General features: G+C 64.0%; 99 protein-coding genes, 2 pseudogenes and 1 riboswitch (2 of these 102 only partly in view). Of the genes and pseudogenes, 59 read left to right on the top strand and 42 right to left on the bottom strand.

Features of this window, described 5'->3' with window-relative positions; genetic code table 11:
* The 5 genes from smc to ACS7SF_RS01220 all read left to right on the top strand — a co-directional run.
* A protein-coding gene (gene smc / locus ACS7SF_RS01240; RefSeq protein ID WP_439891328.1) for a chromosome segregation protein SMC crosses the window boundary here: on the top strand, positions 1-3,306 show its 3' portion. 210 nt of this gene lie to the left of the window's left edge; only the last 3,306 of its 3,516 coding nucleotides appear in the window; the start codon falls outside the window, past its left edge; its stop codon occupies positions 3,304-3,306.
* Positions 3,307-4,551 carry a cell division protein ZipA C-terminal FtsZ-binding domain-containing protein gene (locus ACS7SF_RS01235; RefSeq protein ID WP_439891327.1) on the top strand — a complete coding sequence of 415 codons (1,245 nt, stop codon included), beginning with the start codon at positions 3,307-3,309 and terminating at the stop codon, positions 4,549-4,551.
* Between the two features lie 19 nt (positions 4,552-4,570).
* The gene (gene ligA, locus ACS7SF_RS01230; RefSeq protein ID WP_439891326.1) at positions 4,571-6,994 is read left to right on the top strand and encodes an NAD-dependent DNA ligase LigA; all 2,424 of its coding nucleotides are present in this window, start codon (positions 4,571-4,573) and stop codon (positions 6,992-6,994) included.
* Between the two features lie 13 nt (positions 6,995-7,007).
* Positions 7,008-7,541: a peptide deformylase gene (def, locus tag ACS7SF_RS01225; protein ID WP_439891325.1), complete on the top strand. Its 534-nt coding sequence runs from the start codon at positions 7,008-7,010 to the stop codon at positions 7,539-7,541.
* 90 nt (positions 7,542-7,631) lie between these two features.
* Positions 7,632-8,759, top strand: a complete 1,128-nt coding sequence (locus ACS7SF_RS01220) for an alpha/beta fold hydrolase (RefSeq protein WP_439891324.1) — start codon at positions 7,632-7,634, stop codon at positions 8,757-8,759.
* A gap of 74 nt (positions 8,760-8,833) precedes the next feature.
* On the opposite strand, the gene ACS7SF_RS01215 is transcribed toward ACS7SF_RS01220, so the two are convergent.
* The 3 genes from ACS7SF_RS01215 to map form a co-directional block, all read right to left on the bottom strand.
* Entirely contained in the window at positions 8,834-10,666 is a 1,833-nt protein-coding gene (locus ACS7SF_RS01215) for a pseudouridine synthase (RefSeq protein ID WP_439891323.1), read from the bottom strand.
* A 25-nt stretch (positions 10,667-10,691) separates the two neighbouring features.
* Positions 10,692-13,286 (bottom strand): [protein-PII] uridylyltransferase, encoded by a 2,595-nt coding sequence (locus tag ACS7SF_RS01210; protein WP_439891322.1) that lies wholly within the window; start codon positions 13,284-13,286, stop codon positions 10,692-10,694.
* A gap of 95 nt (positions 13,287-13,381) precedes the next feature.
* Positions 13,382-14,206 carry a type I methionyl aminopeptidase gene (gene map / locus ACS7SF_RS01205; protein ID WP_426398713.1) on the bottom strand — a complete coding sequence of 275 codons (825 nt, stop codon included), beginning with the start codon at positions 14,204-14,206 and terminating at the stop codon, positions 13,382-13,384.
* 317 nt (positions 14,207-14,523) lie between these two features.
* On the opposite strand from map, the gene rpsB reads away from it, so the two are divergent.
* From rpsB to ACS7SF_RS01110, 19 genes and pseudogenes are all read left to right on the top strand, one after another.
* Complete coding sequence (gene rpsB / locus ACS7SF_RS01200) at positions 14,524-15,267, top strand: 30S ribosomal protein S2 (protein WP_439891321.1); 744 nt, start codon at positions 14,524-14,526, stop codon at positions 15,265-15,267.
* 273 nt (positions 15,268-15,540) lie between these two features.
* On the top strand, positions 15,541-16,431 hold the full coding sequence (gene tsf, locus ACS7SF_RS01195) for a translation elongation factor Ts (RefSeq protein ID WP_439891320.1): 891 nt from the start codon (positions 15,541-15,543) through the stop codon (positions 16,429-16,431).
* A 281-nt stretch (positions 16,432-16,712) separates the two neighbouring features.
* On the top strand, positions 16,713-17,423 hold the full coding sequence (pyrH, locus tag ACS7SF_RS01190; RefSeq protein WP_009238238.1) for a UMP kinase: 711 nt from the start codon (positions 16,713-16,715) through the stop codon (positions 17,421-17,423).
* Between the two features lie 165 nt (positions 17,424-17,588).
* Positions 17,589-18,149: a ribosome recycling factor gene (gene frr, locus ACS7SF_RS01185; protein WP_004626673.1), complete on the top strand. Its 561-nt coding sequence runs from the start codon at positions 17,589-17,591 to the stop codon at positions 18,147-18,149.
* A gap of 50 nt (positions 18,150-18,199) precedes the next feature.
* On the top strand, positions 18,200-18,976 hold the full coding sequence (gene uppS, locus ACS7SF_RS01180) for a polyprenyl diphosphate synthase (protein WP_439891319.1): 777 nt from the start codon (positions 18,200-18,202) through the stop codon (positions 18,974-18,976).
* A gap of 3 nt (positions 18,977-18,979) precedes the next feature.
* A complete protein-coding gene (locus tag ACS7SF_RS01175) occupies positions 18,980-19,798 on the top strand; it encodes a phosphatidate cytidylyltransferase (protein WP_439891318.1) in 819 nt (272 codons plus the stop codon).
* 11 nt (positions 19,799-19,809) lie between these two features.
* On the top strand, positions 19,810-21,000 hold the full coding sequence (ispC, locus tag ACS7SF_RS01170; protein ID WP_439891317.1) for a 1-deoxy-D-xylulose-5-phosphate reductoisomerase: 1,191 nt from the start codon (positions 19,810-19,812) through the stop codon (positions 20,998-21,000).
* 87 nt (positions 21,001-21,087) lie between these two features.
* The gene (rseP, locus tag ACS7SF_RS01165) at positions 21,088-22,476 is read left to right on the top strand and encodes an RIP metalloprotease RseP (protein WP_439891316.1); all 1,389 of its coding nucleotides are present in this window, start codon (positions 21,088-21,090) and stop codon (positions 22,474-22,476) included.
* Positions 22,477-22,593: 117 nt separating this feature from the next.
* Positions 22,594-24,890: pseudogene (bamA, locus tag ACS7SF_RS01160) on the top strand (outer membrane protein assembly factor BamA).
* Positions 24,890-25,438 (top strand): OmpH family outer membrane protein, encoded by a 549-nt coding sequence (locus ACS7SF_RS01155; protein ID WP_439891315.1) that lies wholly within the window; start codon positions 24,890-24,892, stop codon positions 25,436-25,438. Before bamA ends, ACS7SF_RS01155 begins: the two are co-directional and overlap by 1 nt.
* A 10-nt stretch (positions 25,439-25,448) precedes the next feature.
* Positions 25,449-26,522 carry a UDP-3-O-(3-hydroxymyristoyl)glucosamine N-acyltransferase gene (gene lpxD, locus ACS7SF_RS01150; protein ID WP_439891314.1) on the top strand — a complete coding sequence of 358 codons (1,074 nt, stop codon included), beginning with the start codon at positions 25,449-25,451 and terminating at the stop codon, positions 26,520-26,522.
* Positions 26,519-27,022 carry a 3-hydroxyacyl-ACP dehydratase FabZ gene (gene fabZ / locus ACS7SF_RS01145; RefSeq protein WP_426398703.1) on the top strand — a complete coding sequence of 168 codons (504 nt, stop codon included), beginning with the start codon at positions 26,519-26,521 and terminating at the stop codon, positions 27,020-27,022. Before lpxD ends, fabZ begins: the two co-directional genes overlap by 4 nt.
* Positions 27,019-27,834: an acyl-ACP--UDP-N-acetylglucosamine O-acyltransferase gene (lpxA, locus tag ACS7SF_RS01140; RefSeq protein WP_426398702.1), complete on the top strand. Its 816-nt coding sequence runs from the start codon at positions 27,019-27,021 to the stop codon at positions 27,832-27,834. The genes fabZ and lpxA overlap by 4 nt, the downstream gene beginning before the upstream one ends.
* A gap of 41 nt (positions 27,835-27,875) precedes the next feature.
* Positions 27,876-29,009, top strand: coding sequence for a lipid-A-disaccharide synthase (gene lpxB, locus ACS7SF_RS01135; RefSeq protein ID WP_439892665.1), 1,134 nt, complete (start codon positions 27,876-27,878; stop codon positions 29,007-29,009).
* Between the two features lie 15 nt (positions 29,010-29,024).
* The gene (gene rnhB, locus ACS7SF_RS01130) at positions 29,025-29,723 is read left to right on the top strand and encodes a ribonuclease HII (RefSeq protein WP_439891313.1); all 699 of its coding nucleotides are present in this window, start codon (positions 29,025-29,027) and stop codon (positions 29,721-29,723) included.
* A gap of 22 nt (positions 29,724-29,745) precedes the next feature.
* Entirely contained in the window at positions 29,746-30,528 is a 783-nt protein-coding gene (locus ACS7SF_RS01125) for a TrmH family RNA methyltransferase (protein WP_439891312.1), read from the top strand.
* Positions 30,529-30,671: 143 nt separating this feature from the next.
* Positions 30,672-31,547 (top strand): M24 family metallopeptidase, encoded by an 876-nt coding sequence (locus ACS7SF_RS01120; RefSeq protein ID WP_439891311.1) that lies wholly within the window; start codon positions 30,672-30,674, stop codon positions 31,545-31,547.
* 17 nt (positions 31,548-31,564) lie between these two features.
* Positions 31,565-33,364 (top strand): SDR family oxidoreductase, encoded by a 1,800-nt coding sequence (locus ACS7SF_RS01115; RefSeq protein WP_439891310.1) that lies wholly within the window; start codon positions 31,565-31,567, stop codon positions 33,362-33,364.
* Between the two features lie 43 nt (positions 33,365-33,407).
* Entirely contained in the window at positions 33,408-34,304 is an 897-nt protein-coding gene (locus tag ACS7SF_RS01110) for a metal-dependent hydrolase (RefSeq protein ID WP_439891309.1), read from the top strand.
* 62 nt (positions 34,305-34,366) lie between these two features.
* Here the strand turns inward: ACS7SF_RS01110 and ppsR are convergent, their stop codons facing one another.
* Positions 34,367-35,218 carry a posphoenolpyruvate synthetase regulatory kinase/phosphorylase PpsR gene (ppsR, locus tag ACS7SF_RS01105; protein WP_439891308.1) on the bottom strand — a complete coding sequence of 284 codons (852 nt, stop codon included), beginning with the start codon at positions 35,216-35,218 and terminating at the stop codon, positions 34,367-34,369.
* 229 nt (positions 35,219-35,447) lie between these two features.
* Between ppsR and ppsA the strand changes: the two genes are divergently transcribed.
* From ppsA to ACS7SF_RS01090, 3 genes are all read left to right on the top strand, one after another.
* Positions 35,448-37,835 carry a phosphoenolpyruvate synthase gene (gene ppsA / locus ACS7SF_RS01100; protein WP_439891307.1) on the top strand — a complete coding sequence of 796 codons (2,388 nt, stop codon included), beginning with the start codon at positions 35,448-35,450 and terminating at the stop codon, positions 37,833-37,835.
* Between the two features lie 161 nt (positions 37,836-37,996).
* The gene (locus tag ACS7SF_RS01095; protein ID WP_439891306.1) at positions 37,997-38,422 is read left to right on the top strand and encodes an NfeD family protein; all 426 of its coding nucleotides are present in this window, start codon (positions 37,997-37,999) and stop codon (positions 38,420-38,422) included.
* Between the two features lie 39 nt (positions 38,423-38,461).
* Positions 38,462-39,388 (top strand): SPFH domain-containing protein, encoded by a 927-nt coding sequence (locus ACS7SF_RS01090; RefSeq protein ID WP_439891305.1) that lies wholly within the window; start codon positions 38,462-38,464, stop codon positions 39,386-39,388.
* A gap of 19 nt (positions 39,389-39,407) precedes the next feature.
* Here ACS7SF_RS01090 and smpB read toward each other — a convergent pair whose 3' ends face one another.
* Complete coding sequence (gene smpB, locus ACS7SF_RS01085) at positions 39,408-39,854, bottom strand: SsrA-binding protein SmpB (RefSeq protein ID WP_439891304.1); 447 nt, start codon at positions 39,852-39,854, stop codon at positions 39,408-39,410.
* 125 nt (positions 39,855-39,979) lie between these two features.
* Here smpB and ACS7SF_RS01080 point away from each other — a divergent pair, with 125 nt between their 5' ends.
* Together ACS7SF_RS01080 and ACS7SF_RS01075 are read left to right on the top strand one after the other, a co-directional pair.
* Positions 39,980-40,417 carry a type II toxin-antitoxin system RatA family toxin gene (locus tag ACS7SF_RS01080; RefSeq protein ID WP_439891303.1) on the top strand — a complete coding sequence of 146 codons (438 nt, stop codon included), beginning with the start codon at positions 39,980-39,982 and terminating at the stop codon, positions 40,415-40,417.
* Positions 40,404-40,760, top strand: coding sequence for an RnfH family protein (locus ACS7SF_RS01075; protein ID WP_439891302.1), 357 nt, complete (start codon positions 40,404-40,406; stop codon positions 40,758-40,760). Before ACS7SF_RS01080 ends, ACS7SF_RS01075 begins: the two co-directional genes overlap by 14 nt.
* 7 nt (positions 40,761-40,767) lie before the next feature.
* Here the strand turns inward: ACS7SF_RS01075 and ACS7SF_RS01070 are convergent, their stop codons facing one another.
* Positions 40,768-41,301, bottom strand: a complete 534-nt coding sequence (locus ACS7SF_RS01070; RefSeq protein WP_439891301.1) for a DUF4124 domain-containing protein — start codon at positions 41,299-41,301, stop codon at positions 40,768-40,770.
* Between the two features lie 153 nt (positions 41,302-41,454).
* Complete coding sequence (locus ACS7SF_RS01065) at positions 41,455-42,399, bottom strand: DMT family transporter (protein WP_439891300.1); 945 nt, start codon at positions 42,397-42,399, stop codon at positions 41,455-41,457.
* A 154-nt stretch (positions 42,400-42,553) separates the two neighbouring features.
* Here ACS7SF_RS01065 and guaB point away from each other — a divergent pair, with 154 nt between their 5' ends.
* The 3 genes from guaB to guaA all read left to right on the top strand — a co-directional run bounded on the left by guaB (position 42,554) and on the right by guaA (position 46,312).
* Positions 42,554-44,017: an IMP dehydrogenase gene (gene guaB, locus ACS7SF_RS01060; protein ID WP_439891299.1), complete on the top strand. Its 1,464-nt coding sequence runs from the start codon at positions 42,554-42,556 to the stop codon at positions 44,015-44,017.
* 122 nt (positions 44,018-44,139) lie between these two features.
* Positions 44,140-44,718, top strand: coding sequence for a hypothetical protein (locus tag ACS7SF_RS01055; protein WP_439891298.1), 579 nt, complete (start codon positions 44,140-44,142; stop codon positions 44,716-44,718).
* A complete protein-coding gene (gene guaA, locus ACS7SF_RS01050) occupies positions 44,693-46,312 on the top strand; it encodes a glutamine-hydrolyzing GMP synthase (RefSeq protein ID WP_439891297.1) in 1,620 nt (539 codons plus the stop codon). Before ACS7SF_RS01055 ends, guaA begins: the two co-directional genes overlap by 26 nt.
* Before the next feature lie 112 nt (positions 46,313-46,424).
* Here the strand turns inward: guaA and bluB are convergent, their stop codons facing one another.
* From bluB to ACS7SF_RS00965, 17 genes are all read right to left on the bottom strand, one after another.
* On the bottom strand, positions 46,425-47,072 hold the full coding sequence (gene bluB / locus ACS7SF_RS01045; protein WP_439891296.1) for a 5,6-dimethylbenzimidazole synthase: 648 nt from the start codon (positions 47,070-47,072) through the stop codon (positions 46,425-46,427).
* Positions 47,069-48,373, bottom strand: a complete 1,305-nt coding sequence (locus tag ACS7SF_RS01040) for a cobyrinate a,c-diamide synthase (RefSeq protein ID WP_439891295.1) — start codon at positions 48,371-48,373, stop codon at positions 47,069-47,071. The genes bluB and ACS7SF_RS01040 overlap by 4 nt, the downstream gene beginning before the upstream one ends.
* A gap of 3 nt (positions 48,374-48,376) precedes the next feature.
* Positions 48,377-48,994 (bottom strand): cob(I)yrinic acid a,c-diamide adenosyltransferase, encoded by a 618-nt coding sequence (cobO, locus tag ACS7SF_RS01035; protein ID WP_439891294.1) that lies wholly within the window; start codon positions 48,992-48,994, stop codon positions 48,377-48,379.
* A gap of 37 nt (positions 48,995-49,031) precedes the next feature.
* Positions 49,032-50,150, bottom strand: coding sequence for a CobW family GTP-binding protein (locus tag ACS7SF_RS01030; protein WP_439891293.1), 1,119 nt, complete (start codon positions 50,148-50,150; stop codon positions 49,032-49,034).
* On the bottom strand, positions 50,147-51,688 hold the full coding sequence (gene cobJ / locus ACS7SF_RS01025) for a precorrin-3B C(17)-methyltransferase (RefSeq protein ID WP_439891292.1): 1,542 nt from the start codon (positions 51,686-51,688) through the stop codon (positions 50,147-50,149). Before cobJ ends, ACS7SF_RS01030 begins: the two co-directional genes overlap by 4 nt.
* Positions 51,689-51,695: 7 nt before the next feature.
* Entirely contained in the window at positions 51,696-52,457 is a 762-nt protein-coding gene (locus tag ACS7SF_RS01020; protein ID WP_439891291.1) for a cobalamin biosynthesis protein, read from the bottom strand.
* Entirely contained in the window at positions 52,454-53,275 is an 822-nt protein-coding gene (gene cobM / locus ACS7SF_RS01015) for a precorrin-4 C(11)-methyltransferase (protein ID WP_439891290.1), read from the bottom strand. The genes ACS7SF_RS01020 and cobM overlap by 4 nt, the downstream gene beginning before the upstream one ends.
* Positions 53,272-54,003: a precorrin-2 C(20)-methyltransferase gene (cobI, locus tag ACS7SF_RS01010; protein WP_439891289.1), complete on the bottom strand. Its 732-nt coding sequence runs from the start codon at positions 54,001-54,003 to the stop codon at positions 53,272-53,274. Before cobI ends, cobM begins: the two co-directional genes overlap by 4 nt.
* The gene (cbiD, locus tag ACS7SF_RS01005) at positions 54,000-55,139 is read right to left on the bottom strand and encodes a cobalt-precorrin-5B (C(1))-methyltransferase CbiD (protein ID WP_439891288.1); all 1,140 of its coding nucleotides are present in this window, start codon (positions 55,137-55,139) and stop codon (positions 54,000-54,002) included. Before cbiD ends, cobI begins: the two co-directional genes overlap by 4 nt.
* Positions 55,136-56,812: a precorrin-8X methylmutase gene (locus ACS7SF_RS01000; protein WP_439891287.1), complete on the bottom strand. Its 1,677-nt coding sequence runs from the start codon at positions 56,810-56,812 to the stop codon at positions 55,136-55,138. Before ACS7SF_RS01000 ends, cbiD begins: the two co-directional genes overlap by 4 nt.
* The gene (locus ACS7SF_RS00995; RefSeq protein ID WP_439891286.1) at positions 56,713-57,423 is read right to left on the bottom strand and encodes a cobalt-precorrin-7 (C(5))-methyltransferase; all 711 of its coding nucleotides are present in this window, start codon (positions 57,421-57,423) and stop codon (positions 56,713-56,715) included. The genes ACS7SF_RS01000 and ACS7SF_RS00995 overlap by 100 nt, the downstream gene beginning before the upstream one ends.
* Before the next feature lie 44 nt (positions 57,424-57,467).
* Positions 57,468-59,381 carry a putative cobaltochelatase gene (locus tag ACS7SF_RS00990; protein ID WP_439891285.1) on the bottom strand — a complete coding sequence of 638 codons (1,914 nt, stop codon included), beginning with the start codon at positions 59,379-59,381 and terminating at the stop codon, positions 57,468-57,470.
* On the bottom strand, positions 59,378-63,502 hold the full coding sequence (locus ACS7SF_RS00985; RefSeq protein WP_439891284.1) for a cobaltochelatase subunit CobN: 4,125 nt from the start codon (positions 63,500-63,502) through the stop codon (positions 59,378-59,380). Before ACS7SF_RS00985 ends, ACS7SF_RS00990 begins: the two co-directional genes overlap by 4 nt.
* Complete coding sequence (locus ACS7SF_RS00980; protein WP_439891283.1) at positions 63,499-63,840, bottom strand: (2Fe-2S) ferredoxin domain-containing protein; 342 nt, start codon at positions 63,838-63,840, stop codon at positions 63,499-63,501. Before ACS7SF_RS00980 ends, ACS7SF_RS00985 begins: the two co-directional genes overlap by 4 nt.
* Complete coding sequence (locus tag ACS7SF_RS00975; RefSeq protein WP_439891282.1) at positions 63,837-64,901, bottom strand: HoxN/HupN/NixA family nickel/cobalt transporter; 1,065 nt, start codon at positions 64,899-64,901, stop codon at positions 63,837-63,839. The genes ACS7SF_RS00980 and ACS7SF_RS00975 overlap by 4 nt, the downstream gene beginning before the upstream one ends.
* Positions 64,902-65,005: 104 nt before the next feature.
* Positions 65,006-65,185, bottom strand: a riboswitch (cobalamin riboswitch).
* Positions 65,186-65,250: 65 nt separating this feature from the next.
* The gene (locus ACS7SF_RS00970; protein WP_439891281.1) at positions 65,251-66,435 is read right to left on the bottom strand and encodes a pyridoxal phosphate-dependent aminotransferase; all 1,185 of its coding nucleotides are present in this window, start codon (positions 66,433-66,435) and stop codon (positions 65,251-65,253) included.
* Between the two features lie 148 nt (positions 66,436-66,583).
* Positions 66,584-66,763, bottom strand: coding sequence for a hypothetical protein (locus ACS7SF_RS00965; RefSeq protein ID WP_439891280.1), 180 nt, complete (start codon positions 66,761-66,763; stop codon positions 66,584-66,586).
* A gap of 52 nt (positions 66,764-66,815) precedes the next feature.
* On the opposite strand from ACS7SF_RS00965, the gene ACS7SF_RS00960 reads away from it, so the two are divergent.
* Positions 66,816-72,812, top strand: coding sequence for an alpha-2-macroglobulin family protein (locus ACS7SF_RS00960; RefSeq protein WP_439891279.1), 5,997 nt, complete (start codon positions 66,816-66,818; stop codon positions 72,810-72,812).
* A 1-nt stretch (position 72,813) separates the two neighbouring features.
* Positions 72,814-75,195 (top strand): penicillin-binding protein 1C, encoded by a 2,382-nt coding sequence (gene pbpC, locus ACS7SF_RS00955; protein ID WP_439891278.1) that lies wholly within the window; start codon positions 72,814-72,816, stop codon positions 75,193-75,195.
* A gap of 93 nt (positions 75,196-75,288) precedes the next feature.
* Here the strand turns inward: pbpC and ACS7SF_RS00950 are convergent, their stop codons facing one another.
* From ACS7SF_RS00950 to ACS7SF_RS00930, 5 genes are all read right to left on the bottom strand, one after another.
* Entirely contained in the window at positions 75,289-75,612 is a 324-nt protein-coding gene (locus ACS7SF_RS00950) for a hypothetical protein (RefSeq protein WP_439891277.1), read from the bottom strand.
* A gap of 164 nt (positions 75,613-75,776) precedes the next feature.
* Entirely contained in the window at positions 75,777-76,235 is a 459-nt protein-coding gene (locus ACS7SF_RS00945) for a DUF3828 domain-containing protein (protein ID WP_439891276.1), read from the bottom strand.
* 8 nt (positions 76,236-76,243) lie between these two features.
* A complete protein-coding gene (locus ACS7SF_RS00940; protein WP_439891275.1) occupies positions 76,244-76,618 on the bottom strand; it encodes an NlpC/P60 family protein in 375 nt (124 codons plus the stop codon).
* A gap of 158 nt (positions 76,619-76,776) precedes the next feature.
* Positions 76,777-77,454 (bottom strand): Vgb family protein, encoded by a 678-nt coding sequence (locus tag ACS7SF_RS00935; protein WP_439891274.1) that lies wholly within the window; start codon positions 77,452-77,454, stop codon positions 76,777-76,779.
* 36 nt (positions 77,455-77,490) lie between these two features.
* Positions 77,491-78,711 carry a helix-turn-helix domain-containing protein gene (locus ACS7SF_RS00930; protein WP_439891273.1) on the bottom strand — a complete coding sequence of 407 codons (1,221 nt, stop codon included), beginning with the start codon at positions 78,709-78,711 and terminating at the stop codon, positions 77,491-77,493.
* Between the two features lie 94 nt (positions 78,712-78,805).
* On the opposite strand from ACS7SF_RS00930, the gene ACS7SF_RS00925 reads away from it, so the two are divergent.
* Together ACS7SF_RS00925 and ACS7SF_RS00920 are read left to right on the top strand one after the other, a co-directional pair.
* On the top strand, positions 78,806-79,576 hold the full coding sequence (locus ACS7SF_RS00925; protein ID WP_439891272.1) for a DUF899 domain-containing protein: 771 nt from the start codon (positions 78,806-78,808) through the stop codon (positions 79,574-79,576).
* Complete coding sequence (locus tag ACS7SF_RS00920; RefSeq protein ID WP_439891271.1) at positions 79,551-80,348, top strand: DUF2182 domain-containing protein; 798 nt, start codon at positions 79,551-79,553, stop codon at positions 80,346-80,348. The genes ACS7SF_RS00925 and ACS7SF_RS00920 overlap by 26 nt, the downstream gene beginning before the upstream one ends.
* On the opposite strand, the gene ACS7SF_RS00915 is transcribed toward ACS7SF_RS00920, so the two are convergent.
* The 4 genes from ACS7SF_RS00915 to ACS7SF_RS00900 form a co-directional block, all read right to left on the bottom strand.
* On the bottom strand, positions 80,341-81,870 hold the full coding sequence (locus ACS7SF_RS00915; RefSeq protein WP_439891270.1) for a UxaA family hydrolase: 1,530 nt from the start codon (positions 81,868-81,870) through the stop codon (positions 80,341-80,343). The two genes, ACS7SF_RS00920 and ACS7SF_RS00915, sit on opposite strands and share 8 nt — an antisense overlap.
* Before the next feature lie 14 nt (positions 81,871-81,884).
* Positions 81,885-83,012: a mannitol dehydrogenase family protein gene (locus tag ACS7SF_RS00910; protein WP_439891269.1), complete on the bottom strand. Its 1,128-nt coding sequence runs from the start codon at positions 83,010-83,012 to the stop codon at positions 81,885-81,887.
* 4 nt (positions 83,013-83,016) lie between these two features.
* Positions 83,017-84,024, bottom strand: a complete 1,008-nt coding sequence (locus ACS7SF_RS00905) for a zinc-binding alcohol dehydrogenase family protein (RefSeq protein WP_439891268.1) — start codon at positions 84,022-84,024, stop codon at positions 83,017-83,019.
* Positions 84,025-84,345: 321 nt separating this feature from the next.
* Positions 84,346-85,053 (bottom strand): FadR/GntR family transcriptional regulator, encoded by a 708-nt coding sequence (locus ACS7SF_RS00900; protein ID WP_439891267.1) that lies wholly within the window; start codon positions 85,051-85,053, stop codon positions 84,346-84,348.
* Between the two features lie 246 nt (positions 85,054-85,299).
* Here ACS7SF_RS00900 and ACS7SF_RS00895 point away from each other — a divergent pair, with 246 nt between their 5' ends.
* From ACS7SF_RS00895 to ACS7SF_RS00845, 11 genes are all read left to right on the top strand, one after another.
* The gene (locus ACS7SF_RS00895; protein ID WP_439891266.1) at positions 85,300-86,847 is read left to right on the top strand and encodes a sugar ABC transporter ATP-binding protein; all 1,548 of its coding nucleotides are present in this window, start codon (positions 85,300-85,302) and stop codon (positions 86,845-86,847) included.
* A complete protein-coding gene (locus ACS7SF_RS00890) occupies positions 86,840-87,871 on the top strand; it encodes an ABC transporter permease (RefSeq protein WP_439891265.1) in 1,032 nt (343 codons plus the stop codon). Before ACS7SF_RS00895 ends, ACS7SF_RS00890 begins: the two co-directional genes overlap by 8 nt.
* Positions 87,872-87,906: 35 nt before the next feature.
* Entirely contained in the window at positions 87,907-88,854 is a 948-nt protein-coding gene (locus ACS7SF_RS00885; RefSeq protein WP_439891264.1) for an ABC transporter substrate-binding protein, read from the top strand.
* 117 nt (positions 88,855-88,971) lie between these two features.
* On the top strand, positions 88,972-89,721 hold the full coding sequence (locus ACS7SF_RS00880; RefSeq protein WP_439891263.1) for an SDR family oxidoreductase: 750 nt from the start codon (positions 88,972-88,974) through the stop codon (positions 89,719-89,721).
* Between the two features lie 35 nt (positions 89,722-89,756).
* Positions 89,757-90,617 carry a fumarylacetoacetate hydrolase family protein gene (locus ACS7SF_RS00875; RefSeq protein WP_439891262.1) on the top strand — a complete coding sequence of 287 codons (861 nt, stop codon included), beginning with the start codon at positions 89,757-89,759 and terminating at the stop codon, positions 90,615-90,617.
* Positions 90,618-90,652: 35 nt separating this feature from the next.
* Positions 90,653-91,930, top strand: a complete 1,278-nt coding sequence (locus ACS7SF_RS00870; protein WP_439891261.1) for an L-fuconate dehydratase — start codon at positions 90,653-90,655, stop codon at positions 91,928-91,930.
* Between the two features lie 4 nt (positions 91,931-91,934).
* The gene (locus ACS7SF_RS00865) at positions 91,935-92,825 is read left to right on the top strand and encodes an amidohydrolase family protein (protein ID WP_439892806.1); all 891 of its coding nucleotides are present in this window, start codon (positions 91,935-91,937) and stop codon (positions 92,823-92,825) included.
* Between the two features lie 3 nt (positions 92,826-92,828).
* A complete protein-coding gene (locus tag ACS7SF_RS00860; RefSeq protein ID WP_439891260.1) occupies positions 92,829-93,605 on the top strand; it encodes an SDR family oxidoreductase in 777 nt (258 codons plus the stop codon).
* A gap of 20 nt (positions 93,606-93,625) precedes the next feature.
* The gene (locus ACS7SF_RS00855; RefSeq protein WP_439892805.1) at positions 93,626-93,964 is read left to right on the top strand and encodes an L-rhamnose mutarotase; all 339 of its coding nucleotides are present in this window, start codon (positions 93,626-93,628) and stop codon (positions 93,962-93,964) included.
* A 45-nt stretch (positions 93,965-94,009) separates the two neighbouring features.
* Complete coding sequence (locus ACS7SF_RS00850) at positions 94,010-95,065, top strand: porin (RefSeq protein ID WP_439891259.1); 1,056 nt, start codon at positions 94,010-94,012, stop codon at positions 95,063-95,065.
* 173 nt (positions 95,066-95,238) lie between these two features.
* Positions 95,239-96,636, top strand: coding sequence for an L-cystine transporter (locus tag ACS7SF_RS00845; RefSeq protein WP_439891258.1), 1,398 nt, complete (start codon positions 95,239-95,241; stop codon positions 96,634-96,636).
* 61 nt (positions 96,637-96,697) lie between these two features.
* Here the strand turns inward: ACS7SF_RS00845 and ACS7SF_RS00840 are convergent, their stop codons facing one another.
* Genes ACS7SF_RS00840 through pcaQ form a run of 3 tightly spaced genes read right to left on the bottom strand, consistent with a single transcriptional unit; the run spans position 96,698 to position 98,321 of the window.
* Complete coding sequence (locus ACS7SF_RS00840) at positions 96,698-97,108, bottom strand: type II toxin-antitoxin system death-on-curing family toxin (protein ID WP_439891257.1); 411 nt, start codon at positions 97,106-97,108, stop codon at positions 96,698-96,700.
* Positions 97,108-97,341, bottom strand: coding sequence for a hypothetical protein (locus ACS7SF_RS00835; RefSeq protein ID WP_439891256.1), 234 nt, complete (start codon positions 97,339-97,341; stop codon positions 97,108-97,110). The genes ACS7SF_RS00840 and ACS7SF_RS00835 overlap by 1 nt, the downstream gene beginning before the upstream one ends.
* Before the next feature lie 38 nt (positions 97,342-97,379).
* On the bottom strand, positions 97,380-98,321 hold the full coding sequence (gene pcaQ / locus ACS7SF_RS00830; RefSeq protein ID WP_439891255.1) for a pca operon transcription factor PcaQ: 942 nt from the start codon (positions 98,319-98,321) through the stop codon (positions 97,380-97,382).
* A gap of 94 nt (positions 98,322-98,415) precedes the next feature.
* Here pcaQ and pcaH point away from each other — a divergent pair, with 94 nt between their 5' ends.
* The 3 genes from pcaH to thpR all read left to right on the top strand — a co-directional run bounded on the left by pcaH (position 98,416) and on the right by thpR (position 100,602).
* On the top strand, positions 98,416-99,165 hold the full coding sequence (gene pcaH, locus ACS7SF_RS00825) for a protocatechuate 3,4-dioxygenase subunit beta (protein WP_439891254.1): 750 nt from the start codon (positions 98,416-98,418) through the stop codon (positions 99,163-99,165).
* Positions 99,165-99,860, top strand: a complete 696-nt coding sequence (gene pcaG, locus ACS7SF_RS00820; RefSeq protein ID WP_439891253.1) for a protocatechuate 3,4-dioxygenase subunit alpha — start codon at positions 99,165-99,167, stop codon at positions 99,858-99,860. Before pcaH ends, pcaG begins: the two co-directional genes overlap by 1 nt.
* Before the next feature lie 157 nt (positions 99,861-100,017).
* A complete protein-coding gene (gene thpR, locus ACS7SF_RS00815) occupies positions 100,018-100,602 on the top strand; it encodes an RNA 2',3'-cyclic phosphodiesterase (RefSeq protein WP_439891252.1) in 585 nt (194 codons plus the stop codon).
* A gap of 12 nt (positions 100,603-100,614) precedes the next feature.
* Here thpR and ACS7SF_RS00810 read toward each other — a convergent pair whose 3' ends face one another.
* Positions 100,615-101,319: a DsbA family protein gene (locus tag ACS7SF_RS00810; protein ID WP_439891251.1), complete on the bottom strand. Its 705-nt coding sequence runs from the start codon at positions 101,317-101,319 to the stop codon at positions 100,615-100,617.
* Between the two features lie 25 nt (positions 101,320-101,344).
* Positions 101,345-102,226 (bottom strand): MBL fold metallo-hydrolase, encoded by an 882-nt coding sequence (locus ACS7SF_RS00805; RefSeq protein ID WP_439891250.1) that lies wholly within the window; start codon positions 102,224-102,226, stop codon positions 101,345-101,347.
* Between the two features lie 110 nt (positions 102,227-102,336).
* On the opposite strand from ACS7SF_RS00805, the gene ACS7SF_RS00800 reads away from it, so the two are divergent.
* Both ACS7SF_RS00800 and ACS7SF_RS00795 read left to right on the top strand, forming a co-directional pair.
* On the top strand, positions 102,337-103,239 hold the full coding sequence (locus ACS7SF_RS00800; RefSeq protein WP_439891249.1) for a LysR family transcriptional regulator: 903 nt from the start codon (positions 102,337-102,339) through the stop codon (positions 103,237-103,239).
* A 178-nt stretch (positions 103,240-103,417) separates the two neighbouring features.
* Positions 103,418-104,239, top strand: coding sequence for an endonuclease/exonuclease/phosphatase family protein (locus tag ACS7SF_RS00795; RefSeq protein ID WP_439891248.1), 822 nt, complete (start codon positions 103,418-103,420; stop codon positions 104,237-104,239).
* A 9-nt stretch (positions 104,240-104,248) separates the two neighbouring features.
* On the opposite strand, the gene ACS7SF_RS00790 is transcribed toward ACS7SF_RS00795, so the two are convergent.
* The 3 genes from ACS7SF_RS00790 to ACS7SF_RS00780 all read right to left on the bottom strand — a co-directional run bounded on the left by ACS7SF_RS00790 (position 104,249) and on the right by ACS7SF_RS00780 (position 107,345).
* Positions 104,249-105,448 carry an MFS transporter gene (locus ACS7SF_RS00790; RefSeq protein WP_439891247.1) on the bottom strand — a complete coding sequence of 400 codons (1,200 nt, stop codon included), beginning with the start codon at positions 105,446-105,448 and terminating at the stop codon, positions 104,249-104,251.
* A 12-nt stretch (positions 105,449-105,460) separates the two neighbouring features.
* Positions 105,461-106,288, bottom strand: a complete 828-nt coding sequence (locus ACS7SF_RS00785; RefSeq protein ID WP_439891246.1) for an isocitrate lyase/PEP mutase family protein — start codon at positions 106,286-106,288, stop codon at positions 105,461-105,463.
* Between the two features lie 112 nt (positions 106,289-106,400).
* Positions 106,401-107,345, bottom strand: a complete 945-nt coding sequence (locus ACS7SF_RS00780; protein WP_439891245.1) for a LysR substrate-binding domain-containing protein — start codon at positions 107,343-107,345, stop codon at positions 106,401-106,403.
* Positions 107,346-107,483: 138 nt separating this feature from the next.
* On the opposite strand from ACS7SF_RS00780, the gene ACS7SF_RS00775 reads away from it, so the two are divergent.
* The 6 genes from ACS7SF_RS00775 to ACS7SF_RS00750 all read left to right on the top strand — a co-directional run bounded on the left by ACS7SF_RS00775 (position 107,484) and on the right by ACS7SF_RS00750 (position 113,357).
* The gene (locus tag ACS7SF_RS00775) at positions 107,484-108,701 is read left to right on the top strand and encodes an MFS transporter (RefSeq protein WP_439891244.1); all 1,218 of its coding nucleotides are present in this window, start codon (positions 107,484-107,486) and stop codon (positions 108,699-108,701) included.
* A 246-nt stretch (positions 108,702-108,947) separates the two neighbouring features.
* A complete protein-coding gene (gene queE / locus ACS7SF_RS00770) occupies positions 108,948-109,586 on the top strand; it encodes a 7-carboxy-7-deazaguanine synthase (protein ID WP_439891243.1) in 639 nt (212 codons plus the stop codon).
* A 74-nt stretch (positions 109,587-109,660) separates the two neighbouring features.
* Entirely contained in the window at positions 109,661-110,137 is a 477-nt protein-coding gene (gene queD, locus ACS7SF_RS00765) for a 6-carboxytetrahydropterin synthase QueD (RefSeq protein ID WP_366173800.1), read from the top strand.
* A 10-nt stretch (positions 110,138-110,147) separates the two neighbouring features.
* On the top strand, positions 110,148-110,696 hold the full coding sequence (tadA, locus tag ACS7SF_RS00760; RefSeq protein ID WP_439891242.1) for a tRNA adenosine(34) deaminase TadA: 549 nt from the start codon (positions 110,148-110,150) through the stop codon (positions 110,694-110,696).
* Positions 110,693-111,610: a muramoyltetrapeptide carboxypeptidase gene (gene ldcA / locus ACS7SF_RS00755; RefSeq protein WP_439891241.1), complete on the top strand. Its 918-nt coding sequence runs from the start codon at positions 110,693-110,695 to the stop codon at positions 111,608-111,610. The genes tadA and ldcA overlap by 4 nt, the downstream gene beginning before the upstream one ends.
* 124 nt (positions 111,611-111,734) lie before the next feature.
* Positions 111,735-113,357, top strand: a complete 1,623-nt coding sequence (locus tag ACS7SF_RS00750; protein ID WP_426398631.1) for an ABC-F family ATPase — start codon at positions 111,735-111,737, stop codon at positions 113,355-113,357.
* Between the two features lie 78 nt (positions 113,358-113,435).
* Here ACS7SF_RS00750 and ACS7SF_RS00745 read toward each other — a convergent pair whose 3' ends face one another.
* The gene (locus ACS7SF_RS00745; protein ID WP_439891240.1) at positions 113,436-113,975 is read right to left on the bottom strand and encodes a hypothetical protein; all 540 of its coding nucleotides are present in this window, start codon (positions 113,973-113,975) and stop codon (positions 113,436-113,438) included.
* A 153-nt stretch (positions 113,976-114,128) separates the two neighbouring features.
* Between ACS7SF_RS00745 and ACS7SF_RS00740 the strand changes: the two are divergent.
* A pseudogene (locus tag ACS7SF_RS00740) lies at positions 114,129-114,510 on the top strand (aldehyde dehydrogenase family protein) (it continues 1,056 nt past the right edge of the window).

The raw sequence follows: 114,510 nt of genomic DNA, 5'->3' as shown, positions 1-114,510 counted from the left end.
CAGCGCAAGCCGGCCGGCCGGGCCAGCGTCGAACTCGTGTTCGACAACGCCGAAGGCCGCGCCGCCGGCCAGTGGAGCCAGTACGCCGAAGTGGCGGTCAAGCGCGTCCTGAGCCGCGACGGTACGTCGTCGTACTTCATCAATAACCAGGCGGTGCGTCGCCGCGACATCCAGGACATCTTCCTCGGCACGGGCCTTGGGCCGCGCGCCTACGCCATCATCGGGCAGGGGATGATCTCGCGCATCATCGAGGCCAAGCCCGATGACATGCGCATCTTCCTGGAAGAAGCCGCAGGCGTATCCAAATACAAGGAACGCCGCCGCGAAACCGAAAACCGCCTGTCTGACACGCGCGAGAACCTCACGCGCGTTGAAGACATCCTGCGCGAGCTCGGTACCAACCTCGAAAAGCTCGAGGGCCAGGCCGAAGTCGCGCAGCGCTTCCAGGCCCTGCAGGCCGACGGCGAAGAGAAACAGCACCTGCTGTGGCTGCTGCGCAAGCGCGAGGCGCAAGGCGAGCAGGAACGCCACCAGCGGGCGATTTCGCAAGCGCAGATCGACCTCGAAGCGCAAACCGCGCAGCTTCGCCACATCGAGGCCGAGCTGGAAACGATGCGCGCGGCGCACTATGCGTCGTCTGACGCGATGCATGCCGCGCAAGGCGCGCTGTATGAGGCCAACGCCGAAGTCAGCCGCCTGGAAGCCGAGATCCGCTACGTGGTGGAGTCTCGCAACCGCATCCAGCAGCAGATCGCCACGCTGACCGCGCAGCAAGACCAATGGCACACGCAGGGCGAACAGGCGCAAGAGGATCTCGCTGCAGCCGAGGAAGAGCTCGCCATGGCCGAGGAGCGTGCTGCCCAGGCCGCAGAAGAGGTCGCCCGCAAGTCGGACGAACTGCCGGCCATGGAAGCGCAATGGCGCGATGCGCAGACGGCGTTGAATGACCAGCGTGCCGCGATCCTGCAATCGGAACAGGCGCTCAAGCTGGAAGCCGCACACCAGCGCAATGCCGATCAGGCGCTGCAGCAACTGGATCAGCGCCGCGAGCGTCTGTCGCAGGAATCCAGCGGTCTCGACAAGCCAGACGAGGTGCAGCTCGAGACGCTGCGCGCTGAACTGGCCGAGCAGGAAGAGATCCTGGCCGAAGCGCAGGCCGCGCTGGAAGACGCCGAGACCCTAGTGCCGCAACTCGACGAAGCCCGCCGCGCCGCGCAGGGCCGCGTGCAATCGGAAGCGGCCGCCATCGCCAGCCTGGAAGCCCGACTTGCCGCGCTCAAGCAGTTGCAGGAGAACGTGCAGACCGACGGCAAGGTCCAGCCGTGGCTTGCCAAGCATGAATTGAGCGAACTGCCGCGCTTCTGGAAGAAGCTGCAGATCGAGCAGGGCTGGGAGCCGGCGCTGGAGTCGGTGCTGCGCGAGAAGCTCGGCGCGCTGGAAGTCTCCAACCTCGATTGGATCAAGGCGTTTGCTGCCGATGCGCCGCCCGCCAAGCTGGCGTTTTATGCACCGCCGCCGGCCGCGCGTCCGGTCGATGCACCCGCTGGGTTGCGTCCGCTGATGTCGCTGCTACAAGTGACGGAGCCGGGCATTCGCGCGGTGCTGCAAGACTGGCTGGCCGACGTTTACATCGCCGACGACATGCAGGCTGCGCTCAACGCGCGCCAGACGCTGCCGGAAGGCGGCACGTTTGTCGTCAAGGCGGGGCACTTGATCGGGCGATCGTCGGTGCAGTTGTACGCGCCCGATTCCGAGCAGGCCGGCATGCTGGCCCGCGCGCAGGAAATCGAGAACCTGCAGAAGCAGGTTCGCGCGCAGATGCTGCTGTCTGACGAAGCCAAGAGCGACGCCGTACGTGCTGAAGCGGCCTACACCCAGGCCAGCCAGACGCTCACCATGGTGCGCGCCCGCGCCGAACAAGCCACGCGCCGCGTACACGTGCTGCAGATGGACGTGCTCAAGCTGTCGCAGGCGATGGAGCGCTACAAGGCGCGCAGCGGCCAGATCGACAGCGAGCTGGAAGAGATCCGCGCGCAGATCGAAGAGCAACGCGCTATCCGTGCCGAATCCGAAGCGTCCTTCGAACAGCACGATGCGGCACTCGCCGATATGCAGGCGCGCTTTGAAGACAACCAGCAGGCATTCGAAGCGCTGGAAGCCCGCCTGGGCGACGCCCGCAACGCACTGCGCGATCTGGAGCGCGGCGCGCAGGAGGCGCACTTTGCCGAGCGCAACCTGGGTAACCGCATTGCCGAGTTGAAGCGCAACATCCAGGTGGCGAGCGACCAGGCACAGCAGATCGTTCTGACGCTGGAAAATGCCCGCGCCGAACTTGAAACCATCAACGAGCAGACCGCGCACACGGGCCTGCAGGAAGCGCTGGAGCGCCGTGCCGAGAAGGAAGAAAAGCTCGGCGCAGCGCGCATTGAACTGGATGCGCTGACGGCCCAGTTGCGTGCCTTCGATGAGCAGCGCCTGACTGCCGAACGTGCCCAGCAACCGCTGCGTGATCGCATCACCGAACTGCAGTTGAAGGAACAGGCCGCGCGCCTGAACCAGGAGCAGTTCTCCGAGCAGCTTGCCACTGCCAACGTGGACGAAGCCGCGCTGGCCGAACGCCTGACCGGCGATCTGAAGCCTTCGTATCTGCAAGGCGAAGTCACGCGCATCAACAACGCTATCAACGCGCTCGGCCCCGTCAACATGGCCGCGTTGGACGAGTTGGCCGCGGCGCGCGAACGCAAGGGCTTCCTCGATGCGCAGTCGGCCGACTTGAACGACGCCATCACCACGCTGGAAGACGCGATCCACAAGATCGACCAGGAAACGCGCTCGCTGCTGCAAGGCACGTTCGACCAGGTCAACTACCACTTTGGTGAACTGTTCCCGACGTTGTTCGGCGGCGGCCAGGCCAAGCTGATCATGACTGGCGAAGAGATTCTTGACGCGGGCGTGCAGGTGATGGCGCAGCCGCCGGGCAAGAAGAACTCGACCATTCACCTGCTGTCAGGCGGCGAGAAAGCGCTGACCGCGATTGCGCTGGTGTTCGCGATGTTCCAGTTGAACCCGGCCCCGTTCTGCTTGCTCGACGAGGTGGACGCGCCGCTGGACGACGCCAATACCGAGCGCTACGCCAATATGGTCAAGCGCATGTCCGACAAGACCCAATTCGTTTTTATTTCTCACAACAAGATTGCGATGGAAATGGCGCAACAGCTCATCGGTGTGACCATGCAGGAGCAGGGCGTGTCCCGGATCGTGGCGGTGGATATGGATGCCGCACTGACCATGGCGGAGGCAGCCTAAATGCAGCTCGGACAGGACAACAACCTGGTGATGGCGCTGTTGGGCGCCGGCGTGGTCTTCGTGCTGGTGATCGTGGTTTACAACCAATGGCAGATCCGCAAGGCGCGTCGCCCCGAGGCGTACAACCCGCACATCGACGAGGCGCCGCGCCGCGATCATGCGGAAGGCGGCTGGACCGAACGCGCTGAACCCGCACTCGGTGGCGAGCCCGAGGATGTGCGTCGCGTTGAGCCGCGCTTTGAACCCGGCTTCTCGCCGAAGCCGAATGCCCCCGCTACGGGCAGCGCCGAAACCGAAGCCGGCGTGATCGGTGCCGAACTGGCGCCGTCCGGCGAAGAGACCGTGCTCGAAGCCGCCGACACCGACGTGGCAGAAGCCGCTGCAGAGCCCGCACCGGGCTCGCTGGAGCCGGCCATCGGCGTGATCGATCCGCTGATCGACTGCATCGTCCCGCTGCACCCGGAGCGCGAAGTGTCGGGTGACCGGTTGCTGCCGGCGATGACCAAGCTGCGTCGCGCGGGCACCAAGCAGATCCACGTGGAAGGCCTGAACCCTGCCGCCAATGCGTGGGAAGCGATCCGCGCCGGCCAGCGTTACCTGGATGTGCAGGTAGCCGTGCAGCTGGCCAACCGCTCGGGCCCGTTGAATGCGCTGGAGTTCTCGGAGTTCATCAGCGCCATCGATCCGCTGTCGGAAGCCGCCGATGCCGTGCCCGAACTGCCGGACATGAACGAGACGATTGCCAATGCGCGCGAACTGGATGCCTTTGCCGCCGAATGCGACGTCCAACTGGGTGTGAGCGTGATCTCCGATGGCGCGCCGTGGTCGGCTGCGTATGTGCAGACAGTGGCCACACAAGATGGCCTCGTGCTGTCGCGCGATGGCACGCGTTTCACGCGCTTCCACGCCGGCGCGGATGGCGTGCAGCGCGCGCTGTTCACGCTGCAGTTTGGCGACACCAACTTCCTGCGCGACGACCTGACCGTCAAGGCCGGCCGCCAGATCACACTGCTGCTCGATGTGCCGCTGGCCGAAGAAGCCACCAAGCCGTTCAAGCTCGTCTGCGAATACGCCTACACGCTGTCGCAGCGCATGGGCGCGCAGGTGGTGGACGACAATCTGCGCCCGCTGACGGAGCAATCGTTCGTCGCCATCCAGAAGCATCTGCGGGTGCTGTACGACAAGCTCGAATCGCGCGGCATTCCGGCCGGTTCCAGCACGGCGGTGCGCCTGTTCAGCCACTGACGCGACTCCCCAATTTCCCATGAGCAAGACTGCTGAACCCGCGTTCGGTGCCACGCCCGAGACGCGGGCAGCGTGGTTGCGTGCCGCGCTGAACCGCTACGCCCACGAGTACTACGTGCTCGACCAGCCCAGCGTGCCCGATGCGGAATACGACCGGCTCTACCGTGAGCTGGAAGCGCTGGAAGCCGAACACCCCCAACTGAAGACGCCCGATTCGCCCACGCATCGCGTGGGTGGGGCGATCCTGCCCGAGTTCGCGCCGGTCAGGCACGTGGTGCCGATGCTGTCGATTCGCACCGAGACCGACACCACGCCCAATGGCGCACGCGCGTTTGATGCAAGCGTGCGTCGCGAATTGGGTCTCGATGATTCCGACCCGGCCGTCGAATACGCTGCCGAACTGAAGTTCGATGGCCTCGCCATCAACCTGCGCTACGAGGGCGGCTACCTGGTGCAGGCCGCCACGCGCGGCGACGGCACCACCGGCGAAGACGTCACGCAGAACATCCGCACCATCCGCCAGATTCCGTTGGGGCTTTCGCCGGTCAACGGTGAGGTGCCCGATGTGCTGGAGGTTCGCGGCGAGGTCTACATGCGCCGCGACGATTTCGAAAAGCTCAATGCGCGCCAGCGCGAGCGCGGCGACAAGACCTTCGTCAACCCGCGCAATACGGCCGCCGGTGCTGTCCGCCAGCTTGACCCCAAGATGGCCGCGGAACGCCCGCTGTCGTTTTTCGCCTATGGCTTGGGCGAGGTGGTGGGCTGGAAGCGGATGCCTGACACCCATTCCGGCATGTTGGATGCGCTGCAGGATTTCGGCTTTCCGGTCAGCAAGGAGCGCGCAGCGGTGAAGGGCGGTGACGGCCTGGTTGAGTTTCACGCTGCCATCGGCGCCAAGCGCGATAGCTTGCCGTTCGACATCGACGGCGTCGTCTACAAGGTCAATTCGCTGGCTTTGCAGCGTGAGTTGGGTTTCCGCACGCGAGAGCCACGCTGGGCGGTTGCGCACAAGTATCCGGCGCAGGAAGCGTTGACCACCGTCGAAGCCATCGACGTGCAGGTGGGCCGTACGGGCGCCATCACGCCCGTGGCGCGGCTGGTGCCGGTGTTTGTTGGCGGCGTGACGGTCACCAACGCGACGCTGCATAACGAAGACGAAGTCCGCCGCAAAGACGTGCGCGTGGGCGATACCGTGATCGTGCGCCGTGCCGGTGACGTGATCCCCGAGGTGGTGAGCGTGGTGCTGGAGCGCCGCCCGATGGTGGAACAGCCCGGCCGCGATCTCTTCCACGCCGAGCAGGTGCCCGCGCATGGCCCGTACCTGCTGCCGAAGACGTGCCCGGTCTGCGGTTCGCACGTGGTGCGCGAAGAGGGCGAGGCGGTGGCGCGGTGCTCCGGCGGCCTGTTCTGCTCGGCGCAGCGCAAGGAGGCGATCCGCCACTTTGCCGGCCGCCGCATGATGGACATCGAAGGCCTGGGCGAGCGCTATATCGACAACCTGGTCGAGCTGGATTACGTGCACGGCATTGCCGACCTGTACAAGCTCACGCTCGACGATTTCCTGGAAATGAAGCGTCGCGCCGATGAGCGCGATGGCGTCACCCCGGAGACGGTCGCGGCTGGCAAGATCGCCACCAAGTGGGCCGAAAACCTGCTCGACGGTATCCACGCGAGCAAGACGCCGCCGCTGGCGCGCTTCCTGTTTGCGCTGGGCATCCGGCACGTGGGTGAATCGACTGCCAAGACGTTGGCCGACTGGCTGGGTAGCCTGGCAGTTATCCGTCGTGCACCGGCGCCGTTGCTGCTGGCGCTGCCCGATGTCGGGGCCATCGTCGCCGAGGCCATCGCCGATTTCTTTGCCGAGCCGAAGAACCAGCAGGCGCTGGACGCGCTGCTCGAAGCCGGCGTTGTGCCGCAGGGCGAGCACGCGCCGAATGCCAAGTTGCGCGAAAAGCTGGAGCCCGCCGAGTTGTATGCCACGCTGGGCGTGCCCAAGCTGACGGCCACGCGCGCCAAACAACTGGCCGTGGTGGCGCCCACGCTGAACCAACTGGCGAGCGTGCAGAGCGAACAACTGGCCGGTCTACCCGCAGACGTATCGGCATCGCTGCTCGAATGGCTGGATGCGCACGACCACCGCGCGCAGCTTGCCAAACTCGATGCCCTGCGCGAGGAACTGCTCGCCGCCATGCCCGCTGAAGCGGCGGAAGAAGGTGTGCTGTCTGGCAAGACCGTCGTGCTGACGGGCACGCTGCCCACGCTGACACGCGACGAGGCCAAAGCGATGCTGGAGGCAGCGGGCGCCAAGGTGTCCGGTTCGGTCTCGAAAAAAACCGACTACGTCGTCGCTGGCGAAGAGGCCGGCAGCAAGCTCGCCAAGGCAGAAGAGCTGGGCGTGAAGGTTCTGGACGAAGCGGGTATGCTCGCGCTGTTACAAAAATAGCCAGGAGACGGGCGTGATCCGAAACATTCTGAAGATGGGCGACAGCCGCCTGTTGCGCGTGACCAAACGGGTAGAACGCTTCAATACGCCCGAACTGACCGCGTTGATCGAAGACCTGTTCGACACCATGGATGCCGCACGCGGCGCCGGCCTGGCCGCTCCGCAGATCGGCGTGGACCTGCAGGTGGTGATCTTCGGGTTCGATCGCAACGAGCGCTATCCGGATGCGCCGGCTGTGCCCAAGACGGTGCTGATCAACCCCACCATCGAGCCGCTTTCCGACGACATGGAAGAGGGCTGGGAGGGTTGCCTGTCGGTGCCTGGCCTGCGGGGCGTGGTGCCGCGCTATACGCGCTTGCGCTACACCGGTTTCGATCAGCACGGCCACGCCATCGACCGCATTGCCGAGGGCTTCCATGCCCGCGTTGTGCAGCATGAGTGCGACCACCTGCAAGGCGTGCTGTACCCCATGCGCGTGAAAGACTTCACCCGTTTCGGCTTTACCGAAGTGCTGTTCCCGGAATTGCCCGCCAACTACGACGACTGATCGTCGAAGCCACCACAACAAGCGGGAGCGCTGCACTCGCGGGGGCGGGTGGGCGCCGGGTTGGCGTATTTCACCTCCCACGGAGACGATATGAAGCGCGATGGTTTGACGGGCTGGCGCCGGCTGGCTTTGGGTGTGGCAATGACAGCGATGCTCGGGTTGGCTGCGTGCGCGGGCCAGCAAACGCCGGACACAGCGGCCACGAGCACGGTCGCTGAGAAGCCCCAAGGCTCTGCCTGGCAACGCGTGCATCTGGGCAGCGATGCCGCCTACGATTTCCCCGTCTATGCCAACCATCCGCTTGATGGCGACCTGACGCACATCCGCGAGGTCGTGTTCGTGCAGCACGGTCTGCAGCGCAACGGCAACGACTACTACGCCGCCGGCGCCGATCTGCTCAAGGCCAGCGGACGCAATCCGGATGAGGTCCTGCTCATCGCCCCGAACTTCCCCGGCACGCCCGATGAAGGCAAGGGCTTTGACGGCATGCCGGTGTGGTCGGTCGATGGCTGGATTGGTGGCTTCAACGCGACCAACCCGCCTTATACCGGGCTGAGTTCGCTCAAGGTGCTCGACGATCTGCTGGCCTACGTGACCGACCCGGCGCGCGCGCCTAACGTCAAGCGTGTCACCGTGGCCGGCCACTCAGGCGGCGGGCAGATCGTGCAGCGCTACGCGGTGCTCAACAACGTGGACGAGGTCATCCGCAAGCGTGGCATTGACCTGAACTACGTGGTTGCCAATCCCTCGTCGTATCTCTACTTCACGCCCGAACGCCCGAATGGGCCGCAGGGCAAGGGCTTCGCACGCTACAGCACAGAGGTTTGCCCGGACTACGATCACTACAAGTACGGCATGGTCGATATGGTTCCATATGCCGTGGGCAAGAGCGGCAAGCAACTGTTCAGCCGCTACGCGCAGCGCCACGTGACCTACCTGGTGGGCACGGACGACAACGACCCGAACCACCGCGTGCTCGACAAACTCTGCGGTGCCGAGGCCGAAGGCCCGACGCGTCTGGATCGCGCGCGCAACTACTGGCGCTACGAGCACCATCTGGCGGGCCGCAAGCGCGTCAACCACCATGCGCACGAGGTGGTGGGCGTGGGGCATGATCAGGCGAAGATGTTCGGCTCGCGATGCGGCGCGCAGGCGGTGTTCGGCATGCCGGCGTCGTCCAACACCACAGGGGCAGCCTGCCAGGCGCCGCGCCTTTGAGGCTAGTTTGCGGACGTAAAAAAACCGGTCAGCGTGCAATACGCTGACCGGTTTTTCTTTGGCGGCGGCCGAACTCAGAACTTCTCGAACGGACCCAGGAAACGCCACTGCCCAACCGGCAGGTCACCCAGCACGATACTGCCCATGCGGATGCGCTTGAGGCCCACCACGTCAAGCCCCACCTGTTCACACATGCGGCGGATCTGACGTTTCTTGCCCTCGCGCAGCACGAAGCGCAGTTGCTCCTCGTTCTGCCAGCTCACCTTCGCGGGCTTCAGTTCCTCGCCGTCGAGCGACAGGCCAAAGCGCAGCTTTTCGAGCAGTTCTTCCGGGAACACCTTGGAGATGTCGTGCTCGACCCGGCCTTCCGGCGAGTCCCACACCACGCGCACCAGGTATTCCTTCTCCACCGTCGAATCCTCGCCGATCAGGTGGCGCGCCACGCGGCCGTCCTGTGTCAACACCAGCAGGCCGGTGGAATCGATGTCCAGGCGGCCAGCCGGCGCCAGGGCCTTGCGCTGCCACGGCGCAAAGCGCTTTCGCGTCGGGTCGCCTTCCCATTGGTTTTCCGGCACGAACAGCGCCGCAGCCGGCTGATAGCCGTCTTCCGCTTGCCCAGACACATAGCCGACAGGCTTGTGCAGTAGCACGGTCACACGCTCGCCTTGCTCTGAGCGCGCGGCTTGGTGAATCTCGATGATGGCATCCGGACGCACACGCGAGCCCAGCTCGGTAACGGGCTCGCCATCCACGATCACCCAACCGCGCGGAATCCACTCATCGGCCTCGCGGCGCGAGCACAGCCCCAACTCCGACATGCGCTTGGACAAGCGAACCAGGCCAGTCGATTCTGCTTCCGGCGCTGGGCGCGGAGCGCGCTCTTCAGCCTGACGCGGTGCACGTTCCTCGCGCTCGGGGCGCGGCGGACGGGGCGGACGATCTTCAAAGCGGCGTGGCGGGCGATCGTTGTCAAAGCGACGCGGTGCACGGTCGTCGCCATAGCGACGGGGGCGTTGCTCATCGTCGAATCGGCGCGGAGGGCGCTGATCGTCGCTGTAACGGCGTGGTGGGCGTTGCTCGTCATCAAAGCGACGGGGCGGACGCTGGTCATCACCGTACCGACGCGGGGGACGGTCCTCATCGAAACGGCGCGGCGGCCGTTGGTCACCATCACGACGCGGGCCGCGTTGGTCGTCGCCATCACGGCGCGGCGGACGGTCTTCGAAGCGACGCGGCGGGCGTTCGTCATCGAAACGCCGGGGTGGCCGTTGTTCGTCGTTGAACCGGCGCGGCGGACGCTCATCGCCATCACGACGCGGCGGACGGTCTTCGAACCGCCGCGGCGGGCGTTCGTCATCGAAACGGCGAGGCGGTCGCTGCTCGTCGTTGAACCTGCGCGGCGGACGCTCATCGTCAAACCGGCGCGGCGGACGGTCTTCAAAGCGACGTGGCGGACGTTCGTCATCGAAACGGCGAGGCGGTCGTTGCTCGTCGTTGAACCTGCGCGGCGGGCGCTCATCGTCAGAGCGGCGCGGCGGGCGATCCTCGAATCGACGCGGCGGACGTTCGTCCTCGAATCGACGCGGTGGGCGGTCGCCTTGCATGCGGCGCGGCTTGGCATCCCGCGGCGGCTGACCGTCGTTATCGCGGCGGGGCTGGCGCGGCGGCTTCCCTGTGCCTTCTTCCGGCTGGGGGCGGCGTTGCGAAGGACGCAACGGCAGGCGGTCGCGGTTCAGGTCGGACGCGCGCAGGGGCTTGCCGGTGGAACGCACGGTGTTGCCCTCGTCATCGCGGCGCACGCCGAGTGTGGCGCGCTTGCCCGGGCGGGTGGCGCGTTGGTTCGGGTCAGCGCGGCGCTTGTCGCTGTCGTCCGGATTGCCCGGAAAATCGTCGGAATCGGTAGTCATGAATCAAGACCGGTAAGGCTGGCGCTCAAATGGCGAGCGCATCCAGCAACTCGCTTTCCAGCGCGAGTTGCAGTTTGTTGTCCTGGGTCAGGCGTGTGCCGTCGACCAGGAAGATGTCTTCCACACGCTCGCCGAGCGTGTTGATGCGTGCGGTGTGCACCGATACGCGATGGTGCGCGAGCACACGGGCAATGGCGTACAGCAGGCCGGTGCGGTCCGTGGCGGAGATCGATAGCAGGTAGTACTGGCCGCGCTCGTCGGGGCGCAGGTCCACGCGCGGCTTGATCGGGAAGCTGCGCGACTGGCGCGAGATGCGTCCACGCGGCGGTTCGGGCAGGGCGGTCTCGCGCGAAATCTGCTCGGCGAGTTCGTGCTCGACCAGCGTGATGATGTCGCGGTAGCGGCCGGGCTCCACCAGCCCGGTACCCGGGTCGGCCACCTGGAAGGTGTCGAGCGCGTAGCCGTGCTTGGTGGTGTGGATCTTGGCGTCGAGAATGGTCAGGCTCTTGCGCTCGAAGTATCCGCAGATGCGTGCGAAGAGGTCCGGCCGGTCCGGCGAATACACCGCCACCTGCAGCCCTTCGCCCACCGGCGAAATGCGCGCCCGCACGATGGGGGCGTCGGTGTTGACGCGGTTATAGAAGTGTCGCGTGAACCAAGCAATGTCGCTCGCGCCATGGCGAATGAACACGCCCACGTCGAGCTGCTTCCACAGGGCTTCGTACGAGGCGTCGTCCAGCGTGGCCAGGCGCAGCAGCGCACGCGCCTTCTCCTTGCGCCCCTCCAGCACGGCGTGCGGGTCGGTAGTAGCACCGCCCAGGGCGCGCAACGTCATGCGGTACAGGTCTTCCAGCAGCTTGCCCTTCCAGGCGTTCCACACCTTGGGACTGGTACCGCGAATGTCGGCCACGGTCAGCAGATACAGCGCCGTCAGGCGCCGTTCGCTGCCGACCAACTCCGCAAAATTGCGGATGACATCCGGGTCGCCCACATCCTGTTTCTGCGCGACCTGGCTCATCGTCAGGTGGTGCTCGACCAGCCAGACGACGAGGTCGGCGTCTTCCTTGGCGATGCCGTGTTCCTTGCAGAAGCGGCGCGCGTCGGACATGCCCAGCACGGAGTGGTCTCCGCCGCGGCCCTTGGCGATGTCATGGAACAGCGCAGCCACAGTCAGCACCCACGGCTTGTCGAAGTTCGCCATCAACTGGCTGCAGAACGGAAACTCGTGCGTGTGTTCGACGATGGCGAAGCGGCGGATATTGCGCACCACCATCAAAATGTGCTGGTCGACCGTGTAGACGTGAAACAGGTCGTGCTGCATCTGGCCGACGATGCGGCGGAAGTTGACCAAGTAGCGGCCCAGCACGCTGGTCTGGTTCATCAGCCGCAGCGCGTGCGTGATGCCCTGTGGCTGCTGCAGGATCGACAGGAACAGCGCCCGATTGGCTGGGTCCTGACGCCACTTGGCGTCCATCAGCGTACGGGCGTTGTAGAGTGCGCGCAGCGTACTGGCCGACAGCCCCTTGATGCCGCGCGTCTGCTCATACAGCAGGAAGGTTTCGAGAATCGCCGAGGGCTCGCGCTGGTACAGGTCGGGGTCGGCAATCTCGAGCATGCCTTGCCGCTCGACAAAGCGCTCGTTGATCTTTCGCGTGATGCCCAACTCGGTCGGGAACAGCCGCGCCTCGATGTTCTGCAGCACCACGGTGTTGAGCTGCGTCACCGCCTTGGCCGCCCAGTAGTAGCGGCGCATGATCTGCTCGCTCGCCCGCTTGGCGGTGGTGGGGCGGTAGCCGAAGGCCTCGGCCAGCTGCGTCTGCAGGTCGAAGACGAGCACGTCCTGGCGACGCCCCGCCAACAGATGCAGGCGCGCGCGAATGGTCTTGAGCAGGCGCTCGTTGCTGGCCAGCTCCTGCGCTTCGCGGCGTGTCAGCAGCCCGCTGACGAGCAATTCGTTCCAACTTGAGCCGAAGCCCGCCGCCTGCGTCATCCACAGAATCACCTGCAGGTCGCGCAGGCCGCCGGGGCTTTCCTTGCAATTCGGCTCGAGCGAGTAGGGCGTGTCCTGATACTTCGCGTGCCGTTGACGCATTTCCAGCAGCTTGGACTGGAAGAAGTCCGCCGCGTCGAGATGGCCCTGATAGTGCGTCTCGAACGTGCGGTAGAGGCCCTCGTCACCGGTGAGCGGGCGCGCTTCCAGCAGAGATGTGCGCACCGTGACGTCCTGCTCGGCTTCCTTGATGCACTCGTCGACCGTGCGCACCGACGAGCCGATGTCCAGCCCCATGTCCCAGCAGCGGCCGATGAAGGCTTCCAGGCGCGCCTGAAGGGCGTCGGGTGCCTCGTCAGCGGTTTGCGGCAGGAGCAGCAGGATATCGACGTCGGAATAGGGGAACAGCTCACCACGCCCATAGCCGCCCACGGCAATCAGCGCGCAGTCTGCCGGCATCTGCTCGTCCTGCCAGAGCTGGACAAGCGCGCGATCCACTGCCCGCGCCAGCTTGGTCACCAACTGATGCGCATTGGCATGCTGGTCAAACTGCGCGAACAGGTGGGCACGCTCGGCCTTCAAGGCATCGCGTGGGGAGATTTCGGCGGGGACGGCGGCAGCGGTGTGCATGAATGGAGCGTGAATGAAACAGCGACCGGCGCGGAAGTCCGGTCGCTGCAAAGATTGGCCGGGCGCGGCCGCTGCGGCGCGCCCGCGGCGTTCGATCAGGCCGTGGCGGGGGTGCCTTCGCGCACGAACTCCGGCGGCGGAGGCGTCAGCGCCGACACGGTCAGCACTTCATAGCCGGTTTCCGTCACCAGGATCGTGTGTTCCCACTGCGCCGACAGGCTGCGATCGCGCGTCTTGACCGTCCACTGGTCGGGCATTGTGCGGATGTCACGCTTGCCGGCGTTGATCATCGGCTCGATCGTGAAGATCATGCCTGCCTTGAGCTCCATGCCGGTACCCGGGCGACCGTAATGCAGGATCTGCGGATCTTCGTGGAAGACCTTGCCGATGCCGTGGCCGCAATATTCACGCACCACGCTATAGCCTGCGCCTTCTGCATGCTGCTGGATCACGTGGCCGATGTCGCCCAAACGTGCGCCCGGACGCACCGCGGCGATGCCTTTCCACATGCACTCGAACGTCACCTGCGTCAGGCGCTTGGCCAGAATTGAGCCCTCGCCGACGATGAAGGTACGGCTGGTGTCGCCGTAATAGCCTTCCTTGGTGATGACGGTGATGTCCAGGTTGACGATGTCGCCGTTCTTCAGTGCCTTGTCGCCCGGAATGCCATGGCAGATCACTTCGTTGACCGATGTGCAGATCGAGGCGGGGAAGGGCGGGTAGCCCGGCGGCGCGTAATTGAGCGGCGCTGGCACGGTGCCCTGCACATCACGCATATAGGCGTGGCACAGCTGGTCGAGCTTGCCGGTGGTCACGCCTGGCTTCACAAACGGCGTGATGTAATCCAGGACTTCGGACGCAAGCCGGCAGGCCACGCGCATCTGCGCAATGTCTTCGGCGGTGTGAATGGTAACGGCCATGCTGTGACGTTCTCTGCACGCAAGCGCGCAAGGCGTTGCGTTGTGGCTAAAGCATGAATTATCGCACCAAAGCGACCCGGCCGGGGCTCTCGGGCGCCGGGTGTGGGTCTTGCCGATGCAGGCAGACAATCTGCCGAAGGTCTTGAGTTGATTGGGTTTTTGCCGCTATAATCGCTGGCTAAGCACTTGCTGGCCGTGTGGCTGGCAGCGCTTGAAATCGCGAGCCGCTTCACCGCGGGTGCCTTTCGTGTCAGATGCGGTATCGCATGCGAGGGGTGTCTGGGGCGGCTTCAGACCTAACCCGACTGGAGAATTTCATGTCCGTGACCATGCGCGAAATGCTGGAAGCCGGTGTCCACTTTGGCCACCAAACCCGCTTCTGGAACCCCAAGATGGCCCCCTTCATTTTCGGCCATCGCAACAAGATTCACATCATCAACCTGGAAAAGACGCTGCCGATGTACCAGGACGCACTGAAGTATGTGCGCCAACTGGCAGCCAACCGGGGCACCATCCTGTTCGTCGGCACGAAGCGCCAATCGCGTGAGATCCTAGCTGAAGAAGCCGCTCGCGCAGGCATGCCGTTCGTCGACAGCCGCTGGCTCGGCGGCATGCTGACCAACTTCAAGACGGTCAAGACCTCGATCAAGCGCCTCAAGGACATGGAAGTCGCCAAGGAAGCCGGCGCGACCGAGACCATGAGCAAGAAGGAAGCGCTGATGTTCGAGCGCGAAATGGACAAGCTGACCAAGTCCATCGGCGGTATCAAGGACATGGGCGGCATTCCGGACGCCATCTTCGTGGTGGACGTTGGCTACCACAAGATTGCCGTGACCGAAGCTGCCAAGCTGGGCATTCCGGTGATCGGCGTGGTTGATACGAACCACTCGCCGGAAGGCATCGACTACGTCATCCCGGGTAACGACGACTCGAGCAAGGCTGTTGCACTGTACGTGCGCGGCGTGGCCGACGCGATCCTGGAAGGCCGTGCTAACGCGGTTCAGGAAGTTGTGGAAGCCGCTCGCGGCGGCGACGACTTCGTCGAAGTCCAAGAAGGCTAAATCACAAGAAGGCGCGCGCCCGCCGCATTGCCGAGCGGGAAGCGCGTCAGGCCATATCAGTGATGCACTGCAAACGCGTTGCATCAAAGGTGAGGGCCAGACAGGGGCGCGTAACAAACGCCCCTTTTTTTTAATTTGTCATGCGGATGTCCCACGCGCGTCGTATCTCGTGGGGCGGCCGGATGGAAACCGGACGACAGGCCGGCGCGAAGCGAAGACGCAAAGACCGTTTCAGCGCGCGACCGGACGACGATCTGAAACAAGGAGCATGAAATGGCGGCAATTACCGCAAGCATGGTGGCAGAACTGCGCGCGAAGACCGACGCGCCGATGATGGAATGCAAGAAGGCCCTGACGGAAGCCGAAGGCAACCTGGAAAAGGCCGAGGAAATCCTGCGCGTGAAGCTGGGCAGCAAGGCTGGCAAGGCTGCCTCGCGCGTCACCGCTGAAGGCGTGGTGGCGGCTGCCGTGGAAGGCACCACTGGCGCACTGGTCGAAATCAACTGCGAAACCGACTTCGTCTCGAAGAACGATTCGTTCCTGGCCTTCGCCAACTCGGTGGCTGCACTGATCGCCAAGAACAACCCGGCTGACGTTGCCGCTGTCGGCGCGCTGCCGCTGTCGCAAGACGGCTTCGGCCCGACCGTTGAAGACGTGCGCGTAGGCCTGATCGGCAAGATCGGCGAAAACATGACGATCCGCCGCTTCCAGCGTTTCGATGGCAGCAAGCTGACTTCGTACCTGCACGGCGCCCGCATCGGCGTGATGGTGGCGTACGAAGGTGACGAAGTGGCCGCCAAGGACGCTGCAATGCAGGCTGCTGCCATGAAGCCGGTGTCGCTGTCGGCAGATGACGTGCCGGCCGAGCTGGTCGCCAAGGAGCGCAGCGTTGCCGAGCAGAAGGCTGCCGAATCGGGCAAGCCGGCTGAAATCGTTGCCAAGATGGTGGAAGGCAGCGTGCAGAAGTATCTGAAGGAAGTCTCGTTGCTGAACCAGCCGTTCGTGAAGAACGACAAGCAGACCGTTGAGCAGATGCTCAAGGCTGCCAACACGACCGTGAAGGCTTTCACGCTGTACGTGGTGGGCGAGGGCATCGAGAAGAAGCAGGACGACTTCGCTGCTGAAGTGGCCGCTCAAGTGGCTGCTGCAAAGCAACAGGCGTAATGCTGCAGCGATTGCTTCCGATGGAACGGAGATTCGTCCGCCGGCGTAGGCCGGCAGGGCAACTTTTCTCCATCGGCGCGATCGTATAATGCCGAGCAAACAGGGCACCGCAAGGTGCCCTGTTTGCAGGTGCAGCCTGCTTGCGCGGGCGCCGGTCGGTGATTGTGACCGGACGGCTTCCGCGCAAGAAGGTTGCGGGATGGGCGAACTCCGTTTCGCCCGCCGCGGCTGTCATTTCCCCCTTCCTGTTTCCCGTAGCAGGAATCGTCACGAGGATCTCCATGCCTGCCTATAAGCGCGTTCTACTCAAACTTTCCGGCGAAGCCCTGATGGGCGACGATGCTTTCGGCATCAACCGCAGCACCATCGAAGGGATGGTCAACGACATCGCTGAAATCGTGAAGCTGGGCGTGCAGGTGGCAGTGGTGATCGGTGGCGGCAACATTTTCCGCGGCGTTGCGGGTGGTGCCGCCGGCATGGATCGCGCCACGGCCGACTACATGGGTATGCTGGCCACCATGATGAACGCGCTGGCCTTGCAGGACGCCATGCGTCACGCCAACCTCGAGGGCCGTGTGCAATCGGCGCTGCGCCTGGACCAGGTGGTCGAGCCGTACATTCGCCCCCGCGCGATCCGCCAGTTGGAAGAGGGCAAGATCGTGATCTTCGCGGCCGGCACCGGCAACCCGTTCTTCACCACCGACACGGCCGCTGCGTTGCGCGGCTCGGAAATTGGCGCCGAGATCGTGCTGAAGGCCACCAAGGTCGACGGTGTCTACACGGCGGATCCGAAGAAAGACCCGAGCGCCACCCGCTACACCACCATCACGTTCGACGAGGCCATCTCGCGCAACCTGCAAGTGATGGATGCGACCGCCTTCGCGCTGTGCCGCGACCAGAAGCTGCCGATCAAGGTGTTTTCGATTCAGAAGCCGGGTGCACTCAAGCGCGTGATCCTGGGGGAAGACGAGGGCACGCTGGTGCACGTCTGAGGCGGCCCGAGCGCCTGTTTCACCCGAGGCCGCTAAGTCAACGCAAATGGCGTTGGCGTGCGGCTTCCATGTAAAATCGCCTATTGTCTTTTTGGTCTTGCCGGTGCCCTGTGTCCAATTCCGGGGCGCATGTCTGGCAGGCCGCCGTTATCGTTCGGAGGAAGTATGAGCGTCGCCGATGTTAAGAAGAATGCCGAGCAGAAGATGCAGAAGTCGATCGAGGCTCTCAAGACGGATCTCGCCAAGATCCGTACTGGCCGTGCCCACACCGGCCTGCTCGATCATGTGCAAGTCGACTATTACGGCTCGATGGTGCCCATTAGCCAAGTCGCCAACGTGACCCTGGTGGATGCGCGCACGATCGGCGTGCAGCCGTGGGAAAAGAAGATGGTGCAAGCCGTCGAGAAGGCGATCCGTGAAGCAGATCTCGGCTTGAACCCCGCCACCATGGGCGACATCATTCGCGTGCCGACGCCCGCGCTGACCGAAGAGCGCCGCAAGGAACTGACGAAGGTCGTGAAGGGCGAGGGCGAAGACGCCAAGGTCGCCGTGCGCAACCTGCGCCGCGATGCCAACGAACAGCTCAAGAAGCTGGTCAAGGACAAGGCCATCTCGGAAGACGACGAGCGCCGTGGCGGTGACGAAGTCCAGAAGCTGACCGACAAGTTTGTCGCCGAGATCGACAAGCTCGTCGCCGAGAAAGACAAGGAAATCATGACGGTGTAAGGCCGTCTCCTGCCACGCGTGCTCTGCGCGCGCGGTGGGAAGCTCGATTCATGCATATCAGCTCCACACTGGCGGTGCCAGACACCGCCGACACGCCGCGCCACGTCGCCATCATCATGGACGGCAATGGCCGTTGGGCAACCGAGCGCCATCTGCCGCGCGTTGCGGGGCACAGCCGTGGCCTCGATGCCGTGCGCGCAACGGTCGAGGCTGCAGCGCGCCGCGGCGTCGGTTATCTGACGCTGTTTGCGTTCAGCTCCGAGAATTGGCGTCGCCCCGCCGAAGAAGTCACCTTCCTGATGAAGCTGTTCATGACGGCGCTGCGCCGCGAGGTGAGCAAGCTGCATGAGAACGGCATTCGCGTGCGCGTGGTGGGCGATCTGTCGGCATTCAGCCCGCGCATCCAGTTGCTGATTCGCGAGGCCGAGGCCAAAACCGCCAACAATCCAGGGCTGACGGTTACCATCCTCGCGAACTACGGCGGCCGGTGGGACATCCTCCAGGCTATGCGTGCACTGGTGGCGGCGCAGCCGGGTATCGCACCTGAGGCGATCACCGAGGAGATGCTTGCACCGCATATGGCGCTGGCTTATGCGCCCGAGCCCGACCTCTTCATCCGCACCGGTGGCGAACAGCGCATCAGCAACTTTCTGCTCTGGCAACTCGCCTATTCCGAGTTGTACTTCACTGATCGCTACTGGCCGGATTTCGATGCCGCCGAACTCGATCGCGCCTTCGCCTGGTATCGCAACCGCGAGCGCCGTTTCGGCCGCACCAGTGCGCAGCTCGATCCGGGTGTTCCCCCCGTGCTGTCCGCTGGAGCCTGACACATGCTGCTGACTCGCGTCATTACCGCTGTCTGCCTGCTGATTGTCATCCTGCCCATTCTGTTCTTCGCGCCGCCCGCCGGCCTGGTCGGGCTGGTGATGGTGTTTGCTGCGCTCGCTGCCTGGGAGTGGGGCCGTCTTGTGCGCTTGCCCGGCTGGTGGGGCCCGGTTGCCTATGCCGTCGTCGCCGTATTGTTGACGATTGCCTGGCACGACATGCCGGCGCGTGGCGATGTGCGCCCGCTGTTCTATTTGGCTGTGATCGCGTGGGTCGTCGCCTGGGGGCTGCTGGCTGGCGGTGTGCGCGAGCTTACATCCGCTCGGCAGGTCGTCTTCGCGCTGCTGGGCTGGATCATGCTGCCCGCGTTTGTGCACGCCGTGAGCGTGCTGCGCGCACAGGGCATCGCCTTTCTGCTGTCGGTGGCTGTTTTGGTGTGGGCGGCTGATGTGGGTGCGTATTTCGTTGGCAAGGCGATCGGTCGTCGTAAGCTGGCGCCGACCATCAGCCCGGGCAAGTCTTGGGAAGGCGCGATCGGCGGAGCCGTGCTGGTGGCGGTGATCGCCACGGCGGCGGGCGTGACGCACTGGTTTGCGCCGACGTGGTTTTCGCACGAGTTCGATCAGCGCGGTACTGGCGTCGCCTTGGCGCTGACCATCCTGCTGGTCGCAGCAAGCATTGGCGGCGATTTGTTTGAATCCCTGATCAAGCGCCAGGTCGGCATGAAAGATAGCAGCCGCCTGCTGCCTGGTCACGGCGGTGTGCTCGACCGTATTGACGCGCTGCTGCCGGTGTTCCCGTTGGCAGCGTTGCTGATTTCCTGAGGCGTCCGAACATGATGCGTTTGACCGTTCTTGGCGCCACCGGCTCCATTGGCGACAGCACGCTCGACGTGGTGCGCCGCCATCCCGACAAGTACCGCGTGTTCGCGCTCACCGCCAACGCGCAGGCCGACAAGCTGGCCAAGCTATGCCGTGAGTTTCGTCCGCAGATGGCCGTGCTTGGCTCGCAAGCCGCTGCCGACGCGCTGCGCGAGCATCTGGGTGCCGATGCCGCTGGCATCGAAATCCGCTTCGGCCCCGAAGCCTTGGAAGAGGCTGCTGCCCATCCAGATTGCGACGCGGTGATGGCCGCCATCGTCGGGGCGGCGGGCTTGCGCCCGACGCTCGCCGCGGTGCGCGCCGGTAAGCGCGTGTTGCTGGCCAACAAGGAAGCGCTGGTGATGTCCGGCGCGCTCTTCATGGAAGCGGTCCGCCGCCATGGCGCGACGGTGCTGCCGATTGATAGCGAGCACAACGCCATCTTCCAGAGCCTGCCGCAGCAATCCCCGCAGTTCGGGCGCGGCGTGTCGCGCATCGTCCTGACGGCCTCTGGTGGCCCGTTCCGCACGCGCGATGTCGAGACGTTAGCCGATGTCACGCCCGACCAAGCCTGCGCGCATCCGAACTGGGTCATGGGGCGCAAGATCTCGGTCGACTCCGCCACCATGATGAACAAGGGGCTGGAGGTGATTGAGGCGTTCTGGTTGTTCGGCGTGCCGGTCGAACGCCTCGAAGTGTTGATTCACCCGCAAAGTGTGATTCATTCGATGGTCGGCTACGACGACGGCTCGGTGCTGGCGCAACTCGGCAACCCGGACATGCGCACGCCCATTGCGTACGGGCTGGCTTACCCCGAGCGCATCGACGCCGGTGTGCCGCTGCTGGATCTGGCGGCAACGGGCACCCTGACGTTTGAGGCGCCCGATCTGCGCCGCTTCCCGTGCTTGGCGCTGGCGTTCGACGCCCTGCGTGCCGGCGGTACGGCACCTGCTGTATTGAACGCCGCGAACGAAGTCGCGGTCGAAGCGTTTTTGCAGCGCCGCATTCGCTTTACCGACATCGCCGCTGTGGTCGGCGACACGCTGGCGCGCACATCCATTGTGCCGGCCGATTCGCTTGAGACGGTTTTCGCGGCAGATGCTGCAGCGCGCAATCAGGCCGAGCACTATATCGCCACGGCATGTTTGCCGTTGTCCGCAGCGTAAAAAGCGGCTCATCAGAGCAAGCGGGTAACATAGCGCGTTCGCGCGGCGGTGTCCGCGCGACCCCTTCAGTGCATCCGGAGAAGGTTCTTGCAGACCGTTTTAGCGTTTGTCTTTGCGCTCGCCGTATTGATCGTCATTCACGAGCTGGGGCACTACAGCGTCGCCCGCCTGTGCGGCGTGAAAGTGCTGCGGTTTTCCGTCGGCTTCGGCAAGGTGCTGTTCCGCCGGGTCGGCCGTGGCCCTGACCATACCGAGTGGACCATTTGCGCCATCCCGCTGGGTGGTTACGTCAAGATGCTGGGCGAGGGCGCGCGCGACCCCGAAAAAGACCCGCCGATTCTCCCCGAAGACCTGCCGCGCACGTTTGATCACCAGCCGGTCTACAAGCGATTCGCCATTGTGGCTGCTGGGCCGATCGCCAACTTCCTGCTGGCTATCGTGCTGTACGCCGTGCTGGCGTGGGTGGGGGCGGTGGAGCCATTGCCCATCCTCGGTGCGCCGCCACCGGGCAGCATTGCCGCGCAGGCCGATCTGCGGGCCCACGATCGCGTGGTCGCCATCGGCACTGAAAGCGAAGCGCCCGTGCCGGTGCGAGGCTGGAACGAGGTGCGCATGCGCCTGTACTCGGCGGGCATTGGTGGACACGATGCGCTTGTCCAGGTACGTGGCACCGATGGGGCGGAGCGTACTGTTCGCCTGCAAGGCTTGCCGAGCGCCGCGCGTACGCCGCAAGCCGACGTGATCGACCAGATCGGTCTGCGTCTGCTGGGTGGCCCGGTCACCATTGTCGACGTCCTGCCCAATAGCGCTGCCGCACGCGCGGGCTTGCATGCCGGCGATCAAATCGTGCGCTTCGCGGGCCAGCCGGCGGATCAAGCCATGGACCTCATCCGCCAGATTCGCGCGATGCCGGAGCAGAACGCCTCGATCGACCTCCTGCGCAACGGCGAGCCGCTGACGCTGCCCGTCCGCCCGGATGCCGACACCGACGCCAAGAACCCGAACGGTCCCAAGATCGGCAAGCTTGGTGCGCAACTCAATCAGAAGGTCGAAACGGCACTGATTCGTGATGAGCCGGGCGCCGCGCTGGTGCATGCCGTGCACGAGGTCTGGCAGACGTCGATGCTGTCGCTACAGGTGCTGGGCAAGATGATCGTGGGGCAGGCCTCGCTGCAGAATCTGAGTGGCCCGATTACGGTGGCCGACTTTGCTGGCAAAGCGGCGAGCCTTGGCTGGCAGCCGTTTGTGGGCTTTCTCGCGTTGATCAGCGTCAGCCTTGGTGTCCTGAACTTGTTGCCCGTTCCGGTATTGGATGGGGGGCATTTGCTGTATTATTGCGTGGAATTTTTAACAGGCCGACCCGTGCCGGAATCCTGGCAAGCAGTACTTCAAAAGATCGGCGTCGCCTGTATTCTGCTTCTCACTTCGCTCGCTTTGTACAACGATTTGAGTCGGTTGTTTATGACTCGAGGCTAGGCCGTATTTAAAGCTGCATCGGCAAGCCGCATCGTCGCCCACAGCGTGAGCGGGCAACCCAGGGTTTTGAAAACACTCGGAAGTGGATTCCAACCGGATCCAATTTAGGGGATTAGATTGATCAGACAACATCGCTTCCCGCTCAGCGTGCTGGCGGCTTCCGTTCTGACCGTGACTGCCGGTCAGGCTCATGCAGTGGAGCCGTTCGTCGTGAAGGACATTCGCGTGGAGGGGGTACAGCGCGTCGAACCGGGTACCGTGTTCGGCTATCTGCCCGTGAAGGTGGGTGAGACCTTCACCGACGACAAGGGCGCCGAGTCCATCCGCGCGCTTTACAACACCGGCTTCTTCAAGGACGTGCAGATCCGGTCCGAGGGCAATGTGCTGGTGGTGCGCGTGGAAGAGCGTCCGGCCATCTCGCAGCTCGAGTTCATCGGTTTCAAGGAATTCGATAAGGAAGCGCTGCGCCGCACGCTGCGCGGTGTGGGTGTGGCCGAAGCCCGCTACTACGACAAGTCGCTGATCGACCGCGCCGAGCAGGAAATCAAGCGCCAATACGTTTCGCGCGGCTACTACGCCGCCGAGGTGTTCGACGACGGTCACGCCGGTCGATGCCAACCGGGTGTCGATCACCTTCACGGTGGACGAAGGCCCGACCGCCAAGATTCGCCAGATCAATATCGTCGGCAACAAGGCCTTCAAGGAAGGCGATCTGCGCGACGAGATGCAGTTGTCCACGCCGAACTGGCTGTCCTGGTACACCAAGAACGATCTGTACTCCAAGCAGAAGCTGACGGCTGACCTGGAAGCGCTGCGCTCGTTCTACCTGGACCGTGGCTATCTGGAATTCGCCATCGAGTCGACCCAGGTTTCCATCACGCCGGACAAGAAGGACATCTACCTGACGCTGAACATCCACGAGGGTGAGCAGTACAAGGTGTCCGACATCAAGTTGACGGGCGAACTGCTCGGCAAGCAGGCCGAGATGGAAAAGCTCATCAAGCTCAAGCAGGGCGATGTGTTCTCGTCGGCCAAGCTGTCGTCGACGACCAAGTCGATTACCGACCTGCTTGGCACGTACGGCTACGCCTTCGCCACGATCAACCCGCAGCCGCAGATCGACCAGAAGAACCGCACGGTGGCGCTCACGTTGGTGGTCGACCCGGGTCGCCGCGTCTACGTGCGTCGCGTCAACGTGGTCGGCAACAGCAAGACCCGCGACGAAGTCGTGCGCCGCGAAATGCGCCAGATGGAAGCCTCGTGGTTCGATGGTGAAAAGCTGCAGCTTTCGCAGAACCGCATCAACCGCACGGGCTACTTCACCGACGCGAACATCACCACCGAAGACGTGCCGGGCACTTCAGACCAGGTCGATGTGAACGTCAATGTGACGGAAAAGCCGACCGGCCAGATCAACCTGGGCCTGGGCTTCTCGTTCGACCGACAAACTGGTGCTGTCGGCCGGTATCCGTCAGGACAACGTGTTCGGTTCGGGTACCAGCCTGGGTCTGGACGTGAACACGTCCAAGTCGAACCGTACGATCGCCGTCACGCAGTACGACCCGTATTTCACGACCGACGGTATCAGCCGCTCGACCGAGCTGTACTACCGCACGTATCGCCCGCTGTACTACACGGGTGACCAGGACTACCGCGTGGTGCAGGAAGGCGGCAACCTGAAGTTCGGGGTGCCGTTCTCGGAAACCGACACGGTGTTCTTCGGCCTCGGTTACGAGCGTACGTCGATCGACGTGACGAGCAATACGCCGTTGGCCTATCAGAACTGGGTCGCCAAGAACGGCCGCGTCACCAATAACTTCCCGTTCACGATCGGCTGGTCGAAGGACCAGCGTGACAGCGCACTGGTCCCGACCCGTGGGCGCTATCAGCAGGCCAACCTGGAAGTCGGCATGCCGGGCGGCGTGACGTACTACCGCGCGTACTACCAGCACCAGTGGTTCTATCCGCTGTCGAAGTCGTTCACGATGGCGTTCAACAACGAAATCGGTTACGGCCACGGCTACGGCAGCAAGGACTTCCCGATCTTCAAGAACTACTATGCCGGCGGTATCGGCTCGGTGCGCGGTTACGAAACCAGCACGCTGGGCCCGCGCGACGCCAACGGCGTGGCCATCGGTGGTGCCAGCAAGTTCATCGGCAACGTGGAATTCATCTTCCCGCTGCCAGGTTCGGGCGTTGACCGTACCGTCCGTCTGTTCACGTTCTTCGACTACGGCAACGTGTTCGCCGAAGGCCAGCCGTACAAGCTGGGCGACATGCGCTACTCGACCGGTTTCGGCCTATCGTGGCTGTCGCCAATCGGTCCGCTGAAGATCAGCATGGGCTTCCCGATCAAGCGCAAGGCCGAAGACCAAACTCAACGCTTCCAGTTCCAGATCGGAACGGCATTCTAATGACCGCATTCATCATGAAAACCACGCGCATCACGTTGTCCCGCATGGGCGTGTCCGCTGCTTTTGCTGCAATCGCCATGGCCGCTGCAGTGCCGGCCGTTGCCCAGGAAGCCCGCATTGCGGCGGTCAATTCCGAGCGCATCCTGCGCGACTCGCAGCCGGCCAAGGCTGCCCAGGCCAAGCTGGAAACCGAGTTCGCCAAGCGCGACCGCGAGCTGCAGGACATGGCCGCCAAGCTCAAGTCCATGTCCGACAAGCTCGACAAGGACTCCGCCGTGCTGGCCGATTCCGACCGTACCCGCCGCCAGCGCGAGCTGTCCGACCTGGACCGCGATTTCCAGCGCAAGCAGCGTGAATTCCGCGAAGACCTGAACCAGCGCCGCAATGAAGAGCTGGCACAGGTGCTGGAGCGCGCCAATCGCGTGATCCGCTCGATTGCCGAGCAGCGCAAGTACGACTTGATCGTGCAGGAGGCCGTGTACGTGAACCCGCGCATCGACATCACCGACGAGGTGCTGAAGACGCTAAATTCGCAATCGGCGAAATGAGGTTGTTCGCATGTCGTTTTCGCTTGGTGAACTTGCCGCGTCGCTCGGCGCGACCGTCCAGGGTGACGCTGGCCTGATCGTCAAGTCGATCGCGCCGCTCGACCAGGCCGGCGCAGATCAGCTCGCTTTTCTCTCGAATCCGCTGTACCTCAATCAGGCTGTGAGCTCCGGCGCGGGTGCGATCATCGTGTCACCCCGTGATTTGGAAACGCTCCAAGGCCAGGGCCACGTTGCTGGTCGTAACTGGCTGGTGGCAGCCAATCCGTATGCCGCGTTTGCGCGTGTTGCACAGCGCTTTGTTGCGCTGGCCGCGCGCCCCGTGGTGCCGGGCGTCCACCCGAGTGCCAGCGTGGGCCAAGGCGCTGTGGTGCCGGCCTCCTGCTCGATCGGCCCGAATGTCACGATCGAATCGGGCGCCGTGCTCGGTGAGCGCGTGCGCATTGCCGGCAATAGCTTTGTCGGCGCCGATGCTCGTATCGGTGACGACACGCTGCTCAATGCCAATGTTTCGATCTACCACGGCTGCGTCGTCGGCGCGCGCTGCATTTTGCACAGTGGCGTGGTGATCGGCGCGGACGGTTTCGGCTTTGCGCCCGATTTCGGCCCGCAGGGCGGCGAGTGGGTGAAGATTCCGCAGACCGGCCGGGCCGTGATCGGCGACGACGTGGAGATTGGCGCGAACACCGCCATCGACCGCGGTGCGATGGCTGACACGGTGGTCGAACAGGGCTGCAAGATCGACAATCAGGTGCAGATCGCGCACAACGTGCATGTCGGCGCCTATACCGTCATCGCGGGCTGTGCAGCCATCTCAGGCAGCACGAAGATCGGCCGCTATTGCATCATCGGTGGCGCGGCCAACTTTGCCGGTCACCTGACGATTGCCGATCGCGTGACGGTGTCCGGCGGCACGTCCATCACCAAATCCATCACCAAACCCGGTGGCCACTTCACCAGCGTGTTCCCGTTCATGCCGCATGGCGACTGGGAACGCAACGCGGCCATCGTCCGAGGCCTGACGCGCATGCGCGAACGGTTGCAACAACTGGAACAGCAGGTCAAAGACCTGCGAAAAGAATCATGACCGAAGCAACGAATGCTACGAGCGCGACGACCAGCCTCGTCAGCGATTTCAACATCAAGAAGATCCTCGACCTGCTGCCGCATCGCTATCCGATGCTGCTGGTGGACCGTGTGGTGGAACTGGAAGCGGGTAAGCGCATCAAGGCCATCAAGAACGTGACGTTCAACGAGCCGTTCTTCAACGGCCATTTCCCGGGTCATCCGGTGATGCCGGGGGTGCTGATCCTTGAAGCGCTGGCGCAGACCGCCGCGTTGCTGACATTTGGGGACCCGGATCACAAGCGTCAGGAGAACGATCTCTACTTGTTCACGGCCATCGACGGCGCGCGCTTCAAGCGTCAGGTCGTGCCGGGAGACCAGCTCTGCCTGCATGCCGAATTGCTGCGTGGCAAGCGCGGTTTCTGGAAATTCAAGGTGTTCGCCATGGTGGACGGTGAGCTGGCAGCCGAAGCGGAAATCATGTGCGCCATCATCAAGGACGAACCGAAGGGCGAGGCATGACGCAAGCACAGAAGATCCATCCGACCGCGCAGATCGATCCGAAGGCTGAACTGGATTCGAGCGTCGAGATCGGCGCGTTTACCGTCGTCGGTCCGAATGTGCGCATGGGGGCGGGCACGCGCGTGGGCCACCATACGGTGGTCGAGGGCTACACGACGCTGGGCCGCGACAACAGCATTGGGCACTTTGCCTCGGTGGGTGGTCGCCCGCAGGACATGAAGTATCGCGACGAACCGACGCAGCTCATCGTTGGCGATCGCAACACCATTCGCGAATTCACCACGATCCACACCGGTACCACACAGGATGCCGGCATCACCTCCATCGGCGACGACAACTGGATCATGGCCTACGTGCACATCGCGCACGATTGCCGCGTGGGCAACCACACGGTGTTCTCGAGCAACGCGCAGATTGCCGGCCACGTGGAAGTGGGCGATTGGGCCATCCTCGGCGGCATGTCGGGCGTGCACCAGTTCGTGCGCATCGGCGCGCATGCCATGCTGGGTGGTGCGTCGGCGCTGGTGCAGGATGTGCCGCCGTTCGTGATCGCCGCGAGCGACAAGGGCGGCAACAAGGCCGCGCCGCACGGTATCAACGTGGAGGGCCTGCGCCGTCGCGGCTTCACGGCTGAGCAGATCACCGGTTTGCGCCAGGCGTACAAGCTGCTCTACAAGAGCGACCTGAGCTTCGACCAAGCCAAGGCGGAAATCGCTGCGCAGATCACGCAGGCTGACGACGCTCCGACGCGCGAGGTGCTCACCGCCTTCGCTGACTTCATCGCCGCCACCAAGCGCGGCATCGTGCGTTGAACGAGCAGCCTCAGAACGCCACGCCGGCACGCCGCATCGGCATGGTGGCCGGCGAGGCGTCCGGCGACCTGTTGGCGTCGTTGCTGCTGAAAGGGCTGCATGCACAACTGCCCGCCGACATCGCCTACAACGGCATCGGCGGTGCGCGCATGGCGGAGCAAGGCTTCCAGTCGAACTGGCCGATGCACAAGCTGTCGGTCAACGGCTACGTGGAAGTGCTCGGCCAGTTGCGCGAGATCCTCGCCATCCGCAAGGAACTCAAGCAGGATCTCCTGGCCAAGCCGCCGCTGGCCTTCATCGGCGTTGACGCGCCGGACTTCAATTTCAACGTCGAGATCGCCATGCGCCAGGCGGGTGTGCCGGTGGTGCACTTCGTCAGCCCGTCGATCTGGGCGTGGCGCGCGGGGCGTATCAAGACGATCGCCAAGGCGGTTGACCACATTCTCTGCCTGTTCCCGTTCGAGCCGGAGATTTACGCCAAGGCTGGCATTCCGGCCACGTATGTGGGCCATCCGCTGGCGGATGAGATTCCGCTGGTGCCGGACGTGGAAGGCGCGCGCACACGGCTGGGGCTACCGCTGGGCCGCAAGGTCGTGGCGGTGCTGCCGGGCAGCCGCAATTCCGAAGTGAAGCATCTCGGGCCAACCCTGTTTGCCGCCATGGCGCGCATGCAGTTGGTGGAGCCCGATCTGGCGTTTGTGCTGCCTGCGGCCAACGCCACCCTGCGCGAGCGCATCGATGCCATGCGTGCCGAGCATCCGGGTCTGCACCTTTGGGTCGTTGACGGCCAATCGCATGCGGCCATGGAAGCGGCCGACGTGATCCTGCTGGCCAGCGGTACGGCCACGCTGGAGGCTGCGCTGTACAAGAAGCCCATGGTCATCACCTACAAGGTGCCCTGGCTGACGGCGCAGATCATGAAGCGCAAAGGCTATCTGCCCTACGTGGGGCTGCCGAACATCCTGTCGGGCCGCTTTGTCGTGCCTGAGCTGCTGCAAGACGATGCGACGCCCGAGGCGCTCGCGCGCGAAACGCTGCTACAACTGAGCGACCACGGCAACGCCACGTTCCTGCGCGAGCACTTCACGCAGATGCATCTGACGCTCAAACAGAACATGGCGGAGATCGGCGCGAAAGTCGTGGCCGACCTCCTGCGCAGCCGCGGCAAGCTCTAAGCTGGTACTGACCCCATGGCTTCCCGTAAACCCGATCCCGATCAGCTTGGTCTGCCGCTGTCGCAAGCGCCGGCGGCCAAGCGTGCGCGCCGCATTCTGTGCGGCGTGGATGAGGCTGGGCGTGGGCCGCTGGCCGGGCCTGTGACAGCCGCTGCCGTGATCCTGAATCCGCGCAAGCCGATCAAGGGGCTGGCGGACTCCAAAATCCTCACCGCCAAGAAGCGCGAGGCGCTGTACGACGAAATCGTCGAAAAGGCGCTCGCTTGGCACGTGGCCGAAGCGACGGTCGAGGAAATCGATCGCATCAACATCCTGCACGCGACCATGCTGGCCATGCAGCGCGCCGTGCAGGGCGTGGCCGCATTGGGCACGCTGCCCGACCTCGTACAGGTGGACGGCAACCGTTGTCCGCAGGTGGCGTTTGCGGTGGAAGCCATCGTCAAGGGCGATGCGCTCGTGCCGGCCATTTCCGCGGCGTCGATCCTGGCCAAGGTTACGCGTGACCGCCAACTGGCCGCGCTGCATATTGAGTTTCCGCACTATGGTTTCGACGTCCATGCCGGATATGGCACGCCGCAGCATCTGGCCGCCATCGATTTGCATGGCGTGACGCCGCATCACCGCCGCTCGTTCGCACCCGTGCGCCGCGCGTTGGAGGGCCTGACGGCGATCAGCGCCGAAGCCGCCACCGCAGCCAGCGCCTGGGACGACTGACCTTCCTCCGCTGGACCGTTTCGTGAAGCACATCACCTCCCGCGACAACGCGGTGTTCAAGCATCTCAAGGCGCTGTCGGGCTCGACGCAGCATCGGCGGCGCGCGGGGCAATCCGTGCTCGACGGCGTCCATCTGGTTGCGGCGTATTTGGATGCAGGGCATACACCCACTCAGGTGCTGGTTTCCGAGCGTCATGTCTCGCATCCGGAGGTGGCGCCGCTACTTAAACGCGTCGATCCGCAAACCGTGGTCCTGCTGGCCGACAGCCTGTTTGGGCAGCTCACGACGGTCGTCAACGGCATCGATCTGATGACCGTGATCGATACCCCGGAAGGCCATCTGCCGAAGGTGATCGAGTCGGACTGCGTGATCCTCGACGGCATTCAGGACGCCGGCAATGTCGGCTCCATCCTGCGCTGCGCGGCGGCGGCGGGTGTGCGCGATGTATTCATGACGGCGGGTTGCGCATTCGCGTGGTCGGCCAAGACACTGCGTGCGGCGATGGGGGCGCATTTCCATCTCAATATCGTCGAGCACTGCACCTTCGAGAGCGTCCAGCCGCGCCTGCAGGTGCCGCTGTTGGCGACGTCTTCACACGCGGAGCAGGCGGTGTTTGATGTGCCGCTTAAGACGCCTGTGGGTTGGGTCTTCGGCAACGAGGGCGCCGGCGTGTCGGACGCGTGGCTTTCCGCCGTGACTACGCCCGTCGTTATTCCGCAGCCGGGCGGCATGGAATCGCTCAACGTGGCTGCCGCGGCTGCCATCTGCCTGTTCGAGGCCGTGCGCCAGCGTCGCGCAGACTGATTTCTCCCTTTTTTCGTCGACTACGCGTCACATGGCGTTTTCAAACGCCAGAAACATCCCGCATTGACTTTGACATTAAGTAATGGAACATTGAGATTGGTGCCATTGAGCACCCCTCGATAACCAAACTCAAGGAGACCGCCATGCCGAACCCCACGCTGGCGCACGTCAACGTCGACGAACTCGCGCAGTTTCGCGAAATCCAGCAGCTCGCCTACCAGTGCGTCGAGGCGGTCGGTGCAATGTTGCGACCCGGCATGACGGAGAAAGACGCAGCCAAGCTGCTCACGGAATGGCTGGGCGACCGCGGCGTCCATGACTGGCTGCACAAGCCGTTCGCCTGGTTTGGCGATCGCACGGCGTTCCAGGGCTTTTCCGGGCTGACGCACATGGCAGGCTTCAATCTGGCGTTCTTCCCGTCGTCGCGGCGGCTGGAAGAGAACATGCCGGTCATCCTCGATGTGGCGCCGGTGCGCAATGGCGTGATCGCGGATGTGGGCTACGCGATGTGCCTTGGCGAAAACGCCATCCTCGAACAACTGCTGGATGATCTCATGGCGCACCGCGAGCTGATCGTGCGGCTGATCCGCGAGCGCCGCCCGATGGCCGAAGTGGCGCGGGCAGTGGATCAACTCTGCATGAAGCAGGGCGTGGAGCCGCGTCACAAGGCATATCCGTTCAAGGTGCTGGCGCATCGCGTCGCAAAGCTGGAGAGCCCGTCCAAGCCTCGTTTCGTGGCGCGCTTTGGGCTGAATGCCACGCGCAATCTGATCCTTGACCAAGTGCGCAGCGGTAAGCAGGAGGGCTGGTCGCCGCTGTGGTCGATCGATCGCCGCTCCGAGCACGCACCGATGCCGGGCCTGTGGGCCGTCGAGCCGCATCTGGGCTTTCACGGCGTGGGCGCGAAGTTTGAAGAGTTGCTCGTCATCACGGAAGACCACGCCTACTGGCTCGACGACGACCTGCCGCACGTGCGCCGCTGGCAGCAACGACAGCTCGCGCAGCAACGTGCTGCCTGACGTGCGAGGAGGCTCAGATGAAGACGCTTCTCGAAGAGGCGCCGCTTGCGCTGTTCGAACCGGCCGCCGGGTTTCCACGCGCCGATCGCACGGTGCAATCCGGCAGCGTGACGCTTGCCGTCAAAACGTGGGGTGACCCTGCGCGCCCGACTGTCGTACTTGTCCACGGCTATCCCGACAACAGCGAGGTCTGGCACGACATGGCGCCGCTGCTTGCGCGCGACTACTACGTCATCGCCTATGACGTGCGGGGCGCAGGGCAGTCGAGCGCGCCGAAGGGGTCTCGCCATTACACCTTTGCCAAGCTGACCGATGACTTCATCGCTGTCATCGATGCGCTGAGCCCAAGCAAGCCTGTCCACCTGATCGCGCATGACTGGGGTTCGATCCAGTCGTGGGAATTCGTGACGGAGGAACGCCTGCGCGGGCGTGTTGCGTCGTACACGTCGTGCTCGGGGCCGTGTCTGGACCACGTGGGCCACTGGATGCGCCAGCGCCTGCTGCGGCCGACGCCGGCGTCGCTGGGCAAGATGCTGGGGCAACTCGTGCGCTCGTGGTACGTGCTGCTGTTCCATCTGCCGATCGTGCCGGAGTTGAGCTGGCGCTTGTGGCTGGGGCGCGCGTGGCCGCGCGTGCTGCGTCGCGTGGAAAAGACCACCATCGCGCCGCGTGTCACGCAGACGGCGGATGGTGTGCATGGAGTTTCGCTGTATCGCGCCAACTTCATCCGCAGCCTGTTCACGCCGCGCAAGCGTATGGCGCAAGCGCCGGTACAGGTGATCGTGCCCACGCTGGATAAGTACGTGAGTCCCGCGTTGTCGGAAGACCTGTCGCCCTGGGTGTCGCAGTATTGGCGTCGCGAAGTTGTGGCGCGGCACTGGCTGCCCGTGACCCATGCCGAGCGCATGGCTGACATGGCACGCGAGCTGATCGAGCATGCCGAGGGCAAGCCGGAGTCCGAAGCACTACAACGCGCGCGTCAACATGGTGACCGCAAACCGCTGTCCGGCAAGCTGGCCGTCGTCACGGGGGCAGGCAGCGGCATTGGTCGTTGCGCGGCGCTGGAATTCGCGGAGCAGGGCGCAGCCATCGTCGCGGTCGATATTCGCGCCGAAGACGCCGAACGCACCGCCGCGCTCATCCGCCTCACGGGCGGCAAGGCGTGGGCGCGTACCGTCGACGTTGGTAGCGCGGAGCAGATGGAAGCGCTGGTCGACTGGGTCGGCAAGGACCTCGGCGGCGCGGACATCGTCGTCAACAACGCGGGCATCGGCATGGCCGGCGGCATTGTCGCTACCTCCGAGCGCGATTGGCAGCGCATCCTGCATGTGAACGTGTGGGGCGTGATCCATGGCGCACGACTATTCGCCAAGCAGATGGTGGCGCGCGGGCAGGGCGGACACATCCTGAATACCGCATCGGCGGCGGCATTTGCTCCGTCGCGCGATCTGGTGGCCTATGCGACGACGAAGGCAGCGGTGTTGATGCTGTCCGAATGCATGCGCGGCGAGCTGGCCGGGCAGGGCATCGGCGTGTCGGCCATCTGCCCCGGTTTTGCCGAGACGGGAATCATGGCGTCCACCGTGTACGCCGGTACGACGGAGGCGCAACAGGCCCAGCTGCGTCAGCGCGCCACGAAGCTGTATCAGCTGCGCGGTCTCAAGCCCGAGACGGTCGCCAAGGCCATGCTACGGGCGGTGCTGCACAACAAGCCCGTCGTCACGATCGGCATCGAGGCGCATTCGTCGCGCTTCATCTCGCGCTATGCGCCGTGGCTCAGCCGGCTGATCGCCCGCGTGAGCATGGCCGGGCATTGAACCCGCTGCCGCCCCGCGCACACAAGAACAACAGGAGACCACCATGACCGCGCCCGACTACTTCATCAAGGCCCGCCACGTCCGCTTCGATTGGAAGAACACGCCTATCCAGTGGATTCCCGGCGATCCGTCCAGTACGCACATCATCAACATCCTGAACCTGCTGTTTCCAGCAGGCGAGCTGTGGTTCTGCCGCGTCTACAACAAGGCGCTGCCACTGATTACCGATGCGAAGCTGCGCGCTGACGCCGAAGGTTTTCTGCGCCAGGAGGCCGTGCATTCGCGCTCGCACGGCGGCGTGCTTACGCACTACTACAAAGACCACGGCATCGACACCGCGCCCTTTACGAAGCGGCTGGATTGGCTGTTCTCCAAGGTGCTCGGCGAACAGCCGCTCGGCTTGAGGATCGGCCACACCCGGTTCTGGCTGCGCCAGCAACTCGGCATCATCGCCGCGCTGGAGCACTTCTTTGGCTATCTTGGCAACTGGGTGCTCAATGCCAAGGGCCTGGATGCTGCCAAGGCCGATCCCGTCATGCTGGACTTGCTGCGCTGGCACGGCGCCGAAGAGGTCGAGCACCGCACCGTGGCCTTCGACATCTTCCGCCACATGGGCGGCACCTATGCCGAGCGGTGTTTCCACATGCTGACCACAATCCTGTTGCTGCTGTACTTCCTGGTCACGGGTTTCCGCTTCATGTACAAGCGGGACCCGGGCGCAGGCAGGTTTCCGGGCTTTATCCGTGGTTGGTGGCACGGCTCGCGACGCAACTGCCTGCCGTCGTTCTGGAAGATGCTGGGCGCCGCGCTGCGCTATTTCCGGCCAAGCTATACGCCGCATCATGAGGGCTCGACCGAGCAGGCGCTGGCCTATCTGGAGACCTCCCCGGCAGCGCAGGCCGCGGCACACGGCGGCAACTGGGTGCGCGATCGCGCCTGACCCGGCGTCAGAAAAGCAAACGGCCGGTGCAATGCCGGCCGTTCTTGTTCCCGAGCGCGCGCTCAGTAGTTGTTGTGTTCCATCTTCACGTCCTGCAGGATCGTCGTGGCAATTTCTTCGATCGACTTGTGCGTGGAAGACAGCCACTTGATGCCCTCGCGCCGCATCATCGATTCGGCTTCGTTCACCTCGTAGCGGCAATTTTCCAGCGCGGCGTACTTGCTCCCCGGGCGACGTTCGTTGCGGATTTCGGACAGGCGCTGCGGGTCGATCGACAGGCCGAAAATCTTGCTCCGGTAGTCGTACAGCACTGACGGCAGCTTGCCGCGCTCAAAGTCGTCTGGAATCAGCGGGTAGTTCGCGCACTTCATGCCGTACTGCATGGCCAGGTAGAGGCTGGTTGGCGTCTTGCCGCTGCGCGACACCCCCACCAGAATCACATCCGCCTCGGCCAGGTTCTTGTGCGACTGGCCGTCGTCGTGCGCAAGTGAAAAGTTGATCGCTTCGATGCGGTTTTTGTACGCCTCGGTATCCGCGTTCTGGTGGAAGCGGCCGATGGCGTGGGTGGACTTAAGGTTCAGCTCCTTCTCGAGCGGCTCGATGAAGGTCTGGAACATGTCCAGGATGGTGGCCTTCGCCCGATGGACGATCTCGTTTGCCTGGGCATCCACCAACGTGGTGAAGACGATCGGCTTCACCCCTTCGGCGTGGAACGCCTCGTTGATCTTGGCCACCGCCACATGTGCTTTGTCGATCGTGTCTACAAAGGGAATCCGCACTTGGCGGAACTTCATCTCGAATTGGGCGAGGATGGAGTGGCTAAAGGTTTCTGCGGTGATCCCGGTGCCATCCGACACGATGAAAACAGTGCGGACGCCCGTGCGGTTGGCAGATGAGGCGGCGAGGTCGGTCATTGAAAACGAGGGGTTTTTCCAGCACGCCGGCAGGAAATCGTGCTGCGGCACGGTAGAATAGCGGCGATCGTTTAGCTAAGCAATTCGGGCCCGTCCGGCGCCAGACAATGTCACGACGACAGTTCTGGCGCTTTTTCGGATGGCTTAGCCAAGCGGTTCGCGCGGTCAGACGACAAGAACAATGCCCCGCGCGTATCCGACCGGTTTTTTACTTAGTTCAGAGGCTTGTATGACTAACCTGTCGCAAGACGGCGCCTATGTGCTGCCGTTCGAGCAACTGCGGATGACGGATGTTGAGGTCGTTGGCGGTAAAAATGCATCGCTGGGCGAGATGATCTCCCAGTTGGATAGCGCCGGCGTGCGCGTTCCGGGCGGTTTTGCCACCACGGCACTGGCCTTCCGTGATTTCCTCGCCCACAACAACCTGACCGAGCGTATCTCGCAGCGCCTGGCTGCCCTGGACGTTGATGACGTCAAGGCGCTGGCCGCCGCCGGCAAGGAGATTCGCGAGTGGGTCGCTACCGCACCGTTCCAGCCGCGTCTGGAGCAGGAAATTCGCGAGTCGTACGCTCGCGTGGCCGCCCGTGAAGGTGCCGAGGCTTCGTTTGCGGTGCGCTCCTCCGCCACGGCCGAAGACTTGCCGGACGCCTCGTTCGCCGGCCAGCAAGAGAGCTACCTCAACGTGCTGGGCATCGACGACGTGCTCGACAAGATCAAGCACGTGTTTGCCTCCCTGTACAACGACCGTGCGATTTCGTACCGCGTGCACAAGGGCTTTGCCCACGACGTGGTGGCCCTGTCGGCCGGCATTCAGCGCATGGTGCGCTCGGACTGCGGCGCCTCGGGCGTGATGTTCACGATCGATACCGAGTCGGGCTTCCAGGACGTCGTCTTCATCACCTCCAGCTACGGCCTGGGCGAAACGGTGGTGCAGGGCGCCGTGAACCCGGACGAGTTCTACGTCTTCAAGCCGACGCTGGCCGCCGGCAAGTACCCGATCATCCGCCGCTCGATCGGCTCCAAGCTGATCAAGATGGAATTCACCGCGCCGGGCGAAGCCGGCCGCGTGAAGACTGTCGATGTGCCGGGCGAACTGCGCAACCGCTACTCCATCAGCGACGCGGATGTGACGGAGCTGGCCAAGTACGCCGTCATCATCGAGAAGCACTACGGCCGCCCGATGGACATCGAGTGGGGCCGCGACGGCAAGGACGGCAAGATCTACATCCTGCAGGCCCGCCCGGAAACGGTGAAGAGCCAGGCACACGGCAAGGTCGAACAGCGCTTCCGCCTGAAGGGTTCGGCACCGGTGCTGACGACCGGCCGTGCCATTGGCCAGAAGATCGGCACGGGCCCGGTGCGCGTGATCAACGATCCGGCCGAGATGGAACGCGTGCAGCCCGGCGACGTGCTGGTTGCCGACATGACCGACCCGAACTGGGAGCCGGTGATGAAGCGTGCCTCGGCCATCGTCACCAACCGTGGCGGTCGTACCTGCCACGCGGCCATCATCGCGCGTGAGTTGGGCGTGCCGGCCGTGGTCGGCTGCGGCGACGCCACCGACCTGCTGAAGGACGGCACCCTGGTGACGGTCTCGTGCGCCGAAGGCGACGAAGGCAAGATCTACGACGGCCTGCTGGAAACCGAAATCACGGAAGTCCAGCGCGGCGAAATGCCGTCGATCAGCACCAAGATCATGATGAACGTCGGCAACCCGCAACTGGCGTTCGACTTCTGCCAGATCCCGAACGGCGGCGTGGGCCTGGCGCGTCTGGAATTCATCATCAACAACAACATCGGCGTCCACCCGAAGGCGATCCTCGACTACCCGCAAGTCGACAGCGACCTGAAGAAGGCCGTGGAAAGCGTGGCCCGCGGCCATGCCAGCCCGCGCGCGTTCTACGTCGACAAGCTGGCCGAGGGCATCGCCACCATCGCGGCGGCGTTCTATCCGAAGCCCGTGATCGTGCGTCTGTCGGACTTCAAGTCGAACGAGTACAAGAAGCTGATCGGCGGTTCGCGCTACGAGCCGGACGAAGAAAACCCGATGCTGGGCTTCCGTGGTGCTTCGCGCTACATCGCCGAAGACTTCGCCGAAGCCTTCGAGATGGAGTGCCGCGCCATGAAGCGCGTGCGCGACGAAATGGGGCTGACCAACGTCGAGGTCATGGTGCCGTTCGTGCGTACGCTCGGCCAGGCGGAGAAGGTGGTCGAGCTGCTGGCCAAGTACGGCCTGAAGCGCGGCGAGAACGGCCTGCGCCTGATCATGATGTGCGAAGTGCCGTCCAATGCGATTCTGGCCGAGCAGTTCCTGCAGCATTTCGACGGCTTCTCGATCGGCTCGAACGACCTGACGCAGCTCACACTGGGCCTGGACCGCGACTCCGGCATGGAGCTGCTGGCCAAGGATTTCGACGAGCGCGACCCGGCGGTCAAGTTCATGCTGCAGCGTGCCATTTCCACGGCGCTGTCGATGAACAAGTACGTCGGTATCTGCGGTCAGGGCCCGTCCGACCATCCGGACTTCGCCCAGTGGCTCGCCAAGGAAGGCATCTCGTCGATCTCGCTGAACCCGGATTCGGTGATCGCCACCTGGCAGAAGTTGGGTTCGGCCTGATGTTGCAGTAAGGTAGAAAAGGTGCGCACCGGACATGGTGCGCGCCAACAAGAACGCGAAGTGCCCGGCGGCTGTCCAACGCTGGCGGGGGCCGAGCGACATGCCCCCGCAGACGTGCAGCGTCGCGGGGGTTTTTTCTTGGTTTCAGGGAGAGGGAGAGTATGTCGGCTCAGACCGTCTGGTTCGTGCTTGCCGTGCTGCTCGTCATCGGCGAGCTGATGACGGGGACGTTCTATCTGCTGATGGTGGCAATTGGTTTGCTGGCGGGAGGTATCGCCGCGCTGATCGGTCTTGCATTCCCAGCGCAGGCCATTGTGGCCGCCATCGTTGCGGTGTTTGGCATCGTGGGTTTGCGCCGCACGCGCTACGGCCGGATCACGCGCGAAGACGCGGCACGCAATCGCAACGTCAATCTGGATATCGGTGAAGCGCTGCGCGTCGATGCGTGGTCGCCCGAGCGCCGTGCGCGCGTGCAATACCGCGGTGCCGCGTGGGATGTCGAACTCGCACCGGATGCGCCCGCTACCGGCGGAGAATTCCGCATCGTTGAAGTCCGCGGCAGTGTGCTTGTCGTCGCGCCTAAATAACCACCAACAACAACCAATACACCCAACCATGGAGGTTCTATGTTCGAGCTGGGGACTCTCGCGATCATCGTCCTGTTTGCCGCCATTGTGCTCATCGCGCAAGGCATCAAGATCGTGCCGCAACAGCACGCCTGGATTCTGGAGCGGCTGGGCAAGTACCACGCCACGCTCTCGCCGGGGCTCAATATCGTGCTGCCCTTTGTCGATCGTGTGGCCTACAAGCACGTGCTCAAGGAAATCCCGCTCGACGTGCCGAGCCAGATCTGTATCACCAAGGACAACACGCAGCTGCAGGTGGACGGCATCCTGTACTTCCAGGTGACCGACCCGATGCGGGCGTCGTATGGCTCCAGCAATTTCGTGATTGCCATCACACAACTGGCACAGACGACGCTGCGCTCGGTGGTCGGCAAGCTGGAGCTGGACAAAACGTTTGAGGAGCGCGACTTCATCAACCACAGCGTGGTCAATGCGCTGGATGAGGCGGCATCGAACTGGGGCGTGAAGGTGCTGCGCTATGAGATCAAGGATCTGACGCCGCCGAAGGAAATCCTGCACGCCATGCAGGCGCAGATCACGGCCGAACGCGAAAAGCGTGCGCTGATTGCTGCATCGGAAGGTAAGCGTCAGGAACAGATCAACCTGGCATCCGGCGCGCGTGAAGCGGCCATCCAGAAGTCGGAAGGTGAAAGGCAAGCCGCCATCAACAAGGCCCAGGGCGAGGCGGCAGCCATTCTTGCGGTGGCCGACGCCAACGCGCAGGCCATCCAGAAGATCGGTCAGGCCATTCGCACCGAAGGCGGCGTCGATGCGGTCAACCTGAAAGTGGCGGAAGAGTATGTGAGCGCGTTCGGCAACCTGGCCAAGCAGGGCAACACGCTCATCGTGCCGGGCAACATGGGTGACCTGAGCACGATGATTGCGTCAGCGTTGACGATCGTGAAGCAGCAGCGGCCGAACGCGTAACGGTACCGAGCGAGAGGGCTTACGCCTTCTCGCGCATCAGGCGCGCTTTTTCGCGTTGCCAGTCGCGGTTCTTTTCAGTCTCGCGCTTGTCGAATTGCTTCTTGCCCTTGGCGAGGCCGATTTCGCATTTCACGCGGCCGCGCGTGTAGTGCAGGTTGAGCGGGACGAGCGTGTAGCCGCGCTGCTCGACCTTGCCGATCAGCTTCTTGATCTCTTCAGCATGCAGCAGCAGTTTGCGGGTGCGCACGGGGTCGGGGTGGACGTGCGTGGAGGCCGATTGCAGCGGGCCGATGTGGGCCCCGATCAGGAACAGCTCGGCGTTACGAATGACGACGTAGCCTTCCTTGATCTGCGCACGGTTGGCCCGGATGGCCTTCACCTCCCAGCCCTCGAGAGCCATGCCCGCCTCGTAGCGCTCTTCGATGAAGTAATCGAAAAAGGCTTTCTTGTTATCGGCGATGGTCATACGTTGGAATGTGCGGTGAGCGCCCCGGGGTGATGAATCCGGCATGCGCTGCGATAAAATGGCGAGTTTAACAAATCCGCCGCGAGCCTTACGGGCAAACGGCGCGCAAAGCTTTCGGATGGCGCATGGCAGACGTTGAAAAAACCGTGTTGATTGGGCATTCGGCCGAACAGATGTTCGACCTGGTCACCAACGTCAAGGACTATCCGAACTTCCTGCCCTGGTGCGGCGGCGTGGAAATCTACGAGCAGACGGAAACGTCACTCGACGCGCGGGTGGACATCGCGTTCAAGGGCATCCACCAGTTCTTCCGCACGCGCAACGTGCAAACGCGGCCCACCCGCATCGATATGACGTTCGCCGACGGGCCTTTCAAGAGCTTCACCGGCTTCTGGATCTTCACGCCGCTGCGCGCGGACGCCTGCAAGATCAACTTCCACCTGCATTACGAGTTTTCCAGCGTGATCCTGGAAAAGCTGATTGGCCCGGTGTTCAGCATGATCGCCAACACCTTCGTCGACTCCTTCGTCAAACGCGCCGAGGCTGTCTATGGCGAATCCTGAACGGATTGACGTGATGGTGTGCCTGGCGACGGTCACGCCGCCGCGCTTGGTGAGTGTGCAACTGCCGGCCGATGCCACGGCGGCAGATGCGGTGCGCGCTGCTGGCGTGCTGGAAGGAACCGATCTGACGATCGAGACGTGCCGTCTGGCTGTCTATGGCAAGCGCAAGACAGCGGATGCGCCGCTGCATGCGCGGGACCGAGTGGAGATTCTCGGTCCGCTGATTGCCGACCCGAAAACGGCGCGTCGGCGGCGCGTGCAGAAAGTGCGGGCAACCGGTACGCGTGAAGGCCAGAGGTGGCTGCGTAACGCGGCGCCGCCCAAAGACGACGTCCTCGAGTAACGCGCGCTTAGCTGCAGTTGGTGCTGAGGGCGGCTTGGTTGCGTTGGACGGCGGCGGCGCGCTGGTTGTCGTCCATGTAGGAGAGCGAGCCGTCGGGCTGTGGGGTGCCCACGCGACGGCCGTTTTGCAGGTAAGCGGTCTCATTGCGAATGCGCTGGCATTCCGCTTGTTTGCGCTGGGCTTGCTCAGCCTGTTTGGCCTCTTCCTGCTCCTTCTTGGCGCGATCCGCCAGGCGCTTGCGCAGCTCGTCGTCGGGGTTCGACGCAGCCACGCCGGAGGCCGGTTGGGCAGGCTTGGCGGCAGGGTCTGCAGCCTTGACCCCCGAGGCCGGCACGGGCAGCGCTTCATAGGCCGTCGCGGTGCGGGTGTTCGGGTTGCGGATGATCCGGTTGGCAGGCACCGACGGCGGCGGAGCGGCGTCGCTGTAGACCATGTGGCCCTTGTCGTCGCGCCACTGCCAGGCCCACTGTGCAAGCGCCGGCGGGCAGGCGAGGGCAATCAGAGTAGCGGTGGCGGGCAACAGGACGTGCAGTCGTTTCATGGAGTTCTCGTTCGATAGACTGCCGGTGGCGCGCTGGCCGACCCGACGACGGCCCCTCGACGCGCACGGAGGCTCGGTGACGTGATCGCCACGCGTTGTTCTGGACGATGGCCTGGCTCGGCCCTCGACTCGCCCCCCGGCAAGGCGCCCAGTTTATGCAGACTTGTCTTCGGCGTGCAAGCGCACCGACCAACCGACGCCCCCGATCAACAAGCCAATTGCCGCGATTTCCAGCGTGCGGGGCCAGCGGCCGTCGTACACAAAGCCGTATGCCAGCGCGAACAGCGTCTCGAACACGATCATCTGGCCCGACAGCGTGAGCGGCAGACGTCGGGAGGCGATGTTCCACAAGTTGTTGCCGATCAGCGACGCGCCCAGTGCCAAGGCGGCATTCACGGCCCAGAAGGTGGTCCATATGCGGCCACCGCTATGCCCCCATTGGGTTCCGGCCGCCAGCAACCCGATGGCCGTCAGTGCAGTCGACAACATGCCCGTCGAGATGCCGTACAGCGCGGACCATTCGTTGCCGGAAAAGTGCGGATTGCGTTGCAGGTAGCGCGCGTTGTCGACGGCGTACCACGTCCAGCTGCACAGGGCGCCGGCCGCGCAGGCGATGCCGGCAATGCGCTGCCAGATGGGGCGAGCATTGGCTGCCGTGCTGGCGACCCCGTGGCCAAACAGGTCCACGTTGATACAGACAATGCCGGCAGCGACCACCAGTAGCGGCCAGATCAGCCGGGACAGCGGTACCGCGCCATGGTCGCGCCGGCCCAGCACAGTCACGGTAATCGGCAAGATGCCAATGATCAGCGACGCGGGCGCGACGCCGGCCAATTGCACGGCAAAGGCTAGGAGGACGTAGTAAACAAGGTTGCCGGCGCAGGATTGGCGGACCAGCGCAAAACAGTCGGCGCGGGTGAGCTTGCGGGCAATGCGGGGGAGGATGGGGGCTGCGGCAAGGGCGGCGATGGCGCCGTACGCAAGATAGCGGCCGAGGGCCAGTTCCCATGGCGAGAACGCCGGCAGTGCGCGGGGCGCGATAAAGACCATGCCCCACATGGCCCCGGCCAGCAGGGCGCACAATACGCCGATTCCCATTCGAGCACTCAAGAAGCTGGCTCCGCGCGGCCACTGGCGGCGCAGGGCGTTTTTGCTACGTGCGCGAAGAAAAATTTATCGAGCATAGCACGGGTCTCTAGAACGGTGGGGCGAATTCCCGTATAATCCGATTTTGCGCCTAGAGGAAATTGCTATGCGTCTTGTCCAGAAAGCACTCACATTCGATGACGTGCTGCTCGTCCCGGCCTATTCGGCCGTCCTGCCCCGCGATACGTCCCTTCGCACCAAGCTCACCCGTTCGATCGAACTTGCCATTCCGCTCGTGTCCGCCGCCATGGATACGGTTACGGAAGCGCGGCTCGCCATCGCCATGGCGCAGCAAGGTGGCATCGGTATCGTCCACAAGAACCTGAAGCCGGAAGAACAGGCGCGCGAAGTCGCCAAGGTCAAACGGTTTGAATCGGGCGTGCTGCGCGACCCGATCACCATCGGCCCGGACATGAAGGTCCGCGATGTGATGGCGCTGTCGGCACAGCACGGCATCTCGGGTTTCCCGGTGCTGGAAGGCACGAAGGTGGTGGGCATCATCACCAACCGTGACCTTCGCTTTGAAGAAGAGTTGGACGCCCCGGTGCGCGCCAAGATGACGCCGAGCGAAAAGCTCGTCACCGTCAAGGAAGGCGCCTCGCTGGAAGAGGCCAAGCGCCTGATGAACAAGCACCGCCTGGAGCGCGTGCTGGTGGTGGGCGAGGCTTTCGAGCTGCGCGGCCTGATCACCGTGAAGGATATCCAGAAAGCCACGGAATACCCGCTGGCCTCGAAGGACGAACGCGGCTCGCTGCGCGTAGGCGCAGCGGTGGGCGTTGGCCCTGACAATGACCTGCGCATTGACCTGCTGGTCAAGGCCGGTGTGGACGTGATCGTGGTGGATACCGCGCACGGCCACAGCCAGGGCGTGCTCAGCCGCGTGCGCTGGATCAAGGACAACTATCCGCAAGTGCAGGTGATCGGCGGCAATATCGCCACCGGCGATGCGGCCAAGGCGCTGGTTGACCATGGCGCCGATGGCGTCAAGGTGGGCATCGGCCCGGGCTCGATCTGCACGACGCGAATCGTCGCTGGCGTGGGCGTGCCGCAAATCTTTGCAGTGTCGAATGTGGCCGAAGCGCTCAAGGGTACGGGCGTGCCGCTCATCGCCGACGGCGGTATCCGTTACTCGGGCGACGTGGCCAAGGCACTGGCTGCCGGCGCGCACACCGTGATGATGGGCGGCATGTTCGCCGGCACGGATGAATCTCCGGGTGAGGTGTTCCTGTTCCAGGGTCGCTCGTACAAGAGCTACCGTGGCATGGGTTCGGTGGGTGCGATGAAGGATGGCGCTGCCGACCGTTACTTCCAGGAAGACAACACCGCCAACGTCGACAAGCTCGTGCCGGAAGGCATTGAAGGGCGCGTGCCTTACAAGGGCTCTGCGCTGCCGATCGTGCATCAGCTCACGGGCGGTGTGCGCTCGTCGATGGGCTACTGCGGTTGCGCATCGATTGCCGAATGGCATGAGAAGAGCCAGTTTGTCGAGATCACCGCCGCTGGCATGAACGAATCGCACGTGCACGACGTGCAGATCACGAAGGAAGCGCCGAACTATCACCGCGACTGATCGCTTCGATCAGCGCAGACAAGATAGAAGGCAAGCAGTACAGCCGCCGGGGCGCGCGGGCGCTCCGGCCGATTCAATTCGGTGGCCGGCGCACGGGCGGCCACCCGCAACTGGGGACATTGATGAAAGCGCTTTTGCGTCTCGTTCTGTTTCTGGATGCGGCTGTCGCTCTGTGCGTCGGTCTCGTCCTGCTGGCTTCGCCGTTGACGTCGATTTTCGGTGCGCTGCAATTGCCGCAACCGGAACCCGCCATGTATGGCCAACTGCTCGGCGTCATGCTGATCGGCGTGGCCTGGCTGCTCTGGTATGCCACCGTCAATGGGCAACTGACCAGCGCGGTGGCTCAGGTCATTGGCCACGTCAACTTGGCTGTGGCGGTGCTGGTGATTGTGTGGCTGCTGTTTTTCCACTTGCCGGTGGAAGGCGCGGGCCGCATCTGGCTGCCGACGTTTGCCGCGGTGCTGGCGCTGTTCTCGGCCGTGCAGATTCCCGCCTCGCGCCGTGTGCGCACCCATGAGCGCGAGCGCGCGCAGAAGGCCAAGGACGAAGCCGTTGCCGCCCGCGAGCGAGAACGCGCCGAGAAGGCCCAGCGCAAAGAACCCGGTTACATGCCGCCGCCCGGCTACGGCCCCGGCACTGAAGTCGACACGATTGCCGATTCCATTCCTCCACAACATGCACGACAAAGTCCTCATCCTTGATTTCGGCTCGCAGGTTACGCAGCTGATCGCGCGCCGTGTGCGCGAAGCCCACGTCTACTGCGAAATCCACCCGAACGACGTGTCCGACGCCTTCGTGCGCGAGTTCGCGCCCAAGGCCGTCATCCTGTCCGGCAGCCACGCCAGCACCTACGAAGATCACCAGCTGCGTGCCCCGCAGGCCGTGTGGGACCTGGGCGTGCCGGTGCTCGGCATCTGCTACGGCATGCAGACCATGGCCGTGCAGTTGGGCGGCAAGGTGGAGTGGAGCGACCACCGCGAATTCGGTTATGCCGAGGTGCGCGCCCATGGCCACACCCGCCTGCTGAAGGACATTCAGGACTTCGCCACGCCGGAAGGCCACGGCATGCTCAAGGTCTGGATGAGCCACGGCGACAAGGTTGCCGAGCTGCCGCCGGGCTTCAAACTGCTGGCCTCCACGCCGAGCTGCCCGATCGCCGGCATGGCTGATGAGGCGCGCGGCTACTACGCCGTGCAGTTCCACCCGGAAGTCACGCATACCGTGCAAGGCCGCGCGCTGCTCGAGCGCTTTGTGCTGGAGATCGCCGGTGCCAAGCCGGACTGGGTCATGCGCGACCACATCGAGGAAGCCGTTCAGCGCATCCGCGAACAGGTGGGCGATGAGGAGGTGATCCTGGGCCTGTCGGGCGGCGTCGATTCGTCGGTGGCGGCTGCGCTGATCCACCGCGCCATTGGCGACCAGCTCACCTGCGTGTTTGTCGACCACGGCCTGCTGCGCCTGGACGAAGGCAAGATGGTGATGGACATGTTCGCGGGCCGCCTGCACGCCAAGGTTGTGCACGTGGATGCCTCCGAACAGTTCCTCGGCCACCTGGCTGGCGTGACGGACCCGGAAGCCAAGCGCAAGATCATCGGCCGCGAATTTGTCGAGGTGTTCCAGGCCGAGGCCAAGAAGCTCTCCAACGCCAAGTGGCTGGCGCAGGGCACGATCTACCCGGACGTGGTGGAATCGGGCGGCACCAAGACCAAGAAGGCCACGACCATCAAGAGCCACCACAACGTGGGTGGGCTGCCGGAAACGCTGGGTCTGAAGCTGCTTGAACCGCTGCGCGATCTGTTCAAGGATGAAGTGCGCGAGCTGGGTGTGGCACTTGGTCTGCCGCACGAGATGGTGTATCGCCATCCGTTCCCGGGCCCGGGCTTGGGCGTGCGGATTCTGGGTGAGGTCAAGCGTGAATACGCAGACCTGCTGCGTCGTGCCGATGCCATCTTCATTGAAGAACTGCGCGGCACCAAGGCAACGGCGCAAGACGCCGCTGCTGGCCTGTGCACGGAAGCCGATATCGGCAAGAGCTGGTACGACCTGACGAGCCAGGCATTTGCGGTGTTTGTACCGGTCAAGTCCGTTGGCGTGATGGGCGATGGCCGCACGTATGACTATGTGACGGCCATGCGCGCGGTGCAGACCACCGATTTCATGACCGCCCACTGGGCGCACCTGCCGTATGCGTTGCTCGGCCGCGTATCGAACCGGGTTATCAATGAAGTGCGTGGTTTGAGCCGGGTCGTGTATGACATCTCGGGCAAGCCGCCTGCGACGATTGAGTGGGAGTGATTTCACGTCCGGCACCTGCTGGCACCTGAACGCACCGCAATCCTGGAAGCCCGCATCACTGCGGGCTTTCTTGTTTTTGCGTGTTGGGTATCGGGTAGCGGGCCGGATGCCGCTACGTCGCCTTCCAGGCGTTTTCGGACACCATGTCCGTCAGTGGTTGCCGAGCAGCCCAGCCTTCCTGTTCAAGCATCGGCTTGTCATAGAAGCTGTCAACATGGCCTAGACACAGAACGGCCACCGGCCGCGCACCGGTCGGCAACTGCAGCAATGCCCCAAGCTGCTGCGGATCAAACAGTGACACCCAGCCCATGCCGATTCCCTCGGCGCGCGAAGCCAGCCACAGGTTCTGGATCGCGCAGGCGACCGAGGCGAGGTCCATTTCGGGCATGGTGCGGCGGCCGAAAATGTGGCGCTCGCGCCCGTCCATCAGCGCGGCGACCAGCACTTCGCCGCAATCCAGAATGCCTTCCACTTTCAGGCGCATGAACTCGTCTTCGCGCTCACCGAGTGCGTTAGCCGTGCGCCTGCGCTCGGCGTCGACCTGGGCGTGCATCTGCGTGCGCAGTGACGTGTCGGTGATGCGGATAAAGCGCCAGGGCTGCATGAAGCCGACGCTTGGTGCGAGATGCGCGGCATGCAGCAAGCGTTGCAGCACGTCGGGCGCGATCGGGTCGGGCCGGAAGTGCCGTACATCGCGCCGCTCACGGATGACGCGATAGACGGCATCGATTTCCCCTTCGCTGTAACGATGTCGGCTCATGGCGTGAACAGCGCCGCGGCGGCTTTCGGGTTGGAGGGGAAATAGCAGTGAAGGTAGCTGGCCACGATGCTGCCGTGGCGATAGACGGCTTCACCTGCAGCCGTTCCACTGGCGCGGCGCGCGCGAGTGGCAGGCGAAAGCGTTGTCTCTAAGGTCGAATAGTGGAAGGCATGACCGCGCAATGTTTCGCCGCCCAGCTCGACGGATTGCAGGCCGAGCGCGGCAAGCCGGCCGTGGAGCGTTCCGTGACCAGGCAGGAGGCCGAGCATGGTGCCCGTGGTGCCGGTGCGATCCGTGAATGCATCAAGTAGGTAAAGCATGCCGCCGCACTCGGCATACAGCGGCTTGCCGGCCGCGACGTGCGCGTGCAGCGAGGCTCGCGTGGCTCCGTTGGCGCTGAGCGTTTCGAGATGCAGCTCGGGGTAGCCGCCCGGTAGGTAAACCGCATCGGCGGCGGGCAGCGGTTCATCGGCCAGTGGCGAGAAGAACACGACTTCTGCGCCGAGCGCCGCGAGCAGCTCCAGATTGGCCGGATAGAGAAACGAAAACGCCATGTCGCGCGCCACCGCAATCCGCACGCTCGCTAACAGCGGCGGCACGGGCGCGGCGGGTGCGGGTGCGAATGTCACCGGGGGCGGCAGTTCAACCAACTCGGTTTCGGCAATGCGCGCAGCAGCGACTGCAATGCGCGATTCAAGGTCATCGATCTCCTGCGCCTGCACCAGGCCGAGATGCCGCTCGGGCAGCGTCATGGCGTCGTCGCGCATCACTGCGCCGGCGCAACGCAGCGATGGTGGCAGCCTCTCCAGCAGCATCTCGGCATGGCGGGCGCTGGCGACGCCATTGGCGACGACCCCGTAAAACGGCAAGTTGGGCCGGAACGTTGCCAAGCCATGGGCGACCGCCGCGAAGGTCTGTGCCATGCCGCTCACGTCGATGACCGGGACGACCGGCACGCCGAACGTCATGGCGAGGTCGGCGCTCGATGGTGTGCCATCGAACAGCCCCATGCTGCCTTCGATCAGGATCAGGTCTGCGCTGGCGGCGGCATCGTAGAGCCGCTGGCGGCAATCAGCCTCGCCAGTCATCCACAGGTCGAGCGAGTACACCGGATTGCCGGAGGCGCGCTCGAGGATGAAGGGGTCGAGAAAATCCGGCCCCGCCTTGAAGACGCAAACGTTGCGCCCTTGATTGCGATGGTGGCGCGCAAGGCCGGCGGTGAGCGTGGTCTTGCCCTGATGCGATGCCGGCGCCGTCAGGAACAGCGCGGGGCAGGAGCGCGGGGCGTTCTGCGTGGACATGGCTTAGTACTCAACCCCTTGCTGTGCCTTTACGCCTTGTTCGCGGTACGGGTGTTTGACGAGGCGCATCTCCGTGACGAGGTCGGCGGCCTCGATCAGCGCCTCTGGTGCGTGCCGGCCGGTCACCACCACGTGCATGGCAGGCGGGCGTTGCGCGAAGACGGCCAGCACTTCGTCCAGCGGCAGGTAGTCGTACTTCAGCACGATGTTCAGTTCATCGAGGATCACCATGTCGTAGTCGTTTTCGTCACCTCGGCCGCTCTGGATCATGCGGCACGCCTCGTCCCAGCCTTTGCGGGCGGTGGCGACGTCGGCATCGCGGTCTTGAGTGTTCCACGTGTAACCATCGCCGGTGGTCAGGAAGTCGCAGTTGGGAAAGCTGCCCAGCAGGTCGCGCTCGGCGGTGTGCAGCGCGCCCTTGATGAACTGCACCACGCCAAGGCGCATGCCGTGGCCAACCACGCGCAGGCCCATGCCGAAGGCGGCGCTGCTCTTGCCCTTGCCGGTGCCGGTGTTGACGATCAGCAATCCCTTTTCAAGCGTGGCCGCGGCCTTCTTCCTTTCGAAGCCGGCTTTGCGGCGCTCGGTCATGCGCTGGTGCGCGGTCGGGTCGGTCTGCATGGTGTGTCTTCCGTGTGTTTGTCTGCTGTCTGTCCAGTTAGCGCCACGCGGTGCTTGTCAACGCGTTCAGCTTTTCCAGAACACGCGTGCGGCTTGGGTGATAGCCAATGAAGACGAGTTGTGCGTGCCGCGCCGGTGCAGCATCGGCTTCATGCCGCAACTCGATCCGGCTGCGTACGCCTTGCACAAGCAAGCGGCCGTCGCCGCTGACCGGCGGTGCGAAGCCTTTGATGCGCAGTAGGGGTTCGCTGCGCGCGATGGTGGTGATGGCCTCGCGCAGCGTGTCGGCGTCTTGCGCCTGCGTGCTGCGCAGCATGAAAGACAGCCAGCCCGGGTCCTGCTCATGAAAATGCTTGTGCGTGCTCAACCCATGGCTGTGCGCGCCGAGACTGCCGTGGCTATGGCCGTCGAACAGGCGCTGGTTGGCCAGCGGGCGCATTTTCAAGCCGGGCATGGTTGCCACGGGCCCATAGTGTTGATGCCCCGCACCAGCATCCGCCGGCTCGTGCAGACGCAAGCCCAGCGTCAAACGCGTATCCAGCTTCGCCTTGTACGCCAACTCAATAAAGCGGATGGAGGGCGCAAGCGCGCGCACGCGGGCTTCGGCGTCGAGCATGGCGGGCTCGTCGAGCGCGTCGATCTTGTTCAAGACGACGATGTCGGCGTTGGCCAACTGCTGTTCGAACAGATGGGCCACCGGTTGGCCAAGCTCCGGCTGGCTCGTAGCACTGGCCTGATGGAATTCGCCTGCCAACAGCAACGGCGTGTCGACCACCGCCAGCGTGGCGTCGAGCACAAAGTAGGGTGCCAGCGCTTCGCCCTGCAGTTGCTCCATCACGGCAGTCGGCAACGCCAGGCCGGAGGTTTCGATCAGCACGTGGTCGATCACGCTGCGACGCTCCCAGAGCGCTTGCATGGTGGGCAGGAAATCCGCGTCGTCGTCGTAGGCCACCAGTCCGTTGGACAGATCGTGGATTTCCACCTCGCCGCCTTCGTTGCGCAGGATCGCGCCGTCGATGGACACCTCGCCGAATTCATTGACCAGGATGGCGAGCCGACGCTGCTTGCAGTCGTGCAGGAGGTTCGACAGCAGCGTCGTCTTGCCGGCGCCGAGAAAGCCGGTGATGACGGTGACGGGAATGCGCGGCTGGCTCATGCGTGCAGCCCTCGCAGGGTGTTCAGCACCGATGCAAAGTCTGCGGCCACGGCTGGATAGTCGAGGCTGGGCCGGTCGATGACGATGAGCGGAATGCCGAGCGCTGCGGCCGCCGCTGCTTTGGCTTGATAGCCGCCAGCGTCGCCGGAATCCTTGGTGACCACGCAGTCGATCGCCCAGTCGCGCCACAGCGTTTCGTTGGCAGCCTGGGAGAAGGGGCCCTGCATGGCGACGATGTGGGCACGCGGGATGCCGGCGTCGATGGCGCGCTGCAGGTGCTGCGGGTCCGGCGCCACGCGTACGAACCATTGATGTTCCGACGCGCCAGGCGCCTGCACGAAGTGCGTAAGGTCTTTGGAGCCCGTAGCCAGGAAGATGCGCTTTCCGTGCTGCATGGCCAGCCGCGTAGCGTCTTCGATCGACGCCGCGCGAACCGCGCCTTGTATGTCGGCGGTGCGCGGACGCTCATAGCGCAGGTAGGGCAGATCGAGTTCGCGGGAGAGTGCAATCAACTGCCGTGACATCTCGGCGGCGTAAGGGTGGGTTGCATCGACAATCGCGCGGGCGCGGGTATCTCGCAGCAGTTCGCGCCGGCGCTCAATGCCGAGGCGGCCGGCGAGGGGCGTGGCGCCCGGGCAGGTTTGTGCCGCGAGTTCGGCGCCGTATTCGCTGACGGTGGACACAACAGCTTGATGGCCCGCCGCCACGATCTCCCGCGCCAGGGCATTGCCATCGCTAGTGCCGGAAAACACCCAGGTCGCGCCTGCAGGCAGGTTGTCGGCGGTGATGGTGTCTGGTGCGTCGTCCCAGTTGCCATAACCGCGTGGCGTGTAGATCCAGCCGCGTTTGCGCTTGGTGAAGCGGTTGCCGATCACCAGCGTGGTCAGCATGTCGAAGCGCCGCGTGCGCAGCTCGGCCAGCGTGACAATCTCCACGGTCTGGTCTTCTCGATATGCATTGCGCACGATGCCGCAGAGCGTCTCGGCGCGCTTGTGCTCGAGCATGATGTCGAGGATGCGGTAGACGCCCTCCTGACGCTGCTTGCTCTGCACGTTGTAGAACACGGCGGCGAGATCAGCCTGGGCGATATGGCGTGCGCGTGTTTCGATCCACGCCCACGGGCAGAGCAGGTCAGACAGGCTCAGTGTGGCGAAGTCATGCGACAGCGGCGAGCCAAGCAGCGATGCACACGCGTTGGCCGAGGTGATGCCGGGGATCAATTGCACGTCGTAGCGGTCGTCCTCGGCCATGTCCTCGAAGGCCAGCGCCGCCATGGCGTAGATGCCGATGTCGCCGCTGGAGATCAGCGCCACGGTCTTGCCCGCACGTGCTTGTGCGATGGCCAGTTGGGCGCGATCGCGCTCCTGGGTCAGCGGCAGCGTGTGGATGGTCTTGCCCGCAATCCAGGGTTGAATCCAGGTGAGATACAGCTCGTAGGCGACGATCACATCGCTGGCCTGCAGGGCAGCTTCCACCATCGGCGGAATCAACTCGCGTGTGCCTGGGCCGACGGAGACCAAATAGAGTTTGCCGGTCATGGTTGGGTCAGTCTTGTTCAATGTGGTGCGGATGGTCTTCGACGACGGCAACGGTCACGCCATCGAGCGCAGTCTTGCGGACGATCAGCTGTCCTCGCGGGCTGGCGATGAGTGCGCACGGCTCGCACACGCCGTCCACGCCGATCTGCTGCTGCACCCAGTCGGATGGCTGGCCGACCCAGGCGCGTGTGGCGACATCGGCTTGCGCGATCACGCGCAGCGGCAACTGGTGGTGCGTGCAGAACGCCAGCAGTCCGACCTCGTCGGCCTTCAGGTCGATCGTGGCGACTTCTCGCACGTCGGTCAGGCTGCGTCCGCCCAATGCGTGCACGACCGCCTGCTCGATGGCTTCAGCGGATTTGCCGCGCCGGCAGCCGATGCCGAGCGTGAGGGGCTTGAGCGCTTCGGTTGCCGTGGTGACGGCCGGGATGGCGCCCGTGAACCTGGCGACCGCGTACGCCAGTGCATTCGCGCCGCCCTCATGCCCGCTTAGGAGGGGGATGGCGAAGCGCGCGGCTTCGTCGAGCACCACCACGGCGGGGTCGTCGTATTTGCTTTGCGGCAGGCCGTCGAGGTAGCGCACGGCGATGCCGCTCGCGCTCACCATGACCCACTGCCGGTGCAGGCGGAAGTGCTGGCGGAAGGTTTCGCGTGGGCTTTCATCGGCGTGCAGCCAAGGCTGATACAGGTCGGCATTCAACCCGGCGGCCAGCCGTTGGCCGAGCGGGAGGGTGTCGCTGCGCGTCAGCCAGATGGCGACTGGCCTCATGCCGCTTCTCCTGCCGACTCGCCCGCCGTGCGCGGCTTGCGTGTGCGCCGCGTTTTGCGGTCCGTCCCATCGCGGAAGATATGCGTGAAGCCGGCGGCGTAGAGGCTGGATTCCACGCCGTCCTCATGCGCCAGTGCACGGCCGACCAGCAGCAGCGTGGTGAGCAGCCAATCCTTGTTCTGCACCTCGCTCATCAGCGTGCCCAGCGTGCTGCGATGAATGGCCTGATCGGGCCAGCTTGCTCGGCGCACCAGTGCCGCTGGGGTGTCCGCCGGGTAGTGCACCAGCAAGTCCGCCACGGTCTGCTTGAGGCGCTGGCCGGAGAGGAAGATGCACATCGTCGCCTGATGCTCGGCAAAGCGGAGGACGGATTCCAACTCCGGCACCGCCGATGCGCGGCCCGACACCCGCGTCAGGATGACGGACTGCGAGACCATCGGCCGTGTCAACTCGCTGCCGAGTGCGGCTGCCGCTGCGGTAAACGAAGACACGCCAGGGACGATCTCGTATTCGATGCCAAGCTTCTCCAGCCGGCGCATCTGCTCTGCGGTGGCACCGTAGATGGACGGGTCACCCGAATGCAGCCGCGCGACGTCCTTGTCTTCGAGTTGCGCACGGCGATAGAGCGCTTCCTGCGCATCGAGCGACAACTCGGCGGTATCGAACTTCTCGGCATCTGGCCGGCAGTGCTGCAGCATCTCGGTCGGCACCAACGAGCCGGCATACAGTACCATCGGCACGCTACCGAGGATGCGGCTGCCACGCAGCGTGATGAGGTCGGCGGCGCCAGGGCCCGCACCAATGAAATAGACCTTCATGTGTGACGTTTCTCCCTGGCAGTACGGCGGATCAGCATGGTGGCGAGGTAGCCGCTGGCATCGGCGTTCAATTGCGATACATCGTCGCAAAGCACCTCGCCGGGCAGGCCGATGCGGCGTGCGAATGCGCAGTGCTCGGCAATGCCAAGCGCGTTGAGCAACTGCAAGACGGCCGGCAGGCGTGCGCCGATCTTCATCAACACCACGATGTCATGGCTTTCGATGTCGGCGCGCAGCGCGGCCGTGTCGTCGGGGCAGGGCAGGATCAGGATGCGCTCCTTGCCTTCGCCGAGCGGCCATGACAACGCCGCTGCAGTGGCAGCAAAGCTGGTGACGCCCGGGTACGTGGTGTGGCGCAAGCCGGGCACCTTGTCGCGCAGGGCGGCCAGCAGGTAGCCGTAGGTCGAATACGTCATCGAATCGCCGATGGTCAGGTAGGCGACGTTGTGCCCCTCGCGCAGTTCGGCCGCGATGGTGTCCGCCAACGTGCCGTAGTGCTCGGACAGCACGGTGCGGTCCGGGTCCATCTGGAATTCGATCTCGCGGAACTTGGCCTCCGCAATCGGCAGGCCGGCCAGGCACTGGCGCGCGACCGAGGTCTCGCTGCCACGCGCACGCGGCAGGTAGATGCGGTCTGCACTCTGCAGGGCCGCCAGCGCAGCGACAGGAATGAGCCCTGCTGGCCCCGGCCCGACACCCACGCCAACGAATTGGCCAAGCGTGCTCATGCGCCGGCTCCCAGCGGGGTGCCATCCATGGCGAACAGACGCACCTCCACGCGATCGATGCTGGGCACCTTGGGCTGCATCAGTGTGGCGAGCCGTTGTTCGATGTGGGTCCAGAACGCTTGCGCGCCGGGTTCATTGCGCATGATTTCTACGATGTTTTCCACGGTATTGGCGTGTTCTATGGATTGGGTGAGTGCGCTGGCAAAGCCGAGATCGACCGCCACGGCCGCCACGGAATGCATAGCCATGCGACTCTTGCTGGAGTGCGTGTCCCACACACCGTCCAGCAGCTTGGCGAGCTTGCCGGGGTGCCCGAGCACCCAGAGCGTTTTCAGGCGTGTTTGCGATTCCTCCAGCGCCTGCTGGGCATAGTCGAGCGACGCGCCGACAAAATTGGCGATCTGCACCACCTCTTTCTTCTGCAAGGCCAGCGTGTCAGCGGCGAAGCTGCGGCCGATCTTGCCGGGGGTGAAGGCGATGGCGTTGGGGTGATCGCCCAGGGCAACGCGGATATACACCTCGATCGACGCCATCCATGCTGCCAGCGACATCGGTTCGACAATGCCGCTGGTGCCGAGGATCGAGATGCCGCCGACGATGCCGAGCATCGGGTTGAAGGTGCGCTTGGCAATCTTCTCGCCGTTGACGCAGCCGATGGCGAGGTCGAAGCCCGGGTTGACCGTACCGCTGAGCACCTCGTCTACCGCCATCTGCATCATCTGCCGCGGTACGGGGTTGATGGCCGCCTCGCCGGGTGGCACGCGCAGGCCGGGCTGCGTGACCATGCCGACGCCTTCAGCAGCAAGAAAGCGCACCGCACCTTGATGGTTCACCGCAACTTTGGCGAAGATCGTCGCGCCATCGGTGTTGTCCGGGTCGTCTCCGGCATATTTCTTCACGTCGGCACGTACCGAACCGTCTGCAAGCTGCTCCACGTGCTCGACCGGCACCACCAGGTAGTAGTCCGGGTCGGGCAGGCTGACTTCGACTTCGTCCACCACCTCGCCGCGCAACAGCAGGAGCAACGCCGCCTTGACCGCGGCGGTGGCGCAACTGCCGGTCGTGCGACCACGGCGCAGGCCATTCGGGGCCAGCGCTGCGAGATCGAAGGGGCGGCGTTGCGTGTTGTCGGTCACGGCATGGGGTTCTGATTCTGGCGGTAGACCTGGTCGATCGCCGCAATCATCAACGCGTTGATGGCCGATGCGGCCCAGGGTGAGCCGCCGCGCGTACCACGGTTGGTGATGCGTGGTACCTGCAGCAGTCGGCGCAATTCGTCCTTGCATTCCCGCGTGCCGACAAAACCCACCGGCAGCCCGACCACGAGTTGCGGACGCCACCCATGCTCGCGCACCAGCCGCACCAGTTCCATGATGGCCGTAGGTGCGTCGCCGATGGCCACGACGACGTCGTTGCCGAATTTTTGCCATGCGCGCCGGATGCCCGCTGCAGAACGTGTGATGCCATGCGCTTCGGCCAGCAGACGTGTTTCCTCATCGTGCACGCCGCACCACGTCTGCATGCCAAGTTGATCCAGCACCGCACGCTTGAGCCCCGTCTGCACCATCGTCACGTCCGCGACGATGCGGCGGCAGCGCAACAAGGCGCGGATGCCCGTCGTGACCGCGCCGGGTGAGAAATACAGATCATCGACGATGTCGAAATCGCCACTGGTGTGAACCAGGCGTTTGAGCACGATCTGGTGATCGTCCGGCACGCCGGACCAGTCGCGCCCCTCATCGATGATGCGCATGCTCTCGGCTTCGATCGGGTGCGGTACGTACGGTGGCCATGCTGCGGCGGGCGTAGGCGTCTCGGCAGCGGATTCCCGCCCGAGCAGTCCGCGCACCAGACCGTGGTGCGCCTGCTGCGGCGTGCCAACCTGTTCTTCAAAGCCGACGATCTGCACGCGGTATTTGCACAGCGCGCAGTTCATCGTGGCGCGGCCTTCGATGCCTTCTGCAGCGCGTTCGAGGAACACGTCGGCCATGTGCGGGTGCGCGCCGAGATAGCCCGCCTTGAGCACTTCCAGCTCCGGATGGCGCGCAGCAAGATCATCGGCAGCAGCGTAGATGCGTTTGACCAGCACGCCATCAAACAGAAAGTAGGGCAGCACGACGATGCGCTTGTGCCCAAGTAGGGCTGCCGCCCTGAGGCCATCAGCCACCAGTGGCCGCGCCGTGCCGGAATAGCACACGAACGACGTACCGAAGCCGAGCCCTTCCTCCAGCATGCGCGCAACCTTGGAGATCTCCGAATTCGCATCGGGGTCCGAGGTGCCGCGCCCGACGACCACCAGGCAAGTGTCGGCGCGCGCGACGGTATTCGTCGACAGCGCTTCCGCCTGGATGATGCGCTCTCGGCAGAGCTGCAGCAGCTTCGGGTGCAAGTCCATCGCCGCGCCGAAATGAAAGTCGACGCCCGGGTGCGCCTGCTGCAGCGCGAGCAGCTCGCTGGGCATGTCGTTCTTGGCATGCGTGGCGGCCAGCAGCACGCCAGGCACCATCACCACGCGCTGTGCGCCGTCGGCAATGACAGCGTTGACGGCTTCGTCGATGGTCGGTGTGGCGAATTCCAGAAAGCCATGCGTGACGGTTCGGCCGCCAGCGCGCTCGCGTAGCAGTGCAACCAGCGCTTCGAATTCACCCACGCCATCCGGGTCTCGGCTGCCGTGTCCGGCCAGGACGATGGCGTAGTCAGCGGCCGTGCTCACGACACCATCTCCGGCGGGGGCTCGATCTGGCTCGCCATGGGCTGCAGGGTGCGGATCAGCATGATGCTCATATCGGAGAAACGCTGATGCGCGCATTCAGCCAACGTGCCGCGCCATTGCGCCTCGCTTTTTGTGAGGTGCTCCCACACCTCCACCGGCTGCTGCGCGGGGATGCCGTTCTCCAAGAGGTATGCGGCAATGTGCCAGGGCATAAACGAGCGCGCCTCGTCCCACGGGCAGGGGATGACGATGGCGTTGCGCTGGTCTTCGAGCACATGCACGAGGTGGCGCTTGAACGGTGTCAGATCGCCACGACGATGGAAGGTGATGAAGGTGGTTTCGTCAAAACACACCTTGGCGCGCGACGCCAGAATTTGCGCCGATGAGATCCCCGGAATGGTGTCGACCGGATGACCACACGCGCGCTCGACACGCTCCAGATACTGGAAGCCGCTGAAGTGGATGTCGCCCATGAACACGACCACGCAGTTCTTTCCGGCGTGGTGCAGTTGCGCCACCTTGTCGAGCTGGGCGACCTGGTCGCGATAGCCCATCAGCACGACCTCGGCCGTGTGGGGAATCAGCGGCTGCACAACGTTGACGACGGCATTGAAGCCGGCGACGACGTCGGCGTTGCGGATCAGCTCGGCGGAGCGTTGCGGCAGGTAGCCGATATCGCCGGGGCCGGCTCCGATGCAGACAATCATGTTCGTTCCTTGTGTGTTCTGGGCGTGTGACTGATTGGGGCGGACTACCGCGGCAGCCTTTCGCGGATGGTCAGGCGCAGTTGTTCGCCGCTCAGTTGGTCCAGGGGCAGATAGTCCGCATGCAGTGCCTGCGCGAGTTCGTGGGCGCGGCCCAAGCGCACGAAATCTTGTTCCGTGTCGAGCACGAGTGCTGGCGTGCCACGTGCAGCCAGTGCCTGCGCGGCATCCAATGACTCCTGCCACGGGTCCGCGCCTTCGTTGAGCGCGATATTGGCGCGCCCATCGCTTAGCACGACGAGCAGCGGCGTCGCGCCATCGCGCTGTGCCAGTGTGGAGGCGGCCAACTGCAACGCGTGCGCGAGGGGCGTGCGTCCGCCAGTCGGCAGTTCGCGCAGGGCCAGCTCTGCCTGTTCGACCTGGCGGGTAGGCGGTAGCACCAGCTCGGCGCGCTCGCCCCGAAAACAGATCACGGCGACGTGGTCGCGGCGCTGGTAGGCGTCTTGCAACAGGCCGAGCACGCAAGACTTGACGACTTCCATGCGCCGGCGTGCGGCCATCGAGCCGGAGGCATCCACCACCAGCAGGATCAGGTTGGACTGCTGGCCCACACGCACCTTGTCGTGCAGGTCTGCGCGGGTCACCGAAAAGTCGCTCGGGTTGCGCATCAGTGCGTGGCGCAGCGTGGCATCTACCGCAAGCTGGCCGGGCGCCTCGCTTGGCACGGCGCGGATGGCCTGGCCGCGGGTGACACCCGTGATGCTGCTGCGACGGCCGCTGGCCTCGTGTGCGTGCAATGCCACCACGTTGATGCTGCCGACTTCAGCGGCTGCTATTGCCGTGAATAGTTGCTCGGCTGCGCCATCGGCGTTGTCTTCCGCAGGCTCCGGCGCGGCGGTTTCGTTGTCGTGTCCGGCACCAACGTCATCAGCAGAAGGGGGTGGTTGGGTACGCTGCTGTTGCTGTGTCAGCGCATCCAGACGGTCATGATCGAGACCGCTTTGCTCGAACGGCTTGCGTCGGCGGCGATGCGGCAGCGCTAGGGCGGCGGCGTCACGCACATCTTCGGCGCTGACGACGTCGCGGCCATCCAATGCGGCAAGCGCGCGCGCCGCCTTGTGCATCACGATATCCGCGCGCAGGCTGGCCACCTCGAATTCGCAGCACAGCTGGCTGATGAAGTCGAACAGCGAGTCAGGAAACTGAACGGCAGCGATCTGCTGTTGCGCAGTGCGGATCGTGGCCCGCAAGGCATCGGTGTCCGATTGCCAGGCGGAGATGAACGCGGCGGGGTCGGCCTCGAACGCCAGTCGGCGGCGCACCACCTCGGCACGTACGGCGGGGTCGCGCGGCGCGCTGACCTCAACCATCAGGCCAAAGCGGTCCAGCAATTGCGGGCGCAGATCGCCTTCCTCCAGGTTCATCGTGCCGAGCAGCGTGATGCGCGCGGGGTGGCTGATGGCCAGACCTTCGCGTTCCACCGTGTTGCGGCCCATGGCCGACACGTCGAGCAGCATGTTGACCAGGTGGTCGGCAAGCAGGTTGACCTCATCCACATACAGCAGCCCACGATGCGCGGCGGCCAGCAAGCCGGGCTGGAAGGCTTTCCTGCCGTCTTTCAGGGCACGCTCAAAGTCGAGGCTGCCGAGGACGCGGTCTTCCGTTGCGCCGAGCGGCAGGTTGACGAAGGGCACCGGCGCGCTGGCGACGTCGCGTGCATTGTCCTGGCAGGCACTGCATTCCGCCAGTGGTGCATCCGGCTCGCAATTGAACGTGCAACCCGCCACACGGGTAATCGGCGGCAGGACATCGGCCAAGCCGCGCGCGGCGGTGCTTTTGGCGGTGCCCTTGTCGCCCCGGATCAGCACGCCGCCCAGCGTCGGGTCGATGGCGCACAGCAAGAGTGCGCGCTTGAGCTGCGCTTGCCCGACGATGGCGGTGAACGGGTAGTGGTGTCTCATGGTTGGCGGGCGTTGGCGTGGGCGTTTGCGTGGCCCTCGCCGCGCGCTTCCAGCAGGGCTTCACTGCGCAGATGCAGCGCCCGCAGCGAAGCGAGGGTTTCCGGTTTCGGTTCGGCCCACAACTGACGCTGCGCAGCCTCCAGAAGCCGGTCGGTAATGGCGTTGAGCGCCCACGGATTGCTCTGCGCGAAGAACTGCTGCATCTCGGGTGCGAAGGCGTAGGTTTCGGCCACCTGCTCGTAGACCCAGTCGTCCACCACATGCGCGGTGGCGTCGTAGCCGAACAGGTAGTCGACCGTGGCCGCCAGCTCCAGGCCGCCTTTGTAGCCGTGTTTCGTAATGCCGGCGATCCACTTGGGGTTGGCCACCCGTGAGCGGAAAACACGTAGCACTTCTTCTTTCAGCCCGCGCACGGCGGGGTTGTCAGGTTGGTGGCTATCACCGAAATAGTGGTGCGGCTGGCGGCCCGTCAGGCTACGGATGGTGGCGATCATGCCGCCGTGGTACTGCAGATAGTCGTCGCTGTCGAAGATGTCGTGCTCGCGGTTGTCCTGGTTGTGCAGGGCCACCTCGACGCCAGACAGACGATGCCGGAAATTGGCACGCGCGTCGGTACCGTCGTCAGCGCGGCCATAGGCGTAGCCGCCCCAGTTGATGTAGGCCGTGGCAAAGTCGGCGTCGTCCTGCCAGTTCTGTTCCTGGATCAAGGGCAGGATGCCTGCACCGTAGGTGCCCGGCTTCGAGCCGAAAATGCGATAGAGCGCGCGCTGCTCGATGGCCTCGCCCTTCAATTGGCGGAACAGTTCGTGTTGGAGGTCGGCCAAGTAGTGCTTGCGCAGGAAGTTCTGCTCTGGCGGCTCGTCCAGCCGGGCGACCATGTGCACCGCTTCGTCCACGAGGTGGATCAGATGCGGGAACGCATCGCGGAAGAAACCGCTGATGCGCACCGTCACGTCAATGCGCGGCCGGCCCAGGTCGGACAGCGGAATCGGCTCGACACCGACGACGCGGCGGCTTTCCGCCTGCCAGCGGGGCCGCACACCGAGTAGCGCCAGGATCTGCGCGATGTCATCGCCGTGGGTGCGCATGGCGCTTGTACCCCATACGCTGATGCTGACCGACTCGGGCAGCCTGCCTGTCTCGTTGCGATGGCGGGCCAGCACCTCATTGGCCAACTCGGTGCCGATTTGCCATGCAGCTTGGGACGGCAAGCTGCGTGGGTCGACGGAATAGAAGTTGCGGCCGGTGGGCAGCACGTGCGCCATACCGCGTGTGGGCGCGCCGCTGGGGCCTGCAGGCACGTAGCCTCCGGCGAGGCCCTTGAGCAGGTTGTCGATCTCTTCCGAGGTGCGCGCGAGATTGGGTGCCAGCTCGTCGCAGACGTAGGCGAGGGTCTGTTGGATCGCGTCGGTGCTTGCCACGCCAGGGAGCACGTCGGCCAGCGCTGCGTGGATCGTATTGGCGTCGAAGCCGCTCGCGGCCAGCCGGCCCACCAACTGCCGCCCAATACCGGAGATGGCATCGAATGCATCAGCGCGGGTGACGAGTGCTCGCCCAGCGATCTGCGCAAGGGCAGGGGAGACGCCATCCAGCCGGTGGCCCTTGTCGTCCTGCAATGCTGTCCAGTCGGTATCGAGCGCGGCAGCCACGCTGGCCGGCAGCCCCGGCACCGACAGATTTGGCAGGCGCACCAGCGCGCAAACCATGTCCACCAGCGCCTCGCCGGCGGGGACCTTGCCCAGCACGTGCAGGCCATCACGGATCTGCGCCGCGCCCAGTTCACACAAGTAGCCGTCGATGTCTTCAATCAGGTGGGCGACGTCCACACCTTCCATCTTGGCCAGCGTTTGTGGCACGCCGTCTTGGTTCAGCGTGGCGTCCCAGTCGTGGCTGTGGCCGTGGTGGTGATCGTCATCGTGATCATGATCATGGCTGTGATGATGGCCGTCGTGGTCATGATGATGATGGTGGTGACCGTGGCTGCCATGGGCGTGCTGCTTCTTGCCGGCGGGGGCCAGACCATACTTCGCTGCGCCAGTCTTTTTCCCGACAGGCGCGATCGCTGCCTTGGTCGGCAGCGGGCGATATTTGCCGGCCTGTGCGGGATGGTCGTGCTCATCTGCGTGCTCATGTGCGTGATTACGCATCGCCGCCAGATCGGTATCGAGCCGGGCTTCCTTGATGAGGTTCCAGATCTGCTGCTGCAACAGCGGCAGCTTGGCCGGGTCGAGCATTTCAACCTGGTAGTACTCATCCACCAGTTGCGTGAGTTGCGCCAGCGGACCGTACATGTCTGCGGTCGTCATCGGCGGGGTGAGGTGATCGATGATCACCGAATGCGCGCGGCGCTTGGCCTGTGATCCCTCGCCTGGGTCGTTCAGGATGAACGGATAGAGCATGGGCATATCGCCCAGCAGCGCATCCGGAAAGCAGTCTTGCGACATGCCGACGCCCTTGCCGGGCAGCCATTCCAGCGTGCCGTGCTTGCCAACGTGGACGATGGCGTCTGCCCGCCACTCATCGCGCAGCCAGCAATACAGGGCGTAGTAGTGATGCGTGGGCGGCAGGTCTGGCGTGTGATAGATCGCATCCGGATCCATGCCGTAGCCGCGCGGCGGTTGCAGTGCGACGAAGGCGTTGCCGTATTCCATGCCCGCAAACACGAGCTTGCCCTCGTGGACGTACGCGCTGCCCGGGGGCTCGCCCCAGCGCTCGCGCATCCGCTGCTGCAGCGTCGGCGGCAACTGGTCGAACCACGCTGCGTAGCGCGCCGCCGGCACCGTCGCAACCGCATGCCGAAGCTGATCCGCACTCAGGTAGGCCTCGTCATAGGCGCCGCGGTCGATGAGGTTGTGGATGAGCGCATCGCTGGATTCGGGCAGGCCGTCGATCCGATAGCCGTGCGCGCGCATGGCATGCAGCAGCGCAAACAGCGAGGCCGGCGCATCCAGCCCCACCGCATTGCCGATCTGCGAGGCCTTGCTGCTGCTGTTGGTGAAGATGAAGGCGACGCGCTTGTTTTCCGGCGGCGTGCGGCGCAGGGCCACCTGGCGCGCTGCAATGCCGGCCAGCCGGCGCATGCGGTCGGCCAAGGGTACGTAGTGGGTCTCGCCGCGTGCGTCGCTCTGCGTGTCTTTGAACGAGACCGGTACGCCGATGATGCGTCCGTCGAACTCGGGCAACGCAATGTTCATCGCCGTATCGAGCGGATTGAGGCCGCGCTCGGACGCTTCCCACTGGGCCTGCGTCATGCTGCTGGTGATGGCCTGAATGACCGGTACATCAATGTGCCCAAGCGCCGTGACCGACCAGCCAGGGAGCGTTGGGCCGTCCGCGCTCACGTCACCCATGGCGAACGATGTGGTGTTGATCAGCGCGTCGATTCGACAGTCCGCCTCGGTCGTGAACAGCCCCAGCGCGGCGGGCAAGCCCGATGTGTTCAGCTCGCGCAGCGATGCGGTGTAGACGGGCAGCGCGTTGAGCTGACGTTCGGCCAGCATGTCGACCAGCATGTCGATAAAGCGCGTGTTGCCGCTGAGCCAGTGGGCCCGGTAGAAGGTAATGCCGACCGTTGGCCACTGTGGGTTGCGGATCGCTGTCCAGTCCGCCAGCGTAGCTTGGAGGGGCAGCTCGGGGTGATAGATGCCGTGCTCGGGCAACGCAGCCGGCGGCAGGTAGCCGAAGCCGGTCATCAACAAGCGGTCAGACAGGCAGCGCAGCAGCTGTGCCATGTTGCCGACGCCGCCCGCCTGCAGGTAGGCCATCCCCTCATGCTGCAAGGCCGGCGGAACGCTGCATAGCGCCGCCAGCTCGGGGTCGGGCTCGCCCGTGCCGCTGACAACAATCAGGGCTTGGCGGCGCGTCGATGCGGCCTTGCGCAGCGTGTCGAAGCCCGGCACATCATTCGCACGGCCCAGCAATCGCACCACAATGACGCGAGCTTCCAGCAGGGTGGTGGCGAGCAGGGCGTCCATGCGCTCGGCGCTGTCGATGGACTGCAGGTTCACCGCATCGACGTCCACAAAGTCGCCGGGCAACGAGGTGCGCGCACGCGCCAGCGCGGTCAGGTCGGTGCCGGCGTGGCTGAGCAAGACGATGCGGGGGGAGGTACGCGCCGTCATACAGCCGGCTCCGATTCAACGTCGCCAACACCCAGGCGATGAAAGATCAGCGGCTCGACCGGGCAGTCGCCCACAAGATGCTCGCTGACAATGCGCTGGATGGCGACCGCGTCGACATTGCGATACCAGATGCCATCCGGATACACCGCCAGGATGGGCCCCTGCTTGCAGACGGCGAAGCAATGGGTGCGGGTGCGCTTGACGCGCAGGCCCTCGCACGCATCGATGGCTTGGCCCAGCACCTTGAACATGGCTTCCGCGCTGCTTTCGTTGTCGGCGGTGTTGTCCGTGCAACGCGGGCCGGTACACATCAAGACATGCCGATCGTGCGTTCTCATGGTGCGTCGCCCTTCATCAGCGCCGGCGATGGCAGCCGATCGTAGCCCTTCCATTTGTAAATGCCTGCGGAGAGCGCCCAACTGAGGATGAAGAGACCGATGGCGAGATAGCCGAACTCCGCCAGCCGCTCGTTCAGCATGGCAACCCATGCCCACGGGCCCTCGCTCAGGCCCAGGCGGTTGGCCAGCAGGCCGAGCGCCTCGATGGAGCCGATCACGAAGGCCATCAGCACCGACGTCAGCGTGATCGTGATGTTGTACCAGAGCTTGCGTATCGGGTTGACGAACGCCCAGCCGTACGCGCCCACCATCAGGATGCTGTCCAGCGTATCGATCAGTGCCATGCCAGCGGTGAACAACACGGGGAACACCATGACCGACAGGAACGGCACACCCTTGGGCGTCTGCGCCGCCGAGATCGAGAACAGGCCGATCTCGGTCGCGGTGTCGAACCCGAGGCCGAACAGGAACCCCAGCGGAAACATATGCCAGCTCTTGGTGACCAGCTTGAACATCGGGCGGAACAGCCGCGCCAGGAAACCGTTGCCGGACGTCAGCATGTCGATGTCTTCATTGCGGATCGGTTCGCCCCTTCTGAAGCGAACAAATTGCTTCCACACCGAGCGGAGAATGACGAGGTTGGTGAGCGCAATGATTAGCAGGAAGAGCGCGGAGATGGCCGTCGAGATGCCGCCGCCGGCTTCTTTGAATTCGCCCAGGCGGGCGCCCATGGCGGAACTTGCCGTCACGACTACGAGCACCGCCAGCACGATCAGCGTCGAGTGGCCGGTGGAGAAGAAGAACCCGACCGCAAAGGGGCGCTGGCCTTGCTGTACCAGCTTGCGGACGACGTTATCGATGGCGGCGATGTGGTCGGCATCGACGGCATGCCGCAGTCCGAACATGTAGGCCAGCAGCGCGGTGCCGAGCAGCGCGGGTTGTCCGGCAAAGGCGGTCAGCGCCCATGCCCAGGCAAGCAGATTGAAGGCAATCAGAATCGCCAGCAGACTGGCTGGCGTACGAGAGGGTGAAGCGAAACGGCGCAGGAGCGGCGATGCCATGAACGGCCTCTTTGCAAGGTCATCGCCGCGAGATCGGACCACAAGAGCAGAACGGCCAGGCCATTTTGCGTATCCCCCGGTACACCCCGCCCAGGTTCATCCCACGTTGACAAGAGGTGATGGCCGGTCTCCTGGCTTGTGCATCATCGCCTCACATCGCCTTCCCGGAAGCATCCAGTGGCCTGCGTGATGTGGACTCGTCACATACAGTTGCGGGGGCAGCCGCGGCGTTGCACCGCGTTCCCGTTTCACCCTGAAAGGGCACCATCATTCGTCGCCGGATCATACGCGATGAGGGTGGGCCTGTGAACCTGGGCCCTGGCCCTGGCCCCGGGCCGTGCCAGGCCTGCTAGCGAGCGAGAAAGCGGGCGAGCCGGTCGACGCCGTCAAGCAGCTTGGCATCCGAGCTGACGGCATGGCACCAGCGCAGCCAGCCGTTGCCCTCGTCGCCAAACGCCGAACCAGGCGCGAGGCCAAGGCCCACGTCGTTCACCAGCTGCTTGGCCAGGGCCAGCGAGTCGTGATGGCCGGCAAGGCGGAAGAAGACATACATCGCGCCACCGGCATCCGGCACCTCAATGCCCGGTAGCCCGGCCAGCGCGTTTGTAAGCAGCGACCGTGTATGCGCCAGCATGCCCCGGAGCCGCGCGACTTCGGGCTCGCCATGCTGGAGTGCCACCGATGCGGCGCGCTGCACGGGCTCGAACATGCACGAGAAGTTGTACTCGATCACCTTGGCCAGGTCTGCCGAGAGCGTTTCTGGCACAACCATCCAGCCGGCGCGCCAGCCCGTCATGGACCACGCCTTGGAAAAGCTGTTCACCGAGATGATGCGGTCGCCGTCTTCATAGCGCTTCAGGAACGAAGGGGCTGAACGGAGGCGGGTGTCGTAGACCAGCCGCTCATACACGTCGTCGCAGAGGATCCAGATGCCGTGCTTGCGGCAATGCGCCAGGATGGCCGTGATGCTTGGCTCGTCGATGGTCCAGCCGGTCGGGTTGTTGGGCGAATTGACGATCAACGCCTTGGTGTCGGGCGTCAATGCGTGGAGGAGCCGATCCAGATCGAGCGTCCAACGGCCATCTCGAACAGCGAGCGGAACGCGCTCGACCTGCGCGCTCAGGATCTTGGGGATCTCGCACACGTTGGGCCACAACGGCGTGATGGCGACCACGCGATCCTGCACGGACAGTAGCAGTTCCGATGCAATCATCAGCCCCGTGACGCCCGAGCTGATCGCCGCAATGCGGTCCACGCCGATGGGGCGGCCGTGCAGCTCCGAAAGGTAGGTGGCGATGCTTTCCCGAAGGTAGGGGCGGCCCAGATTCTGGGAGTAGAACGTTTCGCCCTCGCTCAGCGAGCGCGCCGCCACATCGCGGATAAAGCTGGGGGTCGTCTGGTCGGATTCGCCAAACCAGAAGGGCAGGACATCGGTGCGCCCCATGCCGCTGTTGGCGACTTCTCGGATGAGCGAGCCAGCGAGGCCGCGAATGGAGGCGCGGGCTTGAACTGCTTGCGGGGTGCTGTCGGTCATAGTGCCCTTGAAGTGTCCGGTATCCGGTTCTGCCAGCGGTTGCGTTGGCAGGGCTTTGATTTTCCCGAGAAAGGGTGAGCTCGTCCAGACGCGGTCGCTGATGTGTGGCATCTGACCAAGACGCTCAGTCCTTTCGGCGCATTCAACATCAAAGAGCAACGGCAATGTTGGCTGCTCCAATTTTCATGCCGCATATGCAGGTGTTTTTTTCAAACAGTGTTGCCGCAGTCGCACATACGGATATTTTCGCCCGCTTCTCGCTGATAATCGCGCCTGCAACGGATTCAAAGAAAAAGCGCCCAGCAAAGCTAAGCAGGGCGCTCGGCATATTGGGGAGCGTGGCCGCTCGGGCAGCACGTTCTTATTAAGGAACAATAACAATGGACTTGCTGCGCTTTTTGCTGCGATTGCCCGTTCGGGTCATTGGCTTTTTGCTGTCGCTGATTGCGCGTGTATTGCGGCCGATATTCGGCAGTGTTGCCTGGTCTGCGCCCACTTGGATGCCGACGATGGTCGCGGCAGCCCGCCGTCGTCCGTGGCATTTTGGCGGTGGCTTGGTGGCGGCGATTGCCCTGGCGGTGGCCGGTGCCTATGGCTGGCACTGGTATCAGCACCGGCCCAAACCGGTCGAGCCAGAGCGCATCACATTCAAGGTCAAGGCGCCAGCCGTGACAAGTTATGCGGATGAGGAAGGCAAGCCCAAGGTCGTCGTCCATCCGCTCGACATCGAGTTCTCACGCTCCGCCGCGCCCATCGAAGTGGTGGGTAAGCCGGCCGGCAACGGCATTTCAATGCAGCCCGCCTTGAAGGGCGATTGGACATGGCTGAATGACCGGACGCTGCGCTTTATGCCGGCGGCTGATTGGTCAATTGGTGCACATATTGAGGTGAGCTTTAACGTTGCGCAGGCCTTTGCGCCGCACGTGCTGCTGGCGGACGACCATCTTAGTTTCGATGTGCCCACGTTTAACGTGCAATTCGGCACCAGCGAGTTCTATCAAGACCCGCAAAACGCCGCGGGCAAGAAGACGATTTTCCCGATTCGGTTCAACTATCCAGTGGATGCGGCCCAGTTCGAGAAGCGTGTTGCGCTGGCTTTGGTCGGGCGCGATGGAAAAACGGCCACACCGCTGCGCTTCAGCGTGACGTACGACGCGGCAAAGCTCAATGCGTGGGTGCATTCCCAGCAACTCGATATTCCACGCGACGATGTGTCGGCTCGATTGACGCTGGATGAAGGCGTTCGCAGCATCCGTAGTGGCGATGGCACCAAGGCACCGCAGCAGACGTCTGTCCGCGTACCGGGGCTGTACAGCTTGGCGGTCAACCAGCTTGCGCCAACATTGGTCGACAACGACCGCTATGAGCCTGAACAGGTGTTGCTGGCGGAGATGAACGGTGCGGTGCGCGGCGGCGATCTGGCTGGCTTGGTCAAGGCCTGGGTGTTGCCCAAGCGCAAACCCGGCGTCAGCCAGGGGGACGAAGAGCCGCCATATGGCTGGAACACCGAGGAAGTGAGCGAAGACGTGCTGCGACAATCGCAGGCGCTCAGTCTCGAACTGACACCCACGGAAGAAGACTATGCGCCGCTGCAGAGCTTCAAATATCGCGCGCAACCTGGGCAACGCATTTACGTGCGCGTGAATGCCGGCCTGAAGTCATTCGGCGGATACGAGCTGGGCAAGGCTGTGCAGCAGGTATTTACGGTGCCCGAATACCCGAAGCTGTTGCGCTTCATGGCGGATGGTTCGTTACTTTCCATGAGCGGCAGCAAACGTATCTCGGTGGTGTCTCGCAACCTGCCCGGGATGAAGCTTGAGATCGGTCGCGTCAAGCCGGACCAGCTTCAGCATCTGGTGAGTTTCAACCAAGGCACCTATGCACGACCTCAGCTGAGCTACAGCTTTGGTGAAGACCACATCGTCGAGCGTTTCGAGCAGAAGCTTGCCTTCCCGCAAACCGACCCGGGCAAGGCCCACTACGAGGGCATCGATCTTGGCCAGTATTTGAAGAATGGCAAGCGTGGCGTCTTCCTACTGCACTTGTCAGGCTATGACCCCGCAGCCGACAAGAAGACCAAGGATGCGGATGAGGCTGGCAGCGATACACAGCCTGATGCGAGTACGGACGGCAATGGAGAGACTGAAGCCGGCGATGGCGGTGATGGCCAAGTACCAACCGACACCCGTCTGATTGTCGTCACAGACCTAGGCATGCTGGTCAAGCGTGCGCTGGACGGCAGCCAGGATGTGTTCGTGCAATCGATCCGCACTGGCCGGCCGGTGGCGGCCGCATCGGTGTCGGTGATGGCCGTCAACGGGCAGACGCTGTACACGCAAACCACGGGCGCTGATGGCGTCGTGCATTTCCCGACTTTCAAGGGTTTGGAGCGGGAGAAGCGTCCAAAGCTGTACGTGGTCAAGAAGGGCGACGACTTGTCGTTCCTTCCGATCAGCAGCAACGATCGACAACTGGACTTCTCTCGCTTCGACGTGGGCGGAGAGCGTAATGCGACCAACCAGGGGCAACTGTCGGCGTATCTGTTTTCCGACCGGGGTATCTATCGACCAGGTGACCAGTTCCACGTCGGCCTCATCGTGCGCGCTGCCAGTTGGGCCCGTAGCCCGGCAGGCATTCCGCTGCAAGCGGAGATCGTCGACCCGCGTGGCATGACGGTGAAGCGTCAGCCGGTCACGGTGGATGCCTCCGGCTTTACCGAGCTCGACTACACGCCCGCCGAGACCGCGCCAACGGGCACCTGGGCCGTCAACCTCTATATCGTCAAGAACGGTCAGGCTGTGGATGCGCCCATTGGCAGTACCACGGTACAGATCAAGGAGTTTCTGCCCGACCGCATGAAGGTGGAGGCCAAGCTGTCACAACAGGTGGCCGAAGGCTGGGTCAAACCAGATCAACTCAAGGGCGTTGTCGATGCGCAGAACCTGTTTGGCACGCCGGCTGCCAACCGCCGTGTGACAGCAACGCTGACGCTGCGGCCCGCATGGCCTGCGTTCCGCAGCTGGCCGGGCTACCAATTCTTCGATGCGCGACGTGCGCGAGAGGGCTATACGACCCAATTGCAAGATGGCAAGACAGATGACAAGGGGCATGCGGAGTTCGACCTCGACCTGAAGAAGTACGCCGACGCCACATATCAGCTGTACTTCCAGTCCAAGACATTCGAAGCCGAGGGCGGCCGCAACGTGGCGGCCAACGCGCAGGGGATCGTCTCGAATAACGACTGGCTCGTCGGCTTCAAGTCGGTCGATGACCTGGGCTATGTCAAGCGCGGCAGCCCGCGTACGGTGAAGCTCGTCGCCATCGACCCGCGTGCGAAGGCAATCGACTTGAAGGACCTGCGCGCCCAACTGGTCGAGCTGCGTTATGTATCGGTGCTGACCAAGCAGGATTCCGGCGCCTACAAGTACGATTCGCGGCTCAAGGAGGTGCCCGTCGACGAGAAGCCGCTGACGATTCCCTCCGCTGGTCTGGACTATTCGCTCCGCACCGACAAGCCTGGGAACTACGCGCTGGTCATCCGCAATGCGGATCGCGTGGAGGTGAACCGCATTCAATACCTCGTGACCGGCGAGGCGAATGTATCGCGCTCGCTCGACCGCAACACCGAATTGCAGATCAGCCTGAGCAAGCACGACTACAAGCCAGGCGAATCCGTGGAGGTGGCGATCCGCGCGCCGTATGCGGGCAGTGGCTTGATCACGATCGAACGCGACAAGGTCTATGCACAAGCGTGGTTCCATGCCGATACGACCAGCTCAGTGCAACACATCACGGTGCCGGCCGGCTTTGAGGGCAACGGCTATATCAACGTGCAGTACATCCGGGATCCGTCATCTGACGAGATCTTCATGAGCCCCTTGAGCTATGGCGTGGTGCCGTTCTCCGTGAACATGGATGCCCGTCGCAATGGGCTGAAGGTGGATGCGCCGGCGTTGGTCAAGCCGGGCGAGACGGTCACGTTCAATGTGCATTCCTCACGGCCAGGCAAGGTGGTGGTGTTTGCCGTAGACGAAGGCATCCTGCAGGTCGCGCATTACAAGCTGGGCGATCCGCTGAAGTACTTTTTCCGCAAACGCATGCTGGAGGTTGGCACGTCACAGATTCTGGATCTGATCCTGCCCGACTTCGAAAAGCTGATGTCGATGGCTGCACCGGGTGGTGATGCCGATGACGCGATCGGTCAACAACTCAATCCGTTCAAGCGCAAGCGCGACAAACCGGTGGTGTACTGGTCGGGCATCGTTGACGTGAATGGTGACAAGCGCCTCAGTTATTCCGTACCGGACTACTTCAACGGCAAGCTGCGCGTGATGGCGGTGTCGGTGTCGCCCGATCTGGTCGGTACCTATGAGACGGCGACCACTGTGCGGGGCGACTTCGTGTTGTCGCCGAATGTGCCCACCACACTGGCGCCAGGCGATGAGGCCGAGGTGAGCGTTGGCGTGGCGAACAACGTGGCAGGCGCGGGCGACAAGCCGATGCCGATCGCGGTGACGCTAAAAGTTGGCCCGCAGTTGCAAGTGGTCGGGCCGGCTACGCAGAACCTGACGCTAGCATCCATGCACGAAGGGGTGGCGCTGTTCCGCGTGAAGGCCACGGATACCCTCGGCTCGGGCAGCCTGACCTTTAGTGCACGCGCTGGCAGCAAGTCGGCGCAGCAGAGTGTGGACGTATCGATCCGGCCTGCGGCAGCCTTCCGCACGCAGCTTGACGTGGCGCGTATCGATGCTGACAAGAAGGCGAACCTGCCGAACTTGCGCAAGATGTACGACGCCTATGCGGCGCGCGAGGCAAGCATGTCCACGGGGCCGCTGGTGCTGTCACAAGGGTTGGCGTCCTATCTTGTGAACTACCAGCACTACTGCAGTGAACAGGTCGTGAGCGCTGCGGTGCCACGGTTGTTCGCCTCCAAGTGGATTTCCACGCCGTCGCTGCGCAATGCACTCGCGCCTCAGCCGGTTGATGCGAACGGTGCGAGTGCGGTGGCAACGGCGCAGTTTCTGGATGTGCTGCGTGCGCGACAGAACGCGCAGGGCGGCTTTGGTGTGTGGTCTGCAACGCCGGATGCCGATCCATTTGTGTCTGCGTACACGATGCACGTGCTGCTTGACGCCCGCGAGCATGGCATCGCCGTGCAGAAGGAGATGCTCGATGCCGGCACGCAATACCTCCAGCAGCTTGCAGCCGATGAGCGTCTTGGCACGCTGGACCAACTGCGTCAGCGTGCCTATGCCGTCTATCTGCTCACGCGCCAAGGGAATGTCACGACCAACAGCCTGGCAGCTGTGCAGAAGCGCTTGCAGGACGCCTTCCCGAACGAATGGAAAAGCGATCTCGCTGCTGGCTGGCTGGCCGCGTCGTATCAATTGCTCAAGCAGGATAAGGAGGCGAGCCGACTGATCGCCGGGCCGCAGGAAGTCTTGGAGCGCAAGCCATCGCGCGACGAGCCGTATGCCTATGGCTATTACTTGGATCCGCTGACACGCGATGCCAGCGTGCTGTACCTGTTGTCCAAGCACTTCCCCGAGCGGGTGCGGGCGTTGTCGCCGCGCGTGTTGGACAACCTTGTCGGACCGGTCCAGCACAATCGCTTCAACACCCTGTCGTCGGCCATGACGATCCTGGCACTTGAAGCCTATGCTTCGCAAAACGCCAGCGGCCTCGACAAGCTGGCGATTGAGGAAGTCCGTGCAGATGGCAGTGCCAAGGACATTTCGTCTGTTCAAGGCGGCGCGATGCGCTCAGGAACGTGGAGTGCCGCCGCGTCGCAACTGCGCTTTGTCAATGGCAGCAACCTGCCCGCATGGCAGATCACCAGCCAGAGCGGCTATGACCGTACGGCGCCGACCCAGGCGATCAAGAGCGGCCTTGAGATCGTCCGCGAGTACACCGACGCGAATGGCAAGCCGCTGGACAAGATCACGCTCGGCCAGGAAGTGGATGTGCACCTGAAGATCCGTGCCACGGATACCAAGAGCCTTGGCAATGTGGCCATCGTTGATTTGCTGCCCGGCGGGTTCGACCCGGTGATCACGCCGCCACCTGCAACAGAACCGGCGGAGGGCGAGCCGCAGAGCGATCAGGATGCGGCAGCCAATGCCGCGCAGGCTCCGTGGCGATCACCAATCGGGCTGCCCGGGTCGAGCTGGCAGCCGCAGTACGCAGACGTGCGGGAGGACCGCGTGGTCATCTACGGCACCGCCTTGGCCGACGTGCGCGAGTTCGTCTACCGGATCAAGGCAACCAACGCAGGCCGCTTCATCGTGCCGCCGGCTTATGGTGAGTCGATGTATGACCGACGGGTGCAGGCGCAGGCGCCAGGTGGTTCGGCGCTCAACGTGGTGAGGGCACCGTAACGTGTTGCGTGCCTTGGTTAGCTGGGTGGTCCGTTGGCAGAACTGGCTTGTGGGGGCGCTGCTGATTGTGGTGGCGCTGGTCACATGCCGGCTCTGGCCGCATCCACCGCTGCGCGACTGGAAACCTTCGTCAATTGCGGTGCTAGACGATCAGGGGCGGCTTTTGCGGCTCGCGCTCGCCAAGGATGACCGCTACCGGCTATGGGTGCCCCTCGATGAAATGTCGCCCCAGTTGGTCGAGGCAGTGCTCTTGCATGAAGACCGCTGGTTCCATTGGCACGCGGGCTTCAACCCCTATGGGCTTGCTCGCGGAGCCTGGGTGACCTACGTGCGGGGTGGCAGTCCCCAGGGCGGCTCCACCATCACGATGCAGCTCGCGCGCTCCCTGTGGCAGATCAACACGCGCACGCCGCTCGGAAAGCTCAGGCAGGTGGCGCGCGCTGTGCAACTGGAGCTTTTTTATTCCAAACGGCAGATTCTCGAGGCCTACCTGAACGATGCGCCATATGGCCGCAATGTGGAGGGAGCCGGGACGGCCAGCCTCGTTTACTTCGACAAACCTGTCGCCAAGCTGACCTTGCCGGAGGCGCTGGCGCTGGCCGTGATTCCGCAGGATCCGGTGCGCCGGTTGCGCGGTCTGCCAGAGCAGGATCAGATCAATCGGCAGCTCACCGCTGCGCGCAACCGGCTGTATGCGCGCTGGCTTCGGGGTCACCCACAAGACGCGGCATTGCAACCGGTCTTTGCACTACCGTTCGCACTGCGACCGTTGATGGCCTTGCCGTTCGAGGCGCCGCATGCTGCTGACCAGATTCTCGCGGCGCGCCGCACACAAGGCGACTGGAACGGCGCTGACAACCGCGATGCGCGTGTCGTGACGACCATCGATCTGGACTTGCAGCATGTACTGGAACGCCAGATCAACCGCTACGTGGCACGCAATACGGGGCGCGGCATCCGCAATGTCGCCGCGCTGCTTGTGGATACGCGGGACATGGGGGTTAAGGCACTGGTCGGGTCGGCCAATTTTTTCGACCGAACGATACAAGGCCAGGTCAACGGGACGCTGGCGCGCCGTTCGCCAGGCTCAACGCTCAAGCCGTTCATCTATGGACTGGGTTTCGATCAGGGCGTGTTGCATCCGCAGACCGTGCTGCGCGATGTGCCCACCTCGTTCGGGCCGTACTCGCCGGAAAATTTCGACGGACACTTTCTCGGCCCCATTACGGCAACGGATGCGCTGAACCGTAGCCGCAACATTCCGGCGCTGTGGGTGGCGTCAAAGCTGCGCGACCCTGATCTCTATCAGTTGCTGCAGCGGGCGGGCGTGAGCCGGCTGGCAAGCCCGCAGCACTATGGCCTTGCACTGGTGCTGGGCGGTGGGGAGGTGACCATGCAGGATATGGCCGGCCTCTATGCCATGTTGGCGAACGGCGGTGTCTTTAGACAGCTTCGCTTGCGAGCCGATGCTCCGACCGTGCCGGGCACACGGCTGTTGAGTGCCGAGGCCAGCTTCATGGTCACGGATATGCTCCGCCAGCATTTGCGTCCGGACGAAACCAGTGGGGCCCAACCTTCGCGCTTACCCGTGTACTGGAAAACCGGCACGTCGTGGGCATTTCGTGATGCGTGGACGGCGGGCGGATTCGGCCCGTACGTGTTGGTCGTGTGGGTGGGCAATTTCGACAACACCGGCAATGCCGCGTTTGTTGGGGTCAACGCGGCAGCGCCACTCTTTTTCCAGATGGTCGATGCGTTGCAGGCTGAGCGGCCGCACATGGCAGAGCCGGCGCGACGCGCTCCCCCAAACCTTAAGCGCGTGCAAGTCTGCCTGGCCAGCGGCGACTTGCCTAACCAGTGGTGTCCGCAAACGGGCTCGACGTGGTTCATCCCCGGGGTATCGCCGATTCGGGTGAGCAGCGTGCATCGGCCCGTGGTCATTGACGACGCAACCGGACAGGTGGCCTGCCCGCCGTATGCCGGCAAGCGTACCCACGCGGAGATCTATGAGTTTTGGCCGACCGATCTCCAGCAGGTGTTTGCGCAGGCGGGTATCCCGCGCCGTAAGCCGCCACAGAACCCAGCATGCACTGCCGCGAGGGACGTGGAGGGTGACCCGCCGCAGATCACTTCGCCGGTGCGCGGCAGTGTGTATGCGGTACGCGTCAAACAGTCTTCTGATACGCGGATCGCCTTTAGCGCCACGGCAGATGCCAGCGCGCATGCGCTGTACTGGTTCGTCAACGATGCTTTTGTTGGCAAGACCGCAGCCGGCGAGACCTTGTTCTGGCAGCCGTCCGCGGCGGGCGAGTACAACGTGCGGGTGGTCGACGATCACAGCCGAAACGATCAGCGGCGGCTCCAGATGCAACTTGTCGACTAGCTTTTGAAGCGGCATGAGTGATTCGCATTTGCCAGTACAGGAAAGCCCGCATCGTCGCGGGCGTCTCCATGACCGTGTGCAAGGCGCTCGTCATCAGGGCGTCAGAACCAGCCGGTTGGCAGTGGACTGACTGTTGAACGCGATGGCAGGGGGATCGCCTTGAATGGTGTGGCGGGCGTACTCCAGCGCGGCGAGGGCGGTGCCCGCCGCTTGGCTGAGACCACGCGTGCGGATTAACTCGCGGGCGTAGTCGTCGCGGTCGAGCACGTTGAGCATGGCGTCGATGTAGCGGAGTGCATCGGCGTCGTTCGTTGCGTTGTTGTAAAGGTTGACCCGGCCAGCCAGGCCAAAGGCGTGGTCTAGGCTGATGAAGGCTTGGTTGTTTGCAACTTGCGAAATATCGATGATCGGTCTCATGGGCTCTCCAGGTGAGGGTGCTGCCTGGAAAGCGTAGGTCGATGACGATCCTGTCCGAATAGGGAAGACGTTATGGACGAAGGCATGGGCCACCTTGCATAAAAAAGCCCGCATTGCTGCGGGCTTCCTTGCGTGTCCGGTGGCCTTGGCCGCTAGTCACTGCTTCATTGAAAATCCTGCGTATCCTCAACCTTCGTAATCTTCCACCCATCCCCCTGCTTGCGCAGGAAGACCAGCACGCTGATCTTGTCCTTCGAGCCGAAGGTGACCGGCACCACGGCAACGTCTTCCAGCAAGATGGGCGCGCGGGCCACGGTGTGCTCGGACCAGTCCTTCTCGTCGTAGTCCTGCACCTTGGTGAAGTAATCAACGTCGCCCGGCAGTTCGTTGCGGCGGTAGGCTTCGCGCAGGCGGTCTACGGTGTCTTTCGATACGTAGGTGGTGATGCCGCTATCCGTGAGCGGGTAGACCGACTTGGCCTGCAGCTTGAGGTACCAAGCGTAGAAAGCCTTGGTATTGGCTTCCGGCGTGGCGGCCTTGCCTTGGGCCATGGCGGTGTGCGCCCCCAGCATGCCGATCGCGAGCGCCATCCATGCCAGCATTCTGAAAAATCGGTTCTTCATGGCGGGCCTCAATCGTCGTGGCGATAGATGCGATAGGCGGGCTTGGCCGTACGATAAGCCGGGCCCGGATAGAAGCCCTGCGGCCCAGCGTTCTGCGTGAAATCCGACACCCACACCGTGCCGTTATAGATGGCCATGTGTCCGGATGGATGGCCGGGCGCCGGTTGGATCACCACCACATCGCCTTTACGGGCGGGCGTCTGGATGACCTGGAAGCCGGCCTCTTCGAGGACGGGGCCGTAGTCTTTGGCGTAGTGCGTGCGGCCGAGTTCTGCGCCGCCCCATTCCAGGGCTTTGCGGACGTACTTGGCGCAGTTGCCGGTGCTGTTCGGCTGTGCGTGGCTGTCGGCGTAGTTGGCCGCGCGGTTTCCATCGTAGGGCATCGTGTCTCTCCTGAAAGACGATTGCGAGCGCGGCCATCGTACAAGGAGAGCTTGCGCGAAATGTTATGGGGTTTTCAAACAAGCGCGCCCGCTGCAAAGAAAAAGCCCGCGTGGCGGCGGGCTGTGTCTGCGTGCGCTGTTTTGGGGCCTCGACTGGGTCATTCAGCGCTGGGATTTGCCGGTGTTTTTGCGGCCTTTGCGGCCTTTTCGGGCCGACGCACCGCGCGGATCTTGCCGGTGCCGCCGCCACCACAGAAGAACTGATCCGCCCCGTCGGATTCCAGCCCGGACACCCCCACGCCCGGCGGCATGTCAATCAGCTCCAGGACTTCGCCGGTGCGTGGGTCGATGTGGCGTAGTTCGCCCGTATCGCCTTCCCATGTGCCATGCCAGAGCTCACCGTCGACCCAGGTCACGCCGGTGACAAAGCGGTTCGATTCAATGGTGCGCAGGATGGCGCCAGTTTCCGGGTCGATCTGGTGGATTTTGCGCTCGCGATACTGGCCGACCCACAGCGTCCCCTCGGCCCAGGCGAGGCCGGAGTCGCCCCCGGCACCCGGCGCGGGAATCGAGCCCAGCACCTTGCCCGTTTGCGGATCAATCTTGTGGATGCGGTCTTCGGCGATCTGGAACAAGTGCTGCCCGTCGAACGCGGTGCCGGCATGGGCCGGTACGTCGATGGAGCGCAAGGCTTTGCCGCTGGCAGGGTCGAGTTCAACCAGCGCGTCGCCACCGGCAAACCAGACATGCTGGCCGTCGTAGGTGACGCCGCCGACGTTGTTGGCATCGGGGAAGGGGCCGTATTCGCGCACGATGTCTGCGGCGGATCGTTTCATGGGGTGTCCTGCGGATTCGGTTGTGGAGCTTCCATGCTAGTCGCTGGGTAGCGGAGCAGGGAGTAACAAGGTGGTCGCGAATCCGGGAACCGGCGGCGTCAACCAGCGGCGGGCGCGCCCCCGGCCGAACGATTGCACTTTCCCCGATGCCGCCAACGCATCGAGCGCGCGCTGCACGGTCCGCTGGCTGGCGCCCAACGCAAGTGCCAAGGCCGAGCTGGACCACGACTCTCCATCCGCCAAGCAGGCGAGCACCGCGGCGTACGGCTCGTCCACTGGTTGTGCCAGCACGACGACGTCGCGCGCATCATGCGGCGCAAGCGTAAAGCCTTGCCGAGTGGCCTGGATGCCGGCGAGCCCTGTCAGCGCTGTGCGCAATCGGCCAATCTCGACACGCAGGCGCACGCGGTGCGTGTCGTCGGCATGCCGGGTGCGGAATGCCTGGGCGATCAAGGTATCTCTCGAGACATCCGCCGGCCAGGCCTGCGCCAGCAGCCGCGCCAGCGTGAACAACACCGGGCGCGTCGCAAGCGACACCGCCGTATCCGTACGACGCACGGCCAGGCGGCACGCATCGACCACCAGCGTATCGGACGCGAATAGGGCCTCCACGTCAGCAAGCCGCAAGACACGCTCTTCGCCGTGCGCGATCAACCGTGCAGTTGGCGCATGCAAGGCGAGGGCGGCGCGCTCGACTTCCGCGGTCAAGGTCGGGATACCGGCTTCGCGCGCGGCATGAGCAGCGTTGGTCAGTGCCTGCTGGGCAGCGGCAGTTTGCAGCCGGCGCATGGCAATGCCTGCGATGACCAGCGCATGCGCCGCGCGCAGCGGTGCCGGCAAGCGCGCCGGTGTCAGCGCCGCCAATGCACGTTCGGCATCGTCCAGTCGCCCAATGAGCAGCTGTTTGCGGATCTCCAGATACCGCGCATGGGCGGCGTTGATGTGATCGCCGTGCGCTTCAAGCGTGGCGCGTGCCGTGTCCAGTGTCTTGGCTGGCCAGCTCAGATCACGCGAGGCGAGGGCGATTTCGGCTTCCGCGACGACACAGCGGGCGCGTGCCAGCGCTTCTTTTGCGCCGAATGCACGGGCGGCGCGGCGCAACAAAAACTTGGCGCGGGCGAGGTCACCAAGCTGCGCCATGGCGATGCCGCGTAGCGCGAGTGCCGGTGCATCGTCGCGCAGGGCGACGCGGTTCAGCGCCCCAAATGGGTCACCAGCCGCGAGTGCGCGCGCGGCCGCCGTGATCAGTGAATCCATCGGAATCCCGCCACACTTGTCACTCCCGCCGTTTGAGGTCGGCGCCTAATCTAGCACGACCGATCCCCTGAAATTGACCCAAACGGAGGCAAACATGAGTGCAGTGCACCCCATCGGAACCCGCGACGCCTGGCTGGCGGAACGGCTGGAATTGCTCAAGGCAGAAAAGGAACTCACCCGCCGCAGCGACGAGCTGGCACGCCGCCGCCAGGCGCTGCCGTGGGTCCGCGTCGACAAGCACTATCGCTTCGACACCGAGAACGGCAGTGCGTCGCTGGCCGATCTGTTTGGCGGGCGCTCGCAGTTGCTGGTCTATCACTTCATGTTCGGCCCCGACTACAAGGCGGGCTGCCCGTCGTGCTCGATGATTGCCGACGGTTTTGACGGCTTCGTCACGCATCTGGCCAACCACGATGTCACGCTGATGGCGGTGTCGCGTGGGCCGCTGGCGAAGCTGCTGGAGTATCGCAAGCGCATGGGGTGGTCCTTCCCGTGGGCGTCGTCAGTGGGCAGCGATTTCAACTACGACTTCAACGTCTCCATCACGGAAGACCAGCAGCGCGCAGGCAGCGCCGACTACAACTACGTGCGCGGCAGCCACGTGATGGACGCGTCGGATCTGCCCGAACCCGTGCAGCAGTTCGCGAGCATGTGCGGCACCGACGCGCCCACCTATGTGCGTGACCGGCCCGGCATGAGCGCGTTCGTGCTGGAAGACGGCGTCGTGTATCACACGTACTCCACCTACGCACGTGGGCTGGATGGTTTGTGGGGCGCGTATCAATGGCTCGATCGTGCACCGCTGGGCCGCAACGAAACCGGTGTCTGGTGGCGTCGCCATGACGAGTACGCCCAGCAGCGTTGAGTTGCCGCGCGGGCATGCAGCGTCCGAGCGCGGCTTTCTTGCCGCCTTGGCGCTGCTGTTCATCGTCAGCGCGGTGGCGACGGTGGCGTGGAGCGGCTCCATGCCCGCCATGAGCGCGATGCCCATGGGCTGGATGCCGATGTGCGGTCAGACATGGTGGTCATTCGCCACCTCGTTCATCGGCATGTGGGTGGTGATGATGGTGGCGATGATGTTGCCGTCCTTGCTCCCGATGCTGCTGCGTTACCGCGCGCAGATGCGTGCCACGGGCATCGCCAACATGGGAACGCGGACGGCGTTGGCCGCGACCGGGTACTTCGCGATCTGGGCAGCGATCGGTGTCGTGGTCTTCGCGCTGAGTGTTGGGCTGGCTGCAGCGGAAACGACATGGCCCGTGCTGTTGCGTGCTGCGCCTACGGCAACAGGCGTCATCGTTTTTTCGGCGGGTGCGCTGCAGTGCAGTGTGTGGAAGACCCGTCAGCTTGCACGTTGCCGGGAGACGCCACAGTTGGGCCGCACCTCTCGCATCAAGGTGGGCGCGGCGTGGCACTGCGGTTTGCGTATGGGGATGCGCTGCGTGCGTTCCTGCCTGTGCCTGACGGCAATCCTTCTGATGATGGGTGCCATGGACTTGCGCGCCATGGCTGCTGTGTCTGCGGCGATTACTTGGGAGCGCCTCGCCCCGCATGGCGAGGTTGTGGCGCGCGGCATTGGCGCGATTGCCATCGCGGGCGGGTTGCTCCTGATGCTGCGTAGCGCTGTCCCTACATGACGGCGCCAAGCTGCCAAGGCACGAACTCGTTGTCGCCCAGGCCATTGAGTTCGCTCTTGGTGCGGGTGCCGGATGCGGTGTCCAACATCAGCCGGAACAGCGCTTCGCCGGCTTGCGCGATGCTGAGGTGGCCATCGACGATGCCGCCGCAGTCGTAGTCCATGTCGAGCTCCATGTGCCGGAAGAGCGCGCTGTTGGTGGCGAGCTTTAACGACGGCACCGGTTTGCAGCCATAGGTGGAACCACGGCCGGTGGTGAAGCAGATCAGGTTGGCGCCGCCCGCCACTTGGCCGGTGGCGGAGACGGGGTCGTAGCCGGGCGTGTCCATGAAGACGAGGCCGTGCGCCTGCACCGGCTGGGCATACTCATAGACCGCCATGAGCCCGCTGCTGCCGCCCTTGGCAACCGCGCCGAGGGATTTTTCGAGGATGGTCGTCACACCGCCGGCCTTGTTGCCGGGCGAGGGGTTGTTGTTCATGTCGGCGCCCAGCGTGCGGGTGTAGTGCTCCCACCAGGCCAGTCGGGCCATCAACGCATCGGCAACAGCGGGTGTGGCGGCACGTGCGGTCAACAAGTGTTCAGCGCCGTAGATCTCGGGCGTTTCAGAGAGCACTGCCGTGCCGCCGTGGCGTACCAGCAAATCGACCGCCGCGCCCAGCGCGGGGTTGGCGCTGATGCCGGAGTAGCCGTCTGACCCGCCGCATTGCAGGCCCACGGTCAGGTGGCTTGCCGGGACAGTGCTGCGTTGCGCCTGATTGGCAATCGGCAGCATGTCGCGCAGCATGGCCAGGCCCGCCGCAATGGCCTCGCGTGTGCCGCCTTCTTCCTGGATCGTCAGCGAAGCGAACAAGCCCGGCGTGCGCGCCCCCAGCATCTGCACGAGCGGCGCCACCTGGTTGACTTCGCAACCGAGGCCGACAATCAGCACGCCGGCAAAATTGGGATGGTCGGCATGGCCGCGCAGCGTGCGCTGCAGTAGCGCAAGCCCCTCGCCGTTGCCGGCCATGCCGCAGCCACTGCCGTGCGTGATGGCGACCACGCCATCGACATTGGGGAACGCCGCCGCTTCCACCTGTGCCGCTTGCACGATATGCCGGCACACGGTGGCTGAGCAGTTCACGCTGGCAATGACGCCGATGAAATTGCGTGTGCCGACCCGGCCATCCGCGCGCACGTAGCCTTCGAACGTGGCCGGTGCATCCACGGGCACGGTGGCGCGGTAGGCGTGGCCCACGGTGTGCTCGGCGGCGGAATCGGCCATGCCGACGTTGTGCACGTGGACGTGCTCGCCCGCACGGATGGGGGCCGTTGCCACACCAATGATCTGCCCGTACTTGTGCACTGGCTGCCCGGATGCGATGTCGCGCACGGCAATCTTGTGGCCGGCGGGAATGGCAGCAAGGGCGGTCAGCGTGGGCAGCGTGATCGATGGTGCGTCGAGTTTCGCGCCGGCTTCCAGTGCAACGCGTGCAACAGCCACGTCGTCATCAGGCGCCAGGAGGATGAGTGAAGCGTCGGACATGGTGCTCTGCAGGTTCAATTGGGATGGGCAAGCGCCGCGTTCAACCGCGGCTGTGCGATGTGCAGGCCCAGCTGTCGCGCTAGCGTGACGATGGGGGCCAGGCGCCGCTGCTTTTTCTGCGCGTGGTTTTGCGCGATGTCTGCCAGGCGGTGGGCGAGGTAAGGGTTCTGTAACCGCTCTCGCAGCGAGACGAGATAGGCCAGGGCGGCGTCGTGCTTGCCCAGGGCGGTGAACACGGGGACGATCTCGTCGCGCCACAGGGCTTCCAGTTCGGGCCGCAGATGCGCGTGCTCCATGGCTTGCGCGACAGTCAGATTGGTAGGAAGCGCAGCTTCGCGCCAGCGCTCGGCCAGGAACGTATGGCCGGCGTTCAGCAGAAAGAGCTTGAGTCGCTCGTGGTGGTCGAGCTCATCCGTCAGCACGATGGCCGGGTGCGTGCACGGCAGCACGAGCCCAAGCTGGCGTTCGATGGCCCACAGCGCATACGGTTCGGCCACGGCGCCCACAGGGTGCAGCGCTTCAGAGACGATGCGATCCACCAGCGAGTTCGCCCACACGCAATGCGTGCGCAGCCAGTCGACGAATGCGGAGGGCAGCGCCCATTGCTCGGCGAGTGCGCAGACGGTGGCGCACAGCGTGTCGCCGTTACGCTCGACCAGTTCGCAGGGAAACAGCGACAAGGGCGCATGAGGGTTGCGTAGCCAACGGCCATGCAGCAGCACCACCAGCTTGGCGGGAAAGCTGCGGGGCACCTGCGATGGCGCTTGCAGCAAAGAGGCATCATCGCGCGCGTCGAGTTGGTAGCCCTGGTCGGCCGTGTTGGACACCACGACCTGCACGTGTTTCGCCATCAGCTCGCACAGCTGTTGCCAATCCGTATCGGCTTGCAACGCCCGCTGCACGGCGCGGCACGTCACGGTGTGGTCGACGGGTGCGCTATCTTGCAGGCCGCGAATGCGCACCGGATACCCAGCACCGCTCGCAAGCGCCTTGACCCGCGCGGTGCTTGCGGGGTTGGCGGTGGTCTGCACCACGGTGATGCCGCCTAGCGCGTGGCCCGCGTCCAGTGCTTCCGAGACGAACAGGTCGACGTGCGCCTGCAGGAAACGGCTGGTGCCGAACTGGAGGATCGGCGTGGTCATGCGCTCAACACTCCACGATGGCTTTCACCACGCCGGCGGCCGGATCGAGCAGCGTCTTGAAGCGCTCGGGCACATCGGCCAACGGCATGCGGTGGGTGTTGAGCGCGGCAGGAATCTGGCCCGCGCGCATGGCGTCTAGCACGGTTTCGAAATCTTCCGTGGTGGCGTTGCGGCTGGCGAGCAGGGTGGTCTCGCGCTTGTGGAATTCAGGGTCGGAAAACGAGAGATTGGCCGCCACCACTGAGATCAACACATACGTGCCGGCATGCGCTACGAAGCGTAAGCCGCGCTCCATCGCTTTCGGGTTCCCGGTGGCATCGAACACGACGTCGAAGAACTCGTTGCCCGTGAGCGCGGCGAGTTGCGCTTCGTCTGTGTCGCCTAGCGCAACGCAGGCATCCACGCCGAGTTGCTCAGCCGCAAAGGCGAGGCGGTCCGCGCGTGAATCCAGCGCAGTCACAGTCGCACCGCGCAGCTTGGCAAAGATCATGGCCGCCATGCCGATGGGGCCCGCGCCGACCACCAGGACGCGCTGCCCAGCCTTCACCTGCGCACGACGCACCGCATGCGCACCAATGGCGAGAAATTCCACCATCGCGGCCTGATCCAGACTCACGCCCTCCGCTTTATGCACGAAGGCTTGCGGCACGCTCAGGTACTCGGTGAAGGCCCCGTCACGATGCACGCCTAACACCTGGATGTTGACGCAGCAGTTCGTGCGGCCCTGGCGGCAGGCGACACAGTGCCCGCACGATAGGTAAGGCATCACATAGACGACGTCGCCCTTGGCGAGCGCGCTGTCGGCCGGTGCCTGCTCAACGATGCCTGATAGCTCATGCCCCATCACGCGCGGATAGCTCAGGTAGGGCTGGTTGCCCGTGAAGATGTGCAGGTCGGTGCCGCACACGCCCACGCGTTTGACGCGCAGCAGCACCTCGCCGTCGGCAGGAGCGGGGACGGGTCGGTCGAGCGCGCGCAGGGTGCCCGGGGTTTCGCAGATGACCGTCAGCATGAGGTGGCCCCGACAAGAGAGGCGCCGCTGGTCTTTGCGTATTCGAGCTGCTGAGAGAGGCGGGCATGCGCACGCGGCAAATGCAAACGGTGAGTCACCTTGCGGGTCTCCTTGATTGATCGGGGGGACAGGGTGATCTGCACGCGTGCCAGCGCAAGCGGCCACGCTAAATTGGCCTGTCCATTTGGTCAGGCCAATTTAACATCTTGACGGGAAATTCTTGATGGGGGAAACCCTGATGCTAGAAATCCCTTGTTTCCAAGGGTGCGGAGGCAGTGCGGTTTCTTATTTGGTCAGGCCGATTTGGGCGAGGTGCGGGTGTCAGGGTGCGTTGTCTTGCTGAATGGCACCCGCAATCCAGCGCTCTTCCGATGCGCGCAGGTGCGCCCGCATGGCGGTTTGCGCGGCAATCGGGTCGCCCGCCTGCAGCGCCCGCAGGATCTCTTCATGTTCGCGCACGGCCGCATGCCAGCTCGATTCGCCTTCTGCGTGGTCGCGGATGGCAGCCGCAATCGGGTCGTGGCGGCTATCGAACAACTCGGCCACGAAGCGGCTCAGCACCGAATTGCCGGCGGTTTCTGCGATGAGCATGTGGAACTGGCGGTCTGCATCGGTGGGGGACTTGCCTGCCTGGGCGAGCCGGCGCATGCGGTCGACGGTGCGCTGCAGCTTGTCGAGCGTGGCCGCCGTCAGCCGGCCGGTAGCCAGCGTGACGACATCGCCTTCAAGAATGGCGCGGGCCTGCATCAGCTCCGAAGGGCTTTCGCCCAGCGACGGAATGGCGGCGCTTTCGCTTGCTGCGCTCGCGTCTTGCACGTACACGCCGGAACCCATGCGGATCTCGACTTGACCGCCAATCTCCAGTGCAATCAGGGCCTCGCGCAGCGACGGGCGGGACACGCCCAGCGTTTGCGCCAGTTCGCGCTCCGGAGGCAGGCGCGTGCCCGGAGCGAGTTTTTCCTGCTGGATCAGCGCGAGGATCTGTGCGGCCACAGATTGGTAAAGCCGCTTGGGCTCAGTCTGCTTCATTTTTGTGTGAATTTGGTGCGGGCTCGGCCCTGCGTGTGTGCGCGTCGAGTCTAGCATGCGCGCTGCAAGGCTTTGTCTAGACTAGTGTCGCTGGTATTTCAGGGTTTGCACTAGTGGTCAGGCTAGTATGTTATGAACGATATTGGCCTGACCAAAAAATGACGAGCATGATCGGACTGCGCTGAACTGGACTTACCAGTGGGTCAAGCGGAAGATCGGAGCCTCGCAAGACAACGGAGACCACGGATGACCCCTGCTGAGGCCGTGCCCGCGCACGCTGGCAGCGCCAGACTGTCGATGCCGCAAGAGATCCTGCGATTGCAGCGCATCGGCAAACGCTTTCCCGGCGTGGTTGCGCTGGATGGCGTGGATCTGGATCTGCGTGCGGGCGAAGTCCATGCCATCTGTGGCGAGAACGGTGCCGGCAAATCCACGCTGATGAAGATCATCAGCGGCCAGTACACGGCAGACGATGGCGCCGTCTCGTATCGGGGCGAGGCGGTGCGGTTCACCTCCACCGCCGAGGCGCAGGCAGCCGGTATTGCGATCATCCACCAGGAGCTGAATCTCGTGCCGCACCTGTCGGTGGCGGAGAACATCTTCCTGGCGCGCGAGCCCAAGCGCGGCCCGTTCATCGACTACCGCAAGCTCAACACCAACGCGCGCAGCTATCTGCAGCGGATCGGCCTGGCGGTTGAGCCTACGACGCTGGTGAGCGCGCTCTCCATCGCGCAGCAACAGATGGTGGAGATCGCCAAGGCGCTGTCGCTCAACGCGCGTGTGCTGATCATGGACGAGCCCACGTCTTCGCTCACGGAATCCGAAACCGTTCAGCTGTTTCGCATCATCAAAGAGTTGCGCGCAGATGGCGTGGCGATTCTGTATATCTCGCATCGGCTCGATGAGATGGCGGAGATCGTGGACCGCGTCACCGTGCTGCGCGACGGCCGCCATATCGCCACGAGTGATTTTGCTGCCACCAACATCAACGAGATCGTCGCGCGGATGGTGGGCCGTTCGCTTGACGACGTGTTTCCCGCGCGCCAATCGGTGCCGACCGACGAGGTCTTGCTGCGCGTGAACGCACTGAGCCGCGCAGGCGTTTTTGGGCCCGTGTCGTTCGAGCTGCGCAAGGGCGAGATTCTCGGTTTTGCCGGCTTGATGGGCGCAGGTCGCACGGAGGTGGCGCGGGCGATCTTCGGCGCCGAGCGGCTCGACTCCGGATCGATCATGCTGGGTGATACACCGGTGACGATCCGCTCGCCGCGCGAGGCGATCCGGCAGGGCATCGCCTATTTGTCGGAAGACCGAAAGAAGGACGGTCTGGCGTTGTCCATGCCCGTGGCCGTGAATATCACGCTGGCCAATGTGCGGGCGATTTCGTCGCACGGCTTCCTGCGCTTTTCCGAAGAGACTGCTGTGGCCCAGCGCTACGTGCGCGAGCTGAATATCCGCACGCCGTCGGTGGGGCAGACCGTGCGCAATCTCTCGGGTGGCAATCAGCAGAAGATCGTGATCGGCAAATGGCTGTATCGCGGTTCGCGCATCCTGTTTTTTGACGAGCCGACACGCGGCATCGACGTGGGTGCGAAGTACGCCATCTACGGGTTGATGGATCAACTGGCGGCGGACGGCGTGGGTGTGGTGCTGATCAGCTCGGAGCTGCCGGAGCTGCTGGGCATGACCGATCGCATCGCCGTTTTTCATGAAGGCCGGATCACCGCCGTCCTGGAAACGCGGAACACGAACCAGGAAGAGATTCTGCATTACGCATCAGGACGAACCCATGCTTGAAATGACATCCGATCAGCCGCAGGCCGTGAAAACGCAGCGCAAGCAACACCACCGTGACTTGATCCAAAAGTTTGCAGCGCTGGGCAGCCTGGTGGCGCTTGTGATTGCATTTGCTTCAACCAGTGCGGCGTTCCTCTCCGTCGGTAACTTCATGACCGTCGCGCTGCAGGTCACGTCGATTGCCTACCTGGGCGTGGCGGCCACGTGCGTGATCATCACGGGTGGCATCGACCTGTCGGTGGGGTCGGTGCTGGCGCTCTCGGGCGTGGTCGCGGCGTTGCTCGTGAAGATGGGCGTGCCGGTTCCCATTGCCATGCTGGCCGGCGTGCTGGTCGGCGCCATCTGCGGGTGGGTCAACGGCATCTGCATCACGAAGATGGGCCTGCCGCCGTTTATCGCCACGCTGGGCATGATGCTGGTGGCACGCGGCCTGGCCCTGCAGATTACGGGTGCCCGGCCGGTGTCGGGTCTTGGCGACGCCTTTGGCGAACTCGGCAACGGCGCGCTGTTCCGTATCTCGCACATCGGGGCAGATGGCTTTCCCGATACGGTCTTCCCCGGCATTCCTTACCCGGTGGTGATCATGCTGGCGCTCTTCATCGCCGTCTCTGTGCTGCTCGCACGCACCTCGCTTGGTCGGCACATCTACGCAGTCGGCTCGAATGCCGAAGCGGCACGTTTGTCCGGCGTGAACGTGCAGGGCGTGAAGCTGTTCACGTATGTGCTCTCGGGCCTGCTGGCAGGGATGACCGGCTGCGTGCTGATGTCTCGCCTGGTAACGGCACAACCGAATGAGGGCGTGATGTACGAGCTCGACGCGATTGCCAGTGCCGTCATCGGCGGGACGTCGTTGATGGGCGGTGTCGGAACGGTCTCGGGCACGGCCATTGGCGCGTTCGTGATCGGCGTGTTGCGCAACGGGCTCAACATGAACGGCGTATCCAGTTTCATCCAGCAGATCATCATCGGCGTGGTCATCCTTGGCACCGTCTGGATCGATCAGCTCAGAAACCGCAAGTTGTGAATCGAGCAGTTCAAACCAAAACCAAGGAGTGAGACATGAAGAAGTGTTCTGTGCTGGCGGTGGTGGCAGCAACCTGCGCATTGTTCTCTGCTTATGCGCAAGCGGCGGGCGGTGAAATTGCCGTGGTCGTCAAATCGGCCAACTCCAACTTCTGGCAGAACGTCCAGAAAGGCGCCACGGCTGCCATGGCCAACGCGAAGGGCTACACGATGACCTTTCAGGGGCCCGCTGCCGAATCCGCCATCGCCGACGAAGTGAACATGGTCGAGAACGCGGTCAACCGGAAGGTGGCTGGCATTGTGCTCGCACCATCGGACCCGGACGCGCTGGTGCCGGCGATGAAGAAAGCGTGGGAGGCCCACATTCCCGTGGTGCTGATCGACTCGCTGGTATCCGATTCGGGCAAGCAGTATTACCAGTCGTTCCTGTCGACGGACAACACCAAGGCGGGTGAGCTGTGTGCGAAGGCGATGATCGATGCCGTGGGCCAGACCGGCAAGATCGCGATCATGTCGTACGTGCCGGGTGCAGGGTCTGAAATCGGCCGCGTGGGCGGCTTCAGGAAATACATTGAAGCGCATTCGAAGCTGCAGATCGTCGGGCCTTTCTATTCGCAATCGCAAATGGCCACGGCGCTGAACCAGACGACCGACGTGCTGGCCGCCAATCCTGATTTGAAGGGCATCTTCGGTGCCAACGAGCCGACGGCCGTTGGCATGGGCCGCGCGCTGCAGCAGTCGGGCAAGAGCGGCAAGGTGGCGGCCATCGGCTTTGACGGCAATCAGGATCTGCAGGGCTTCGTGCGCGACGGCACGATCCGCGCAATCGCCGTCCAAAGCTCGTACCAGATGGGCTACAAGGGCATCGAGACCGTCGTCAACGTGATCGAGAAGAAGCCCGTGCAGAAGCAGGTCGATACCGGCGTGATGATGGTCAACAAGCAGAACCTGGATTCGCCGGAAGCCAAGAACGTTCTGTACTGACGCAGCATCGCAATGAGGGGCATGGCGGAGGTTGTCTGCCGCCATGCTGGTGCAGTGGTCTAACCCAATGGCAGATACGGGCCGGCGCTGACCGGCCCACGTCGGCACGCACACGCAATGAGACTCCAAGGAAAACGCATTCTCGTAACAGCGGCCGGGCAGGGCATCGGCCGGGCCAGCGCGATGATGTTTGCAAAAGAGGGCGCGCAAGTGCTCGCCACCGACGTCAACACGGAGGCGCTGGCCACACTGGCCGAGACCGCCGGCATCCGCACCCTGCGCCTGGATGTGACGGACGCCAACGCCATCGCCGTGCTGGCGCGCGAAGAAGCCGCCTTCGATGCGCTGTTCAACTGCGCGGGCTTTGTGCACCACGGCAGCATCCTCGAATGTTCGGAAGACGACTGGGCGTTTTCGTGGCAGCTCAACGTAACGTCGATGTACCGGCTTACGCGTGCGCTGCTGCCCAAGATGCTCGACAACGGCGGCGCGTCGATCATCAACATGGCCTCAGCAGCCTCGAGCGTGAAGGGCGTACCCAACCGCTTTGTGTATGGCGCCACCAAGGCCGCCGTGATCGGTATGACCAAGGCGATTGCCGCCGACTTTGTGGCGCGCGGCATCCGCTGCAACGCCATCTGCCCGGGCACGGTGGAATCGCCTTCGCTCGAGCAGCGCATTGCCACGCAGGCACAGCAACAAAACGTCTCCATCGACACCATCCGCGCCGCATTCGTTGCGCGCCAGCCGATGGGCCGCGTCGGCACGGCAGACGAGATTGCCGCGCTGGCCACCTATCTGGCTTCGGACGAGTCCCGCTTCACGACCGGCACCTGCTGCGTGATCGACGGCGGCTGGTCCAACTAATTCGCTGATTGATTGCTGTCCACAACGATAACGCTATGAAACTCCTCCGCTACGGCCCCAAGGGCCACGAAAAGCCCGGTCTGCTCGATGCACAAGGTCAAGTGCGCGACCTGTCCGCCGTGATCGACGACGTGGCCGGCGCGGCGCTGCTGCCCGAAAGCCTGGACCGTCTGCGCGCGCTGGACATCAATCGTTTGCCCGTGGTGGATGGCACGCCGCAAGCGGGTCTCCGGCTGGGCGCATGCGTCGGCAACGTCGGCAAGTTCATCTGCATCGGCCTGAACTACTCGGACCACGCTGCCGAAACCGGTGCTGAGGTGCCCGCCGAACCGGTGGTCTTCAGCAAGTGGACGAGTGCCATCAGCGGCCCGGACGACGACGTGGAAATTCCGCGTGACTCGGTCAAGACGGATTGGGAGGTGGAACTCGGCGTCGTGATCGGCAAGGGCGGCCGCTATATCAGCGAGGCGGATGCGCTTTCGCACGTGGCGGGCTATTGCGTTATCAACGATGTGTCGGAGCGCGAATACCAGCTCGAGCGTGGCGGCACGTGGGACAAGGGCAAGGGCTGCGACACCTTTGGCCCGATCGGCCCGTGGCTCGTCACCGCTGACGAGGTGCCCAACCCGCAGGCGCTGCACCTGTGGCTGGAGGTGGATGGGCATCGTTACCAGAACGGCTCGACGTCGACCATGGTGTTTGGCGTGGCGCATCTGGTGAGCTACCTGAGCCGCTTCATGAGCCTGCAGCCGGGCGATGTGATTTCCACCGGCACGCCGCCGGGCGTGGGGCTGGGGCAGAAGCCGCCGGTTTATCTACGCGCCGGCCAGACCATGCGCCTGGGCATCCAGGGCCTGGGCGAGCAACGCCAGCGCACGGTGAACGCGCAGGGCTGAAGGGCACGCATTCCGCATTCCAGAACACAACACACATGACCATCATCCGATCTCTGCGCGTGCTGGACGTGCGCTTTCCGACTTCGCAGCATCTCGACGGCTCCGATGCGATGAACCCGGACCCGGATTACTCCGCGGCCTACGTGATTCTGGAAACGGATCAGCCGGGCCTGGAGGGGCACGGCCTGACCTTCACCATCGGCCGCGGCAACGAGGTGTGCTGCGCCGCCATCGAAGCGATGCGTCATCTGGTGGAGGGGCTGGACCTGGACTGGATTCGCGAAGACATGGGCCGCTTCTGGCGGCATGTCACGTCGGATAGCCAGCTGCGCTGGATTGGCCCGGACAAGGGTGCCATTCACCTGGCAACCGGGGCGGTCGTCAATGCTGCGTGGGACTTGTGGGCCAAGGCCGAAGGCAAGCCGCTGTGGCGTCTGGTGGCCGACTTCACGCCCGAAGAATTCGTGCGCTGCATCGACTTCCGCTACATCACCGACGGCATCACGCCCGACGAAGCATTGGAACTGCTGCGCAAGCAGGCGCCCGGCAAGGCTGCGCGTATCCGCACGCTCGAGGCGGAAGGCTACCCCTGCTACACCACCTCCGCCGGCTGGCTCGGCTATGACGACGACAAGCTGCGCCGCCTCTGCCGAGAGGCCGTCGACAGCGGCTTCCGCCATATCAAGCTCAAGGTCGGGCGCGATCTGAAAGACGACATCCGCCGTGTTTCCATCGCCCGCGAGGTGCTCGGGCCCGACCGCGAACTGATGATCGACGCCAACCAGGTCTGGGAGGTGAGCGAAGCCATCGACTGGGTGCGCGAGTTGGGGTTTGCCAAGCCGTGGTTCATTGAAGAGCCCACTAGCCCGGACGATGTGGAGGGCCATCGCGCCGTGCGCAAGGCCATTGCGCCTGTGAAAGTGGCGACGGGCGAGATGTGCCAGAACCGCATCCTCTTCAAGCAGTTCATCATGCGCGGCGCGATTGACGTGGTGCAGATCGATGCGTGTCGGCTGGGCGGCGTGAACGAGATCCTCGCCGTGCTGCTGTTGGCCGCCAAATACGGCTTGCCGGTTTGCCCGCACGCGGGTGGCGTGGGCCTGTGCGAGTACGTGCAGCACCTGTCGATGATCGATTACATCTGCGTATCCGGCACGCGCGAAGGCCGTGTGGTGGAGTACGTGGACCACCTGCACGAGCACTTTGTCGACCCGTGCGTGGTGCGCAACGCAGCCTACCTGCCGCCTCAGGCTCCCGGTTTCTCGATCACGATGAAACCAGCGTCGCTTGAGCAATACCGCTTCCGAGGCTGAGTCGATGACGACGTTCCGCATCGACGCGCACCAGCACTTCTGGCGTTACCGGCCCGAGGCTTACCGATGGATCGGGCTCGGCATGGAGGCCCTGGCGAACGACCGCTTGCCCGCCGATCTGCTGCCCGAATTGCGCGCGCAGCGGCTGGATGCCGCGATTGCCGTGCAGGCCCGCACCGAGCGCGAGGAGACAGATTTTCTGCTCGGTCTCGCCAATGCGCACGAGTGGATTGTGGGTGTGGTCGGTTGGGAAGACCTGCATGCCACTGATCTGGAGGCGCGCCTGGAAGCGCGGAGCGGCGAGCACAAGCTGGTCGGCTTTCGGCACACCGTGCAAGACGAGCCGGATGTCGAGGCGTTTCTGTCGGACCCGGCATTCGAGCGTGGTGTCTCGCTACTGCAGCTCTGGGGGTACACGTACGACGTACTGGTGTACGGCCATCAACTGAACGCCGCCGTGGCCTTTTGCGGCCGGCAGGACCGCCACTGGCTGGTGCTGGACCATCTCGGCAAACCGCCGCTTGAAACGTTCGAGCGCGACCCGCAGGCCCTGGCACGCTGGAAGGCCGCACTGGCCCCGCTAGGGGATATGCCACACGTTGTCTGCAAGCTGTCTGGCCTGCTGACCGAAGCCGACTGGCGAAAAGGCGTGACCGTGCGCGATGTGTACCACGCACGGCAATGCCTCGACGTGGCGCTCGACGTTTTCGGCCCGCAGCGCGTGATGTTCGGCTCCGATTGGCCTGTGTGCCTGCTGGCCGCGTCGTACGGCACCGTGTACGACGTGCTGCACGTCTGGGCCGAAGAGCGCCTGAGCGCCACCGAACGCGCCGACCTCTGGGGCGGCACCGCCATCCGCTGCTACAACCTGCAACTCAAGGAAGGTAAGGCCTGAGCCATGGATCTGCATCTGCAAGACAACGTCGTGATCGTAACGGGTGGGGCGGCCGGTATTGGCGCGGCCATCTCGCTGCAACTGGCTGCTGAAGGCGCCATCCCCGTCATCTGCGGGAAGAGCCCGATGGCCCCGTCGTTCGAGGCCGAGTTGATGCGCCGCCAGCCCAAGGCACGCTTCTTCCAGTTCGATCTGGAAGACGAGGTCGACTGTCGCGGCATGGTGGATGAAACGGCGCGCGCGTTCGGGCGCATCGATGGTCTCGTGAACAACGCGGGCGTCAATGACAGCGTGGGCCTGGATGCGGGCCGAGACGCGTTCGTGCGCTCCCTGGAAAAAAACCTGATTCACTACTACGTCATGGCGCATCTGTGCCTGCCGCACCTGAAAGCGAGCCGAGGGGCCATCGTCAACATCTCGTCGAAAACGGCGGTGACGGGGCAGGGCAATACGAGCGGATACACCGCCGCGAAGGGTGCACAGCTGTCGCTCACACGGGAATGGGCAGCATCACTGGCGCCGGACGGCGTGCGTGTCAACGCGGTCATTCCCGCCGAGGTGCTGACGCCGCTGTACGAGCGCTGGATCGCCACGTTTGACGATCCGGACGCCAAGCTCGCAGGTATCACATCCAAGATCCCGCTCGGCCAGCGAATGACCACTGCCGATGAGATTGCCAGTACCACGGTGTTCCTGCTGTCGAGCCAGGCGTCGCACACGACAGGGCAGTGGGTATTTGTCGATGGTGGCTACACGCACCTCGACCGTGCGCTGACCTGATGAATGACGAGACCGCCGCCATGCGTTACTGCCTTGCTCTCGATCTGAAAGACGACGCGGCCTTGATTGCCACGTATGAAGCGCATCACCAGCGCATCTGGCCGGAGGTTGCACAGCACCTGCGCATCCACGGGGTGACTGGCATGGAGATCTACCGGCTTGGTACACGCATGGTGATGATCATGGAGACCGACGACGCCATTTACGACGCTGAGCGCATGGCCCACGCCACCGAAACGGACCCGAAGATCCGCGAATGGGAAGCACTGATGTGGCGGTTTCAAGCCCCCACGCCCTGGACGCCCGCCGGACAGAAGTGGACGCCAATGACGCGCATCTTTGATTTGCAGCAGCAGTGAAAGCCCCGGCCGCGGCCGGTACGACACGAGAGAGAGGAGACGATAGTGAAGCATCGAGCAACCTGGCCGCTTGCGGCGGCCATCCTGTGCACCGCCGCCGCCACGGCGCATGCACAGACCAACGTCACGCTGTACGGCCGCGTTGTCAGTGGCATCGATTACCAGAACAACGTAGCCGCCACCGCGACGTCGCCGGGCGGCAGCCTCTGGCGCGCCGCTGACAACCAGTGGGGGACCAGCATGTTCGGGTTCATGGGCAAGGAGGACCTGGGCGGTGGTTTGCAAGCCGTCTTCCGCCTGGAATCCGGCTTTGGCGCCGCCCAGGGCAAGACCAACGGCGATGCGCTCTTCAACCGCCGTTCGTACGTCGGTCTGTCCAGCCCCACCTGGGGCACGCTGACCGCCGGCAAGAACCTCTTCATCAGCAACGACGTCTGGTTCCTCGACCCGACTGGCCAACAGTTCATCGGCTCCGCCACGCTGGTACGCGGACGTAACTGGCCCGGCGCCAACAACATCGTCGAATACCAGAGCCCGACCTGGGGCGGCTTCCAGTTCGGTCTGCAGACCGGCCTGGGCGAACAGCCGGGCTCCTTCACCAACAGCCGCCGCGATGGCGTGTCTGCCGTCTACACCGCTGGCCCGGTGGAAGTGCGCGCGATCTACGACGTGATCCGCGACGCCAACGGCAAGTACACGGACATCTTCAATTTCTCGAAAGAAGCGACGGTGGGCGGCACGTTCACCATCGGCAAGGCCAAGCTGTTTGCGGTGTACGAAAACCTGTCCGCCCCCGATGCCCCCGTCGGCGCACCCACTAAGGCCAACCACTACTGGCTGGGCGTGAACTACGAGCTCACCCCGGCGCTGACGCTGATTGGCGCCGCCTACCGCGTCAACGTGAACCATGGTGGTGGCAACGCCAACTTGTTCATGGCCGGTGCGAACTACAACCTGTCCAAGCGCACGCTGCTGTACGCCAGCGTGGGCACGGTGCAGAACAGCGCCAACGCCAATTTCTCGGTGGAGGCGACCAACAACAACCCGGCTCCGGGCAAGAACCAGTTGGGCGCGTACACCGGTATCGTTCATTCCTTCTGAGCAGCATGATGTTCTGATCGCAGGGCTCCTGATTTCCTTGTCTCGCCCGCACTTGTGCGGGCTTTTTTTTCGTCGGGACGGTGCAACGCCATCGGCTTTGGCGCACGCATTGCTACAACGCGTTGTGTACGTCTGTCGTAAGATGCCGCGATCCAAGCAAGGCCCTCAGAAACATGAACTTCCCGCTGATCCTCAACATCGCCGCTTTTGTCGTCCTATTGATGGCACTGCGCTATTGCGCACATTTGAAGCCGAACTGGAGTCTGGCAAAACGCGTGCTGCTGGGCATGGCGCTCGGCATCGTCTTTGGCCTCGCACTGCACATCATTTACGGTGACGACAGCGCGACGCTCAAGCAGTCGATCGCGTGGTTCAGCATCGTGGGTGGCGGCTACATTCAACTGCTGCAGATGATCGTCATGCCGCTTGTGCTGGTGTCGGTGCTGAACTCGGTGGCCAAGCTGAACAACGCCTCGTCACTAGGCAGGATCAGCCTGCTGACGATCGGCACGCTGTTGCTGACGACGCTGATCTCCGCCCTCGTCGGCGTGTTCGTTACCAATCTGTTTGGCCTGACGGCGCAGGGGCTGGTGCAAGGCGCGCAGGAAACCGCCCGGTTGACCGCCATTCAGGACAACTACGTGGGCAAGGTGGCGGAACTGACGGTGCCGCAGTTGCTGCAGTCCTTCCTGCCGAAGAATCCGTTTGCTGAACTGACCGGCGCCAAGCCCACCTCCATCATCAGCGTGGTGATCTTCGCGGCGTTTCTGGGCGTGGCGGCGCTGCATCTGCTCAAGGATGACGCGGCAAAGGGCGAGCGTGTGCTCGTCGCCATCGATACTGCGCAGGCCTGGGTGATGAAGCTGGTGCGCCTTGTCATTCGCCTGACGCCCTATGGGGTGCTGGCGCTGATGACCAACGTGGTGGCCACATCCAACGTGCAAGATATCATCAAGCTTGGCGGCTTCGTTGTGGCCTCGTATCTGGGGCTGGCGATCATGTTTGGTGTGCATGCCGTGTTGCTGACGCTCAATGGCATCAACCCGATTCGCTTCTTCCGCAAGGTCTGGCCTGCCCTGTCCTTTGCGTTCACCAGCCGGTCGAGCGCCGCGACCATTCCGCTGAGCATCGAGGCGCAGACACGGCGCATCGGCGTACCGGAGTCGATCGCCAGTTTTGCTGCATCGTTTGGCACCACGATTGGCCAGAACGGCTGCGCCGGCCTGTACCCCGCCATGCTGGCAGTGATGGTGGCGCCCACGGTCGGCATTAATCCGCTGGACCCGACATGGATCGCCACCTTGGTCGCCATCGTCACGCTTAGCTCGGTCGGCGTGGCGGGCGTGGGCGGTGGTGCCACCTTTGCCGCGTTGATCGTGCTGCCGGCGATGGGCTTGCCGGTGACGCTCGTGGCGCTGCTGATCTCCATCGAACCGCTCATCGATATGGGCCGCACTGCGCTCAATGTCAATGGCTCGATGACCGCCGGGACGATTACCAGTCAGTTGCTGCGGCAGACTGATCGGCGTGTCTTCGATGCCGAGGAGGAATCGGAACTGGCGCATCGCTGATTGGCGCAAAAACGGAAGATGCCGGCCAACTGGCCGGTATCTTCTTGTGGCGTGACGTCGATTATTCCTCGCTCGTATCGTTTGATTCGTCGTACTGAGCGAGCGAGAAGAGCAGGGTGGCGAAATCGGTCAATGGCAGATCGCCGGTCGTCAGATCAACCATCGCATCTTCCAAGTCATCGTTGTGTGCAATGGTCACGCCGTGTAACTCCAAAAAGGTCAGGCAAGTCACCAAGCCCGTACGCTTGTTGGCATCGTTAAAGCAGTGCCCTTGACCAATGGCGCGCGCGTAATGTGCCGCGAGTTCGAAGAGATCGTCTACCCCGTCGTAATACTGCGCAGTGGACACGCGATTCAGCGCACCCTCCAAATAGCCTGGGTGTTCTCCTATGAGCCCTGGTTCGGTCGACAGGATGATGTCGTGGATCTCCCGGACTTGTTCCGGAGTGATTGTGATGAACAACGCAGTCATTACCGCTTGGCCAAGCGTTTGATGACGTCGCCGTGCTTTCTGATGACCTTTCTTGCGTAGTCGTTAACGGTGGTCGACGGCGCTTCCCGAACTACCAAAACCCGACCATCAATGGTGTGAAGGGCAGTTGACTCCACCTTGAAGGGCTCATGGCTCATGGCGGACGTGACTTTCTTCCGGGCCTTAATCGGCACGTTGTATTTGGCGAGAGCGGTACTGGCGGTCTTTTTCATAGATTTCAGTATATCGGTTCCGGAGGAGGCGTTGCGGCTTATGGCGCCTGGGCAAGATCGGTCAGCAGTTCCATGAAGGCATTGGCCAGCTCCGTCGGTGCCTGGGCACTTCGGCGCAGCAACCCGACCGGCTCCTTCGTGCCGGAGGTGGCGATGTCAAGGCGGACAAGCTGACGATGGGCCACATCATCCCGCGCCGCCCGCTCTGGCGTAATCCACACTGCGTCAGAGCGGCACGCCAGCAAGCGTGCGACCGACACCGACAGCGTTTCCGTCACGCCGGCCGGCAGGCGCAGCCCGTGTGTCTGGAACAGCGCATCGGTATGGTGGCGCGGCACGGTACCTTGCGTGGCAATCACCAGCGGGTAATCCAGCACCGCCTGCAACGACGCGGAAGCCCCCGGCTGCGCCAGCAATGGATGGCCGGGGCGCACCACCAGCGCAAGCGGCTCGGCGTATAGCAGCTCGAACGACAGCCCCTGCATGGCATCGGGCTCGGCCATGCGTCCAATAATGAAATCGAGCTCGCCTGCCTTGAGTGCCGAGAGCAGTTCGATGTTGGTCCCGGTGCGCAGCCGCACGCCAGCATGCGGGCGTTGCGCATGCAACCGCGCAATCGCCTGCGGCAGCAGGCTGCTCGCCACGGTGGGCAGGGCGCCGACGTGCACGACGGGCGCAGACGCATCCCCTGAACCCGTCAGCGCGGCCGTGGCGGACTCCAATGCCTGCGTCACCCCCACCGCATGCCGAAGGAATTGTTCGCCGGCTGCCGTCAAGCGCGCGCCGTGGCGGCCACGCTCCACGAGTTGCACGCCCGCGAGCGCTTCCAGCTCGCCCAGCGTTTTCGATACCGCCGGCTGGCTCAGATGCAGCCGTTCGGCGGCGCGCCGCAGGTTGCGCTCCTGTGCGATCGCCACAAAGCAGCTCAGGTGCCGGAAGCGGATTCGCGAAGGGAGTTCGCCGAAAACAGCACTTTCCATAACTTGGGGTTATTGAATTTTCGACCAGAAGTCAATTTACTTCACTTTTTTGCGGAGATACAGTCCATCCCACGAGTTCAATAGGAGACGCCCCATGACCTTGCCCCTTTCCGGCACTGGCGAATTCGCCCAGCGCGATACCACCCAGCATCCGCCCGCATTGACGCCCGGCTACAAGACCAGCGTGCTGCGCTCCCCGCGCAAGGCACTCATCTCCACGCTCAATACGCTGTCGGAAACCACCGCGCCAGTGTTCCATGCCGATGACCTCGGCCCGCTCGACAACGACCTCATCCTCAACTACGCCAAAGACAGCCTGCCGATCGGCGAGCGCATCATCGTGCATGGCTATGTGCGCGACGAATTCGGCCGCCCGGTGCCGAACGCACTGGTCGAGGTGTGGCAGGCCAACGCCGGCGGACGCTACCGCCACAAGAACGACCGTTACCTCGCGCCCATCGACCCGAACTTCGGCGGCTGCGGCCGCATGCTGACGGACGCCAATGGCTACTACGTCTATCGCACCGTCAGGCCGGGCGCGTACCCGTGGCGCAATAGCATCAACGACTGGCGCCCGGCGCATATCCACTACTCGCTGTCGGGCGACGGCTGGGCGCAGCGCCTGATCACGCAGATGTACTTTGAAGGCGACCCGATGATCGCGCAGTGCCCGATCATCAAGACCATCCCCAGTGAAGAGCAAGTGCGCGGCTTGATTGCGCTGCTCGATACGGCCAACCACGTGCCGCTCGATTCGCGCTGCTACCGCTTTGACATCACGCTGCGCGGCCGTCGTGCCACGCATTTCGAGAACACTGTCCCCGGTCTGCAAGGAGCCAAGTGATGACGACGACCACGCTTCAAGCATCGCTGGAACGCGCCCAGGCAGCGGCTGCCACCACAACGCCACCATTTGCGCACTTCAACGAAACAGCCTCGCAGACGGGCGGCCCATACGTGCACATCGGCCTTGCGCCGCGCCAGGCCGGTTTCGACATCTACGAAAAAGAGTTCGGCAATGTGCTGACCACGCCGGCCACGCGCGGCGAGCGCATCGCGCTGGAAGGGCGCGTCTACGACGGCTCCGGCTCGCTGCTGCGCGATGTGTTGATCGAGATCTGGCAAGCCAATGCGGATGGCAAGTACGCGCATCCGGCGGATCGGCAAGACAAGCCGGTGGACCCCGCCTTCCGCGGCTGGGGCCGTGCCGGCGCCGATTTCGACACAGGCGTCTACCGCTTCGAGACCATCAAGCCGGGTGCCGTGGCGGGGCGCGGCAACGCCGTGCAGGCACCGCACATCTGCATGGTGCTGTTTGCGCGGGGCATCAACATGGGGCTGCACACACGCGTGTATTTCAGCGACGAGGTGGCCGCCAATGGCACCGACCCCGTGCTGAACGGTATCGAGTGGGAAGTGCGCCGCAAGACGCTGATCGCCCAGCGCAGCGAGCGTAACGGCGAAGTGGTCTACACCTTCGACGTGCGCCTGCAAGACACGCCCGATGGCGGCGCGGAGACGGTGTTCTTCGACATCTGATCGCTACGTCACATCGGAAACATGCAACGCTTGGCGGAGCCATCTGCCGGGCGTTGTTTTTTTGCGCGTGCAGCAAGACCGCAGCAAGACCGGAGCAAAACGGTCATGCGGGCGTCGATAATGGGCGGATTCCCCACTCGCCGCCTGCCGCCTTCCCGTGACCCAACTCACGCTTCCCGGATTCGAAGCCACCCCGCAGTTGCCTGCACATCGCCTGTTTCTGGCCGTGAAGCCCGATGCCGAGACCGCGCAACACATCGCTCGCCTAATCGAGCAATTGCGGCCTGTGGTGGGTTTCAAGGGCAAGGCGCTGCGTGCCGAACGTTTGCACGTCACGCTCCACCATGTGGGGGATTTCGTTCAACCGCCGCCGGATGACCTGGTTGCGAGAGTACGTGCCGCAGCCGAAGGGCTCGCGCTGCCCGCGTTCGATGCCTCTTTCAACCAGGTGGTGAGCTTTCATGGCCGGCGCGATCACCGGCCCTTCGTGCTGCTGGGCAATGAGGGTGTGGCGGAACTGATGGCGTTTCAGTCCGCCCTGGGCGACGCGCTGTTGCGGGCCGGCGTGCCCGTGTCGCATGGCCACTTCAAACCGCATATCACGCTGCTGTACGACCGTGGCGGCTTTGCGCCCAAACCGGTCGAGCCCATCACGTGGACAGTGCGGGAGTTCGTCCTCATCCATAGCTGGCTGGGCAAGACGCGGTACGACGAACTCGGCCGCTGGGCGCTCAAGGGCTGAGGCGCGTTCTTCCTATGCGCAGCCGTCCGGCCCGCAGACGGGGCCATCGGCTTCACCCACCGCGTCCACCGAAGCCGGCGCGCCAGCATGTTGCGCCAGTGCCTGTGCCCATTGCTCCGGGCGACCCAGCCACGGGCCGATGTCGATCATGCCGATGCGGCCATCCGCATCCTCCAGCGCAAACGTTGGGAAACCTTGGCCGCCCACGCGATCAAGCCATTGCCGGCTGGCGGTGATGTGCTGCTGCGTGAGCGCACCGGCTTGCCGCGCGTATTCCGCATCGAAGGCTTCGGGCGAGAGGCCGATCTCCGCCGCCAATTCACGCAGTACGGGCACATCGGCAATGCGTCGGCCTTCTTGGTAGTGCGCGCGCTGGATGCGGTGGGTCATGTCCAGCCCACGCCCGCCGAGTGCCTCGGCCGCCAACGCAGCGGTAATGGGCGGCTCCGAGTCCATCACGGCCGTCGTATCGCGCAGCAGGCCTTCAAAGTAGGGCTCGCCGAAGGGCTGGCCGGTGAGGCTGGCGATGCGGTGGTCGTGCGGCATGACGTAGTCGCGCCACTGTGGCGTCACCGCACGGCGGTTCGCGCCGGCCAGCATGCCGCCGGCATGGAAGGCGATTTCCAGGCCCGGCACTTTGCGGGCGGCCTCCACCAGCGGCGCGGCGCCGTAGCACCAGCCGCATAGCGGGTCGAAGATGTAATGCAGCGTTGTCATGCGTTTGTCCTTGTGTTTGTCCGCGTTATTGCGGCCACTTCATTTCGCCCTTGATGACCTTGGCGCTCAGCTCCAGCGAAGCGTCGCCGCCGAGCGTCGGGTAGGCGGTCTTCATGGCCTTGACCAGCTCTGCGGAGTTGTTGGCCTTGGCGGCTTGCAGCTCAAACGTCTTCAGGTAGTCGGCCGTGAAGCGTACCGCGTCCAACCCCTTGGGCATCGCACCGGAGAAGTGGCCGGGCACCACCGTCGCGGGCTTGAGCGCGGCGATGTTGTCCAGCGTCTGCAGCCAGCCCAGGCGCGACTCGCGCGTCTGCGTGTCGGCCACCCAGACATGATCGCCGTTGAAGACCACCACGCCGCCGGCTACGGTTTTCAGCGACGGAATCCACAGATACGTGCGCGCCGGGTTCGGGCCGTTCAACCCCTTGATCTCGATCGTGCGGCCCTCCAGCGTCAGGTGGTCGCGCTGCAGCACCTCGGGCAACACGAGCGCCTGGGGCGCATTGTCCTTCAGGATCGGGCCCCAATAGGCCAGCTTGCCTTGCATCGACGCCTGGATGGCGGCCACCGTCTGCGGCGTCGCCACGATCTTCGCTTGCGGGAAAGCAGCGTGGATGACGTCGAGCCCGAAGTAGTAATCCGGATCGCTATGGCTGATGTAGACCGTGGTCAGCGTCTTGCCGCTGGCCTTGAGTTTCTGCACTAGGGCTTGCGCGTCGCTGCGCTGGAATTGCGCGTCGATCAGGATCGCCTCGTGCGCGCCGGTGATGATTTCCGACGACACCGGGAAGATGCCCTTGTCGCCCGGGTTATAGACCTCCAGGTGCAGCGGCGCAGGCGCGGCGGCATGGGCCACAAGACCAGCGCTGACAAGGCTGGCGGCGAGCAAGGTGCGGATCAAGGACATTCGGGTTCTCCAGTCGGGTGAGGTGATTTGGAATGTCATCACTATAGGTTGCTTGATTCGACCGAAAAACACCCTAAGATGCGCATATTTGTTTCATTAATCGATCAAATATGGATCGCATCAAGGCGGCTGAGGTGTTTCTGGCGATTGTCGAGCGCGGCAGCCTGAGCGCCGCGGCGGAAGGGCTCGACATGTCGCGCGCGATGGTCACGCGCTACCTCGCAGAGATGGAGGAGTGGTCCGGCGCGCGCCTGCTGCACCGGACTACACGCCGCATAGGCCTGACCGCGGCCGGCGAGGCCACCCTGGCGCGCTGCCGCCAGATGCTGGAAATCGCCACGCAGATGGCCGTGGCCGACGGCGCTGAAGCCGATATGCCGCGTGGTCTGCTGCGCATTGCGTGCGCGCAATCGCTCGCGCAACAGGTGCTGGGCGCGGCGGTGACGGCGTATCTGCGGCGCTATCCGCAGACCGCTGTGGACCTCGTTGTCGACAACCGCACCGTCAACCTCGTGGAAGAGCGCATCGACCTCGCGGTGCGCATTACCAATGATCTCGACCCGAATCTGATCGCGCGGCCGCTGGGCACGTGTGAGTCCGTTGTGGTGGCGGCACCGTCGTACCTCGCCGCGCATGGCACACCGCGCCGGCTGGAAGACCTGGCCGTGCACAACTGCCTGACGTACTCGTACTTCGGCAAGAGCCTGTGGAAGTTCACGGATGCAAAGTCGGGAGCGCCATCCGATGTGCCGGTGGGTGGCAACCTGAGCGCGAACGAATCGATGGCGCTGTTGGCGGCCGCCAAGGAAGGCGCCGGCATTGCGCTGCAGCCGGTGTTTGCCGCCGCGCCCCTCATCGCGAGCGGGCAGCTTGTGCGCCTGCTGCCGGACTACGCGCCACAGGTGCTGGGTATCCACGGCGTCTACAGCTCGCGCAGGCAGATGCCGGCGGCGTTACGCGCGATGCTGGATTTCCTCGTCGATTGGTTCCGCACACATCAGGGCGTTGTCTGATATGGCAATCCGCGCGCGATGACTAGAGTGGCGGGCTTTCAAACAGAACGCCCCCCATGAACTACGACGGCATCACCCCCGAGATTGCGCGCGGCCTGCTCGTGCTGCGTGAGCGTATTGCGCAGCGAAGATTCCATCCTCCAAGCTGGACGAAACGCTGAACATCGCCACGTGGAACGTGCGCGAGTTCGGCAAGACGCCGCGGACCAAGACGGCGCTGTACTACATCGCCGAGGTTCTGCGGCAGTTCGACTTGATCGGCGTGCAGGAGGTGCGCGACAACCTGGGTGATCTCAAGCGGGTGCTCGGCATGCTCGGGCCGGATTGGCATGCGGTGTATTCCGATGCCATCATCGATGCCGGCGGCAACCGTGAGCGCATGGCCTTTGTCTACGACCGCCGCGCGGTCACTTTCAACGGTCTGGCTGCCGAGGCGCAACCGCCGCGCACCAAGCGCGGGGCGGAATATCTGTCGGACATCTCGTGGTGGCGTAGCCCGTATCTCGCGTCGTTCCATTCGGGCAATTTCGATTTTGTCTGCATTGCCGCGCATATCCGCTGGGGCAGCAGCGAGCGTGAGCGCCTGCCCGAGATCGAAGCGCTGGCGCAGTGGGTATCCGACAAGGCGCAGGAGAAGGACGCCGACGGCAAAGACCTGATCGTCATGGGCGATTTCAACATCCCCAGCGAGAAGAGCCCGCTCTTCAAGGCGCTGACCGCCAAGGGCCTGCGCGTGCCCGACAAGCTGTTGCGCAGCACCTTCGGCAGCAATCTGGAGAAGAACAAGCGCTACGACCAGATCCTGCACTTGCCGGAGTACCCCGAAAGCTTCATCAACGCAGGTGGCGTGCTCGATTTCTACCAGGGCGATCACACGCCGCTGTTTCCGCGCCTGACCAAGCAGGCCATGACGTATCAGCTATCAGACCATTTGCCGCTGTGGGTGCAGATCAACACCAACACGGAAGCGCACCTGTTGCGTGAAATTGCGGGCGTGTAGGGCGGGGTGTCAGTGGGCGCGGGAGACGGCTCGCCGCACCGCCAGCAGACCTAGGGCCAGTACGCAAAACATCGCGCCTGTGTGAAAGGTGGCAGCCGCGCCCAGCTTGTCCCATAGCAGCCCAGCCAAGGCGCTAGCGAGCAGCATGGCCAGCCCGCTCACCAAGTTGAACATGCCATAGGCGGTGCCGCGCAAGTCGGCTGGGGCGGTGTCGGCCACCATGGTGGCCAGCAACCCTTGCGTGATGCCCATGTGCACGCCCCACAGTGCCACGCCGGCAATGACGACGCCCCAGTGGTCGGAGAGGCCGAGCACCACATCTGCGGCAATTAGCACCACCAGCCCGAGCGCCAGCAGCGCGTGGTGGCTCATACGGTCCGATAGCTTGCCAAACGGGTACGCCGCCAGCGCGTAGACCACGTTCATCGCCACCATCACCAACGGCACCAGCGCGACAGGGATGCCGCCCTGTTGCGCGCGCAGCACCAGAAAGGCCTCTGAGAAGCGGGCCAATGTGAAGACCGCGCCGATCATCACCACCCACCAGTACGCCGCGCTGAGCCGCTTCAGGTTGTCGCGACGGATGGGGTTGGTGCGATGCGTGGTGACGTGGCCGTGGGGCTCGCGCAGGCCAAACAACAGCAACGCCACCGACAGCAGCCCCGGCACCATCGCCACCCAGAACACGGCGCGGAAATCATCGGCCCACAGCAGCATCAACCCGACGGCTAGCAGCGGCCCGAGGAACGCGCCCACGGTATCCAGCGATTGCCGCAACCCGAACGCCGCGCCACGCACCTCCGGCGGTGCGATGTCGGCGACGAGCGCATCGCGCGGGGCACCGCGGATGCCCTTGCCAATGCGATCCAGCAGCCGCGCCGTCAGCACAATGCCTGCCGTGGGGGCGAGCGCAAAGAGCGGCTTGGAGAATGCGCCGAGCGCGTACCCAACCACCGCCAGCCCCTTGCGCCGGCCGAGGTAGTCGCTCAGTACGCCGGAGAAGATCTTGACGATCAGTGCGGTCGACTCAGCCAGCCCTTCGATCAGGCCAACCGTCAGCGCGCTCGCACCCAGCGTCGACACCATGAACATCGGCAGCAGGCTGTGGATCATCTCGGACGAAATGTCCATCAGCAGGCTGACGAAGCCCAGCACCCAGACGCCGGCCGGGATCTGGCGCAGAACGCCCGGCCGTGTGGCGGTGGTCATCGCTGGGCGGTATCAGGCGAACGGCGCGAACAGGGCGTTGAGCTTGGCGCCGCTGGCTGCATCCCGCGCAAAGTTGAAGGTGCCCGCGGTCCGCAGTTCTTCCGCGGCACGCTGGAACGCACCCATGGCGGCGCGCGCCAGGGCGGCGCCCACGCTGATGCGTTTGACGCCGAGTTCGGTCAGCTCGGCCACGCTCAGGTTGCCGTCGGCAAAGCTCATCACCACGTTGAGTGGGCGGTCGATCTCGCGTAGCACGGTGGCGATCTCTTCGCGCGTCTTCAGGCCCGGTGCGTAGAGCACATCTGCGCCGGCGTCCTGGAAGGCCTGCAGACGGCGGATGGTGTCGGCCAGGTCGTTGCGGCCGTGCAGATGGTTTTCAGCGCGGGCCGTGAGCGTGAACGGAAACGGCAGCGAACGCGCGGCTTCCACTGCCGCGCGTATGCGTTCGACGGAAGCTTCCAGCGAATGGATGGGCGCATCGGGGTTGCCTGTGGCGTCTTCGATCGAGCCACCGACGATGCCCGTGGCGCCTGCGAGTCGGATGGTCTCGGCGACGGTTTCGGGGGCGTCGCCAAAGCCGTCCTCCAAGTCCGCCGCCATGGGCAGATCAGTGGAGGCGGCGAGATCAGCCACGTGCGCGAGGATGACATCGCGGCCCATGCCGTAATCGGGTCGCCCGCGCGAGAAGGCGAAGCCGGCGCTCGTGCTCGTCAGCGCCTCAAAGCCGAGCGCCGCCAGCAGCCGTGCCGAGCCCGGGTCCCACGGGTTGGGGATGACAAAGGTGCCGCTGCGTTCGTGCAGGTTGCGGAAGGTGTGCGCTTTTTCGATCTGGGTCGGCATGGGCGATCCGGTATGAGGTGGATGAGAGGGGGACTGCAAGGCTGCGACAAAAAAGGGGCGTGCCGAAGTCCGCCACATTACACGTGGACTGCCGCGCACGTTCAAACGCCTTTCAGGCAAGCTCGGATGTGCAGGACGCATGCGAGGCCTGGGTTGCTGCTTCCGAACGGATCCAAGCAGCCACATCACGCACATCGCGACGTGGGGCGGCCTCGGATTGGATGAGCCAGTACGCATGCGTGTTGTGCACGCCAGGAGCTGTTGTCGGAACGGTCACCAGGCGGCCGTCAGCCAGCAGCGGCGCAATCAACTCCAACCGGCCAAGCGCGATGCCCTGGCTCGCCACTGCGGCATGGATGATCTGGTCGTGCTGGTTGAAGCGCAGCACGGTGCGCGGTTTGGCGTGGCTCCAGCCGGCGGCAGCCAGCCAGTCGGTCCATTGGAGCCAGGGGCGGCGCAGGTCGCGGTCGTCAAAATCAAGCAGCGTCAGCCCGTTCAGGGCATCGGCCGAGTCCAGCGAACGCACGCCCAGCGACGGATGAGCCACCGGCGCCACCGTCTCGCCAAACAGCCGGATCGCGCCCGGCGGCGCGTCCCCAGGTGGGCAATAACGGATGGCCAGTTCGATGCCTTCGTTCTTCAGGTCGACGAGGCGGTTATTGGTGGCGACGCGCACGTCGATGTCCGGGTACTGCTGCTGAAAGCGCGCCAGACGTGGCAGCAGCCACAGCCCCGTCACGCCGATGCTCGCGGTGATCGTCACCGGCCGGCGCTCCGCAGCCACGCGGATGGCGCCAATGGCGTCCTGCAACTGCTGCACGGCACTGTCGGCGCTGCGGAACAGGCGTTCGCCCTCGGGCGTGAAGGCAATCGAACGATGCCCGCGCACCAGCAGCTTGACGCCCAGCGCCTCCTCCAACGCAGACACCTGCCGGCTCACCGCCGATTGCGTCAGGCACAAGTCGTCGGCGGCCAGCGTGATGCTCATGCGCCGGCCCACCGCCACAAAACCACGCAGCAAGTCCAGCGAGGCCAACCGAACCAGGGGAGTCGACATGCGTTTTCCTCATGCAAAAGGTTCTCAAAGATCAATTGAGCACCTGGGTCTGGCGAAGTTTAATAAGCCATCTGACGACATTCCAGTCAAACGCACGCTTGCAATGTGGGAATGTCAGTCGCAACGGAGAACTCATCCATGCACGCGAAATCCCCCACGCAATCTGCCTGGCTCCCTGTATTGGCGGGTGGGGCGGTGATCGGTCTGGCGCTCGGCATCCGCCACGTACAGGGCCTGTTCCTGGTGCCGATCACCATGGGCCACGGCTGGACGCGCGAGACGTTTGGCTTCGCCATTGCGCTGCAGAACCTGATCTGGGGCGCCATGCAGCCGTTTGCCGGCATGTTGGCGGATCGGTTTGGCGCGGCGAAGGTGGTGGTCGCCGGTATCGCCGTCTATGCGCTGGGCTTGCTGCTGATGGCGCATGCCGGTACGCCGCTGGGCTTTACGTTGTCGGCGGGGCCGCTCATTGGCGTGGGGTTGTCGGGCACGTCATTCGGCGTGGTGTATGGCGCCATCAGCCGGCTCACACCGCCCGAGCGTCGCAGCTGGGCGCTGGGTGTGGCCGGTGCAGTGGGTGGTGTCGGCCAGTTTGTGATGGTGCCGACGGCGCAGGGCCTGCTGAGCACCGTCGGCTGGGTGACAGCATTGGTGGTCATGGCGGTGGTGATGGCCGTGTTTTTGCCACTGGCGGTGCCGCTGCGCGAGCGCACGTCGGCAACCGTGGCCCAGGAGGCGCACCAGAGCATGGGCGCCGCTATCCGCGAAGCCTTTGCGCATCGGGGTTTCTGGCTGCTGAATCTCGGCTTTCTGACATGCGGGTTCCAGCTCGCTTTCATCGGCGCGCATATGCCGGCGTATCTGCTCGACAAGGGGCTCACGGGCCGGCACGGCATGGTCGCGTTGGCGCTGATCGCCGCCGCCAATATCGTCGGCACGTATTACTGCGGCGCGCTGGGCGGGCTGTTCCGGCGCAAGTATTTGCTGTCGCTGCTGTACCTGATTCGCACGGCGGCGATTGCGCTGTTCATCCTGCTGCCGCTGTCGCCGGTCACGCTCTATGGCTTTGCCATCGTGATGGGGCTGCTGTGGCTGGGCACGGTGCCGCTCACGAATGGGCTGCTGTCGCAGGTGTTTGGGGTGCGCTATATCGGCACGCTGTTTGGTTTTGTGTTCCTGGGCCACCAGATCGGCGCGTTCCTGGGCGTGTGGCTGGGCGGCGTGGTGTACGACCACCTGCATTCGTACGACGCGATCTGGTTTGGGGCGATGGCGCTGGGTGTGGTCGCTGCGCTGCTGCACTGGCCGATCGACGATCGCCAGCTGGCACGCGCGCCGATGGCCCAACCGGCATGAGCACGCGACTTGGCCGCTGGACGGCGTGGGCGCTAGTCGCAGTAAGCGCCGCGCTGATCTTCACAGCGTGGCTGACCCCGGAAGGTGCATTTTCGTTTGTGACGTTGGCGTCCTTCTGCGGGTAGGACGGCGCGAAAGCCCGATCTGTGAAACAATATCGGGTTATTCACTAGTGGGTACTGGTACGGTTTGCGCGGGATTTTCGTCGCTTCTGCGGCGTTCTCCTGTGAATGCCACCGTTCAGACATGACTTACGCCGTCAAGGAAATCTTCTACACGCTGCAAGGCGAGGGTGCCAACACTGGCCGCGCAGCCGTCTTCTGCCGCTTTGCCGGCTGCAATCTCTGGAGCGGGCGCGAAGCCGATCGCGCCACCGCCGTCTGCCAGTTCTGTGACACCGACTTCGTCGGCACGGACGGCACGCAAGGCGGCAAATACACCACCGCAGATGCCCTGGCCGACACCGTCGCCGCCGAATGGCCGGCCGACGCCACGGGCGGCAAACCGCTCGTCATCTGCACCGGCGGCGAACCGCTGCTGCAACTCGACACCCCCCTGATCGACGCCCTGCACGCACGCGGTTTCGAGATCGCCATCGAGACCAACGGCACCATCGCCGTGCCCGAGGGCATCGACTGGGTGTGCGTGAGCCCGAAGATGGGCTCGGAGCTGGTCGTCACCCGTGGGGACGAGCTGAAGGTCGTGATTCCGCAAGACGGGCAGGACCTGGACGCATACGAACGGCTGGATTTTCAGCATTTCTTCCTGCAGGCCATGGATGGCCCGCTGGCGCGGCAGAATACGGCGGCAGCCGTTGAGCTGTGCCAACGCCGGCCCCGCTGGCGCCTGTCGCTGCAAACCCATAAGATGCTGGGCATCCGCTGAGGCGGGCCGCTGCATCTTCTCCAGTCGTTCCTGCTGTTTTGTGGCCTCCGCTGCCGCCCAGTCCTTTGCGCTCCATGACCAAGACCGTTTCCATCACGCGCCGGCTCGAATTCGATGCCGGCCACCGCATCCCGGGCCACGCCGGCCAGTGCCGCAACCTGCACGGCCATCGCTACCAGCTCGAACTCACGCTCACCGGCGAAGTCCTGCACAACGACAAGGCTGCCGACGACGGCATGATCCTCGACTTCGGCGACGTCAAGCAGCTCGCCAACAAGCATCTCGTCGACCTGTGGGACCACGCGTTCCTGGTCTATCGCGGCGACACGAAGCTGGTCGAATTCCTGAACGGCATGGAAGGCGGTCACAAGACCGTCGTGCTGAACGACGTGCCGACGGTCGAGAACCTTGCGCAGGTCGCGTTCGACATTCTTGAGCCGGTGTTCCGCAATACGTTCGGGCACCATCTGCGCCTGTCCAAGCTCGTGCTGTACGAAACCCCGAATTGCTGGGCCGACGTGAAGCTTGCACGCCCGCACGAGCAGGATTGATTTCGTTCGCATGACCACGCCCCACGTCCTCACGCCGCCCGCCGACATGTCCGCCCACGAGCGCGACGGCTACTGGATGCAGCAGGCGCTGGTGCAGGCCAAGTTCGCGTGGGGGCAGGGCGAGGTACCGGTGGGCGCCGTAGTCGTGCGCGGCAACGAGATCGTCGGCGTCGGCTATAACGCGCCGATCGGCACGCATGATCCCTCCGCTCATGCCGAGATGCGCGCCCTGCGTCAGGCCGCCGAAAAGCTCGGCAATTACCGCCTGCCGGACTGCGAAGTCTTCGTGACGCTGGAGCCCTGCGTGATGTGCGCCGGCGCCATGCTGCATGCCCGCGTGGCGCGCGTCGTCTACGGTGCGCCCGATCCCAAGACCGGCGCCGCCGGCAGCATCCTCGACCTGTTTGCCGAGACGCGGCTGAACCATCAGACCGCCATCACCGGCAGCGTGCTCGCGCAGGAATGCGGCGACATGCTGCGCGCCTTCTTTGCCGAGCGCCGTGCCAGCCAGAAGGCCGCGCGGCTGGCAACGACCGACACCGACAAACCTGCCGCATGACTACTGTCCGCCTGATTGCGCCTTCCGGTTATCCGAATGACTCCGCCATCGCCGAGCGCGGCGTGGCGTTCCTGCAGGCGCAGGGCTGCACGATCGTCAATCGGGAGTGCCTGGGGCGCCAGCATCAACGCTTTGCCGGCGAAGACGACGCGCGGCTGGCGGACTTGCACCAGATTGCGACCGGCAGCGGCCAGGAAATCGCCATGGCCATCCGCGGCGGTTATGGGCTGACGCGCTTGCTGGACCGCATCGACTTTGCCGCTATTCACCAGCGCGCGCGTGCTACCAACACCATCATCGTTGGCCATAGCGATTTCACGGCGTTTTCGCTGGCGTATCTGGCCGCGACTGGCGGGGTGACATTCGCGGGGCCGATGCTGTGTGCGGATTTCGGGCCACCCGAGATGGATGCCTATATGGCAGAGCACTTCTGGGGCATCCTGCGCAACCCGACGTATTCGCTGCGCGTGGATGTGCCGCAGGCCGCAACACCTGCGAGCGTGACCGGCACGCTGTGGGGCGGCAACCTGGCGATGCTGTGTTGCCTGGTTGGCACGCCGTATCTGCCGAAGGTTCGCGACGGCATCCTGTTCGTCGAGGACATCAACGAACACCCGTACCGCGTCGAGCGGATGCTGCTGCAGTTGCAGCAGGCCGGTGTGCTGGAAGCCCAGCAGGCGCTTGTACTGGGTGATTTCTCAGGCTATCGCACCACACCGTACGACGCCGGCTACGACTTCGACACCATGCACGACTATCTGGCCGAACGTCTGTCGATTCCGGTCCTCACCGGCCTGCCATTCGGCCATTGCCCGACCAAAGCCACGCTGCCGATTGGGGCGCAAGCCGAGCTCGAAGTTGATGCCGCGGGCTTTACGCTGCACTTGTCGGGGTATCCGACGCTGAAGGCTTAAGCCCCCAAGCCATCCGGGTCACGCTCGGATGGTAAAATCCCAGGTTCTCCAAATGGCGTCCAGGGCAAGCGTTCACCAAGTGCTTGCGGCGCCAGATCACCGCTTTCCAAATCAAGGTTTCCACGTGCTTTCCACCGCCAACATCACCATGCAGTTCGGGCCCAAGCCCTTGTTCGAGAACATCTCGGTCAAGTTTGGCGAGGGCAATCGCTATGGCCTGATCGGTGCCAACGGCTGCGGCAAGTCGACCTTCATGAAGATCCTGGGCGGCGATCTGGAGCCGAGCGCTGGCAACGTGATGCTGGAACCGGGCGTGCGCCTGGGCAAGCTGCGCCAGGACCAGTTCGCCTACGAAGACATGCGCGTGCTGGACGTGGTGATGATGGGCCACACCGAAATGTGGGCCGCCGCGCAGGAGCGTGACGCCATCTACGCCAACCCGGAAGCCACCGACGACGACTACATGAAGGCCGCCGACCTGGAGGCCAAGTACGCTGAATACGACGGCTACACGGCAGAAGCTCGCGCGGGTGAACTGCTGCTGGGCGTCGGCATCCCGACCGACCAGCACAACGGCACGATGAGCAACGTCGCCCCCGGCTGGAAGCTGCGCGTGCTGCTGGCACAGGCGCTGTTCTCCAACCCTGACGTGCTGCTGCTGGACGAACCGACCAACAACCTCGACATCAACACGATCCGCTGGCTGGAATCGGTGCTCAACGAGCGCAATTCCACCATGGTCATCATCTCCCACGATCGCCACTTCCTGAACCAGGTCTGCACGCACATGGCGGACATGGACTACGGCACGCTCAAGGTCTACCCGGGCAATTACGACGACTACATGGAAGCCTCCATGCAAGCGCGTGAACGCCTGCAGGCGGCCAACGCACGCGCCAAGGAGCGCATCTCCGACCTGCAGGACTTCGTGCGCCGCTTCTCGGCCAACAAGTCCAAGGCCCGTCAGGCCACGTCGCGTCTGAAGATGATCGACAAGATCAAGGTGGAAGACATCAAGCCGTCGTCGCGCCAGAACCCGTTCATCCGCTTCGAGTTCGAGAAGAAGCTGCACAACCTGGCTGTGGAAACCGAAAACGCGCGCAAGACGTACGACCGCAAGATCTTCGACAACCTGACGATGGCCGTGCGGGCTGGCGAGAAGATCGCCATCATCGGCGAGAACGGCGCGGGCAAGACCACGCTGCTGCGCTGCCTGCTCAACGGCGCGGTGAAGAATGGCGTGCAGCGCGGCATCGAGATCGACGGCGGTACCGTCAAGTGGGCCGAGCACGCCAATGTCGGCTACATGCCGCAGGACACCTACGAAGAATTCCCCGAAGACCGCGACCTGATGGACTGGATGAGCCAGTGGACGCAGGCCGGCGACGACGACCAATCGCTGCGCGGCACGATGGGCCGCCTGCTGTTCTCGGCCGACGACATCAAGAAGAACGTCAAGGTGCTCTCCGGTGGCGAGAAGGGCCGCATGATCTGGGGCAAGCTGATGCTGGGCCGCCACAACGTGCTGGCGCTGGACGAGCCGACCAACCACATGGACATGGAGTCGATCGAGTCGCTGCAGATCGCGCTGGACAAGTTCGAAGGCACGCTGATCTTCGTGTCGCACGACCGCGAGTTCGTCAGCGGTCTGGCCACGCGCATCATCGAAGTGCGCCCGGACGGCACGCTCACCGACTACCTCGGCACGTACGACGAGTACCTGCAGAGCCAGGGCGTGGAAGTCTGATCGTCGAGCGTTCTCCGTTCGGCAAGAATAAAGGCGGCCTATGTGCCGCCTTTATTGTTTCTACTGGCCGCTGCGCCGCTAACTCGTCGCCTCGTCAATCAATAGATCGAGCTGGGCGATCACGTTGCTGGTATCGGGTTCGCCGCGCGTCTTTGTCAGGGCAGCCTTGAGCGTCTCGCGCAGGGCAACGAGTTCCTCAACGTTGCCGGCTTTCTCGACCTTCATTTCCAACAGATAGCCGCGCAGGCCCAGGTAGCGGCTGATGGTCTCGGTGTAGAAGCGGTACAGCCGCTGGTAGCCGTCAATACCTGCTTCGGCTGTGGCGGCGGAAGGTGCCGGAGGGGCCGCAGTGGTTGCCACGGGCGCAGGGGCAGGCGGAACACTCTTGGCGGGCGCAGCGGTGCCGGGCATATGCATGCGGATGTATCCGCCTTGCTCCAGCTCATCGAACACCGCCTGCGTCATCCCCAGCGGCTGAAGCTGGAGGAGGATGTCGTCGCAGGTTTTCTCACCGTTGACCATCAGAAGCACGGCGCGGTGACGTTGGTCGAGGTGGTTCGCGCGTGTGCGGATCTCGTCCTGGCCCTTGTCGGTCTTCTGGTAGATGGTGGTGGTCATGCGATGTCTCCCTCGGCCGGCATGTCAGCGGCGCGCGCGCTGCTGGCTCTACAATAGGCTGATCATAACCGCCCGGGGGTGGCATGAATCTTAGTCGCAACCCGGATAGCACAACGCGCAGACCGCGCATCCACCAGAGCGAGACGACCAACGATGCAGCAACGCGACAAGCTTTTCATCAACGGCAAGTGGGTGGCGCCGCAGGGCAAGGGCGTCATTGAAGTGATTCATTCGGCCACCGAAGCGGTGATGGGGACGATTCCCGAAGGCAGCGTGGCCGATGCCGAAGCCGCCGTGGCAGCGGCCCGCGCCGCATTCGACAGCTGGGCAGCCACGCCCGTTGCCAAGCGCGCCGAATACATTCAGAAGATTGCCGATGGCCTCAAGGCCCGCAGCGAAGAACTGGCGCAATTGATTGCCGGTGAAGTCGGTATGCCGATCAAGCTGGCGCGCGCCATCCAGGTGGGCGGCCCCGTCTACAACTGGGGCAATTTCGCCAAGCTGCTCGACACGTTTGCATTTGAAGAACATGTCG

This window comes from Ralstonia sp. 25C (genome assembly GCF_051904805.1).
Taxonomy (GTDB): domain Bacteria; phylum Pseudomonadota; class Gammaproteobacteria; order Burkholderiales; family Burkholderiaceae; genus Ralstonia.
The sequence above is the reverse complement of the archived record's forward strand: the minus strand, read 5'-3'. Positions and strand labels throughout refer to the sequence as shown.

What these genes read in the sequence shown, in the direction of transcription:
- ACS7SF_RS01220 (WP_439891324.1), top strand. Translation starts at nt 7,632, where the DNA reads ATGAAGCGCGATGGTTTGACGGGCTGGCGCCGGCTGGCTTTGGGTGTG.
- ACS7SF_RS01075 (WP_439891302.1), top strand. Translation starts at nt 40,404, where the DNA reads ATGGCGAATCCTGAACGGATTGACGTGATGGTGTGCCTGGCGACGGTC.
- pcaG (WP_439891253.1), top strand. Translation starts at nt 99,165, where the DNA reads ATGACGACGACCACGCTTCAAGCATCGCTGGAACGCGCCCAGGCAGCG.
- queE (WP_439891243.1), top strand. Translation starts at nt 108,948, where the DNA reads ATGACTTACGCCGTCAAGGAAATCTTCTACACGCTGCAAGGCGAGGGT.
- lpxD (WP_439891314.1), top strand. Translation starts at nt 25,449, where the DNA reads ATGTCGTTTTCGCTTGGTGAACTTGCCGCGTCGCTCGGCGCGACCGTC.
- ACS7SF_RS00855 (WP_439892805.1), top strand. Translation starts at nt 93,626, where the DNA reads ATGCGTTACTGCCTTGCTCTCGATCTGAAAGACGACGCGGCCTTGATT.
- tadA (WP_439891242.1), top strand. Translation starts at nt 110,148, where the DNA reads ATGACCACGCCCCACGTCCTCACGCCGCCCGCCGACATGTCCGCCCAC.
- guaB (WP_439891299.1), top strand. Translation starts at nt 42,554, where the DNA reads ATGCGTCTTGTCCAGAAAGCACTCACATTCGATGACGTGCTGCTCGTC.
- tsf (WP_439891320.1), top strand. Translation starts at nt 15,541, where the DNA reads ATGGCGGCAATTACCGCAAGCATGGTGGCAGAACTGCGCGCGAAGACC.
- ACS7SF_RS01090 (WP_439891305.1), top strand. Translation starts at nt 38,462, where the DNA reads ATGTTCGAGCTGGGGACTCTCGCGATCATCGTCCTGTTTGCCGCCATT.
- ACS7SF_RS01080 (WP_439891303.1), top strand. Translation starts at nt 39,980, where the DNA reads ATGGCAGACGTTGAAAAAACCGTGTTGATTGGGCATTCGGCCGAACAG.
- ACS7SF_RS00810 (WP_439891251.1), bottom strand. Translation starts at nt 101,319, where the DNA reads ATGACAACGCTGCATTACATCTTCGACCCGCTATGCGGCTGGTGCTAC.
- smpB (WP_439891304.1), bottom strand. Translation starts at nt 39,854, where the DNA reads ATGACCATCGCCGATAACAAGAAAGCCTTTTTCGATTACTTCATCGAA.
- guaA (WP_439891297.1), top strand. Translation starts at nt 44,693, where the DNA reads ATGCACGACAAAGTCCTCATCCTTGATTTCGGCTCGCAGGTTACGCAG.
- ACS7SF_RS00930 (WP_439891273.1), bottom strand. Translation starts at nt 78,711, where the DNA reads ATGGATTCACTGATCACGGCGGCCGCGCGCGCACTCGCGGCTGGTGAC.
- ACS7SF_RS00800 (WP_439891249.1), top strand. Translation starts at nt 102,337, where the DNA reads ATGGATCGCATCAAGGCGGCTGAGGTGTTTCTGGCGATTGTCGAGCGC.
- ACS7SF_RS01040 (WP_439891295.1), bottom strand. Translation starts at nt 48,373, where the DNA reads ATGTCCACGCAGAACGCCCCGCGCTCCTGCCCCGCGCTGTTCCTGACG.
- ACS7SF_RS00985 (WP_439891284.1), bottom strand. Translation starts at nt 63,502, where the DNA reads ATGACGGCGCGTACCTCCCCCCGCATCGTCTTGCTCAGCCACGCCGGC.
- rnhB (WP_439891313.1), top strand. Translation starts at nt 29,025, where the DNA reads ATGGCTTCCCGTAAACCCGATCCCGATCAGCTTGGTCTGCCGCTGTCG.
- ACS7SF_RS00805 (WP_439891250.1), bottom strand. Translation starts at nt 102,226, where the DNA reads ATGTCCTTGATCCGCACCTTGCTCGCCGCCAGCCTTGTCAGCGCTGGT.
- ACS7SF_RS00960 (WP_439891279.1), top strand. Translation starts at nt 66,816, where the DNA reads ATGGACTTGCTGCGCTTTTTGCTGCGATTGCCCGTTCGGGTCATTGGC.
- ACS7SF_RS00780 (WP_439891245.1), bottom strand. Translation starts at nt 107,345, where the DNA reads ATGTCGACTCCCCTGGTTCGGTTGGCCTCGCTGGACTTGCTGCGTGGT.
- ACS7SF_RS00995 (WP_439891286.1), bottom strand. Translation starts at nt 57,423, where the DNA reads ATGATTGTCTGCATCGGAGCCGGCCCCGGCGATATCGGCTACCTGCCG.
- bluB (WP_439891296.1), bottom strand. Translation starts at nt 47,072, where the DNA reads ATGAGCCGACATCGTTACAGCGAAGGGGAAATCGATGCCGTCTATCGC.
- ACS7SF_RS01020 (WP_439891291.1), bottom strand. Translation starts at nt 52,457, where the DNA reads ATGAGGCCAGTCGCCATCTGGCTGACGCGCAGCGACACCCTCCCGCTC.
- frr (WP_004626673.1), top strand. Translation starts at nt 17,589, where the DNA reads ATGAGCGTCGCCGATGTTAAGAAGAATGCCGAGCAGAAGATGCAGAAG.
- pcaQ (WP_439891255.1), bottom strand. Translation starts at nt 98,321, where the DNA reads ATGGAAAGTGCTGTTTTCGGCGAACTCCCTTCGCGAATCCGCTTCCGG.
- ACS7SF_RS00945 (WP_439891276.1), bottom strand. Translation starts at nt 76,235, where the DNA reads ATGAAGAACCGATTTTTCAGAATGCTGGCATGGATGGCGCTCGCGATC.
- ACS7SF_RS00880 (WP_439891263.1), top strand. Translation starts at nt 88,972, where the DNA reads ATGAGACTCCAAGGAAAACGCATTCTCGTAACAGCGGCCGGGCAGGGC.
- ACS7SF_RS00940 (WP_439891275.1), bottom strand. Translation starts at nt 76,618, where the DNA reads ATGCCCTACGATGGAAACCGCGCGGCCAACTACGCCGACAGCCACGCA.
- ACS7SF_RS00865 (WP_439892806.1), top strand. Translation starts at nt 91,935, where the DNA reads ATGACGACGTTCCGCATCGACGCGCACCAGCACTTCTGGCGTTACCGG.
- ppsA (WP_439891307.1), top strand. Translation starts at nt 35,448, where the DNA reads ATGACTAACCTGTCGCAAGACGGCGCCTATGTGCTGCCGTTCGAGCAA.
- queD (WP_366173800.1), top strand. Translation starts at nt 109,661, where the DNA reads ATGACCAAGACCGTTTCCATCACGCGCCGGCTCGAATTCGATGCCGGC.
- ACS7SF_RS00900 (WP_439891267.1), bottom strand. Translation starts at nt 85,053, where the DNA reads ATGAAGCAGACTGAGCCCAAGCGGCTTTACCAATCTGTGGCCGCACAG.
- ACS7SF_RS00925 (WP_439891272.1), top strand. Translation starts at nt 78,806, where the DNA reads ATGAGTGCAGTGCACCCCATCGGAACCCGCGACGCCTGGCTGGCGGAA.
- pcaH (WP_439891254.1), top strand. Translation starts at nt 98,416, where the DNA reads ATGACCTTGCCCCTTTCCGGCACTGGCGAATTCGCCCAGCGCGATACC.
- ACS7SF_RS00905 (WP_439891268.1), bottom strand. Translation starts at nt 84,024, where the DNA reads ATGCTGACGGTCATCTGCGAAACCCCGGGCACCCTGCGCGCGCTCGAC.
- ppsR (WP_439891308.1), bottom strand. Translation starts at nt 35,218, where the DNA reads ATGACCGACCTCGCCGCCTCATCTGCCAACCGCACGGGCGTCCGCACT.
- ACS7SF_RS00970 (WP_439891281.1), bottom strand. Translation starts at nt 66,435, where the DNA reads ATGACCGACAGCACCCCGCAAGCAGTTCAAGCCCGCGCCTCCATTCGC.
- ACS7SF_RS00890 (WP_439891265.1), top strand. Translation starts at nt 86,840, where the DNA reads ATGCTTGAAATGACATCCGATCAGCCGCAGGCCGTGAAAACGCAGCGC.
- ACS7SF_RS00920 (WP_439891271.1), top strand. Translation starts at nt 79,551, where the DNA reads ATGACGAGTACGCCCAGCAGCGTTGAGTTGCCGCGCGGGCATGCAGCG.
- ACS7SF_RS00935 (WP_439891274.1), bottom strand. Translation starts at nt 77,454, where the DNA reads ATGAAACGATCCGCCGCAGACATCGTGCGCGAATACGGCCCCTTCCCC.
- ACS7SF_RS00915 (WP_439891270.1), bottom strand. Translation starts at nt 81,870, where the DNA reads ATGTCCGACGCTTCACTCATCCTCCTGGCGCCTGATGACGACGTGGCT.
- ACS7SF_RS00965 (WP_439891280.1), bottom strand. Translation starts at nt 66,763, where the DNA reads ATGCCGAGCGCCCTGCTTAGCTTTGCTGGGCGCTTTTTCTTTGAATCC.
- ACS7SF_RS01175 (WP_439891318.1), top strand. Translation starts at nt 18,980, where the DNA reads ATGCTGCTGACTCGCGTCATTACCGCTGTCTGCCTGCTGATTGTCATC.
- cobI (WP_439891289.1), bottom strand. Translation starts at nt 54,003, where the DNA reads ATGAGCACGCTTGGCCAATTCGTTGGCGTGGGTGTCGGGCCGGGGCCA.
- ACS7SF_RS00980 (WP_439891283.1), bottom strand. Translation starts at nt 63,840, where the DNA reads ATGAGAACGCACGATCGGCATGTCTTGATGTGTACCGGCCCGCGTTGC.
- ACS7SF_RS01235 (WP_439891327.1), top strand. Translation starts at nt 3,307, where the DNA reads ATGCAGCTCGGACAGGACAACAACCTGGTGATGGCGCTGTTGGGCGCC.
- lpxB (WP_439892665.1), top strand. Translation starts at nt 27,876, where the DNA reads ATGGTGGCCGGCGAGGCGTCCGGCGACCTGTTGGCGTCGTTGCTGCTG.
- ACS7SF_RS01155 (WP_439891315.1), top strand. Translation starts at nt 24,890, where the DNA reads ATGACCGCATTCATCATGAAAACCACGCGCATCACGTTGTCCCGCATG.
- ACS7SF_RS01110 (WP_439891309.1), top strand. Translation starts at nt 33,408, where the DNA reads ATGACCGCGCCCGACTACTTCATCAAGGCCCGCCACGTCCGCTTCGAT.
- ACS7SF_RS01000 (WP_439891287.1), bottom strand. Translation starts at nt 56,812, where the DNA reads ATGCGCGCATCAGCGTTTCTCCGATATGAGCATCATGCTGATCCGCAC.
- ACS7SF_RS00895 (WP_439891266.1), top strand. Translation starts at nt 85,300, where the DNA reads ATGACCCCTGCTGAGGCCGTGCCCGCGCACGCTGGCAGCGCCAGACTG.
- ACS7SF_RS01095 (WP_439891306.1), top strand. Translation starts at nt 37,997, where the DNA reads ATGTCGGCTCAGACCGTCTGGTTCGTGCTTGCCGTGCTGCTCGTCATC.
- ACS7SF_RS01070 (WP_439891301.1), bottom strand. Translation starts at nt 41,301, where the DNA reads ATGAAACGACTGCACGTCCTGTTGCCCGCCACCGCTACTCTGATTGCC.
- ACS7SF_RS00950 (WP_439891277.1), bottom strand. Translation starts at nt 75,612, where the DNA reads ATGAGACCGATCATCGATATTTCGCAAGTTGCAAACAACCAAGCCTTC.
- ACS7SF_RS01115 (WP_439891310.1), top strand. Translation starts at nt 31,565, where the DNA reads ATGAAGACGCTTCTCGAAGAGGCGCCGCTTGCGCTGTTCGAACCGGCC.
- map (WP_426398713.1), bottom strand. Translation starts at nt 14,206, where the DNA reads ATGGCCGTTACCATTCACACCGCCGAAGACATTGCGCAGATGCGCGTG.
- ACS7SF_RS00785 (WP_439891246.1), bottom strand. Translation starts at nt 106,288, where the DNA reads ATGCCGACCCAGATCGAAAAAGCGCACACCTTCCGCAACCTGCACGAA.
- cobM (WP_439891290.1), bottom strand. Translation starts at nt 53,275, where the DNA reads ATGAAGGTCTATTTCATTGGTGCGGGCCCTGGCGCCGCCGACCTCATC.
- lpxA (WP_426398702.1), top strand. Translation starts at nt 27,019, where the DNA reads ATGACGCAAGCACAGAAGATCCATCCGACCGCGCAGATCGATCCGAAG.
- ACS7SF_RS00860 (WP_439891260.1), top strand. Translation starts at nt 92,829, where the DNA reads ATGGATCTGCATCTGCAAGACAACGTCGTGATCGTAACGGGTGGGGCG.
- ACS7SF_RS00870 (WP_439891261.1), top strand. Translation starts at nt 90,653, where the DNA reads ATGACCATCATCCGATCTCTGCGCGTGCTGGACGTGCGCTTTCCGACT.
- ACS7SF_RS00910 (WP_439891269.1), bottom strand. Translation starts at nt 83,012, where the DNA reads ATGACCACGCCGATCCTCCAGTTCGGCACCAGCCGTTTCCTGCAGGCG.
- ldcA (WP_439891241.1), top strand. Translation starts at nt 110,693, where the DNA reads ATGACTACTGTCCGCCTGATTGCGCCTTCCGGTTATCCGAATGACTCC.
- ACS7SF_RS01030 (WP_439891293.1), bottom strand. Translation starts at nt 50,150, where the DNA reads ATGAGCCAGCCGCGCATTCCCGTCACCGTCATCACCGGCTTTCTCGGC.
- ACS7SF_RS00775 (WP_439891244.1), top strand. Translation starts at nt 107,484, where the DNA reads ATGCACGCGAAATCCCCCACGCAATCTGCCTGGCTCCCTGTATTGGCG.
- ACS7SF_RS00835 (WP_439891256.1), bottom strand. Translation starts at nt 97,341, where the DNA reads ATGAAAAAGACCGCCAGTACCGCTCTCGCCAAATACAACGTGCCGATT.
- ACS7SF_RS00840 (WP_439891257.1), bottom strand. Translation starts at nt 97,108, where the DNA reads ATGACTGCGTTGTTCATCACAATCACTCCGGAACAAGTCCGGGAGATC.
- pyrH (WP_009238238.1), top strand. Translation starts at nt 16,713, where the DNA reads ATGCCTGCCTATAAGCGCGTTCTACTCAAACTTTCCGGCGAAGCCCTG.
- ACS7SF_RS00845 (WP_439891258.1), top strand. Translation starts at nt 95,239, where the DNA reads ATGAACTTCCCGCTGATCCTCAACATCGCCGCTTTTGTCGTCCTATTG.
- ACS7SF_RS01210 (WP_439891322.1), bottom strand. Translation starts at nt 13,286, where the DNA reads ATGCACACCGCTGCCGCCGTCCCCGCCGAAATCTCCCCACGCGATGCC.
- cobJ (WP_439891292.1), bottom strand. Translation starts at nt 51,688, where the DNA reads ATGACCGGCAAACTCTATTTGGTCTCCGTCGGCCCAGGCACACGCGAG.
- ACS7SF_RS00990 (WP_439891285.1), bottom strand. Translation starts at nt 59,381, where the DNA reads ATGAGACACCACTACCCGTTCACCGCCATCGTCGGGCAAGCGCAGCTC.
- cobO (WP_439891294.1), bottom strand. Translation starts at nt 48,994, where the DNA reads ATGCAGACCGACCCGACCGCGCACCAGCGCATGACCGAGCGCCGCAAA.
- ACS7SF_RS01065 (WP_439891300.1), bottom strand. Translation starts at nt 42,399, where the DNA reads ATGGGAATCGGCGTATTGTGCGCCCTGCTGGCCGGGGCCATGTGGGGC.
- ispC (WP_439891317.1), top strand. Translation starts at nt 19,810, where the DNA reads ATGATGCGTTTGACCGTTCTTGGCGCCACCGGCTCCATTGGCGACAGC.
- ligA (WP_439891326.1), top strand. Translation starts at nt 4,571, where the DNA reads ATGAGCAAGACTGCTGAACCCGCGTTCGGTGCCACGCCCGAGACGCGG.
- ACS7SF_RS01215 (WP_439891323.1), bottom strand. Translation starts at nt 10,666, where the DNA reads ATGACTACCGATTCCGACGATTTTCCGGGCAATCCGGACGACAGCGAC.
- fabZ (WP_426398703.1), top strand. Translation starts at nt 26,519, where the DNA reads ATGACCGAAGCAACGAATGCTACGAGCGCGACGACCAGCCTCGTCAGC.
- ACS7SF_RS01120 (WP_439891311.1), top strand. Translation starts at nt 30,672, where the DNA reads ATGCCGAACCCCACGCTGGCGCACGTCAACGTCGACGAACTCGCGCAG.
- ACS7SF_RS00975 (WP_439891282.1), bottom strand. Translation starts at nt 64,901, where the DNA reads ATGGCATCGCCGCTCCTGCGCCGTTTCGCTTCACCCTCTCGTACGCCA.
- uppS (WP_439891319.1), top strand. Translation starts at nt 18,200, where the DNA reads ATGCATATCAGCTCCACACTGGCGGTGCCAGACACCGCCGACACGCCG.
- ACS7SF_RS00790 (WP_439891247.1), bottom strand. Translation starts at nt 105,448, where the DNA reads ATGACCACCGCCACACGGCCGGGCGTTCTGCGCCAGATCCCGGCCGGC.
- ACS7SF_RS01055 (WP_439891298.1), top strand. Translation starts at nt 44,140, where the DNA reads ATGAAAGCGCTTTTGCGTCTCGTTCTGTTTCTGGATGCGGCTGTCGCT.
- ACS7SF_RS00745 (WP_439891240.1), bottom strand. Translation starts at nt 113,975, where the DNA reads ATGACCACCACCATCTACCAGAAGACCGACAAGGGCCAGGACGAGATC.
- rpsB (WP_439891321.1), top strand. Translation starts at nt 14,524, where the DNA reads ATGTCCGTGACCATGCGCGAAATGCTGGAAGCCGGTGTCCACTTTGGC.
- ACS7SF_RS00875 (WP_439891262.1), top strand. Translation starts at nt 89,757, where the DNA reads ATGAAACTCCTCCGCTACGGCCCCAAGGGCCACGAAAAGCCCGGTCTG.
- ACS7SF_RS00885 (WP_439891264.1), top strand. Translation starts at nt 87,907, where the DNA reads ATGAAGAAGTGTTCTGTGCTGGCGGTGGTGGCAGCAACCTGCGCATTG.